Annotated in this window: 112 protein-coding genes and 2 pseudogenes (1 of these 114 cut by a window edge); 58 read left to right on the top strand and 56 right to left on the bottom strand. The window is 72.6% G+C overall.

Annotation, left to right across the window (positions count from 1 at the left end; genetic code table 11):
- The first annotated feature begins 529 nt into the window (after window positions 1–529).
- The gene (locus ACX27O_RS12485) at window positions 530–949 is read left to right on the top strand and encodes a protein-tyrosine phosphatase family protein (protein ID WP_245233631.1); all 420 of its coding nucleotides are present in this window, start codon (window positions 530–532) and stop codon (window positions 947–949) included.
- On the opposite strand, the gene ACX27O_RS12480 is transcribed toward ACX27O_RS12485, so the two are convergent.
- The gene (locus ACX27O_RS12480; protein WP_458939457.1) at window positions 942–3,215 is read right to left on the bottom strand and encodes an ATP-binding cassette domain-containing protein; all 2,274 of its coding nucleotides are present in this window, start codon (window positions 3,213–3,215) and stop codon (window positions 942–944) included. The genes ACX27O_RS12485 and ACX27O_RS12480 overlap by 8 nt on opposite strands.
- A gap of 165 nt (window positions 3,216–3,380) precedes the next feature.
- On the opposite strand from ACX27O_RS12480, the gene ACX27O_RS12475 reads away from it, so the two are divergent.
- The 3 genes from ACX27O_RS12475 to ACX27O_RS12465 all read left to right on the top strand — a co-directional run bounded on the left by ACX27O_RS12475 (window position 3,381) and on the right by ACX27O_RS12465 (window position 6,283).
- Window positions 3,381–4,109: a MerR family transcriptional regulator gene (locus tag ACX27O_RS12475; RefSeq protein WP_458939455.1), complete on the top strand. Its 729-nt coding sequence runs from the start codon at window positions 3,381–3,383 to the stop codon at window positions 4,107–4,109.
- 46 nt (window positions 4,110–4,155) lie between these two features.
- On the top strand, window positions 4,156–5,364 hold the full coding sequence (locus ACX27O_RS12470; RefSeq protein WP_210866323.1) for a D-alanyl-D-alanine carboxypeptidase family protein: 1,209 nt from the start codon (window positions 4,156–4,158) through the stop codon (window positions 5,362–5,364).
- A 70-nt stretch (window positions 5,365–5,434) separates the two neighbouring features.
- Complete coding sequence (locus ACX27O_RS12465) at window positions 5,435–6,283, top strand: peptidylprolyl isomerase (protein WP_458939453.1); 849 nt, start codon at window positions 5,435–5,437, stop codon at window positions 6,281–6,283.
- Window positions 6,284–6,403: 120 nt separating this feature from the next.
- On the opposite strand, the gene ACX27O_RS12460 is transcribed toward ACX27O_RS12465, so the two are convergent.
- The gene (locus ACX27O_RS12460) at window positions 6,404–7,402 is read right to left on the bottom strand and encodes a LacI family DNA-binding transcriptional regulator (protein ID WP_458939452.1); all 999 of its coding nucleotides are present in this window, start codon (window positions 7,400–7,402) and stop codon (window positions 6,404–6,406) included.
- Window positions 7,403–7,721: 319 nt separating this feature from the next.
- Here ACX27O_RS12460 and ACX27O_RS12455 point away from each other — a divergent pair, with 319 nt between their 5' ends.
- Both ACX27O_RS12455 and ACX27O_RS12450 read left to right on the top strand, forming a co-directional pair.
- Window positions 7,722–8,558 carry a M15 family metallopeptidase gene (locus tag ACX27O_RS12455; RefSeq protein WP_458939451.1) on the top strand — a complete coding sequence of 279 codons (837 nt, stop codon included), beginning with the start codon at window positions 7,722–7,724 and terminating at the stop codon, window positions 8,556–8,558.
- A gap of 43 nt (window positions 8,559–8,601) precedes the next feature.
- Window positions 8,602–9,108 carry a DinB family protein gene (locus ACX27O_RS12450; RefSeq protein WP_458939450.1) on the top strand — a complete coding sequence of 169 codons (507 nt, stop codon included), beginning with the start codon at window positions 8,602–8,604 and terminating at the stop codon, window positions 9,106–9,108.
- A gap of 7 nt (window positions 9,109–9,115) precedes the next feature.
- Here ACX27O_RS12450 and ACX27O_RS12445 read toward each other — a convergent pair whose 3' ends face one another.
- Entirely contained in the window at window positions 9,116–10,303 is a 1,188-nt protein-coding gene (locus tag ACX27O_RS12445) for a spore photoproduct lyase family protein (protein ID WP_209444556.1), read from the bottom strand.
- A 157-nt stretch (window positions 10,304–10,460) separates the two neighbouring features.
- On the opposite strand from ACX27O_RS12445, the gene ACX27O_RS12440 reads away from it, so the two are divergent.
- The 3 genes from ACX27O_RS12440 to ACX27O_RS12430 all read left to right on the top strand — a co-directional run bounded on the left by ACX27O_RS12440 (window position 10,461) and on the right by ACX27O_RS12430 (window position 13,688).
- Window positions 10,461–11,771, top strand: a complete 1,311-nt coding sequence (locus ACX27O_RS12440; RefSeq protein ID WP_458939449.1) for an RICIN domain-containing protein — start codon at window positions 10,461–10,463, stop codon at window positions 11,769–11,771.
- Window positions 11,772–11,792: 21 nt separating this feature from the next.
- Window positions 11,793–11,999 (top strand): hypothetical protein, encoded by a 207-nt coding sequence (locus ACX27O_RS12435; protein ID WP_458939448.1) that lies wholly within the window; start codon window positions 11,793–11,795, stop codon window positions 11,997–11,999.
- A 489-nt stretch (window positions 12,000–12,488) separates the two neighbouring features.
- Window positions 12,489–13,688 carry an RtcB family protein gene (locus ACX27O_RS12430; RefSeq protein ID WP_458939447.1) on the top strand — a complete coding sequence of 400 codons (1,200 nt, stop codon included), beginning with the start codon at window positions 12,489–12,491 and terminating at the stop codon, window positions 13,686–13,688.
- Between the two features lie 41 nt (window positions 13,689–13,729).
- Here the strand turns inward: ACX27O_RS12430 and ACX27O_RS12425 are convergent, their stop codons facing one another.
- From ACX27O_RS12425 to ACX27O_RS12395, 7 genes are all read right to left on the bottom strand, one after another.
- Window positions 13,730–14,521 (bottom strand): maleylpyruvate isomerase family mycothiol-dependent enzyme, encoded by a 792-nt coding sequence (locus tag ACX27O_RS12425; RefSeq protein WP_458939446.1) that lies wholly within the window; start codon window positions 14,519–14,521, stop codon window positions 13,730–13,732.
- Window positions 14,522–14,629: 108 nt separating this feature from the next.
- Window positions 14,630–16,123, bottom strand: a complete 1,494-nt coding sequence (locus ACX27O_RS12420; protein ID WP_030332422.1) for an MFS transporter — start codon at window positions 16,121–16,123, stop codon at window positions 14,630–14,632.
- Window positions 16,124–16,156: 33 nt separating this feature from the next.
- Window positions 16,157–16,786, bottom strand: a complete 630-nt coding sequence (locus ACX27O_RS12415) for a TetR/AcrR family transcriptional regulator (protein WP_051708495.1) — start codon at window positions 16,784–16,786, stop codon at window positions 16,157–16,159.
- Window positions 16,787–16,914: 128 nt separating this feature from the next.
- Window positions 16,915–18,468 carry a hypothetical protein gene (locus tag ACX27O_RS12410; RefSeq protein ID WP_458939445.1) on the bottom strand — a complete coding sequence of 518 codons (1,554 nt, stop codon included), beginning with the start codon at window positions 18,466–18,468 and terminating at the stop codon, window positions 16,915–16,917.
- A 125-nt stretch (window positions 18,469–18,593) separates the two neighbouring features.
- On the bottom strand, window positions 18,594–19,499 hold the full coding sequence (locus tag ACX27O_RS12405) for a Gmad2 immunoglobulin-like domain-containing protein (RefSeq protein WP_247676141.1): 906 nt from the start codon (window positions 19,497–19,499) through the stop codon (window positions 18,594–18,596).
- On the bottom strand, window positions 19,496–20,965 hold the full coding sequence (locus ACX27O_RS12400; RefSeq protein WP_458939444.1) for a sensor histidine kinase: 1,470 nt from the start codon (window positions 20,963–20,965) through the stop codon (window positions 19,496–19,498). Before ACX27O_RS12400 ends, ACX27O_RS12405 begins: the two co-directional genes overlap by 4 nt.
- A gap of 15 nt (window positions 20,966–20,980) precedes the next feature.
- Entirely contained in the window at window positions 20,981–21,661 is a 681-nt protein-coding gene (locus ACX27O_RS12395) for a response regulator transcription factor (protein WP_030332427.1), read from the bottom strand.
- A gap of 165 nt (window positions 21,662–21,826) precedes the next feature.
- On the opposite strand from ACX27O_RS12395, the gene ACX27O_RS12390 reads away from it, so the two are divergent.
- From ACX27O_RS12390 to ACX27O_RS12370, 5 genes are all read left to right on the top strand, one after another.
- Entirely contained in the window at window positions 21,827–22,141 is a 315-nt protein-coding gene (locus ACX27O_RS12390) for an L-rhamnose mutarotase (protein WP_309140842.1), read from the top strand.
- Between the two features lie 165 nt (window positions 22,142–22,306).
- The gene (locus tag ACX27O_RS12385) at window positions 22,307–22,720 is read left to right on the top strand and encodes a DUF6069 family protein (protein WP_210866317.1); all 414 of its coding nucleotides are present in this window, start codon (window positions 22,307–22,309) and stop codon (window positions 22,718–22,720) included.
- A gap of 30 nt (window positions 22,721–22,750) precedes the next feature.
- Complete coding sequence (locus tag ACX27O_RS12380) at window positions 22,751–23,104, top strand: YciI family protein (protein ID WP_030332431.1); 354 nt, start codon at window positions 22,751–22,753, stop codon at window positions 23,102–23,104.
- Between the two features lie 20 nt (window positions 23,105–23,124).
- Window positions 23,125–24,429: an RNA polymerase sigma factor gene (locus ACX27O_RS12375; protein WP_245233637.1), complete on the top strand. Its 1,305-nt coding sequence runs from the start codon at window positions 23,125–23,127 to the stop codon at window positions 24,427–24,429.
- On the top strand, window positions 24,426–24,557 hold the full coding sequence (locus ACX27O_RS12370; RefSeq protein ID WP_256443407.1) for a hypothetical protein: 132 nt from the start codon (window positions 24,426–24,428) through the stop codon (window positions 24,555–24,557). The genes ACX27O_RS12375 and ACX27O_RS12370 overlap by 4 nt, the downstream gene beginning before the upstream one ends.
- Window positions 24,558–24,573: 16 nt before the next feature.
- Here ACX27O_RS12370 and ACX27O_RS12365 read toward each other — a convergent pair whose 3' ends face one another.
- A complete protein-coding gene (locus ACX27O_RS12365; protein WP_458939443.1) occupies window positions 24,574–25,524 on the bottom strand; it encodes an NADP-dependent oxidoreductase in 951 nt (316 codons plus the stop codon).
- Window positions 25,525–25,534: 10 nt separating this feature from the next.
- Complete coding sequence (locus tag ACX27O_RS12360; RefSeq protein WP_358138080.1) at window positions 25,535–26,173, bottom strand: HD domain-containing protein; 639 nt, start codon at window positions 26,171–26,173, stop codon at window positions 25,535–25,537.
- Between the two features lie 150 nt (window positions 26,174–26,323).
- Here ACX27O_RS12360 and ACX27O_RS12355 point away from each other — a divergent pair.
- Window positions 26,324–26,554 (top strand): annotated as a pseudogene (locus tag ACX27O_RS12355) (DJ-1/PfpI family protein); the annotation flags it as partial.
- 265 nt (window positions 26,555–26,819) lie between these two features.
- Here the strand turns inward: ACX27O_RS12355 and ACX27O_RS12350 are convergent.
- Both ACX27O_RS12350 and ACX27O_RS12345 read right to left on the bottom strand, forming a co-directional pair.
- Window positions 26,820–27,380 (bottom strand): AMIN-like domain-containing (lipo)protein, encoded by a 561-nt coding sequence (locus tag ACX27O_RS12350; RefSeq protein WP_030332442.1) that lies wholly within the window; start codon window positions 27,378–27,380, stop codon window positions 26,820–26,822.
- A 129-nt stretch (window positions 27,381–27,509) separates the two neighbouring features.
- On the bottom strand, window positions 27,510–28,769 hold the full coding sequence (locus tag ACX27O_RS12345) for an MFS transporter (protein ID WP_458939442.1): 1,260 nt from the start codon (window positions 28,767–28,769) through the stop codon (window positions 27,510–27,512).
- Between the two features lie 87 nt (window positions 28,770–28,856).
- Here ACX27O_RS12345 and ACX27O_RS12340 point away from each other — a divergent pair, with 87 nt between their 5' ends.
- From ACX27O_RS12340 to ACX27O_RS12325, 4 genes and pseudogenes are all read left to right on the top strand, one after another.
- On the top strand, window positions 28,857–29,825 hold the full coding sequence (locus ACX27O_RS12340; RefSeq protein WP_458939441.1) for an ArsR/SmtB family transcription factor: 969 nt from the start codon (window positions 28,857–28,859) through the stop codon (window positions 29,823–29,825).
- Window positions 29,826–29,883: 58 nt separating this feature from the next.
- Window positions 29,884–30,462: pseudogene (locus tag ACX27O_RS12335) on the top strand (snapalysin family zinc-dependent metalloprotease); the annotation flags it as partial.
- An 18-nt stretch (window positions 30,463–30,480) separates the two neighbouring features.
- Window positions 30,481–31,170, top strand: coding sequence for a S1 family peptidase (locus tag ACX27O_RS12330; protein ID WP_458939476.1), 690 nt, complete (start codon window positions 30,481–30,483; stop codon window positions 31,168–31,170).
- A gap of 124 nt (window positions 31,171–31,294) precedes the next feature.
- Window positions 31,295–31,975 carry a hypothetical protein gene (locus ACX27O_RS12325; protein WP_458939440.1) on the top strand — a complete coding sequence of 227 codons (681 nt, stop codon included), beginning with the start codon at window positions 31,295–31,297 and terminating at the stop codon, window positions 31,973–31,975.
- A 22-nt stretch (window positions 31,976–31,997) separates the two neighbouring features.
- Here the strand turns inward: ACX27O_RS12325 and ACX27O_RS12320 are convergent, their stop codons facing one another.
- Window positions 31,998–32,828, bottom strand: coding sequence for a DUF3152 domain-containing protein (locus ACX27O_RS12320; protein ID WP_458939439.1), 831 nt, complete (start codon window positions 32,826–32,828; stop codon window positions 31,998–32,000).
- Window positions 32,829–32,965: 137 nt separating this feature from the next.
- On the opposite strand from ACX27O_RS12320, the gene ACX27O_RS12315 reads away from it, so the two are divergent.
- Together ACX27O_RS12315 and ACX27O_RS12310 are read left to right on the top strand one after the other, a co-directional pair.
- On the top strand, window positions 32,966–33,466 hold the full coding sequence (locus tag ACX27O_RS12315) for a SigE family RNA polymerase sigma factor (RefSeq protein WP_458939438.1): 501 nt from the start codon (window positions 32,966–32,968) through the stop codon (window positions 33,464–33,466).
- A complete protein-coding gene (locus ACX27O_RS12310; protein WP_458939437.1) occupies window positions 33,463–34,224 on the top strand; it encodes a hypothetical protein in 762 nt (253 codons plus the stop codon). The genes ACX27O_RS12315 and ACX27O_RS12310 overlap by 4 nt, the downstream gene beginning before the upstream one ends.
- Window positions 34,225–34,238: 14 nt before the next feature.
- On the opposite strand, the gene ACX27O_RS12305 is transcribed toward ACX27O_RS12310, so the two are convergent.
- Window positions 34,239–37,013 (bottom strand): ATP-binding protein, encoded by a 2,775-nt coding sequence (locus tag ACX27O_RS12305; RefSeq protein WP_458939436.1) that lies wholly within the window; start codon window positions 37,011–37,013, stop codon window positions 34,239–34,241.
- Window positions 37,014–37,215: 202 nt separating this feature from the next.
- Between ACX27O_RS12305 and ACX27O_RS12300 the strand changes: the two genes are divergently transcribed.
- A complete protein-coding gene (locus ACX27O_RS12300) occupies window positions 37,216–38,667 on the top strand; it encodes a M28 family peptidase (RefSeq protein ID WP_357639235.1) in 1,452 nt (483 codons plus the stop codon).
- Between the two features lie 62 nt (window positions 38,668–38,729).
- Here ACX27O_RS12300 and ACX27O_RS12295 read toward each other — a convergent pair whose 3' ends face one another.
- Window positions 38,730–39,428 (bottom strand): SDR family oxidoreductase, encoded by a 699-nt coding sequence (locus ACX27O_RS12295; RefSeq protein ID WP_458939435.1) that lies wholly within the window; start codon window positions 39,426–39,428, stop codon window positions 38,730–38,732.
- Window positions 39,429–39,578: 150 nt separating this feature from the next.
- Here ACX27O_RS12295 and htpG point away from each other — a divergent pair, with 150 nt between their 5' ends.
- Window positions 39,579–41,507 carry a molecular chaperone HtpG gene (gene htpG, locus ACX27O_RS12290; RefSeq protein WP_458939434.1) on the top strand — a complete coding sequence of 643 codons (1,929 nt, stop codon included), beginning with the start codon at window positions 39,579–39,581 and terminating at the stop codon, window positions 41,505–41,507.
- A 95-nt stretch (window positions 41,508–41,602) separates the two neighbouring features.
- On the opposite strand, the gene ACX27O_RS12285 is transcribed toward htpG, so the two are convergent.
- From ACX27O_RS12285 to ACX27O_RS12275, 3 genes are all read right to left on the bottom strand, one after another.
- Complete coding sequence (locus ACX27O_RS12285) at window positions 41,603–41,968, bottom strand: hypothetical protein (protein WP_030332463.1); 366 nt, start codon at window positions 41,966–41,968, stop codon at window positions 41,603–41,605.
- 121 nt (window positions 41,969–42,089) lie between these two features.
- Window positions 42,090–43,277: a DNA polymerase IV gene (gene dinB, locus ACX27O_RS12280; protein ID WP_081883864.1), complete on the bottom strand. Its 1,188-nt coding sequence runs from the start codon at window positions 43,275–43,277 to the stop codon at window positions 42,090–42,092.
- A gap of 57 nt (window positions 43,278–43,334) precedes the next feature.
- A complete protein-coding gene (locus ACX27O_RS12275; protein WP_358131026.1) occupies window positions 43,335–43,805 on the bottom strand; it encodes a VOC family protein in 471 nt (156 codons plus the stop codon).
- Between the two features lie 61 nt (window positions 43,806–43,866).
- On the opposite strand from ACX27O_RS12275, the gene ACX27O_RS12270 reads away from it, so the two are divergent.
- Entirely contained in the window at window positions 43,867–44,844 is a 978-nt protein-coding gene (locus ACX27O_RS12270; RefSeq protein WP_030332469.1) for a helix-turn-helix transcriptional regulator, read from the top strand.
- Here the strand turns inward: ACX27O_RS12270 and ACX27O_RS12265 are convergent.
- The 4 genes from ACX27O_RS12265 to ACX27O_RS12250 form a co-directional block, all read right to left on the bottom strand.
- A complete protein-coding gene (locus tag ACX27O_RS12265) occupies window positions 44,736–45,332 on the bottom strand; it encodes a GNAT family N-acetyltransferase (protein ID WP_358131029.1) in 597 nt (198 codons plus the stop codon). The genes ACX27O_RS12270 and ACX27O_RS12265 overlap by 109 nt on opposite strands.
- On the bottom strand, window positions 45,329–45,853 hold the full coding sequence (locus ACX27O_RS12260; protein WP_210859853.1) for a GNAT family N-acetyltransferase: 525 nt from the start codon (window positions 45,851–45,853) through the stop codon (window positions 45,329–45,331). Before ACX27O_RS12260 ends, ACX27O_RS12265 begins: the two co-directional genes overlap by 4 nt.
- A 172-nt stretch (window positions 45,854–46,025) precedes the next feature.
- Entirely contained in the window at window positions 46,026–47,600 is a 1,575-nt protein-coding gene (locus ACX27O_RS12255) for an FMN-binding glutamate synthase family protein (RefSeq protein WP_030332474.1), read from the bottom strand.
- 88 nt (window positions 47,601–47,688) lie between these two features.
- Window positions 47,689–48,798: a peptidoglycan recognition protein family protein gene (locus tag ACX27O_RS12250; protein WP_358138056.1), complete on the bottom strand. Its 1,110-nt coding sequence runs from the start codon at window positions 48,796–48,798 to the stop codon at window positions 47,689–47,691.
- Between the two features lie 212 nt (window positions 48,799–49,010).
- Here ACX27O_RS12250 and ACX27O_RS12245 point away from each other — a divergent pair, with 212 nt between their 5' ends.
- On the top strand, window positions 49,011–50,021 hold the full coding sequence (locus ACX27O_RS12245) for a mechanosensitive ion channel family protein (RefSeq protein ID WP_030332478.1): 1,011 nt from the start codon (window positions 49,011–49,013) through the stop codon (window positions 50,019–50,021).
- Window positions 50,022–50,266: 245 nt separating this feature from the next.
- A complete protein-coding gene (locus tag ACX27O_RS12240; RefSeq protein WP_458939433.1) occupies window positions 50,267–51,673 on the top strand; it encodes an MFS transporter in 1,407 nt (468 codons plus the stop codon).
- A gap of 46 nt (window positions 51,674–51,719) precedes the next feature.
- Here ACX27O_RS12240 and ACX27O_RS12235 read toward each other — a convergent pair whose 3' ends face one another.
- The 4 genes from ACX27O_RS12235 to ACX27O_RS12220 all read right to left on the bottom strand — a co-directional run bounded on the left by ACX27O_RS12235 (window position 51,720) and on the right by ACX27O_RS12220 (window position 53,826).
- Entirely contained in the window at window positions 51,720–52,106 is a 387-nt protein-coding gene (locus ACX27O_RS12235) for a VOC family protein (RefSeq protein WP_210863833.1), read from the bottom strand.
- A complete protein-coding gene (locus ACX27O_RS12230) occupies window positions 52,103–52,417 on the bottom strand; it encodes a hypothetical protein (protein ID WP_458939432.1) in 315 nt (104 codons plus the stop codon). The genes ACX27O_RS12235 and ACX27O_RS12230 overlap by 4 nt, the downstream gene beginning before the upstream one ends.
- A gap of 201 nt (window positions 52,418–52,618) precedes the next feature.
- Window positions 52,619–53,035: a YchJ family protein gene (locus tag ACX27O_RS12225; RefSeq protein WP_081883838.1), complete on the bottom strand. Its 417-nt coding sequence runs from the start codon at window positions 53,033–53,035 to the stop codon at window positions 52,619–52,621.
- 23 nt (window positions 53,036–53,058) lie between these two features.
- Window positions 53,059–53,826: an SGNH/GDSL hydrolase family protein gene (locus ACX27O_RS12220; RefSeq protein WP_030332486.1), complete on the bottom strand. Its 768-nt coding sequence runs from the start codon at window positions 53,824–53,826 to the stop codon at window positions 53,059–53,061.
- A gap of 88 nt (window positions 53,827–53,914) precedes the next feature.
- Between ACX27O_RS12220 and ACX27O_RS12215 the strand changes: the two genes are divergently transcribed.
- The gene (locus ACX27O_RS12215; protein ID WP_030332488.1) at window positions 53,915–54,625 is read left to right on the top strand and encodes an MBL fold metallo-hydrolase; all 711 of its coding nucleotides are present in this window, start codon (window positions 53,915–53,917) and stop codon (window positions 54,623–54,625) included.
- 18 nt (window positions 54,626–54,643) lie between these two features.
- Here the strand turns inward: ACX27O_RS12215 and ACX27O_RS12210 are convergent, their stop codons facing one another.
- The 4 genes from ACX27O_RS12210 to ACX27O_RS12195 form a co-directional block, all read right to left on the bottom strand.
- Window positions 54,644–55,744 carry a magnesium and cobalt transport protein CorA gene (locus tag ACX27O_RS12210; protein WP_030332490.1) on the bottom strand — a complete coding sequence of 367 codons (1,101 nt, stop codon included), beginning with the start codon at window positions 55,742–55,744 and terminating at the stop codon, window positions 54,644–54,646.
- Between the two features lie 123 nt (window positions 55,745–55,867).
- A complete protein-coding gene (locus ACX27O_RS12205) occupies window positions 55,868–56,479 on the bottom strand; it encodes a class F sortase (RefSeq protein WP_030332492.1) in 612 nt (203 codons plus the stop codon).
- Between the two features lie 86 nt (window positions 56,480–56,565).
- Window positions 56,566–57,051: a hypothetical protein gene (locus ACX27O_RS12200; RefSeq protein WP_030332494.1), complete on the bottom strand. Its 486-nt coding sequence runs from the start codon at window positions 57,049–57,051 to the stop codon at window positions 56,566–56,568.
- Between the two features lie 273 nt (window positions 57,052–57,324).
- The gene (locus ACX27O_RS12195; RefSeq protein ID WP_358128677.1) at window positions 57,325–58,152 is read right to left on the bottom strand and encodes an ArsR/SmtB family transcription factor; all 828 of its coding nucleotides are present in this window, start codon (window positions 58,150–58,152) and stop codon (window positions 57,325–57,327) included.
- Between the two features lie 173 nt (window positions 58,153–58,325).
- On the opposite strand from ACX27O_RS12195, the gene ACX27O_RS12190 reads away from it, so the two are divergent.
- On the top strand, window positions 58,326–59,582 hold the full coding sequence (locus tag ACX27O_RS12190; protein ID WP_458939431.1) for a lycopene cyclase family protein: 1,257 nt from the start codon (window positions 58,326–58,328) through the stop codon (window positions 59,580–59,582).
- A 104-nt stretch (window positions 59,583–59,686) separates the two neighbouring features.
- Window positions 59,687–60,160: a ribonuclease HI gene (rnhA, locus tag ACX27O_RS12185; protein WP_357639277.1), complete on the top strand. Its 474-nt coding sequence runs from the start codon at window positions 59,687–59,689 to the stop codon at window positions 60,158–60,160.
- A 7-nt stretch (window positions 60,161–60,167) separates the two neighbouring features.
- On the opposite strand, the gene ACX27O_RS12180 is transcribed toward rnhA, so the two are convergent.
- The 3 genes from ACX27O_RS12180 to ACX27O_RS12170 form a co-directional block, all read right to left on the bottom strand.
- Complete coding sequence (locus ACX27O_RS12180; protein ID WP_030332502.1) at window positions 60,168–60,404, bottom strand: hypothetical protein; 237 nt, start codon at window positions 60,402–60,404, stop codon at window positions 60,168–60,170.
- 72 nt (window positions 60,405–60,476) lie between these two features.
- The gene (locus tag ACX27O_RS12175) at window positions 60,477–61,364 is read right to left on the bottom strand and encodes a pentapeptide repeat-containing protein (protein ID WP_458939430.1); all 888 of its coding nucleotides are present in this window, start codon (window positions 61,362–61,364) and stop codon (window positions 60,477–60,479) included.
- Between the two features lie 113 nt (window positions 61,365–61,477).
- A complete protein-coding gene (locus ACX27O_RS12170) occupies window positions 61,478–62,284 on the bottom strand; it encodes an SDR family oxidoreductase (protein WP_051708504.1) in 807 nt (268 codons plus the stop codon).
- Between the two features lie 79 nt (window positions 62,285–62,363).
- On the opposite strand from ACX27O_RS12170, the gene ACX27O_RS12165 reads away from it, so the two are divergent.
- A complete protein-coding gene (locus ACX27O_RS12165; protein WP_458939429.1) occupies window positions 62,364–62,966 on the top strand; it encodes an MBL fold metallo-hydrolase in 603 nt (200 codons plus the stop codon).
- Here the strand turns inward: ACX27O_RS12165 and ACX27O_RS12160 are convergent.
- Together ACX27O_RS12160 and ACX27O_RS12155 are read right to left on the bottom strand one after the other, a co-directional pair.
- A complete protein-coding gene (locus ACX27O_RS12160; protein ID WP_458939428.1) occupies window positions 62,939–63,679 on the bottom strand; it encodes a B3/B4 domain-containing protein in 741 nt (246 codons plus the stop codon). The two genes, ACX27O_RS12165 and ACX27O_RS12160, sit on opposite strands and share 28 nt — an antisense overlap.
- A gap of 7 nt (window positions 63,680–63,686) precedes the next feature.
- Entirely contained in the window at window positions 63,687–64,298 is a 612-nt protein-coding gene (locus ACX27O_RS12155) for a LysE family translocator (RefSeq protein WP_030332511.1), read from the bottom strand.
- 62 nt (window positions 64,299–64,360) lie between these two features.
- Between ACX27O_RS12155 and pdxR the strand changes: the two genes are divergently transcribed.
- Both pdxR and ACX27O_RS12145 read left to right on the top strand, forming a co-directional pair.
- Entirely contained in the window at window positions 64,361–65,833 is a 1,473-nt protein-coding gene (gene pdxR, locus ACX27O_RS12150) for a MocR-like pyridoxine biosynthesis transcription factor PdxR (RefSeq protein WP_458939427.1), read from the top strand.
- A 39-nt stretch (window positions 65,834–65,872) separates the two neighbouring features.
- Window positions 65,873–66,583 carry a helix-turn-helix domain-containing protein gene (locus ACX27O_RS12145; protein ID WP_358128688.1) on the top strand — a complete coding sequence of 237 codons (711 nt, stop codon included), beginning with the start codon at window positions 65,873–65,875 and terminating at the stop codon, window positions 66,581–66,583.
- On the opposite strand, the gene ACX27O_RS12140 is transcribed toward ACX27O_RS12145, so the two are convergent.
- The 8 genes from ACX27O_RS12140 to ACX27O_RS12105 form a co-directional block, all read right to left on the bottom strand.
- Window positions 66,565–67,143 carry a dihydrofolate reductase family protein gene (locus ACX27O_RS12140; RefSeq protein ID WP_210860296.1) on the bottom strand — a complete coding sequence of 193 codons (579 nt, stop codon included), beginning with the start codon at window positions 67,141–67,143 and terminating at the stop codon, window positions 66,565–66,567. The two genes, ACX27O_RS12145 and ACX27O_RS12140, sit on opposite strands and share 19 nt — an antisense overlap.
- A gap of 129 nt (window positions 67,144–67,272) precedes the next feature.
- Entirely contained in the window at window positions 67,273–68,694 is a 1,422-nt protein-coding gene (locus ACX27O_RS12135) for a DUF6297 family protein (protein ID WP_458939426.1), read from the bottom strand.
- A complete protein-coding gene (locus ACX27O_RS12130) occupies window positions 68,691–69,308 on the bottom strand; it encodes an ABC transporter ATP-binding protein (RefSeq protein ID WP_458939425.1) in 618 nt (205 codons plus the stop codon). The genes ACX27O_RS12135 and ACX27O_RS12130 overlap by 4 nt, the downstream gene beginning before the upstream one ends.
- A gap of 46 nt (window positions 69,309–69,354) precedes the next feature.
- Window positions 69,355–71,739, bottom strand: a complete 2,385-nt coding sequence (locus ACX27O_RS12125; RefSeq protein ID WP_030332522.1) for a tetratricopeptide repeat protein — start codon at window positions 71,737–71,739, stop codon at window positions 69,355–69,357.
- Window positions 71,736–73,502, bottom strand: a complete 1,767-nt coding sequence (locus ACX27O_RS12120; RefSeq protein ID WP_458939424.1) for an ABC transporter permease — start codon at window positions 73,500–73,502, stop codon at window positions 71,736–71,738. Before ACX27O_RS12120 ends, ACX27O_RS12125 begins: the two co-directional genes overlap by 4 nt.
- Window positions 73,499–74,776 carry an extracellular solute-binding protein gene (locus ACX27O_RS12115; protein WP_210858805.1) on the bottom strand — a complete coding sequence of 426 codons (1,278 nt, stop codon included), beginning with the start codon at window positions 74,774–74,776 and terminating at the stop codon, window positions 73,499–73,501. Before ACX27O_RS12115 ends, ACX27O_RS12120 begins: the two co-directional genes overlap by 4 nt.
- Complete coding sequence (locus tag ACX27O_RS12110; protein ID WP_357639296.1) at window positions 74,773–75,405, bottom strand: ATP-binding cassette domain-containing protein; 633 nt, start codon at window positions 75,403–75,405, stop codon at window positions 74,773–74,775. The genes ACX27O_RS12115 and ACX27O_RS12110 overlap by 4 nt, the downstream gene beginning before the upstream one ends.
- A gap of 92 nt (window positions 75,406–75,497) precedes the next feature.
- A complete protein-coding gene (locus tag ACX27O_RS12105) occupies window positions 75,498–76,475 on the bottom strand; it encodes a helix-turn-helix transcriptional regulator (protein WP_358128697.1) in 978 nt (325 codons plus the stop codon).
- Between the two features lie 44 nt (window positions 76,476–76,519).
- On the opposite strand from ACX27O_RS12105, the gene ACX27O_RS12100 reads away from it, so the two are divergent.
- Window positions 76,520–76,999 (top strand): hypothetical protein, encoded by a 480-nt coding sequence (locus ACX27O_RS12100; RefSeq protein ID WP_210858795.1) that lies wholly within the window; start codon window positions 76,520–76,522, stop codon window positions 76,997–76,999.
- The gene (locus ACX27O_RS12095; RefSeq protein ID WP_458939423.1) at window positions 76,999–77,460 is read left to right on the top strand and encodes a hypothetical protein; all 462 of its coding nucleotides are present in this window, start codon (window positions 76,999–77,001) and stop codon (window positions 77,458–77,460) included. Before ACX27O_RS12100 ends, ACX27O_RS12095 begins: the two co-directional genes overlap by 1 nt.
- Before the next feature lie 22 nt (window positions 77,461–77,482).
- Here the strand turns inward: ACX27O_RS12095 and ACX27O_RS12090 are convergent, their stop codons facing one another.
- Entirely contained in the window at window positions 77,483–78,646 is a 1,164-nt protein-coding gene (locus tag ACX27O_RS12090) for a low temperature requirement protein A (protein WP_458939422.1), read from the bottom strand.
- Window positions 78,647–78,683: 37 nt separating this feature from the next.
- A complete protein-coding gene (locus ACX27O_RS12085) occupies window positions 78,684–79,103 on the bottom strand; it encodes a hypothetical protein (RefSeq protein ID WP_030332534.1) in 420 nt (139 codons plus the stop codon).
- Between the two features lie 185 nt (window positions 79,104–79,288).
- Between ACX27O_RS12085 and ACX27O_RS12080 the strand changes: the two genes are divergently transcribed.
- Together ACX27O_RS12080 and ACX27O_RS12075 are read left to right on the top strand one after the other, a co-directional pair.
- Window positions 79,289–80,374 carry an S-(hydroxymethyl)mycothiol dehydrogenase gene (locus ACX27O_RS12080; RefSeq protein WP_030332535.1) on the top strand — a complete coding sequence of 362 codons (1,086 nt, stop codon included), beginning with the start codon at window positions 79,289–79,291 and terminating at the stop codon, window positions 80,372–80,374.
- Entirely contained in the window at window positions 80,374–81,003 is a 630-nt protein-coding gene (locus ACX27O_RS12075) for an MBL fold metallo-hydrolase (protein WP_357648039.1), read from the top strand. Before ACX27O_RS12080 ends, ACX27O_RS12075 begins: the two co-directional genes overlap by 1 nt.
- A gap of 38 nt (window positions 81,004–81,041) precedes the next feature.
- On the opposite strand, the gene tsaA is transcribed toward ACX27O_RS12075, so the two are convergent.
- Complete coding sequence (gene tsaA / locus ACX27O_RS12070; protein WP_030332537.1) at window positions 81,042–81,470, bottom strand: tRNA (N6-threonylcarbamoyladenosine(37)-N6)-methyltransferase TrmO; 429 nt, start codon at window positions 81,468–81,470, stop codon at window positions 81,042–81,044.
- A 46-nt stretch (window positions 81,471–81,516) separates the two neighbouring features.
- Here tsaA and ACX27O_RS12065 point away from each other — a divergent pair, with 46 nt between their 5' ends.
- From ACX27O_RS12065 to ACX27O_RS12055, 3 genes are all read left to right on the top strand, one after another.
- Window positions 81,517–81,987, top strand: a complete 471-nt coding sequence (locus ACX27O_RS12065) for a VOC family protein (RefSeq protein ID WP_030332538.1) — start codon at window positions 81,517–81,519, stop codon at window positions 81,985–81,987.
- On the top strand, window positions 81,971–83,122 hold the full coding sequence (locus tag ACX27O_RS12060; RefSeq protein WP_458939421.1) for a DUF3626 domain-containing protein: 1,152 nt from the start codon (window positions 81,971–81,973) through the stop codon (window positions 83,120–83,122). The genes ACX27O_RS12065 and ACX27O_RS12060 overlap by 17 nt, the downstream gene beginning before the upstream one ends.
- Before the next feature lie 430 nt (window positions 83,123–83,552).
- Window positions 83,553–84,269, top strand: coding sequence for a hypothetical protein (locus ACX27O_RS12055; RefSeq protein ID WP_458939420.1), 717 nt, complete (start codon window positions 83,553–83,555; stop codon window positions 84,267–84,269).
- A gap of 63 nt (window positions 84,270–84,332) precedes the next feature.
- On the opposite strand, the gene ACX27O_RS12050 is transcribed toward ACX27O_RS12055, so the two are convergent.
- Window positions 84,333–85,703 (bottom strand): alpha/beta hydrolase family protein, encoded by a 1,371-nt coding sequence (locus ACX27O_RS12050; RefSeq protein WP_210861668.1) that lies wholly within the window; start codon window positions 85,701–85,703, stop codon window positions 84,333–84,335.
- Window positions 85,704–85,893: 190 nt separating this feature from the next.
- Between ACX27O_RS12050 and ACX27O_RS12045 the strand changes: the two genes are divergently transcribed.
- The 5 genes from ACX27O_RS12045 (at window position 85,894) to ACX27O_RS12025 (ending at window position 91,130) form a co-directional block, all read left to right on the top strand.
- Window positions 85,894–86,217, top strand: coding sequence for a MazG-like family protein (locus ACX27O_RS12045; RefSeq protein WP_030332544.1), 324 nt, complete (start codon window positions 85,894–85,896; stop codon window positions 86,215–86,217).
- 603 nt (window positions 86,218–86,820) lie between these two features.
- Entirely contained in the window at window positions 86,821–87,405 is a 585-nt protein-coding gene (locus ACX27O_RS12040) for a hypothetical protein (RefSeq protein ID WP_458939419.1), read from the top strand.
- A 755-nt stretch (window positions 87,406–88,160) separates the two neighbouring features.
- Entirely contained in the window at window positions 88,161–89,225 is a 1,065-nt protein-coding gene (locus ACX27O_RS12035) for a hypothetical protein (RefSeq protein WP_458939418.1), read from the top strand.
- A 105-nt stretch (window positions 89,226–89,330) separates the two neighbouring features.
- Complete coding sequence (locus ACX27O_RS12030) at window positions 89,331–90,305, top strand: pirin family protein (protein ID WP_458939417.1); 975 nt, start codon at window positions 89,331–89,333, stop codon at window positions 90,303–90,305.
- Between the two features lie 156 nt (window positions 90,306–90,461).
- Window positions 90,462–91,130 carry a hypothetical protein gene (locus ACX27O_RS12025; RefSeq protein ID WP_458939416.1) on the top strand — a complete coding sequence of 223 codons (669 nt, stop codon included), beginning with the start codon at window positions 90,462–90,464 and terminating at the stop codon, window positions 91,128–91,130.
- Between the two features lie 261 nt (window positions 91,131–91,391).
- On the opposite strand, the gene ACX27O_RS12020 is transcribed toward ACX27O_RS12025, so the two are convergent.
- Together ACX27O_RS12020 and ACX27O_RS12015 are read right to left on the bottom strand one after the other, a co-directional pair.
- Window positions 91,392–92,060, bottom strand: coding sequence for a DUF1345 domain-containing protein (locus ACX27O_RS12020; protein ID WP_458939415.1), 669 nt, complete (start codon window positions 92,058–92,060; stop codon window positions 91,392–91,394).
- Between the two features lie 42 nt (window positions 92,061–92,102).
- On the bottom strand, window positions 92,103–92,375 hold the full coding sequence (locus tag ACX27O_RS12015) for a DUF2795 domain-containing protein (protein ID WP_357648058.1): 273 nt from the start codon (window positions 92,373–92,375) through the stop codon (window positions 92,103–92,105).
- A 156-nt stretch (window positions 92,376–92,531) separates the two neighbouring features.
- On the opposite strand from ACX27O_RS12015, the gene ACX27O_RS12010 reads away from it, so the two are divergent.
- From ACX27O_RS12010 to ACX27O_RS11975, 8 genes are all read left to right on the top strand, one after another.
- Complete coding sequence (locus ACX27O_RS12010; protein ID WP_458939414.1) at window positions 92,532–92,942, top strand: DUF2267 domain-containing protein; 411 nt, start codon at window positions 92,532–92,534, stop codon at window positions 92,940–92,942.
- A 217-nt stretch (window positions 92,943–93,159) separates the two neighbouring features.
- A complete protein-coding gene (locus ACX27O_RS12005) occupies window positions 93,160–94,185 on the top strand; it encodes a TerC/Alx family metal homeostasis membrane protein (protein ID WP_458939413.1) in 1,026 nt (341 codons plus the stop codon).
- A 75-nt stretch (window positions 94,186–94,260) separates the two neighbouring features.
- A complete protein-coding gene (locus ACX27O_RS12000; RefSeq protein ID WP_030332555.1) occupies window positions 94,261–94,860 on the top strand; it encodes a sulfite oxidase-like oxidoreductase in 600 nt (199 codons plus the stop codon).
- A gap of 7 nt (window positions 94,861–94,867) precedes the next feature.
- The gene (locus ACX27O_RS11995) at window positions 94,868–95,632 is read left to right on the top strand and encodes a ferredoxin reductase (protein ID WP_210867018.1); all 765 of its coding nucleotides are present in this window, start codon (window positions 94,868–94,870) and stop codon (window positions 95,630–95,632) included.
- Window positions 95,633–95,656: 24 nt separating this feature from the next.
- Window positions 95,657–95,950 carry a DUF6510 family protein gene (locus tag ACX27O_RS11990; RefSeq protein WP_030332557.1) on the top strand — a complete coding sequence of 98 codons (294 nt, stop codon included), beginning with the start codon at window positions 95,657–95,659 and terminating at the stop codon, window positions 95,948–95,950.
- 220 nt (window positions 95,951–96,170) lie between these two features.
- Window positions 96,171–96,893 (top strand): VOC family protein, encoded by a 723-nt coding sequence (locus ACX27O_RS11985; RefSeq protein ID WP_357639320.1) that lies wholly within the window; start codon window positions 96,171–96,173, stop codon window positions 96,891–96,893.
- Window positions 96,894–97,100: 207 nt separating this feature from the next.
- Complete coding sequence (locus ACX27O_RS11980) at window positions 97,101–97,628, top strand: GNAT family N-acetyltransferase (RefSeq protein WP_307857950.1); 528 nt, start codon at window positions 97,101–97,103, stop codon at window positions 97,626–97,628.
- Between the two features lie 117 nt (window positions 97,629–97,745).
- Window positions 97,746–99,047, top strand: a complete 1,302-nt coding sequence (locus tag ACX27O_RS11975) for an NAD(P)/FAD-dependent oxidoreductase (RefSeq protein ID WP_030332561.1) — start codon at window positions 97,746–97,748, stop codon at window positions 99,045–99,047.
- A gap of 51 nt (window positions 99,048–99,098) precedes the next feature.
- Here ACX27O_RS11975 and ACX27O_RS11970 read toward each other — a convergent pair whose 3' ends face one another.
- The 3 genes from ACX27O_RS11970 to ACX27O_RS11960 all read right to left on the bottom strand — a co-directional run bounded on the left by ACX27O_RS11970 (window position 99,099) and on the right by ACX27O_RS11960 (window position 102,093).
- The gene (locus ACX27O_RS11970; RefSeq protein WP_458939412.1) at window positions 99,099–100,148 is read right to left on the bottom strand and encodes an AI-2E family transporter; all 1,050 of its coding nucleotides are present in this window, start codon (window positions 100,146–100,148) and stop codon (window positions 99,099–99,101) included.
- 58 nt (window positions 100,149–100,206) lie between these two features.
- On the bottom strand, window positions 100,207–101,001 hold the full coding sequence (locus ACX27O_RS11965; protein ID WP_210867002.1) for a spermidine synthase: 795 nt from the start codon (window positions 100,999–101,001) through the stop codon (window positions 100,207–100,209).
- A 114-nt stretch (window positions 101,002–101,115) separates the two neighbouring features.
- Window positions 101,116–102,093 carry a DUF2267 domain-containing protein gene (locus ACX27O_RS11960; RefSeq protein ID WP_030332568.1) on the bottom strand — a complete coding sequence of 326 codons (978 nt, stop codon included), beginning with the start codon at window positions 102,091–102,093 and terminating at the stop codon, window positions 101,116–101,118.
- Window positions 102,094–102,293: 200 nt separating this feature from the next.
- Here ACX27O_RS11960 and ACX27O_RS11955 point away from each other — a divergent pair, with 200 nt between their 5' ends.
- Window positions 102,294–102,608, top strand: a complete 315-nt coding sequence (locus tag ACX27O_RS11955) for a hypothetical protein (protein WP_030332569.1) — start codon at window positions 102,294–102,296, stop codon at window positions 102,606–102,608.
- 75 nt (window positions 102,609–102,683) lie between these two features.
- On the opposite strand, the gene ACX27O_RS11950 is transcribed toward ACX27O_RS11955, so the two are convergent.
- Window positions 102,684–103,013, bottom strand: coding sequence for an STAS domain-containing protein (locus tag ACX27O_RS11950; protein WP_210863418.1), 330 nt, complete (start codon window positions 103,011–103,013; stop codon window positions 102,684–102,686).
- 213 nt (window positions 103,014–103,226) lie between these two features.
- Here ACX27O_RS11950 and ACX27O_RS11945 point away from each other — a divergent pair, with 213 nt between their 5' ends.
- From ACX27O_RS11945 to ACX27O_RS11925, 5 genes are all read left to right on the top strand, one after another.
- Window positions 103,227–104,984 (top strand): PP2C family protein-serine/threonine phosphatase, encoded by a 1,758-nt coding sequence (locus ACX27O_RS11945; RefSeq protein ID WP_210867003.1) that lies wholly within the window; start codon window positions 103,227–103,229, stop codon window positions 104,982–104,984.
- Window positions 104,985–104,992: 8 nt separating this feature from the next.
- Complete coding sequence (locus ACX27O_RS11940; protein WP_030332579.1) at window positions 104,993–106,018, top strand: cobalamin B12-binding domain-containing protein; 1,026 nt, start codon at window positions 104,993–104,995, stop codon at window positions 106,016–106,018.
- Between the two features lie 115 nt (window positions 106,019–106,133).
- Complete coding sequence (locus tag ACX27O_RS11935; RefSeq protein ID WP_030332581.1) at window positions 106,134–106,481, top strand: STAS domain-containing protein; 348 nt, start codon at window positions 106,134–106,136, stop codon at window positions 106,479–106,481.
- Window positions 106,482–106,565: 84 nt separating this feature from the next.
- Window positions 106,566–107,012, top strand: coding sequence for a response regulator (locus ACX27O_RS11930; RefSeq protein WP_030332583.1), 447 nt, complete (start codon window positions 106,566–106,568; stop codon window positions 107,010–107,012).
- A gap of 113 nt (window positions 107,013–107,125) precedes the next feature.
- Window positions 107,126–107,644 (top strand): ATPase, encoded by a 519-nt coding sequence (locus tag ACX27O_RS11925; protein ID WP_358128719.1) that lies wholly within the window; start codon window positions 107,126–107,128, stop codon window positions 107,642–107,644.
- 90 nt (window positions 107,645–107,734) lie between these two features.
- Here the strand turns inward: ACX27O_RS11925 and ACX27O_RS11920 are convergent, their stop codons facing one another.
- Window positions 107,735–108,167, bottom strand: partial view of a hypothetical protein gene (locus ACX27O_RS11920; protein ID WP_030332589.1) — the 3' portion only. Its footprint extends 416 nt past the window's final position; the window shows 433 of its 849 coding nt (coding positions 417–849); its start codon lies beyond the right edge, outside the window; the stop codon is at window positions 107,735–107,737.

The following is a 108,167-nucleotide window of genomic DNA, read 5'->3' as shown; positions in this document are numbered from 1 at the left end:
CCGCCGCAGCGGGCCGCAACGGGAGATGCCGCGCTGAAGGGATCCTCGGCGGAGGCGGATGGCGTCATCAAGCGGCGCCCGTTTCCAGATCTTGGACAGTTTCCGTTAGCGCGGAACGGAAACTGTCCAAGATCTCGCGGCGTGCTCCGCTGGCCGCACGATCCGCTGGCCGCTGGCCGCTGGCCGCTGGCCGCTGGCCGCTGGCCGCTGGATCGGCTGGCCGCCCGTGCGGCGGGGCGATCGGCGGGGGCGTCGGACGGGGTCGCGGGACTGTCGGGTGGTGCGTGCATGGACGCGGCGGGTGCGGGAACAAGGTGGGGGTCCGGCAGGTTGAGGACAGTGTCGGTGTGACTCAGTGTCCCCGGGCCTCACCTAATATCGCCTTCGCGGAATACCGTTCGGCTGGAGCCGCGTCGTGCCACTCGCCGAGAGGCGACCTGCACACCGACACCAGTGCCGCCCCCGGCTCACCGGCCGGGGGCGGCACTGTCTGTGCTCATTCGTCAGAGCGTCGCGGCACAATGTCCGGGTGACTGAGACGCTGCCGTGGTCTGAGCAGTCGGGCGTACTCGTACTCCCCAGTGGGGCGTTGGTGCGCGGACGCCGCATCGTTGCCGCGACCTCGCCCGCCGACTTCGCCGTGCTGCTGGCCCCTGGTCCGGAGCCGGCCTGGCCGCACCGGCGGATCCGGTGGCCCGACTTCTGGGTACCGCTCGACAGCGCCGATGCCCTCGACGCCCTGCGGGAGGCGCTGCGGCGGGCGCACGATGGTGAACGCGTCGAGGTGGCCTGTCGCGGTGGGGTGGGCCGCACCGGAACGGCCCTGGCCGCGCTGGCGATCCTCGACGGTTTGCCGGTCGAGCGGGCCGTGCCGTGGGTTCGGGCTGGCTACCACCCGAAGGCGGTGGAGACCCCCTGGCAGCGGCGCTGGCTGCGCCGCGTCAGATGACCGCCGGGTCGGTGACGTACTCGCGGAGGTGGCTGGCGGTGAGGGTGCCGCCGGTGGCGACCAGTTCGGCTGGTGTGCCGGTGAAGACGATGCGGCCACCGTCGTGGCCGGCGCCGGGGCCGAGGTCGATGAGCCAGTCGGCGTGGGCCATGACCGCCTGGTGATGCTCGATGACGATCACCGTGTTGCCGGCGTCGACCATGCGGTCGAGCAGGGCCAGCAGTTGGTCCACGTCGGCCAGGTGCAGACCGGTGGTCGGCTCGTCCAGGACGTACGTGGTGGTCTTCTCGGCGAGGTGGATGGCGAGTTTGAGGCGTTGCCGCTCCCCGCCCGACAGGGTGGTCAGTGGTTGGCCGAGGCTGAGGTAGCCCAGCCCGACGTCGACCAGTCGATTGAGGATGGGGTGCGGGAAGAACGCGTACGCCTCGGTGACGGACATGGCCAGCACCTCGCTGATGTTCTTGCCGCGCAGCGTGTACGTGAGCACCTCGTCGGTGAAGCGTCGCCCCTCGCAGCGTTCGCAGATGCTGGCGACGCCGGCCATCATCGCCAGGTCGGTGTAGATGAGCCCGATGCCTTTGCAGGCCGGGCAGGCGCCCGCGGAGTTGGCGCTGAAGAGCGCGGCCTTGACCCCGTTGGCCTTGGCGAAGGCGGTGCGGATCGGGTCGAGCAGCCCGGTGTAGGTGGCCGGGTTGCTGCGTCGTGAGCCACGGATCGGGGACTGGTCGACGATGACGACCTCGGACCGGCCGCGTAGCGACCCGTGGATCAGTGAGCTCTTGCCGGAGCCGGCAACGCCGGTGACGACGGTGAGCACGCCGAGCGGGATGTCCACGTCGACGTCGCGCAGGTTGTGCAGGTCGGCCTTGCGGATGGCGAGGCGCCCGGTCGGTTGGCGTACCGTCTCGCGCACCCGCACCCGGTGGTCCAGGTGCCGCCCGGTGAGGGTGCCGGAGCGGCGCAGGCCGGGGACGTCGCCGGTGAAGCAGATTCGGCCACCGTCGGTGCCGGCGCCCGGCCCGAGGTCGACGACGTGATCGGCGATGGCGATGGTTTCCGGTTTGTGTTCGACCACCAGCACGGTGTTGCCCTTGTCGCGCAGCCGTAGCAGCAGGTCGTTCATCCGGGCGATGTCGTGCGGGTGCAGGCCGACTGTCGGTTCGTCGAAGACGTACGTGACGTCGGAGAGGCTGGAGCCGAGATGGCGGACCATTTTCACCCGTTGCGCCTCTCCGCCGGAGAGGGTCGCCGACTCACGGTCCAGGCTGAGGTAGCCCAGGCCGATCTCGACGAGGGAGTCCAGCAGGTCGCGGAGGTTGGCGACGAGCGGCGCGGCGCCCGGGTCGTCGATGGTGCCGACGAACGCGACCAGGTCGCTGATCTGCATGGCGGAGCAGTCGGCGATGGTGTGCCCGGCGATCCGCGACGACAGGGCCGCCGCGTTGAGCCGGGTGCCGCCGCAGTCGCCGCAGATGGTGAAGGTGACCGCCCGGTCGACGAAGGCGCGGATGTGCGGTTGCATGGATTCGCGGTCCTTGGCGAGCAGGAGCCGTTTGACCTTGACCGCGAGGCCCTCGTACGTCCAGTTGTTGCTGCCCACCTTGATCTTCGTGGCCGGCTTGTGCAGGAAGTCCTCCCACTGTTGTGGGGTGAAGTCCTGCAGTTTGACGTCCGGGTCGAACAGGCCGGAGCCGACGATGGTCTGCCAGTACCAGGAGTCGACGGCGAAGTTCGGCACGGTGATGGCGCCGTCGTTGAGGGAGCGCTCGACGTCCACCAACTCGTTGATGTCGAGGTCGGAGACCCGGCCCAACCCTTCGCAGGTGGGGCACATGCCCTCGGGCAGGTTGAAGCTGAACGCCCCGGCGCCGCCGATGGACGGCTGGCCGAGCCGGCTGAAGAGGATTCGCAGCATGGCGTACGCGTCGGTGGCGGTGCCGACGGTGGAGCGGGAGTTGACGCCCATCCGTTCCTGGTCGACGACGATGGCCGCGCTGAGGTTGCGTAGCGAGTCGACGTCCGGCCGGTTGAGGTTCGGCATGAACGACTGGAGGAACGCGCTGTACGTCTCGTTGATCATGCGCTGGGACTCGGCGGCGATGGTGCCGAAGACCAGCGACGACTTGCCCGATCCGGAGACGCCGGTGAAGACGGTCAACCGGCGCTTGGGGATGTCCACCGAGACGTCGGCGAGATTGTTCTCCCGCGCCCCGCGTACTTCGATCATGTCGTGGCTGTCGGCGGCGGACCATGCTGGCTGCGACATTCGAACCCTTCACGGAATCGTGGCGGGACTTCTCCCGCCGGGCACTGGCAGCTTCAATTGTCTCATTCATCCGCGCGTGGAGACTTTCGCCGACAATTGAGCGTGCACTGCCGCAGGACGTCCGGGAAAGTCTCAAATCACGTCGTAAGCGGTACGGTGGCTCGCGTGGACGTCGCTCCGAAGGATCGGCTGCGCGCCGTGGACCTGGCGGCCACCGTCGGGATCTCGGTGCAGCAGGTGCGCAACTACGTCGAGGCGGGGGTGCTGCCGCCGGTGCGCCGCACCGCGAGCGGCTACCGGATCTTCACCGGTGAGCACGCCCGGGCGTTGACAGTGGCGCGGCGGTTGGCCGAGGGGCACGGCTGGTCCCGTACCCGGGAGATCATGGCGGCGGTGCACTCCGGTGACCTGCCGGCGGCCCTGGCGGCGCTCGACGGCGGTCACGCCGAGATGGACCGGGAACGCGCCGAGATCCGCCGCGTGCTCGGCGCCTTCGAGACCGTGCTGGCGAGCCCACCGGCGGCCCGGCCCGCGCCTCTCCACGGCGCGCGCATCGGCGAGGTCGCCGCCCTGGTCGGGGTCCGCACCGCGCAGCTGCGGCTCTGGGAGGAGCGCGGGCTGCTGCGGCCGGGCCGCACCCCGGGCACCAACTACCGGGTGTACGACGAGGCGGAGCTACGCGCCGCGCAGGTCATCGCGTTGCTGCGCCGAGGCGCGTACCCGTTCGAGATCATCGAGGCGGTGCTGGGTGAGCTGCGGACCACCGGAAGCCCGCAGCGGGTCCGTGCCGAGCTGGCGCGCCGTGAGCAGGAGCTGCACGCCCGCAGCCTGCGCAGGCTGCGCGGCAGTGCCGCGTTGCACGACTATCTGAGCGGTCGCGGCGACGCGGGTTGACCCGCATCCCGTCCCGCGCAGCGATCGTCGTGACTAGGGTCGGCTCATGAGAGCTGCGCTGCTGGCGGCCACGACGTCCGCCGTCCTGCTCGCTCCCGTGCCGGTCGGTACGGCGGGAGCGTCCGCCGCGCCGACGGTGCGCTGCCCCCGGGTCCCGGCGCCGGCGGCGTCGCGCCCACCGCGGCCGTCGCCGCCGCCTGCCGTCCCCGGCCAGCGGATGGTCGGCGGCGCGGCGCTCGACACGACCGGCCTGGTCGTGCCGGCCGGCGTCGCCGCACCGCCGAAGATCACCGCCACGTCGTGGCTGGTCGCCGACCTGGACAGCGGCCAGGTGCTCGGCGGCTGCGGCCCGCACGAGTACGGCACGCCGGCGAGCGTGCAGAAGCTGCTGCTGGCGGCCACCATGCTGCCGAAGCTCGACCCGAAGCAGCTGGTCACCGTCACCGAGGCGGACATGGACATCGAACCCGGCTCCTCGGCCGTGGGCCTGGTCGCGGGCGGCCGGTACACCGTCGAGACCATCTGGCTCGGGTTGCTGCTGAACTCCGGCAACGAGGCCGCCAACGCGCTGGCCCGACTGGGCAGCGGGACGGACAGCGCCGCCGGCGTCCGCGCCATGAACGAGCAGGCGCACCACCTCGGCGCGTTGCAGACGCACGCGGTCACCCCGTCCGGGCTGGACGGCAGGGGGCAGTTCACCAGCGCGTACGACCTGGCGTTGATCGCAAGGGCCTGCTTTGCCCAGCCGACCTTCCGCCGGTACGCGTTGACCGAGCAGACGTCGATACCGGCCCAGCCGGCGCAACGCACCAAGGGCTTCGAGATCCAGAACGAGAACCAGCTCATCTACCGGTACCCGGGGGCGCTCGGCGGCAAGACCGGCTTCACCGACCTGGCCCGGCACACCTATGTGGGGGCGGCGGAACGCGGCGGGCGGCGGCTGGTGGTGACCCTGCTGGGCGCCGAGTCGACGCCGGCTCGCGGCTGGGAGCAGGGTGCCGCCCTGCTGGACTGGGGCTTCACGCTGCCCCGCGACGCCGCGGTGGGCCGGTTGGTCGAGCCCGGCGAGCTGACCGCCACCCCGTCGGCGGCGCCGTCCGCGCTGGCGGCACCCGGCGCGCCCCGGCCGGCGGCGGCCAGCGGACCGGCGCGTAGCGACGCGGGGTGGCTCTGGTCGGTGACCGCGCTCAGCGGCGCGACGGTGGTGGCGTTGATGGGCGGTCTGCTGTGGCGGCGTCGCCGCCGGTTGCCCTGACGGATCGACATCGGGCGTTGCCGTCCATAGACTCCGGTCTTTCTGGCACCACCAGTCCAGGAGGATCCCTGTGCCGAGTGAACCCGAACCGCGCCTCGCAGTGGCGGCACCCCGCCGGTCGGTGCGCGCCCTGACCCGCCTCGCGGGGGTGACAGTGCTCGCCGGGGCACTGGTCGTCGGCGTGTCCGCCACCGCGCTCGCCGCGCCGGCCCCGGCGGCCGACGCGGTGCGCGTGTCCGCAGCGCCGCCCACCGCCGCCGACGCCGCCGCCAGACCGCCGCGCACCACCCACGGCCCGTGCGCGTACACCGAGACCCCGGACGAGCCCGCGGCCCGACCGGTGCCGTTGCCGCCCGACCCGCGCCGCACCCCGGCCCGGGGCAGCGTCCGGGTGACCCTGGCGACCAACCACGGGCCGATCGGGTTGACACTGGACCGGGCCGCCGCGCCGTGCACGGTGCAGAGCTTCCTGCACCTGGTCAGCAAGCGTTTCTACGACCGCACCCCGTGTCACCGCCTCACCGCGTACCCCACGCTGAGCGTGTTGCAGTGCGGTGACCCGTCCGGAACCGGCGAGGGCGGCCCGGGCTACCGGTACCGCGACGAACTGCCGACCGACCTGCCGCCCGCGCCCACCGACCCGACCGGGGAACGCCGGGTGTACGCCCGGGGCGTCCTCGCGATGGCGAACGCCGGGCCGGACACCAACGGCAGCCAGTTCTTCCTGGTCTACGCCAACTCCGCGCTGCGCCCGAACTACACGATCTTCGGCGAGGTCGACGCGGCCGGCCTGGCCACCCTGGACCGGATCGCCGCCGGGGGAGTGGCGCCGACCGCCGAGGACCCGGCACCGGTCGACGGTGCGCCGGCACTGCCGGTGACCATCCGCAAGGCGGTCCGCTGGCACCACCACCACTGACCGTACGGCGCGGTGGGTGACCGTCGGTCGCTCACCGCGCCCGGGCCGGCCACGACCTGGCCGGAACTTTCCGGAACGGACCGGAACCGGTCCAACCGGTTTCTGCGGCAGGTCCGGCCGTCACGCCGAGGCGGGTGACCCGGTCGGCGGGGCGGTGGTGCTGTCGCGCACGACAAGTTCGGTGGCCAGTTCCACCCGGGGCGAGTCGATGCCCTCGCCCTGGGCGAGGCGGAGCACCGTCCGGGCTGCCAACCGTCCCATCTCGACCAACGGCTGGCGAACGGTGGTCAGCGGCGGGGACGCCCAGCGGGCCTCCGGCAGGTCGTCGAAACCCACCACGCTCACGTCGTCCGGGACACGCAGCCCGCGGCGGCGGATCGCCTCGTAGACGCCGAAGGCCATCTGGTCGCTGGCGGCGAAGATGCCGGTCGGCGGGTCGGCGAGGTCCAGCAGCGCGGTCCCGCCCGCGAACCCGGAGGCGTGGTAGAAGTCGCCCGGGTAGATCAGCGCGTCGTCGACCGGCACGCCGGCGGCCTCCAGCCCGGCCCGGTAACCGTCGAGTCGCGCCCGGCTGCACAGCAGATGCGTCGGCCCGGCCACGAAACCGGCGAGCCCGCCGGCCCAGTTGGTCGCGCCGATCGTCGGCACGTCCATGGCCGGCACGCCGGCCGGGTCGACGACCACCACCGGCACGTTGAGGCGACGCAGCTGCGCGTGCAGCGGCGCGCTGAGGTGCGAGGTCACGAAGATGACGCCGTCGGTGGCCCGGGTGCGCAGGTTCTGCAACCACTGCCGGGCCGCGGTGGGCTGCCGGTGGATCGCGGAGACCACGGTGCCGACACCCGCCCCGTGCCCGACGTCCTCCACACCGCGGATGATCTCCACGGCCCAGGGGCTGTCCAGGTCGTTGAAGACCAGGTCGACCAGGCCGGCGCGGCGGACGCTGCGGCTGGTCCGACGCCGGTAGCCGTGGTGGCGCAACAACTCCTCGACCCGCTCGCGGGTGTCCGGGGCCACATCGGAGCGTCCGTTGAGCACCCGTGACACGGTCGGCACCGACACCCCGGCCTCCCGTGCGATCGCGGTGATGGTCACCCTGCGTCCGTCGTCCGCGCCCACCCGCGTCTCCTTCACCGAGCCGGAGGAACGACCAGAAGTCGTCGTCCACCGTGTGTCCCGAAACGGCGTGCCCGTTCCACGGGTCATCTTGCCTCACCGATGGGGTTTGACGACATGCCAGGTCGACCGAAGCTTGGCTGGAGTTGCGGAAAACTTCCGGAGCTTTTTCGCCAACTTTCGTTGATTGCGTCGACAAATGGCTCCAGGTGGAATCGACTTTCGTGGATTCGCAGTGTCCGGCGGCCGGGGGCAGGGCGACTTCGCGCACCGCGAGCGGATCCTGGGACAGCGGCCCTGGCTGGGCTGATAGACAGGACTGGTGCGTCACCGCCTGGCCGTCATCGTCGCGCTCGTCGCGCTGCTCGCCGGCTGCTCGCGGGCGGAGCCCCGACCCGCGCCGACCGGGCCGCAGCCCACGTCGGCGAGCCCCACCCCCGCGCCGACCCCGTCCGGGGCACCCCCGCTGCCGGGGTTCGTGGTGGTGACCGACGTCGACCCGCGCATCCACGCCGACATCCGCTACGCCACGGCGCACAACTTCGTCGGCCGGCCGATCAGCGGCTACCGGGAGCCGCTGTGCCTGCTCACCCGGCAGGCGGCCCAGGCGCTGCGCCGCGTACAGGACGCCGCGCTGGCCAGCGGACACAGCATCAAGGTGTACGACTGCTACCGCCCGCAACCGGCGGTGGACGACTTCGTGGCCTGGTCGAAGCGCCCCGACGAGCAGCAGACCAAGGCCGAGTTCTACCCGGACCTCGCCAAGAACCGGCTCTTCGCCGACGGCTACATCGGGGCGCCCACCGCGCACAGCCGCGGCAGCACCCTGGACCTGACCCTTGTCGACGATCCCGCCGCCAGCCAACCCCCGTACCGGGTCGGGCAACCGCTGGTCGCCTGCACCGCGCCGCGCGCCCAGCGCTTCGCCGACAACAGCATCGACATGGGCACCGGCTTCGACTGTTTCGACCCCCGGGCGCACACCGCCGACCCCTCAGTCACCGCGACGGCGCGGGACAACCGGCAGTTGTTGCGGCGGCTGATGACCGACGCCGGGTTCGTCAACTACGACCGCGAGTGGTGGCACTACAGTCTGCGCGACGAGCCGTACCCGGACACGTTCTTCGCCGCCCCGGTCGCCCGATCCTCGGTCGGCTGACCCAGGCCGGACCCTGCAGCCGCCGTCCGGCATGATCGTTTCAATGACCACCGAACGGATCGGCCCCCCGGTTACCGGCGACGAGCGGGAGACGCTGCGCGCGTTCCTCGACTTCCACCGCGCCACGCTGGCCCTCAAGTGCGAGGGTCTCTCCGACGGGGACCTGCGCCGGCAGTCCATGCCGCCCTCCACCCTGTCCCTGCTCGGCCTGGTGCGACACATGGCCGAGGTGGAGCGCGCCTGGTTCCGGCGGGTCATCGACGGCGAGGACATCCCGCTGGTGTGGTCGGAGACCGGCGACTTCCAGCAGGCGTACGACGCCAGCTCGGCCACCCGGGCCGAGGCGTTCGACGCCTGGGAGCGTGAGGTCGCGCACGCCCGCCGGATCGAGCGGGCCGCCGCGTCGCTCGACGTGACCGGCCGCAACGCCCGCTCCGGCGAGACCGTGTCACTGCGGCTGGTGATGCTGCACCTGATCCACGAGTACGCCCGACACAACGGCCACGCCGATTTTCTCCGCGAGGGCATCGACGGCGCCGTCGGCGTCTAGCCCGGGGTCAGGTCCAGTAGAGGATCCGGCAGGCCGGGACGCGGGCGGTCAGCTCGGTGGTGAACCAGTCGCGCAGCTCGGTCATCTGCTCGCGGGGGTAGACGTACTTCACCGCGCCGAACTTGCCGTGCTTGCGGCTGCGGGACTCCTCGTCCATCTCCAGCCGGGTACGCGGGTACCAGCCGAGCAGCACCTCCTTGCTGCCCGGCGTGAACCGGTGGGTGATCAGCTCGGCGGTCAGGTCCACATCGGGCACCCCGTCGACCGCCGCGCGGACCTGGTCGAGCAGGTCGCCGTAGTGCTCCCGCCAGTCCGGCAGCGCGATGATCGGCGCGATGGTCAGCCCGACCGGGTAGCCGTCGAGGGCGAGCCGGCGCAGCGCGGCCAGCCGGTCCGGCACCCGGGCGGTGCCGCCCTCGAACCGTTGGCTGACCGGGGCGCAGTTGACGCTGAAGCGGACCCGGGTCCGGCCGGCGTGCGGCAGGCCGACGAAGGTGTCCACGTCGGCGTACTTGGTGGTCCAGCGCAACTGCACGGGGGCGTCCCAGTCGGCGAAGTGCTGCACCGCGCGCCGCCAACTGCCGGTCAGGTGCTCAAGGGCGAGCGGGTCGGTGTAGCAGGACGCCTCGAAGGTGGTGCCCTCGTCGGCGCGCCGCGCGTTGCGGCTGGTCACCGTACCGCGCCCGGCGTACGCGGCCAACCCGGCGAGGATGTCGTCGAGGTCGGCGTACACCCGGGTCACCGGTGGGCCGGACAGGGATCCGGCGAGGTAGCAGTACTGACAGTGCGCCGGGCAGCCCTCGGCCAGGTCGACCCGCCAGTCCGCGCTGGGCGCGATGGGTTGCAGGACACGCCGCGAGGGTGGGCTCACCACGATCGCCATTGTCGACTTGGCCCGCGCGTAGGTTTCCCGGTCGGTCTGCCCGCGTACCCCGGTGAGCCGGTTGGCGCGCAGGTGTTCCACCTCGATGCCGAGTGCCCGCACCCGTTCGACGATCCGTTGGCCGTGCGGGTGGTCGAGCGCCGCGGGGGTGGCCACCACCCGGCTCGGGGTCCAGCGGCGCGCCGACCGGGTCGGCGGCGCGAGGCCGGCCAGGTCGCGGATCGGCACGTGTTCGCCGCTGGCGTCGTGCGGCGCGGCGGGCACGTCCACGGCGAGCGGCGTGTCGACGTCGACGGCGTCCGGGCTGGTCATCCGGCGGGGGTACCCGTTGCCGGAGGAATCCCACCCGTTCGGGCGATCGGCGATTGACGCGATCAGGTCAGAGGAATAACCTTTCGTCTATCTGTAAACCTTGTGAACAGATGTACCTCGACGCGGCGGCGCGCGTCCCCACCGAAGGGACGATCAGGTGATCGCAGAACTTTCCTCCCGTACCAGAAGGATCCTGTCGTTGTTCGTCGCCCTGGTCGTCGCCTTGACCGCCGGTGTCGCTGTCAGCGCCTCGCGCAGTGCGCAGGCCGCGCCGACGTTCAAGGTCCTGGCCTTCTACAACGGCACCTGGGACGCCGCGCACATCGACTTCGTCAAGGACGCCCGGGCCTGGTTCCCGCAGGCCGCCGCCCAGTACGGCTTCTCCTGGGAGGCCACCAACAACTGGAGCCTGCTGAACACCGCCAACCTGGCCCAGTACAAGGTCGTCATGTTCCTTGACGACGCGCCGCCCATCGGGCAACGCGCCGCGTTCCAGCAGTACATGCAGAACGGCGGAGCGTGGTTGGGCTTCCACGTCAGCGCGTGGACCGACAACCCGTCGAGCTGGAGCTGGTACTACAACACCTTCCTCGGAACCGGGGCGTTCCAGACCAACACCTGGGGGCCCACCCGGGTCACCATGCGCGCCGACAACCGCACCCACCCCGCCACCCGGAACCTCCCGGCGACCTTCCCGTCCTCGATCAGCGAGTGGTACTCCTGGAGCAACGACCTGCGGCAGAACCCCAACATCGACATCCTGGCCTCGGTCGACCCGTCCAGCTTCCCGGTCGGCACCGACCCCAACCAGTCCTGGTACGGCGGCTACTACCCGCTGGTCTGGAGCAACCGGCAGTACAAGATGCTCTACGCCAATTTCGGGCACAACGCGATGAACTACAGCACCAACACCGGGCTGTCCTCCACCTTCGACAGCCCGCAGCAGAACCAGCTGCTGATCGACGGGCTGCACTGGCTCGCCGGTGCCGGCACCGTCCCGCCGACGACGCCCCCGCCGTCCGACGGCACGATCTCGCCGACCGCCTGGCACACGGTGGTCAACCGGGGCAACGGCAAGTGCGTGGACGCGCGGGCCGCGGCCAGCGCGAACGGCACCGCCATCCAGCAGTACGCGTGCAACGGCAGCGCCGCCCAGCAGTACCAGTTCGTGCCGACCAGCGACGGGTACCTGCGGGTCAACAACCGCAACAACAGCGCCCAGGTGCTCGACGTGACCAACAGGTCGACGGCCGACTCGGCGCCCATCCAGCTCTGGTCCTACAGCGGCGGCAACAACCAGCAGTGGCGGGCCGAGCCCGAGGGCGGCGGCTACTACCGCCTGGTCAACCGCGGCAGCGGCAAGTGCCTCGACGTGCCGGGAGCGTCGACGGCGGACAGCGTCCAGCTCATCCAGTACGCCTGCAACGGCACCGCCGCGCAGTCCTTCCGGGTGGTGCCCGTGTCGTAGCCCGGCGGTAGCTTCGCGGCCATGGCGATTCCCGACCTGGTGCCCATCGCGCACGAGCCCGACTACCGCGCCAGCACCATCGGCCACTACGACAAGGGCCAGTTCTTCGGCTCCGTCACCGCCACCCTCACCGACGGTGCCGGAGCCGAAGCGGCCCGCCACCCGACGGCCACCGCCACGAGGCCGTGCCTCGGGCTACGGGTGTCCGCGTCGGCGAAACTCGTCTGATCGCGCTCGAACAATGATGTGGTGGCCTCGTCGCATCCTGAGGGCCCTCTTTCCTGGATCGAGCACGATCTTGAGCCGCTCGGGCCGACGTCCGAGCCCAGGGCGACCGGCGCGCAATATCCTTTGCGGACAGGCCGCGGCCCGCCTACCGTCATCGAAGCAAGGTCAACCGATCAGACCCCGGGGAGTACGCCGTGTCGCAGCGCGACCGCACCACGATCATCTGGCGCACGCCAGGTGCGGGTGCCGGGTTGCCCTCGGGCGCACGGTGCCGGTATCTCGGTCAGCCCACTTGTCTCGGTCAGCTCGCTGAGGGCCGGCGACCAGGGCGACGCCACCGCTGACGCCAACGCGTCCGGTGTCGCCGCCCACCCCTGCGGGTCGGGCGGCCTTTTCGTATCCGACGAACTTCCGCGCCCGGCCTTCCGGTACGCGATCATTTCCGGTCACCATGCGACGTTGGTGCCGGCACGACACAAGGAGACCACGATGGGATTCACCCCGCTCGCTGGTACCCGGGCACCGGTCCGGGTCTGGACCGACCCGTACGCCATCGAGCCGCAGGCCGCCAAGCAGCTGCGCAACATCGGCGCGCTGCAGTGGGTGCAGGGCGTCGCCGTCATGCCCGACGTGCACTTCGGCAAGGGCGCCACGGTCGGCTCGGTGATCGCGATGCGGCAGGCCGTCTCGCCGGCCGCGGTCGGCGTCGACATCGGCTGCGGGATGTCGGCGGTGCGGACCTCGCTGACCGCCGCCGACCTGCCGGACGACCTGGCCCGGCTGCGCTCCGCGATCGAGGCCACCATCCCGGTCGGCTTCGCCCAGCGCACCGACCCGGTCGACCCGCGCCGGATCCGGGGCCTGGAGCAGGCCGGCTGGGCCGACTTCTGGGGCCGGTTCGCCGGCCTGGACCGGCGGGTGGCGCAGCTGCAGACGCGGGCGCAGCGGCAGATCGGCACCCTCGGCGGGGGCAACCACTTCATCGAGGTCTGCCTGGAGCAGGGCGGCGCCGACGAGGGCCGGGTCTGGCTGATGCTGCACTCCGGGTCCCGCAACATCGGCAAGGAACTGGCCGAGCGGCACATCGCCGTGGCCCGGGGGCTGCCGCACAACGCCGACCTTCCGGACCGGGACCTGGCGGTGTTCCTCGCCGGGACGCCCGAGATGGACGCGTACCGGCGGGACCTGTTCTGGGCGCAGGAGTACGCGCGGCGCAACCGGGCGGTCATGCTGGCCCTGCTCTGCCGCGTGGTGCGTGAGCACTTCCCGCAGGTCGGCTACGACGAGCCGATCAGCTGCCACCACAACTACGTCTCGGAGGAGAGCTACGACGGGGTGGACGTGCTGGTCACCCGCAAGGGCGCGATCCGGGCCGGCCGGGGTGACCTGGGCATCATCCCCGGGTCGATGGGCACCGGGTCGTACATCGTGCGGGGGCGGGGAAACCCGGACGCGTACTGCTCGGCGTCGCACGGCGCGGGGCGTCGGATGTCCCGGGCGCAGGCCAAGCGGACGTTCAGCACCGCGGACCTGGCCGCGCAGACCGCCGGGGTGGAGTGCCGCAAGGACGCCGGGGTGGTCGACGAGATCCCCGGCGCGTACAAGGACATCACCGAGGTGATGGCCCAGCAGGAGGACCTGGTCGAGGTGGTCGCGCACCTCAAGCAGGTGGTCTGCGTGAAGGGCTGAGACACCGCGCGGGCCGGATCACCGGCCCGCGCGGCACCGTCTCAGAAGCCGACGAAGACCCGGCGCAGGTCGTCGAGGGTCACCGAACCGGTCACCAGCACCCCGTCGGGGGTGTGCTGGGGACCCAGCCGTCCGGTGGCCAGCCGCAGCCACGCCTCGGCCGGCGCCACCAGCTCGCCGTCGGGATGCTCCGGCGCGTCGACGATCTCGACCTGCTCACCCAGCCGCAGCCCGAACGTCCGCTCGGGCGCGTGCAGCCGGACCAGCAGGGTGGCCCCCCGACCGTCCAACTCATGCGGTCGGCTGGTCCAGGCCAGCATGCCGCCGATCTGGTCGAGCAGCAGCGCCACCGCCCCCGGCGTCACCGCCGCGAACCTGTTGAACGCCACCTCGGCGTCCCACTGGTGCAGGGCGAACTCACTGAGCCGGAACCGGGCCGCGGTGGCCACGTCGACCGGCTCCGGCAGGAAGCCGAGGTCGACCCGCATCGAGGCCCGGCTCTCGGCGTCCAACGCCTCGTACGCCTCGACCAGTCGTTCGTTGCTGGCGAGGAAGCCGGCGGCGTGCTCGGCCGGGGACATCGCGTCCCAGCGGGCCCAGACGCCACGGTTGAAGTCCCCGTCCGGGCCGGGCGTGCCGATGCGGGCCGCCTCCAGCGTCGCCAGGTTGATCTCGGCGCCGCTGCCCAGGTGGCTCAGCACCTGCGACACCTGCCACTCACTGGCCCCGGACGGGCGGAGCAGGTCGTCTTCCTTGAGGTCCCGGACGAGCGCGGCGAGCTCCTCGTGGCCCGCGCGCAGAGCGGTGATGATCTGGTCAGCAGGGGTCGACATGGGTCTCCTCAACGGATTTTCGACGATGATCGGGACGTTACCGGACGTGGCCACCGGCCGGCCCACCCCAGGCTCGGGGCGCTCCGGCCGGCGGCCACGGCGGTCAGCTCAACCCATGTGCACGGTGTTGCCGGTCGGGACGTCCTCCTTGCGGACCTTCACCAGGACCAGTGTGGCCAGCCCGGCGAGCACGATCAGCGCCGCGCCCCAGGCGAAGGCCACCCGGTAGCCGTGCACCAGCGCCTCGACCTGGTTGACCGGGTTCGGCGCCCGGCCGACCAGGTAGGCGGCGACCGCGCTGGTGTAGAAGGTGTTCAGCAGCGCGGTGCCGAGCGAGCCGCCGATCTGCTGGGTGGCGTTGAGCGTCGCGCTGGCCGCGCCGGCGTCGTGCTCCGGCACCCCGACCAGGGCGAGGCTGGACAGCGGGACGAAGGTGAAGCCCAACCCGAGGCCCAGGACGACCTGCGCGGGCAGCAGGTGGGTGAGGAACGGGGTGTCCACGTCGATCTGGGTCAGCACCAGCATGCCCAGGGCGGCGAGCGCCGAACCGGCGACCATCAGCGGCTTGGCCCCCACCCGGGGCATCAGCTGGCTGGCGCCACCCGCGGCGATCAGCACACCGGCGGTGACCGGCAGGGACGCGAGACCGGCCTCCAGAGGCTTGTACTGCAACACCACCTGGAAGTAGAAGGTCAGGAAGAGGAACGCCCCGAACAGGCCCGCGCCGATCAGCGTCGACGTGAGGAACGCCCCGCCCCGGTTGCGGTCCAGCAGGATCCGCAGCGGCAGCAGCGGGTGGCTGGAGCGCAGCTCGATCACCACGAACGCGGCGAGCAGCAGCACGCCCGCGGCGATGAAACCGAGCGTCGCGGTGGCGTCCCAGCCGTCCTCGGCGGCCTTGGTGAAGCCGTACACCAGGGAGACCAGGCCGGCGGTCACCACGATCGCACCGGGTACGTCGTAGCGGGTGTTGCCGTGGGCCCGGCTCTCCGGCACCAGCGGGAGGGCGAGGGCGATGGCGATCGCGGCGACCGGGATGTTGACCAGCAGGCACCAGCGCCAGTCGGCGTACTCGGTGAGCACCCCGCCGAGCAGCAGACCGACAGCCGATCCACCGCCGGCGATCGCGCCGTACACCGCGAAGGCCTTGGCCCGCTCGGTGGTCTCGGTGAAGAGAACGGTGAGCAGCGCCAGCGCGGCCGGGGCGAGCAGCGCGCCGAAGGCGCCCTGCAACGCGCGGGCGGCGAAGAGCATCTCACCGGTGGTGGCCAGACCGCCCAGGGCCGAGGCGAGCGCGAAACCGGTCATGCCGACGATGAAGGTGCGCTTGCGCCCCCAGTAGTCGGCGATGCGACCGCCGAGCAGCAGCAGACCGCCGAAGGCCAGCGTGTAGGCGGTGATCACCCACTGCCGGTTCGCGTCGGTGATCCCCAGGTCGGCCTGGGCCTGCGGCAGTGCGATGTTCACGATGGTGGCGTCCAGGACGACCATCAGCTGTGAGACCGCGATGACCGCCAGCGCGATCCAGCGCCGCGGATGCGGGGCGCCGGTCGACACCCCGGCGTTGGGCGCGCCGGGGGCGGTCGAGGTGGTTCCGGGCATGGTGAAGCCTTCCGTGTTACGGATATCGGTGAATCAGGCCGGCGACGGACCGTCGTGCTGATAGCGGAGCACCGGGATCAGCACCTGGTCGACGACCTGGGTGAGGAACGCGTCATCGGCGGGTAGGCCGTGCGCGACGATGCGGGACATGGTGAGCGCGGGCGCCAGATCGTGGAACATTTCCCGCTCGCCGGCCTCCGGCGGGATCTCCCCGCGGGCGGCGGCCCGGACCAGGATGGCGGTGCTGGCCACCCGCCCGGCCGGCAGCACCTGGTGACGGACCAGACGTTCCAGCTCGGGGTTGGTCCGCATGGCGAAGGTCAACGCCTGCATCAGGTCGCAGTCGGCAGTGCAGATCGCGGCCGTGGCCCGCAGCAACTCGATCAGGTCACCGCGAAGGGAGCCGGTGTCCGGCGGGTTGTGCACACCCACGCGCTGGTCGCGCAGGGCGGCGACGACCAGCTCCGCCTTGCCGTCCCAGCGCCGGTAGATGGTGGCCTTGCTGACGTGGGCGCGGGCGGCGACGGCGTCGATGGTCATCCGGTCGTAGCCGACCTCGCGCAGGGTGTCGATGACGACGGTGAACAGGTCGCTGTCGGTGCAGCGCGGAGCCCGGGCAGCCGGCACCCCGGCGCCCGCGTCCACCTGCTGACCACCCAGCATCTCGACCCCCCGCGAAACGATGTCGTACTGACCCTAGTTCGCAGTTCGCTGATCGTGCAGGCTTTCGTGAGTTGCCTCGCATCTGGCCGGCGAAACGATGGCGTTTCAGCGGGGGATCGGGGGTCTGGTCAGCTCACCATGGTGTTGCTCGCCCAGATGGGTTTCGCGTCGCTGTCGCGGTACAGGACGAGGTTGCCGTCCTCCTGGAGCCAGAGACTGGCGGCGCCGTGACCGCCGGTCTGGGTCGACCAGGCGATCGTGCCGTTGGCGCGGTACAGGGCGAGGTTCCCGTCGGGGCCGTTGACCAGCCGCACGCCGTCGCGGGTGTTGCTGGCCCAGAGCGCGGTGGCGGAGCTGCGCCGGTAGAGCACCAGGTTGCCGTCGTCCTGCAACCAGAACTCGAAACGGCCGTCGAGGGAGCGCAGCTTGGCCCACCGGCGCAGGGTCTGCCCGGTACGCAGGTCGGCCGGCGCGGTGTCCGAAAGCTGAACCGACAAATCGGTAAATATTGGCTCTTTCTGGGTGAAATCTCTCGTCACCACCCCGAAGTTGCACTCCGGATTGGTCGGATCGGTGCAGGCGTCCCGGTACGAGTAGAGGAACAGCGGCCCGGTGTAGCTGAGTGAGCGCCACATGGACACGCCCTGGACCAGGTGATCCCGCAGGGTCTCCCGACCCAGGCCGGTCGCCCCGGACGTGGGGTAGCCGAACTCGGTGCCCCAGATCTTCTTCGCCCCGTCGCCGTGGTTGACCATGACCGAGCGCAGGTAGGCCAGTTCGCCACAGGGCGGGTTCTCCCCGGGCGGGCCGAAGAGGTTCCACCAGCGGTTGACGCACTCCGGCGCGGCCGGGCCCAGACCGGAGTTCCAGGCCGGATAGGGGTGCAGCGCCACCGCGTCGAAGTACGGGCCGTACCCGTTGCGATAGGCCCAGTCCAACCAGAGCGCCGCCTCGTTCACGTTGCCGGTGCTGGTGACCGGAGTGCCGCCCCCCGAGCCGCCGGCGAGGACCACGCAGTCCGCGCACTCGGCCTGGATCAGGGGGTGGGCGAGCCGGACCAGTTGCCAGTAGCGGGTCTTCCGGTCGGTGGCGTAGTTGCCGAAACCTTCATAGCTGCCGGACCGCCCGTTGTTCGGCTCGTTCCAGACCTCGTACGCGTGCACCCGGCCGGCGAAGTGCCGCACTGTGGCGCTGACGATAGTGGTCCAGTCGGCGTCGTCGGTGGGGAACCACTTGTCGGTGCTGTTGCCGCCGTTGGCCCAGGGCGGCGCGTAGGCGAGCACCATCAGCACCCGGATGCCCCGGGCGCGGGCGGCATCCACCACCGGGTCGAGCCGGTCCCAGCGCAACGCGCAGGTGCGGCACTGCTGCACGTACCACCAGTCGAGGTCGATGCGGATCATCGGGGAGCGGCCGGGAACGTAGGCGACCAGGTCGTCCAGCCGGCGGGTCAGATCGGTGTCGAGCAGACCGCTGCCCTCGGCGAAGCCGACGTCGAACGGGCCGTAGGTGCTGGCGGCCGGCGCGGTGGCCGGCAGCCGCCCGACGGTCGCCGCCGGTGTGACCAGGCCGGCCGGTGTGACCAGGCCCGCCAGCAGGAGCAGGGCGAGCACTGTGGTCGACAGCCAGCGGACCGGCCGGCGAGGCCCGCCCGTCGACGCGGCAGGTGACGTGGTCGGCATGCGGGATCCCCGTTTCGCGGCGCCGGTGACAGGTCTGTGCCAGGTGGACGACCCGCCGGCAAGTATCGCCCACCTGATCACAATCGACCGACCCGGAAAGCCGCTGAGCCGCGGCTCTCGGATGGTCAGTCGCCGCCAGCGAGGACCACCGGCACGGCCATCGTGTTGATCCGTGCGCCGTCCACCGCGGACACCTCGTACACCTCGACAGTGCCCTGCTGTTCGCGGACCGCGCGCCAGCCGACCACCACCCGGTAGCCACCCCGGCAGCCGCTGCCGCAACTGGCGGTGCCGAAGCCGGTGGCCACCTCCCGGCCGGCGGCGTCCAGCACCCGGACGCTCACCGTGGCCTCGAACACGACGGCGGTGCCGGTGACGACGAGCGGCGCGGAGACGCGCTCGCCGGGGACCGGGCCGGTGACCACTATCGGCGGCAGCAGATCCGCGTAGTCCGCCCGATCGACCGCAGCCGCGCCGTCGAGGCGGACCTGCCGCACGGTGGGGAACTGGGTCAACGTCCACACCACCTGGGCCTCACACAGTCGTCGCATGGCCGGGTCGCCGACGGACGGCACCCGCAGTGTCGCGACGCCGTCGGCGATGCGGGTGACCTCGACGCCGGCCGGAAGCAGCGTGGTCATCCCGGTGGCGGCCTCGGCCCGGCTCGGCCCGGCGGCCAGTTCGGCCAGCGCCAGCCGGGACGTCGCGACAGTGGCCGGCCGGGTGCGCCGGGTCGGCACCAACAGCCCGGCGCGGACGTACCACAGCTCGATGGTCACCGGGTCGGGCCGGCGCGTGCCGGAGGACGCCGCCGCCGACGGACGCGGTGGGCGGTCGGTTGGTGGTCGTGGTGGCGTCGGCTGCGCGGCCACGGTCGGGACGGGTGCCGGGCGGCTGCCGGGTGCGGCGCTCGTCGGCGGCGCGGTGGGCGCCGGGCCCAGGTCACCGGAGCGGGACGTGCCGCAGCCGCCGAGCAGGAGCGCCGCGACGAGCACCGGTACGACCAGTCGGACCGTGCCGCTGCGGCTCATCCAGCACCGCCAACAGTGCCGGCGGTACGCCCGACCGGACCCGGGTCGGCGCGCTGGTCCTGGCGCGGCACGTCACCCTGCGGGCCGGCGGGGCCGTCGGCGGGCAACTCCAGCCGGAAGCGGGTGCCCTCGCCCGGTTCGCTGTGCACGCCCAGCGCGCCGCCGAGCAGATCGGTGTGCTCGCGCGCGATGGCCAGCCCGAGCCCACTGCCCGGCGCCGAGCGGGACGTGTCCACCTGGTGGAACCTGTCGAACACCCGGGGCAGATGCTCGGCCGGGATGCCGGGCCCCTGATCGGTGACCTCGAAGACGACCAGCGGGCCCGCACCCGCCACGGTGGCCGTGATCTCGCCACCGCCGTGTTCGACAGCGTTGGCGACCAGGTTGGCCAGCACGCGCTCCAGCCGGCGCGGGTCGGTGCGCAACACCAACGGGTCACCGGTGACCCGCACCCGCGCCGACCAGCCGCGTGCCGAGACGATGCCGTGCAGCAGCGCCACCGCGTCGACCGACCGCACCGTCAACCGCTCCCGCCCGGCGTCCAACCGGGAGATCTCCATCAGATCGTCGACCAGCCGGCGCAACCGGACCACGTCGCCGATCAACAGCCGGGCGGACGGCTGGGCGTCCTCAGGCAACTGGTCGAGGTGCTCGCGCAGCAGCGACGCCGCGGCCACCAACGCGGTCACCGGGGTACGCAGCTCGTGCGCGACGTCGGCGGTGAACCGCCGCTCGCGGGCCTGCGCGGCCGACAACGCCGCGATCTTCGCCTCCAGCGCCTCGGCCATCTCGTTGAACGTCGCCGCCCACACGCTGAACTCGTCGCGCCCGCGTACCGGCAGGCGGGTGGCGAGCAGGCCCTCGGTGAGCGCTCGGGCGGCCCGGCTGGCCCGACCCACCGGCTCCAACGTGCGGCGGGCCAGCGCGTGACCCACCGCCGCGGCGAGCAGCACCACGAGCGCCCAGCCGGCCAGCAGCGCGGTGCGCAGCTGACCCAGGTCGGCGGCGACGCCGTCCTCGACGGTGAGGACGTACAGCTCGGCGGTCGAGCCGGGAATGCGCCCGCCGATGATCAGCAGCCGGGGACGCTCCGCCGGCGCGGAGCGTTGGTAGCCGAGCCGCCCGTCCGCGACGACGGCCCGCAACCGGGTGCCCAGCACCGGGGCGTACGCGGGGTGCGAGGCGCGGGCCGGGCCGTCGACGAGCACGACGTGCCGACCGCTGGCCTCGAAGCTGGTCAGCAGTTCGGTACTGCGCTGCTCGGTCAGCGGCAGGAACTGCCCAGCGAGCACGAGTTGGTAGCGGGCGTCGGCGGCTGCCTCATGCAGCGACGCGTCCAACCAGGACTGCCGCAGCAGCAGCCCGGTCCCGCCGGCGAGCAGCCCGGCCGAGACGCCGGCGACCAGGACGAACGCGATCGTCAGCCGGCGCCGCAGGCGGCCGGGGAGCACCGCGCGTCCGGCCATCGCCCCACCCCCCCGTCAGCCCGTCGACAGTTTGTAGCCGGCACCGCGCACGGTCCGGATCAGCCGGGGCTGCGCCGGATCGTCCTCGATCTTGGCGCGTAGTCGCTGCACGGCCACGTCGACCAGTCGGGAGTCGCCGAGGAAGTCGTGGTTCCACACCAGGTCCAGCAGCAGCTCCCGGGTGAAGACCTGGCCGGGCCGCCGGGCCAGCTCCAGCAGCAGGCGGAACTCGGTGGCGGTCAGCGTCACCTCCCGACCGTGCTGGCGGACCACGAAGCCGCCCGGGTCGATCTCCAGGCCGCCGACCTCGATGACTGTCGACGCCGCCGGCACGTTCACCCGGCGCAGTACCGAACGGATCCGGGCCACCAACTCGGGCAGGTCGAAGGGCTTGCGCAGGTAGTCGTCCGCGCCGCACTCCAGCCCGACCACCACGTCGATCGTGTCGGTGCGCGCGGTCAGCATCAGGATCGGCACCTGGCTGCCGCGCCGGATCTCCCGGCAGACCTCCAGACCGTCCAGCCCCGGCAGCATGATGTCGAGGACGATGAGGTCGACCGGGTGCGCGCGGAACGCGGCCAGGGCCTGCCGCCCGTCGACAGCGGTGTCGACCCGGAAGCCGGCGCGGCGCAGACCGAGGGCGGTGACCTCCCGGATCGAGAAGTCGTCCTCGACGACCAACACGCGGCCCTCCATCACCCGAGGGTAGACCCGCTGCGACCGTCCGTAGTCCTGGCGGAACGGTCGGCATCGGTGCCCGGCTGGCCCCTCACCGGCACCGTCCAACCGCTACGGTCAGGTGCCTTCGGCACCAGTGAATCAGCTCACTCGAAAGGGCACGACGTGCAACGTCATGGCTGCGTGATCCGACTTCGCCCCGAGCAGCGGGAAAACTACCTGCGGCTACACGCCGAGGTGTGGCCGAGCGTCGAGAAGACGCTGCGCGAGGCGAACTTCCGCAACTACACGATCTTCCTCCACGACGACCTGTTGTTCGGCTACTACGAGTACATCGGCGACGACTACGAGGCCGATCAGCGGCTGATCGCCGCGGACCCGCACACGCAGGAGTGGTGGAAACTGACCGACCCGTGCCAGGAGTCGATCGCCGAGCCGGGGTCGGGAGACTGGTGGGCTCCGATGCGCGAGGTCTGGCACCTCGCCGACGAGGCCTAGCTCCCTCGGGCGGTTGCGAGGCGAGGCGTCCGGCGACAAAAGGGGCTGCCTCGCCTCACGCCGTCGCCAAGAATTTCTGGGCGTGCTGTCGATTGGGACCGGTTCCGTTCGTAGCCCTGGTGAGAGCCCGGCAACGAGCCGGGCACCCAGCCACCGGAGGGCACGATGACCGCCACTGTGAACCCGACCCGCACCACCACGTCGACCGTCGGCGCGCTGATCCGGACCGGTGTCATCGCCGCCGTCGTCGCGAGCACCGCCACCATGGCCGTCGCCGCCGCCGGCGACCTGGCCGGCGTCAGCCTCGATCTGAGCGGCACCCCGATCCCGGTGTCGGGGTTCGGTGTGTTGACCGCCGTCTTCTCGCTGATCGGGGTCGCCATCGCGGCGCTGCTCGCGCGTTTCGCCCGGCGCCCGCGGCACACGTTCGTCCGCACGACGGTGGCGCTGACGGTCCTGTCGCTGGTGCCGGACGTGGTCGCCGACGCCGGGGCGGCCACCAAGGCGCTGCTGATGCTCACCCACCTGGTCGCGGCCGCGATCGTGATCCCCGCGATCGCCCGCCGCCTGGCCGCCTGACCTGCCCGTTCGACCTACTGGAGGATCGTCATGAAGCAGTACCTGCTGTCCGTGCACTTCGTCGAGGGCGCGCCGACGCCGTCCGACGAGGAGGTGCAGACCATGTTCCGGGAGACCGGCCGGATCAACGACGACATGCAGGCCGCGGGAGCCTGGGTCTTCGGCGGGGGACTCACGTCGCCCGAGAGCGCCACCGTCGTCCGGGTCGACAACGGCGCCACCACCATGAGCGACGGGCCGTTCGCCGAGACGAAGGAGCACATCGCCGGGTTCTGGGTCATCAGGTGCGCCGACCTGGACCAGGCGCTGGCCTGGGCGCAGAGGTGCGCGGCGGCCTGCGGCCCGATCGAGGTACGCCCCTTCGACGACCTGTCCCAGGCCTGACCAGTAGCCGGCCTCCCGACGTGGACCAGTCTCCCGACACTGACCTGGCGAGCATCTACCGCGCGGAGTACGGCCGCTGCGTCGCCACCCTTGCCCGCCTCCTCGGCGACATCAACCTCGCCGAGGAGGCGGTGCAGGACGCGTTCACCACAGCGCTGCAGAAGTGGCAGACCCCGCCGCCGAACCCCGGCGCCTGGATCGTGACCACCGCACGCAACCGGGCCGTCGACCGGCTTCGCCGGGAGTCGACCCGGGAGGCCCGGCACGCCCAGGCCCTGCTGCTGCACCAACAGGACGAGCCCAGGGAGGTGGGACCGGTGCAGGACGACCAGCTTCGACTCATGTTCACCTGCTGCCACCCGGCACTCGCTCCGGAGGCGCGGACGGCCCTCACGCTGCGCCTGCTCGGTGGCCTCGACGTGCCGGAGATCGCCCGGGCCTATCTGATTCAGGAGGCGACGGTCGCTCAGCGGATCGTGCGCGCCAAGAAGAAGATCCGCGACGCCGCCATCCCGTACCGGGTGCCCGCCGCACATGAGCTGCCGGACCGGTTGCCGCCCGTGCTCACCGTGCTTTATCTGATGTTCAACGAGGGCTACGCGTCCACCGCCGGACCGTTGATCAGAACGGACCTGTGCACCGAGGCGATCCGGCTCGCCCGCGAACTCGCCGCGTTGATGCCCGATGAGCCCGAGGTCCTGGGTCTGCTCGCGCTGCTGCTGCTGACCGAGGCGCGCCGCCCGGCCCGGCTCGACCCGGCCGGCGAACTGGTGCTGCTGGCCGACCAGGACCGGTCGCTGTGGAACGTGGCCCTCATCGCCGAGGGCCACGACCTGGTCCGTCGATGCCTGCGCCGCAACCAGCCCGGCCCGTACCAGATCCAGGCCGCGATCAGCGCGGTGCACACCGACGGCGCCGCCACCGACTGGCAGCAGGTCCTGGCGCTCTACGACCAGCTCCTCGCGCTCGCGCCAACCCCTGTCGTCGCGCTGAACCGTGCGGTCGCCGTGGCCGAGGTGCACGGACCGACGGTGGCCCTCGCCGCGTTGGAGGGTGTCGACCTTCCGGGCTTTCACCGGCTGCCCGCCACCCGTGCCGAGTTGCTGGCCCGGCTCGGACGGGACGACGAGGCCCGAGCCGCCTACGACCAGGCCATGGCTTTGGCTACCAACGAGACCGAGCGGGCCTACCTGCGGACCCGTCGCCGCCAACTGACACGTGAATGGAGAGCCCGAGGTCCGCGACGCCGGGGTGACCCGGATGAGGAGCCCCCCGGCGACGGTGGTGTCGAACACGCTGGCGGGCTCCCTCGACTGGCCCGGTGATCACCGGTCAGACCGGAACTGAGCCGATCTTCCAGGGCGCGGCCGATTTCGACCTGGAGCTGATCGGGAGCCGGACCCTCGACGGCCGGTCCCTGGAACTCAGCTACCGGCCCACCCTGCACGCCTGAGCCGCCTACGCGCCGGTCAGCTGTCCGCGCTCTGGTGCCGCGGTGCCTCATCGTCCGCGACCCGGATGATCGTCTTGCCCGGTGCGCGGCGGTGACGAGCGAACGCCGAGGCCGTCTCGTGCAGCGGTCGCACGGCGCCGACGATGGGTTTGAGCCGTCCGGCCCGCAGGCGCTGGGCGAGGTCGATCAACCGGGCGCGATCAGGCTCGACGACGAAGAAGACGGCTCTCCCGTCCTTCGGCTGGACGGTGGGCGGCGTGGCGATGGTGACGACGGTGCCGCCGGGGCGTACGAGTTCGGTCGACCGCCGGAGGATGTCGCCGCCGATGACGTCGAGCACCACGTCCACCTCGCCGACCCGGCGCAGATCGTCGGCGTCCAGGTCGAGGAACGTCTGCGCGCCGAGGCTGAGCGCGAGGTCCCGGTCGTCGGCCCGGCCGGTGCCAATCACGTGCGCGCCCACCTCCCGCGCGAGTTGAATGGCGATCGAGCCGACGCCTCCCGCGGCGCCGTGAATGAGGACGGTCTGACCGGTCGCGAGGTGAGCGTGGTCGAACAGCCCCTGCCATGCGGTCAGTCCGGAAATGGGCAGCGCCGCGGCCACGGTGTGGTCGATGTCGGCCGCGAGCGGGGCGAGGTTGCGAGCCTCCACCGCCGTGAATTCGGCCAGCGACCCGTTGCGCGCCCAGTCGGTCAGTCCGAACACCCGCTGACCCACTGTGAGGCCGGTGGTGCCGTAGCCGAGTTCGACCACGACTCCGGACAACTCGTGCCCGGGGATGCTGGGTGTCCGGTCGCGGCCGGCACGATCGGACCACGTCGCCGGCCAGTCGAGCTCTCCGGGGGTGAAGCCCGCGGCGTGAACGCGCACGATGACGTCGTTCTCCGCGGCATGAGGGTGCGGCATGTCGGTCAGCGTGAGCCCGCTGATCCCCGCGTCACGGTCGCGTACGGTGATCGCTCGCATGAGTGTCCAATCAACTCGGCCAGGGCGACCCGACGATGCGCTCGACAGTCGTCACGCGCTGGAAGCCGGGGATGAAGTGTTCGAGGATGTCCGAGTTCACGGTGCCGTTCGTGGTCTCGGGGCGGTTCTTCAGCCCGTCGACGTGGGCGCGCAGGAACTCGTTCTTGAAGTCCCCGCGTGGATGGGCGGCGAGGATGTCGCCGAGCTGATCGTGGTCCAGCCCGTCCAGACCGAGGCCGAGGACATCGGTCAGCACACCGAGGTACGTGGTCGCGATCTCCGGGCCCATCCGGTCGGGAATGCCGGGCGAGGTGTGCAGCGCGACCGCCGTCCACACGGTCTCGGCGGCGGCGGTCGAGAAACCCCGGCCCATCAGGAACGCGCGCGCGTGGTCGGCGCTGTCGATCTCGAAGCGCTGCTCGACGTCGGAGAACGGGGTCAGCAGGCCGGTGTCGTGGAACATGGCCGCCAGATAGAGCAGCTCCGGGTCCGGTTTCACGCCGAGCCGGTGGGCGTGGATCAGGCCGAAGAAGAAGACCCGGCGGGAGTGGTGGTAAATGACCGGCCTGGTGGTTTCCTGGATGTGCCGGGTCGCTTCGGCGACCGCCGCTGTATCCGGAATCTCCAACCCCGCGATGACCTCTGACATGTCCTCCGACCTTCCCGGCACTGTGCGCAGCCGTGTTGACGCCCCCCATGCTGCCCACCGATCGTCGTACGGCGCCGCCCTCGTCCGGCCAGGAATCCCTCATATCCGGACGCGGTCTGCGGCTGGTGGAGGGCGTGCTACCAATGAGCGGTGCCGAACACCGGTCCGCATCGGGTCGCGATCCTCGTCTACGACGGGGTGACATTGTTGGACGTCGCCGGTCCGGCGGAGGTGTTCAAGGAGGCGAACCGCTTCGGTGCCGACTACCGGATCGTGCTGCTGTCGCCGACCGGTGCGGAGGTCACCTCCAGTCTCGGGGTCCGGATGGCGGTGGACGGTGCGATCGCCGCCGAGCCAGCGTTCGACACCCTGCTGGTGGCCGGGTCCGACCACTATCCGAGCGCCCAGGTGCCCGCCGGCCTGGTGGACGCTCGACCAGGGTCACACCGCGACGCGAGCCGCGACCCTGGCGGGGTTCCCCAGCTACGAGAGCCTGCGACGGGTCTTCGCCCGGAAGTTGTCGATCAGCCCCGCCGCCTACCAACGGCGGTTCAGTACGGCGCGCCGCAGCGAGGTGGGCTAGGTGTTCTGCGCGTGGCCGCCCGCCGGGTACGGGCGGACGGCCACGCGGCTCGGCCGGATCCGATCACCACTGGTGGGCGACGTCGAGCACCACCCGGCTGTGGGTGCCCGGTCCGGCCAGTACGAGCACGCGGAACGGCAACCGCGCCCGTACGCCGACGGCGAAGGTGCTGTAGCCCTCGTAGCTGCCGCCGAAGACCACGTCGCGCAGCGTCGGATAGCGCAACAGGTTGCTCACGTGCTCGCCGACCGCGTACGGCACGGTGCCCAGGTGGTCGTCGTCGTACGCGGGGGCCCGCAGCGAGACCCGCAGCAGCGCGCCCCCGGCGGTGTACGGCGACAGGGCCAACCCTTCGCCCTCGGTCCACGTCTCGCCGTAGCCGATCGCGTAACCGTTGACCGGGCCGGCGAACTCGAACACCACCCGGTCGTAGCAGTCGTGCCGGCCGGTCCGGACCTCGACCAGCGGCGCGTCACTCAACGCGCCGGCCGACTTTTCCGCGCTGCCCCAGGTGATCCCGCAGTACGCGGCCGTCGTGCCGCCCGCCGCGGTGCTGCTGCCGGCGCTGGCGACCAGGCCGGCGAGGACGACCGCCAGCGCGGTCAGTGCGCTCCTGATCCTCATTGTGGTTTCTCCGTTCGGTGTCGGGGCCACGTCGCGGCGGCGCTGCCGGTGACCCTCTGCCGCCACCGTCGTCCCGCCCCGCCACAGGGGCTTCGCCGTGGCGTAACCGCTGGGTAACAGCGGACGGGGTCAGTCGACCGAGGGCGGCCGGTCCAGGGTGCGCAACGGTGAGAAGAACACCGGAAGCCAGGTCAACGCGTTCGCGGCCGCGCCCACCACCAGTGCGGTGCGGACGTTCGCGTACTGGCCGAGCACCCCGGCGAGCACCGCGCCGATGGCGAGCGCCCCGGTGAGCAGGAACCGGAAGGTGGCGTTCATCCGGCCGAGCAACTCGTCCGGGGTGGCGCCTTGGCGCAGGCTGACTCCGATCACGTTGCCCACCCCCGTCCGCCAGGCCAGTGCCAGCCAGCCACTCGCCGCCACCCAGAGCATCGGTCCGGTGTCGATCAGCGTGACCAGTCCACCGAGGGGTGCCACGAGCAGGCCGGGTAGCCAGAGCGCGCGACCGTGCCCGATCCGCTCGGCGAGTGGGCGGGCGGTCACCGCGCCGAGCAGAGCGCCGATTCCGCCCGCACCGAGGAAGAGGCCGAGCGCGGCGGGGCCCAGCCCGAGTTCGCGCAGGAACACCACCGGCAGCATGGCGGTGGTCAGCTGCATGGTCAGGTTGATGCTCGCGGTCGACAGTGCGAGCGGACGCAGCAGAGGGCTGCCGGTCACGTGCCGGACACCGGCGCCGAGCTGCTGGGCGAAGCCGCCCGGTGCCCGGGGCTGGCGCGGGCGGGGCGTCTCGGCGCGGATCCGGGCCAGGATCACCCCGGAGACCACGTAGGCCACCGCGTCCAGCACGATCGCGACCGGCGCGGTCAGCGCCTGCACGACGATCCCGCCGAGTCCTCGTCCGGCGATCTGCATGGTGGCGTTGGTGCTCATCATCAGTGCGTTCGCCGCGACCAGTCGGTCCCGACCGACCACCTGCGGCAGAAAGCTCTGCGCGGCGACGTCGGCGAAGACGGTGCCGACCCCGGTCAGCAGCACCACCAGGTAGAGCTGGGGGATGCTCAGCACGCCGGCCCACCACGCCAGCGGCACGGACGCCACCAGCGCGGCGCGGCTGAGGTCGGCGGTGACCAGGACGGCGCGCCGTGGCAGCCGGTCCACCCAGACCCCGGCCGGCAGGCCGATCAGCAGGAACGCGGCGGTGCTCAGCGCACCGAGCAGACCCACCTCAGCGGGCGTTGCCGCCAGCAGGGACACGGCCATCACCGGTACGGCCAACTGGCCGATGTGGAAGCTGATGCCGTCGATGAGGGCCGCGGCGTAGAGCAGTCGGAAGGAGCGCGGCCAGGGGCTCCGGTGCGTTGGTGTGGTTGTCGTCGGGGCGGTGGTCACACCGTCCACGGTGCCGGCCGCGCCGCGTCGAACCGATAGATTCGACTCTCGCCGAATCCGTCGGGAGCGCCAATGATGCTGGTCGGCATGGACGCGCGGGACCTGGCGATGACGCGCTTCGCGGTGTCGCCACTGTGGGAGGCGGTGGCCAGCGTGCGGGTCATCAAGCGGCCGCAGCAGTTCCCGGAGCACCTGGCCTGGTACGAGCGGGTCCGGCCCCGGCTGGCCGGGGTGGACTGGCGGCTCTTCGCCGACCTGGTGCGGATGCCGACGCCGGTCATCCCCACCTTCCTCTGCCCGCCTCCGGCCATGTCGCAGCCCACCCTCGACGTGGAGTTGGCGACGCTGCTCGCCACCTCTCCGGAGGCGGTTCGGGCCGGTGTCGAAGCGCTGCCCGAGCCGCGCTCGCCGCGCCTGGCGGCGCTGCACGCCGACCCGGCCACCGAGCTGTCCCGGCTGGCCACGGCGATCCGGGGGTACGCCGACGCGGTCATCGCGCCCTACTGGCCCCGGATGCGAGCCCTGCTGGAGCGGGAGGTGCTGCTCGGCGCGCAGCGGATGGCCACCGACGGGGTGCACGGTCTGCTCAATCACCTGAACCGGTTCGTCCGGCTGGAGGCCGGGACGCTGACCGTGGAGCACGTCACAGTGGCCGGCACGGTGCGACTCGACGGGCGGGGTCTGCTGCTCGTACCGTCGGTGTTCATCGGCGCTCGGGTGTGGTCGAACTTCGACTCCGCGGGGCAGCCGGTGCTGCGGTTCCCGGCGCGGGCGGTGGGCACGCTCTGGGAACGGGATCCGACCCCGCGCGGGCGAGGGTTGGCGCGGGTGCTGGGTCGAACCCGGGCGGCGCTGCTGCACGAGCTGGCGGTCCCGACCTCGACCCTGGAACTGGCCGGTCGGTGTGGCCTCGCGCCGGGCACCGTGTCGCAGCACCTTGGTGCGCTGCGCGAAGCCGGCCTGGTGGGCGCGCACCGCGTCGGACGCTTCGTGCTCTACGCCCGCACCACAGCGGCTGAGGCGTTGATCGCCGCCAGTGGTGCGAGTGCCACCTGAGGTCGGTCCGCCGCGACGGGTGACCGCCGGCGGCCGGGGTGCTGGACGCGGCCACGGTATGACGCTTCCGCTATGCCTGACATCGATCGCCGTCACAGTAACATCTACGTGCATCGATGACCCGGTGGCTGGTGGCCGCCGGACGAGCGCAGGGGAGTGCGTGATGCTTCGACGACAACTGAGACGTGCGGCGCTGGCCATGCTGGTGGCGATCCTGGCGGCGGCCGGGATGCAGCTCGCCACCGGCGCTCCGGCCGCCGCCGTCCGGACCGTCTACTACGACGCGAGCCGCACCGGTGAGTTCCGGACCAACTTCGACCAGGCGGCGCAGATCTGGAACAGCCGGGTCAGCAACGTCCGGCTGCTGGCCGGCACCCCGGCCAGCATCACCATCTACGTCGACGACGGCTGGCCCCGGGCACAACCGACCGGCCTCGGGTCGGGCCGGATCTGGATGGGCCGCACGGCCGTCAACCAGGGCTACGACCGCAACCGCATCGCCGCCCACGAGATCGGCCACATCCTGGGCCTGCCGGACCGGCGTACCGGGTTGTGCACCGACCTGATGTCCGGCAGCAGCGCCCCGGTGTCCTGCCGCAACGCGAACCCCAGCTCCACCGAGGCGAGCCGGGTGAACTCGCTGTTCGCCGGCAGCCTGGCCGCGCCCGTGAGCACGACGTACACCTGGAGCGGCGACTCGGACATCGCGCCGTTGGTGGTCGGCGGCCGGCCGGCGTCGGAGAACTACCCGTTCATGGTGTACGTCTCCGGCTGCACCGGCACGCTGATCAAGGCCAACTGGGCGGTCACCGCGAAGCACTGCTCGACGCCGTCCTCGGTGCGGGTGGGCAGCATCAACCGCTCCAGCGGGGGGACCGTCGTGCCGGTCACCCGGGCGGTCAACCACCCGAGCGTCGACGTCAAGCTGCTGCAACTGGCCAGCTCGGTCACGTACGCCCCGGCACCGATCCCGAGCACCTCCGGTGCGGTCGGCACCGCCACCCGGATCATCGGCTGGGGTCAGACCTGTGCCCCCCGGGGCTGCGGGTCCGCGCCGACGGTGGCCAACGAACTGGACACCTCCATCGTGTCCGACAGCCGGTGCTCCGGCATCAACGGCCCGTACGAGATCTGCACCAACAACACCAACGGCAATTCCGGCGCCTGCTACGGCGACTCGGGTGGGCCGCAGGTGCGCAAGGTCAACGGGGTGTGGAACCTGATCGGCGCGACGAGTCGGGCCGGCAACAACAACTCCACCTGCGCCACCGGCCCGTCCATCTATGTGGACCTGCCGTCCATCCGCTCGTGGATCTCCACTCAGGTCGGCGGCCTGCCCGTCTGACCGGCACTGACACCGTGGGCGGGGACGCGCGACGCACGCGCCCCCGCCCCGGTGTGCCGGTGTCACCACGCGCTCGCCGGACGCGGTACCGTGCGTGGCATCTCGGCACATCGGAGGTCGCTTCATGCCCGCCGTCGTCGTCCTCGCGCTGACCCTCGCCCTCGCCCCGGCGCCGTCGCCGTCGCCGTCGGCCACGTCGAATCCGCTCGGCGACATCATCGGTGGGGTCGGTCAGATCGTCGACGACCTGCTCGGCGGCGGCGGTGACCCGCCCAGTGCCGCTCCGACGCCGAGCGCCACCGCGACCGCTGTGCCCACGCCCAGTCGGCCGCCGGCCGCCGGTCAGCCCACCCCGGTGCGGACCACGGCGATCCCGGCGCCCGCCGGTCCGGTGGGTGATGCTCCCGCACCCGCAGCCCCCGCCCCTGATCGCCGCACCGTCGGCGAGAGCACCGACACCCGCGAGGTCGTCGTGCCCCAGCGCGACGGCGACACCCCCGAACCGGCCGCCCCGCCGGTGCTCGCCAACCCCGCCCGCGATGCCTGGCCACCCGCGTCGTACCTGCTGGTCGGGGTGCTGCTCGCGGTGCTGGCGCTGCTGCTCCTGCGCCGCCGCGCCCCAGCCCCCGCCGTTGCCGCACCCGCACCGGACCCCGGTCCCGTGCCGGATTCCGGTCCCGCACCGGATCCCGACCCGGTTCCGGACAACGACAACGTCAGCCGCCTGCCGACCAGCCTCAACGCCATCTACGAGATGGGCCGGCTGGACGAGCGACTCGAACAGGAACGGCGGCGGCGCACCTGATGGCGCACCGCCGCCGACGGTCTCAGCGCGCCGGGTAGCCGCCCTCACGCCGGGGGATCTCGTCGTCGTACGCCCCGACCGGGCCGCTGTAGCGGGTCCTGCCCTTCGGGTACGGCCAGGCGTTCGCGGTGCAACCGTGCAGGCCCAGCGTCTGCTGCTGCATCACCGGCGCCGCCCGTCCCCGCCCGGGGCACCGCTCGTGGCCGTACCCGAGTTTGTGTCCCACCTCGTGGTTGACCATGTACTGCCGGTAGGTGTCGAGGCTCGCGCCGTACCGCGGCACCCCCTTGACCCAACGCGCCACGTTGAGCACCACCCGGGCACCGTTGCGGCACGAGGTGTAGGCGTCCGGCACGTCCTGGCAGAGCGTGTCGCGGGTGCCGGGGGTCGCCAGGTAGATGGTGAAGTCGGTCGGTTCACCGGCACCGACCCGGCGCAGCCGCCACGCGCCGCCCGCCGTCCACCCGCGCGGGTCGTTCAACGTCGTGGTGATCGCGGTAGCGATGTCAGCCGTCGCCAGGCCCCGGATGTCGCGCTCCACGGCGACCCGGTAGCGCAGCAACCGGCCGCCCGTCGCGCGTCCCGGCGTCGTCTCGCCGGACGCCACCGACCAGCGGTTACCGCCGGTGGCGGGGTAGCTCACCGGGATGACCGGTGCGGAACTGGCCAGTACCTCGGTGGTCGCGCTCGGCCGCCCGGCGGGTGCCGCCGGCCCGGCGGGCAGCTCTCCGGCGGCGACCGGATCGGTGGCCGGTTCCCCGGCGGCCGGCAGACCGCATCCGGTGAGCAATGCCATCACCAGCAGTGATGCCATCGAGGCGGGACCCCAGCGGCGGGTAACCTTCGTCGACATGTCTCTCCCCTCGCGCAACGCTCGGCGGCGGCGCGGAGGAGAAGACGGGTGACCGTGGCGAAAAGTTGATGTGACCCAGGCTCAACCTTTTACCGGCCCCGCCCGTCTCTAGCTCTGTGGCACGGGGAGGGTTCGCGGTGGCGCGGGGGGACGCGGATTTCGTGGAGTTCGCGCGGGCGGCGTCCGCGCGACTGGTGCACGCCGCGTACCTGATGACCGGCGACCACCACCAGGCCGAGGACGCCGCGCAGACCGCCCTGGTCCGTACCTACGCGTCGTGGTCACGGATCCACGACGACGACGCCTACGGGTACGCGCGCCGCACGCTGGTCAACCATCTGGTGGACGGGTGGCGACGGCCGATGCGGGAGTACCCGACCGACGAGGTGCCGGAACAGCGGCGTGGCGATGTGGCCGACGACGTGGCAACCCGGCGCTGGTTGATCGCCATCCTCGGTGCGCTCAGCCCCCGGGAGCGCGCCATCGTCGTCCTGCGCTACTACTTCGACCTGCCGGAGGCGCAGGTGGCCCGGGAACTCTCGGTATCCGTCGGCACCGTCAAGAGCACCAGTTCGCGGGCTCTGGAGAAATTGCGCAGCGCCACGCCCAGGATGGCCGATGAGGAGGCGCGCCGATGAGCGAGCTGGAACGGCTCCGCCAGGCCATGCGGGCGACCGAGCGTCCCGACGCCGGGCTCGATCTGGGCGCCGTGATGCGCGAGGGACGTCGGTTGCGTACCCGTCGGCGCGTCGCCGCGGCCGGGGCGGCGACGCTCGCGACCGGCCTGGCCGCCGCGGTCGTCGCGGTAGCGGTCGGCGTGTCCGTGCCGGGCGATCCGACGCCGACCGAGCCTCTGCCGCCGGCCGCTGTCGCTCCGCCGACGATTGCCGACTCGCCGACGGCGCAGAAGTCGCAGGACGCCACGCCGCCGCCGACGCTGGCCACCGACAAGCCGCTGGCGAAGCCCCTGGGCCAGTTGGTGGACAGCGGGGTACGGCACGGCAGCGAGCGCCGCATGTACTACTTCGTCCCGGTGTCCGTGCCCGGCGAACCCAAGGTGTCCATCGGCCTGGCCGCCGGTCGCCAAACCCCCGGCGGCTCGTTGACCACTGACATCCTGGTCAACGACGTCGAGGGCAGTGACCGCAGCGCAGGGTTCCACCAGATCGGCTACGACGAGGGGTCAGCCGCCGCGCCGGTGCCCACCTTCGGCTACTTCGTCGGCCCCGCCGAGCGGATCATCGGCACCGTCGACGGTCGGCAGGTCGACGCCCGGGTGACGCGGTGGAGTGTCGACAGCCAGGTGGTGATCTTCTGGTTCGACCCGGAGCACCTCACCCCGGGGGAGCGGCTGGACGGCATCATCGCCCGCGACGGCGGCGGTCGCCGACTCTGACGCGCTGCCGCCGCTCAGCCCAGCCGACGCTCGATGGTCACCGTCGTCCCCTCGGCGGTGGAGACCAGCCGCACGTCGCCGTAGGCGTTCATCAGCAGCGCGCCGCGCCCGCGGTCCATGGCCGGTCGGCGGTCCCGCCAGGTGCCGAAGTCCCGTACCGAGATCCGGACCAGGCCGCCACCCAGCTGGACGCGCACCCGCACCTCCGGGCGGCTGGGCCGCTGCGCGTGCTCGACGGCGTTGTTCATGGCCTCGGAGGCCGCGAGCAGGAGATCCTCCAGGACGTCCGTGTCGACGTCCAGCTCGCCCAGGACGCCGCGTACGTCCCGACGCAGCGCCGCCGCCGAGGTGGGTTCGGACGGGTACGTCCACCCGACGTCCAGGAGATCGCCCAGCGCGTCCGGGTCGGCCGGCGTCGGCGCGAGCACCACCGCGTCGCGGACGGGTTCGGCAGCCGGATCCGCCTTGACGGGGCTGACCGGGGTCGGGTGCGGAGCGGGGGCGGCGGCGGCAGTCGCCGGTTCGCCGCCGAGGGCCGTCGCAGGGGTACGGTCGCGGGCCCGGCGGATGCTGGCTCGGATCCGGGCGACCAACTCGGCTGCGGCGAACGGTTTCACCAGGTAGTCGTCGGCACCCAGGCTCAGGCCCTCCACGCTGGCCTCACCGCCGGCACGGGCGGAGAGCACCAGCACCGGCAGCGCCCGGGTCGCCGGATCGGCCCGGAGTCGGCGCACCAGGTCGAAGCCGTCCATCACCGGCATCATCACGTCGGTCAGCACCAGGTCCGGCAGGTCGCGGTGGATCTCGTCGAAGGCCTGCTGACCGTCGGTGACGGCCCGCACCCGCCAGCCCTGCGCGGTGAGCAGCCGGGTGAGGTACGCCCGCATGTCGGCGTTGTCGTCGGCGAGCAGGATCCGGGCCCCGGCCAGCTCGTCCGTGGTCGTTCGGGTCGCGGGGTCGGGTTCGGTCACCGCGTCGCTCGGTTCGGTGAGCCAGCCCACCGCCTCCTCGACGGCGGCCCGGGCCGCGTCACCCCGCCCGCCGACCGTCGGGCCGCTGACCGCGGTGCGGTGCGTCGCCGACCACGGCAGCGTCACAGTGAACCGGCTGCCGACGCCCACCTGGCTGGTCACCCGGACGTCGCCGCCCTCCAGCCGGGCCAACTCGTGCACCAGGGCCAGACCGATGCCCGTGCCCTCGTGACTGCGCGAGCGGGCGCCGCGTACCCGATGGAAGCGTTCGAAGAGTTTCGGCAGGTCCCGTTCCGCGATGCCGATGCCGGTGTCCGCGACGGTGAGACGCACCTCCTCGTCGTCGGCGTCGAGGGTGACCCGGATGCGGCCGATGAACGTGTACTTGAGGGCGTTGGAGAGCAGGTTCGTGACGATGCGTTCCCAGTTGACCGGGTCGACAGAGACCGGCCGGGGCAGCGGTGGGCAGCTCACCTCGAGGGTCAACCCGGCCCGCTCGACGGCGGCCCGGAACACCCCGGCGAGCTCGGCGGTCAGCGCGGCCAGGTCGACCACCCGGGCGTCGCTGCGCGCCCGCCCGGCCTCCAGGCTGGAGAAGGTGAGCAGGCTGTTGACGAGCGTCAACAGTCGCGTCGCGTTACGCCAGCCGGTCTCCACCCGCTCCCGCTGCACCGGTGCCAGCGGCGCGGTGGCGTCGGTGAGGGCGTCGGTCAGCGGGCCGAGGATGAGGGTCAGCGGGGTACGGAACTCGTGGCTGACGTTGGCGAAGAAGTCGGTCTTGAGGCGGTCCAGTTCCGCCATCGCCTCGATGCGGCGCCGCTCCTCCTCGTACTCCTGGGCGTTGCGCAACGCCACCGAGATCTGCTGGGCGAGGAGCTGGTGGAACGAGCGGTACGCCTCGTCGAGCCCACGGCTGGGGCTCACCCCGGCGAGCAGGACGCCGCGGGGCTGACCCTCGTCGGCGGAGGACAGCGGCAGCGCCAGCGCGGTGCGGACCGGGTCGTCCCACGGGCCGGCGGGCAGCGGCAACCGGTCGGCGACGTCGGTCACCTCGGTCGCCCGGCCCTCGGCCGCGTCCGCCAGCCCCCAGGCGTACGCGGGCGGGCCCGGGTCGGTCAGCTCGACGGCGTCCGGCAGGGTCTGGGCGTGCCGCCGGTCGCCGCCGGTGCAGGCGATCCGGCGCAGTGTCGTGCCGTCGCGCAGGTAGATGGCGGCGAACGGCACGTCCAGGGGGTGGTCGTCGATCACGCCGACCAGCCGTGCGCCGGTGGCGTCCACGTCGACGGTGCGCCCGTCGCCGAGCACTGACAGGTCGCGCAGGAGGCGCAGCCGACGTTCGCCGATCACCTGCTGGGTGACCTCGCTGCACACGGTCAGCACGCCGACGGTGCGCCCGTCGTCGTCGCGGGCGGGGGCGTGCGAGACGCTGAAGTACGCCTCTTCGCGGTAGCCGGCCCGGCTGAGCAGCAGTTGCAGCGCGGGGACCCAGCTGGCCACCGAGGTCGCCATGGCCTCCTCGACCAGTGGGGCGAGCACGTCCCAGACCTCGGCCAGGGTCACCCGCACGTCGTCGCCGAGCGCGGCGGGGTGCTTGTCGCCGATCAGCGCCGAGTAGGCGTCGTTGTAGAGCTGGGAGTAGTTCTCGCCCCAGAGCAGCAGCATGGGGTACCGGGAGGAGAGCACCATCCGGACGGCGGCGCGCAGGCTCTGCGGCCATTCGCTGACCGGGCCGAGCGGGGTGCGGGCCCAGTCCAGCTCGGCCATCAACCGCCCGGTTTCGCCGCCGCCGAGGAACAGGTCGCTGCTGGGTCGTGTCACGCTCGATCCGACCCCATCGCAAGCCCCCGTTCCGGGCCTGACGACCCCTGCCGCGTTACCTACCCATCCTGACACTTCTACTCAGCTGTGCTGACGCCGGTACCCACCGTCGAACCGGCGGCGGTTCGGGACGAACGACCGATGCCTAGTACATCGACATCTGTAATTGTCTCGGGTATCCCTCCGACCCCGAGGAGCCCCCATGAGAGGCAGAACGCTGAGCGCGAGAGTCGCGCTCGCCGTGTTCGCCGCGACGACCGTGACGCTGGCCGCCCAACCGGTGACCGCGTCACCCCCGACCGCCACGACGGTGGCCCGGCCGATCGCCGGGTCCGTCGCCGCACTCGCAGCGCCGGACATCTCCGTCAGCAACGTCCAGGCGCACCTGACCCAGTTCAACGCCATCGCCACCAGCAACGGTGGCAACCGACGGGCCGGCTCGGCCGGCTACACCGCCTCGCTCACCTACGTCAAGACCAGGCTCCAGTCGGCCGGCTACACCGTCAGCGAGCAGTACTGCTCCAGTTGCACGTACCCCTCGAACAACCTCATCGCCGAGTGGCCCGGCGGCCCGGCCGACCAGGTGGTCATGTTCGGCGCGCACCTGGACGGCGTCTCGGCCGGTCCGGGCATCAACGACAACGCCACGGGTTCCTCGACCCTGCTGGAGAACGCGCTGGTCCTGGCCGTGCAGAACCCGACGATGACCAAGCGGGTGCGGTTCGCCTGGTGGACCGACGAGGAGCAGGGGCTCAACGGCTCCCGGTTCTACGTCAACTCGCTCACCAGCACCCAGCGCGGCTACATCAAGGGTTACTACAACTTCGACATGGTCGGCTCGGTCAACGGCGGCTACTTCATCAACCGGGTCACCTCGACCACCGCGGTGCCGCTGAAGGCGTACTGGGACTCCCTGGGCCTGCAACCGGAGGAGAACGTCGAGGGGCAGGGCCGCTCCGACGACTACTACTTCCAGCAGGCCGGCATCCCCACCTCGGGCTACGCCGCCGGGGCCAGCGCCCGCAAGACCAGCGCCCAGGCGGCCAAGTGGGGTGGCACCGCCAACTCCGCGTACGACCCGTGCTACCACCGGTCCTGTGACACCACCGCCAACGTCAGCGCCACGGTGCTGAACCGGGCGGCCGACGGTGTCGCGTACGCGCTGTGGCAACTCGCCGTGGGTGGCGGCACCCCGACCTGCGTCGGTGGTCAGGTGGTCGGAAACGGCGGCTTCGAGAACGGCAGCACGCCGTGGACCGCATCCTCCGGGGTGATCACCAACTCCAGCAGCAAGCCGGCCCGGACCGGGTCGTACAAGGCGTGGCTCAACGGGTACGGCAGCACCCGCACCGAGACCCTGTCCCAGTCGGTGACCGTGCCGGCCGGGTGCGCCAGCTACACGCTGTCGTTCTGGACGCGCATCGACACCGCCGAGACGACCACGTCCACGGCGTACGACAAGCTGACCGTGCGGATGGGCTCGACCACGCTGGCGACGTACTCGAACCTCAACGCCTCCAGCAGTTACGTCCAGCGCACGCTCAACGTGGCTGCGTACGCCGGGCAGACGGTGACGCTGACGTTCACCGGCACCGAGGACTCCTCGCTGCAGACCAGCTTCGTGATCGACGACGTGACGTTGCAGGCGAGCTGACCGCGTACCCCGTCAACGGGCCGCCACCGGTTCTCGCCGGTGGCGGCCCGTCACGTCGTGGGTCAGGGGAGCTGTGGGTAGAGCGCGGCGACGCCGCCGGCGAGCCCGGCCTGGACCTGCCGACTGATGTCGTCGGCGACGATCTCGTACGCGTCGGACTCGATGCCGTCCACGCCGATCTTGGCGATGGCCGCCGGGTCGGACTTCGGGCCGGTGATGTCCGCGGCCATGTCGGTGTCCAGGTAGCCGACGTGCAGGCCGGAGACCCGGACGCCCCGCTCGGCCAGTTGGACGCGCAGCACGTTGGTCATCGCCCACTCGGCGGACTTGGCGGCGCTGTAGGCCGGGTGGTTCGGCGAGCCGAACCAGGACAGCACGGAGAGCACGTTGAGGATCGTTCCGCCGCCGTTGCCGGCGATGACCGGTGCGAACGCCCGGATGGTCGACAGGGTGCCGATGTAGTGGGTCTCCAGCTCCAGCCGGACGAGGTCCAGGTCGCCGTCGAGGAGGTCGGTCCGGGTGTCGATGCCGGCGTTGTTGATCAGCAGGTTCACGCCGCCGGCCAGTTCGGCGGTGGCGGCCACCGAGGCGGGGTCGGTGATGTCGAGGCGTACCGGCGTCACGCCGGGCAGGTCGACGCTGTCGGGGTTGCGGGCGCCGGCGTAGACGGTGGCGCCCCGGGCGAGGAGTTCGGCGGCCAGGTGGCGGCCGAGGCCACGGTTGGCGCCGGTGACGAGGGCGGTGCTTCCAGCGAGCTTCATGGCCGTCACGCTATCCGGGCTGACTTCTGTTAGGCAAAGTCAGCTATCTCACCGGAGCAGGTCGACCGAATCGGGAATACGACCCGGACGCGCCCACAGCCGCACCGGTGACGACTCGTATCCTTTCCGCGAACCTCCGTACGAGCCGAGATGGGAGACGGTGTGAGCAACCAGGCCGAAACGTTGGAATTCCAGGCCGAGGCGCGTCAGCTCCTCCAGTTGGTGGTCCACTCGATCTACTCGAACAAGGACGTCTTCCTGCGGGAACTCATCTCGAACGCGTCCGACGCACTGGACAAGCTCCGGCTGGCCACCCTCGTCGACAAGGACCTCGTCGCCGACACCGACGACCTGCACGTCGCCCTGGAGATCGACCGCGACGCCCGCACCCTCACCGTGCGGGACAACGGCATCGGGATGACCCGCGACGAGGTCGTCCAGCTGATCGGCACGATCGCCAAGTCGGGCACCGCCGAGCTGCTGCGCCAGCTGCGGGAGTCCGCCGACGCCCACGCCAAGCAGGACCTCATCGGCCAGTTCGGCGTCGGCTTCTACGCCGCGTTCATGGTCGCCGACCGGGTCACCCTGCTGACCCGCAAGGCCGGCGAGACCGGCGGCACCCGTTGGGAGTCCACCGGCGAGGGCACGTACTCGATCGAGGCGGTCGACGAGGCGCCGCAGGGCACCACTGTGACGCTGCACCTCAAGCCGGCCGACACCGAGGACAACCTGCACGACTACACCGCCGAGTGGACCGTCCGCGACATCGTCAAGCGCTACTCCGACTTCATCGCCTGGCCGATCCGGATGAGCGTCGAACGCCCCGGCGCCGACGGTGAGCCCGCCGCCAGCGAGGTGCAGACCCTCAACTCCATGAAGGCGCTCTGGGCGCGGCCCCGCGACGAGGTCGACGCCGCCGAGTACAACGAGTTCTACAAGCACGTCAGCCACGACTGGGCCGACCCGCTCGAGGTCGTGCACATGAAGGGCGAGGGCACCTTCGAGTACGAGGCGCTGCTGTTCCTGCCCAGCCACGCCCCACTGGACCTGTTTTCCCCACAGGGCCGCCGAGGCGTCCAGCTCTACGTCAAGCGCGTCTTCATCATGGACGACTGCGAGGCGTTGGTCCCGACGTACCTGCGCTTCGTCAAGGGTGTCGTCGACGCGCACGACCTGTCGCTGAACATCTCCCGGGAGATCCTCCAGCAGGACCGGCAGATCCAGATCGTCCGCCGCCGCCTGGTCAAGAAGATCCTCGCCACGGTCAAGGACCTCAAGGCCAACCACGCCGAGCGCTACCGCACCTTCTGGACCGAGTTCGGCGCCGTGGTCAAGGAGGGGCTGATCGACGACACCGACAACCGGGACACCCTGCTGGACATCCTGTCGGTGGCCTCCACCAACGACCCGGCCGAACCCACCGACCTGGCCGGCTACGTGTCCCGGATGAAGGACGGGCAGAGCGACATCTGGTACGCCACCGGCGAATCCCGCGCCGCCATCGAGAACTCGCCGCACCTGGAGGCGTTCCGGGCCAAGGGACACGAGGTGCTGCTCCTCACCGACCAGGTCGACGAGGTGTGGGTCGAGCGGGTCGGCACGTACGACGGCAAGACGCTGCGCTCGATCGCCAAGGGCGAGATCGACCTGGACACCGACGAGGAGAAGCAGCAGGCCGAGGCCGAGCGTGAGCAGCAGCGACAGGAGTTCGCGGCGCTGCTCGACTGGCTGGGGACCACCCTCACCGACAGCGTCCGGGAGGTTCGCCTGTCATCCCGGCTGACCACCTCACCGGCCTGCGTCGTCGGCGACGCCCACGACCTCACCCCGACCCTGGAGAAGATGTACCGGGCGATGGGGCACGAGATTCCCCCGACCAAGCGGATCCTGGAGATCAACCCCGGCCACCCGCTGGTGTCCGGGCTGCGCAAGGCCCATGAACAGGGCAGCGACTCCACCGCCCTGACCGAGACCGCCGAGCTGCTCTACGGCTTGGCGGTGCTCGCCGAGGGTGGTGAGCTGACCGACCCGGCCCGCTTCACCCGGACGCTCGCCGACCGGTTGGCCCGCACCCTGTAACCGGCGGCCGACCGACAACAGGTGAACGCTCGGCCGGATCGCCGGCCGAGCGTTCACCTGGGTGGTGCCGGAGCAGCTCGGGTGCCTGCGACCCGTCAGGCCGCGGAGGCGGCCTTCGACCCTCGGTGCGACGCCGCCGGGCCGGCGTTCCAGCCCCATCGCGGCGCCGGCACCGAGGAGTCACGACGTCCGTCCGGTTCGACGTCGTCACTGTCGGCTCCGTCGACGGTCAGCTCGACCGAGGCCGGGGTGCTGCGAGCCAGTCGCAGTGAGTGCTCGGCACCGGCACGCGCCACGCACGGCCACGACTGCCCGGCGCACTGAAGGTTGCGGCACCGGCCCTCGTCGTCCGGCTCGTGTGCGCTCAGCACGTCGACCGCCAACTGCCACAGCAGCGGGTCGGTCACGTCGTGCGGACGCTCGGCGGTGCGGCTCGGTCGGTTGCTGGTGTCGTCGGACATCATGGCCCCCCTCGTCAGGCTGTACCCCCCAAGGGTCACCCGTCAGCCGCCAGCTAAACCGCCGACCTGCTGTGATGTGTCTCTGCTCGCAACTCGACCGCGGACGCCGCACGCGTATCGGTCAGTCCGGCAGGAGTGGCATCTCCACCCCCGGCTCCCGGTTGAGCAACACCGCCCGGGTCAGCGCCGCCGATCCGAACCGGTCGCGGACCGCGTCCACCGCAGCGTCCAGATCGGAACCGGCGTCAGGCTGGAACGGCAGCTCAGGCTGGACGGGGTTGTCGTCGAGATTGCCCACCGAGACACCGATCAGAGTGACACCACGGCGATCGATCTCGGGCAGTGCCGCGCGCAGCAGCGCACGCGCGGCGGCGAGCAGTGGCGTGGTGTCCGCCGTCGCCTTCCCCACCGTGTGCGAGCGGGTCGCCCGGGTGTAGTCGCCGAAGCGCAGCCGCAACACCACCGTGCGGCCGGACCGTCCGGCCGCCCGCATCCGCCGGCTGACCCGGTCGACCAGGCCGGCGAGGATGGCCTCCAACTCCGTCGAGGCGTGCGGGGTGCGACTGAGGGCGTGCTGCGCGCCCATCGACCCGCGCCGCCGCCCCACCTGCACCGCCCGGGGGTCGCGGTTGTGCGCCAACGCGTGCAGGTGCCGGCCGGCGCCCGCCCCGAGCATCGACACCAGCGCCGCCTCGCCGAGGCGGGCCACCTCCCCGACCGTACGGATCCGGCGCTCCCGCAACTTGGCGGCAGTGACCGGGCCGACTCCCCAGAGCCGTTCCACCGGCAGTGGATGCAGGAACGCCAGCTCATCGTCCGGCGCGACCACCAGCAGGCCGTCCGGTTTCGCCACAGCGCTGGCCACCTTGGCCAGGAACTTCGTGCGGGCCACCCCCACCGTGATCGGCAGGTGGACCTGGTCGCGGACCTCCCGGCGCAGCCGTTCGGCGATCTCGGCCGGCGGCCCGACCAGCCGCCCCAGCCCACCCACGTCGAGGAACGCCTCGTCGATGGAGAGCCCCTCGACCAGCGGCGTGGTCTGCCGGAAGATCTCGAAGACCGCGCGGCTCGCCGCCGTGTACGCCGACATCCGGGGCGGCACCACTATCGCGTCCGGGCAGAGCCGACGCGCCTGCTGGCCGCCCATCGCGCTGCGGACACCCCGCGCCTTCGCCTCGTAGCTGGCCGCGAGCACCACCCCACCACCGACGATCACCGGTCGGCCCCGCAGGCGCGGGTCGTCGCGCTGCTCGACCGACGCGTAGAACGCGTCCAGGTCGGCGTGCAGGATGCTGGCGCCGGGCGACACGTACACATGTTCGCATGGCGCCCGGCCGATGCGGCAGTGAGCTGGGCGAACGCCCGATCAGTCGAGGCAGAACTCGTTGCCCTCGGGGTCGGCCATGATGAGGTGACCGGCGGCCAACGGGGGAGTGGGCTCGTGCCGGCCGAGGCGCTTCGCGCCGTGCGAGACGAGCCGTTCGGCCTCCGTCTCCAGGGCCGCCATCCGCGCGTCACCGGTCAGCCCGGGGGCGGCCCGGACGTCGAGGTGGACGCGATTCTTCACCTGCTTGCGTTCCGGCACCCGCTGGAAGAACAGCCGTGGTCGCGCGCCCTCGGGGTCGACCACCGCCGACGCGTCGTTGCGGTTCTCCGGCGGCACACCCATCGCCTCCAGTGCCTGGTCCCAGGATTCGAAGTCTCCGGGTGGGCCCTGCACCTGGTAGCCGAGCACCTCGGCCCAGAACGTGGCCAACCGGGCCGGGTCGGCGCAGTCGAAGGTGATCTGCACGTCGCGGATCACGGCGGATCCCTGGTGTCTGATCTGGTCGGTCATGAGCTGAGCCTCTCGCGGATAGCGGACAGGATTGTTCCGCTATCCGTGCAACGATCGACGAATGACCGTCGAGGCGACGACCGAGCGGGTGCTGCGCCTGCTGGCGCTGCTGCAACGACGACCGTCCTGGACGGCCGCCGAACTCGCCGTAGAGTTGGGGGTCACCGGCCGTTGCGTGCGCCGCGACGTGCAGCGCCTGCGGACGCTCGGTTACCCCGTGCACGCCGTCTCGGGCGTCGGCGGCGGCTACCAACTCGGTGCGGGCACCCGGCTGCCGCCGTTGCTCCTCGACGACGAGGAGGCGATCGCCACGGCGGTCTCGCTGCGGCTGGCCTCCGGCGGCACCGTCGCCGGGGCGGGCGAGGCGGCGCTACGGGCACTCGCGAAGCTCGACCAGGTGATGCCGTCGCGGCTGCGCGCCGAGGTGCGGGCGGTGCACGGCGCCACCGACACCCTCATCGGCCCGGTCGCCGAGATCGACGCGGAGCTGCTGGTGACGCTGGCCCGCGCCTGCCGGGACGGGGTGCGCGTTCGGTTCGACTATCCCGGCCGGGGCGCCGGGGGCCAGGAACGGACGGTCGAACCGATCCGGATGGTCACCACCGGCCGTCGCTGGTATCTGATGGCCTGGGACGTCGACCGCGACGACTGGCGGACGTTCCGGCTGGACCGGATGCGGGCGGTGGTGGCGACCACCTGGCGGTTCCGGGCCCGCGAGCACCCCGATCCGGTGGCCTTCGTGCAGCGGGCGGTGACCGGGGCGCCGTACCGGTACCTCGCCCGGGTGCGCGTGCACGCCCCGGCCGACCAGCTGCGCGAGGTGGTCCCGCCCCAGGTGGGACGGGTCGAGGACGATCGTGACGGGTGGTCGGTGCTGGTCCTCGGCGGCGACAGCCTGGACTGGCTCGCCGCGCACCTCGCCCGGCTGAGTTACGAGGTCGAGGTGTTGGAGCCTGCCGAGCTGCGCGAGGCCGCGGGCCGGCTGGCCCGTCGCCTCGCGGTGCTGGCCGGTGCGACGTCGGAGCCCGACGCGCGGTGACGCAGCGTGTAGTGCCGCAGCGACACCGGGCCGCCGTCGGGAGCGGTCCACGGCGCCGTGCTCGTGCCGACGCACCGCCATCCCGCGCGCTCGTACAGCGCGACGGCCGCGGTGTCACCGGCGGCCACCTCCAGCACCAGGTCCGTCGCGCGTGTGGCCGCCCACCGGCGGGCCCGGTCCAGCAGCGCGCTGCCCAGCGCCAACCCCCGGGCTTTCGGCACCACGAAGAGACGGGCGACCTCGGCCGTCGGCGGGGCCAGCGGCCCGCCCGCCGGGTCGGGCAGCCGGTGCACGGCGATGTGACCCACGACGGCAGCGTCGTCATCGACTGCCACCCAGGCCCGCGCTGGCTGCGGCTCGCGGAGCCAGCGGTGCGGGTCGGCGGGCCAGTTCATCGGGTACCTGTCGACCCGGTGAACCTCGGCGAGCGCCGCGACGCAGCCGTCCAGGTCGGTGGCGCGCCGTCGGCGGATGCGCGGTGGGTTCACAGGTCGTCGAACGGGCTGGCGTAGCGGAACTCGCCCCGGATCGACTCGTTCCACGCGTGCAGCGGCCGAGCCATGAAGTACTGCGGCCCCCACGGCTGCGGCGGGGTGACACCCAGCTCGACGGCCGGCCGGAACCCGAAACGCGGGTAGTAGTCGGGGTGCCCGAGCAGCACCACCAGCGGCTCGTCCCGCGCGTCGGCCGCGCCGAGCACCGCGTGCATCAACGCGCTGCCGACGCCGCGCCGCTGCCAGTCCGGCAGCACTCCCAGCGGCCCCAGGCCCAGCGCCACCGCCGCGCCGCCTACCAGGCCGCGGGTGGCCACCACGTGACCGACCACCTGGCCGTCCGAATCGACCGCCACCAGGGAGTACGCGGGCAGCCAACCCTCGTCGGCGCGGAGCGCGTCGACGAGCGTCGCCTCGACCGGTACGCCGTCACCGCCATCGGCCTTGGCGAAGGCCGCGGAGTGCACCGCGCGAATCGCGTCGACGTCGGCGGGTGTCTCGCGTCTGATCAGCACCGCGCCACCATAGACGCGGTGAGTTGCCGGCTCCACGCGTTTATCGCCGGCACCGATCTGCCGGCGGTCGTCGTGGACGGCGGTCGTGGTGGCCGGCGGGCGGCACTTCGCGGACATGGCGGGGAGACGCTTGATGTCTGTGAGTCATCATGATGACTCACAGACATCAAGCTCAGCCGACGGCGGTGGCTGACGGCGGGGCGCTGCCGCCCTGCGGCGCCTCCGGGACCATCAGTCGGATGATCTCCGCCCGGTCGGCGGGCGAGGGCAGCCCCCATTCCGGCCGGTAGCCGTACACCTCGTGCAGTGGCGTGGAGCTGGTGCGGCCGTCCAGGATCTCCACGGCGTCGGTGCCGATCAGGCCGGGGTGTTCGACGCCGCAGGCCTCGGCGACCTTGGTCAGGTCCCGGCGCAGGGTCCGCACGTAGTTGGCCGCCCGGACCGACTTCGACGCCGGGTCCAGGCCACGGGCGAGCCACGCGTTCTGTGTGGCGACACCGGTCGGGCAGGTGTCGGTGTGGCACTTCTGCGCCTGGATGCAGCCGATCGACAGCATCGCCTCCCGACCGACGTTGACCAGGTCGCAGCCGAGCGCGAACGCCACGATGGCGTTGTCCGGCAGGCCGAGCTTGCCGGCGCCGACGAAGACCACCTGCTCGTGCAGGCCGTGCTCGGCGAAGATCTTGTACACCCGGGAGAAGCCCTGCTGGAACGGGAGCGACACGGAGTCGGTGAAGATCAGCGGTGCGGCGCCGGTGCCGCCTTCACCGCCGTCGATCGTCACGAAGTCCACACCACGGCCGGTGTCCCGCATCAGGGTGGCCAGCTCCTGCCAGAAGCCCAGGTCACCCACGGCCGACTTGATGCCGACCGGCAGACCTGTCTCGGCGGCCAGCAGCTCCACCCAGTCGAGCAGGCTGTCGCAGTCGGAGAACTCGGCGTGCCGGGACGGGCTGACGCAGTCCTGACCGGCCGGGATGCCCCGGGTGGCGGCGATCTCGGCGGACACCTTCGCCCCGGGCAGCAACCCACCGAGGCTCGGCTTGGCGCCCTGGCTCAGCTTGATCTCCAACGCCTTGACCGGGGCCCCGGCGACCAGGTCCCTCAGCCGGTCGAGGCTGAACCGGCCGTGCTCGTCGCGGCAGCCGAAGTACGCCGTGCCGAGTTGGAAGACCAGCTCACCACCGTTGCGGTGGTACGGCGACAGGCCGCCCTCACCGGTGTTCTGCAGGCAGCCGGCGAGGGCCGCACCCTTGTTGAGCGCGGTGACGGCGTTGCCGGACAGCGAGCCGAAGCTCATCCCGGAGATGTTGACGACCGACTCGGGGCGGAACGCCCGGGCCCGCCCCCGTGCCGCGCCGAGCACCTTCGCGCAGGGCAACCGCACATCGTGCCCGGCGGCCGGTGACGACGGCGGCACGGCACGGCCGAACGTGCGGTGCTTGATGATCGGGTACCCGGGGGTGTACTCGATGTCGTTGTCCGTACCGAAACCGAAGTAGTTGTTCTCCTGCTTGGCCGACGCGTACACCCAGCGGCGCTGGTCGCGGGTGAACGGCCGCTCCTCGTTGTTGCCGGCCACGATGTACTGCCGAAGCTCCGGCCCGATCGTCTCCAACAGATAACGGGCGCGGCCGAGGATCGGGAAGTTGCGCAGCAGCGCGTGATCGCGCTGGATCAGGTCCCGCGCGGCGAGCGCCGCGACGGCGGTGGCGACGGCGGGTACGGCTCGACGGGCCCAGGTCATGCCCGGGAGTCTTTCCGCCCGGACGGCGGATCAAACCGGTGAGCTGGCTGGTGGCGGTGCGGGTGCGCCCCACACCGCCACCCCGTGCTCAGCGGTGCCGGAACGACTCGCGGACCGATCCGCCGACGACAGCGCACCACGTGCTCGTGCTGAGCTTGCCGTTGCGCGGCAGCCCGTGCAGCGCCTGAAGGTCCTGCACCGCGCTCCGGGTGGCGTGGTCGTACGCCCCGGTCACGGTGACCGCGTACCCCTTGGTGGCGAGGATTTCCTGCACGGCAGTCACCGGCGCTCCGCTGGCGTGCTGGTCCAGCTCCGGCACCAGGGTTTCCCAGGTCGGGGTGGTGAGAGTGGCGTCCACGTCCACAGCGATGCCGTTGCGGGCCTGCCAGTCCTGCACGGCCGCGACGGTCGCGGCGTCGAACGTGCCGCTGACGGTCACCGGGTAGCCCCGGAAGGCGAGCAGGTGCTGCACCACCCGGACCGAGGGGGAGTTGACGAAGCGCCACAGGTCCGGCCAGCGGCGCGCCGGCACGTCACCGAGCGTGGTGCCGAGGGCGGCGTGCACGCGCCGCCGCAGCTCGGGGAACTGCCGGTAGAAGGCCGCGCCCGGGCACTCGGTGGTGCGGAAGTCCCAGTGGCCGAAGATGTCGTGCGCGTGCAGCCCGTACTGCCGGCAGATCGCGACGCAGAGCTTGACCAGCGAGTCGGTCAATGCCTTCGGCGGGGTCTCGGTGACGTAGGTGCCCTCGTTCTCGATGCCGATCGCCCGGCCGTTCTCACCCGGGCAGTGCGCCGAGATCATCTGCCGGTCGCCGGCTTCGAGCCGTTCCAGGCTGCCTCGGCGGCCCTCCAGCACGTAGCCGCCGCGGCTCACCGTGAAGTGCTGGCCGGTGTCCGACCAGCCGTTGCCGTCGATGTGCAGGTCCTGGCAGTCGTGGGCGAGCTTCACCGCCTGCTCACGGGAGTAGTCGGTGACGTTCGGGAACGCCATGTGGTGCACGATGATCTTGTTGGTGGCGATGGCGCTCACCGACAGCGGATCCTTCGGCGGGCGGGCGGCCCACTCGTCACAGCTGATGATCCAGTCCAGGTCGGTGCCCGGCGCGGCCTGCGCTGCGCCCGGGAAGGCGAGTTCGCTCCCGACGACGGCGACCGTGGCGGCGCCGAGACCGGCCCGCAGCAGCGTCCGGCGATCCACTTCGGAATGGTCGACGTGCATGGCATCTCCTCCTGCGGCCGACGGCGGGGATGAAAAGTAGCTCCAGTGGCCGCACGTACTCCGGAGAATATTGCCAATACTCGCCCGCGCGCTAGAGGACCGGCAGAGCTCGTGATCACCGGTGTTTCCGCGCGCCGGGTCGGGGGTAGGTCGGGGCAGACCGATCCGGCTGCCCCTTAAGGAATGACCAGATGAGTGACAACGTCAGCGACGCGGTGGGCGACGCGCTCCGCTCGGTGATGCTCTTCCTGCCCAAGGCCGTCGCCTTCCTGGCGATCCTGGTGGCCGGATGGCTGATCGCCAAGGCGGTACTGAAGATCGTGGAGAAGGTCCTCGAACGGGTGGGCTTCGACCGCGCCGTCGAACGCGGCGGCATCCGCCGCGCGTTGAGTCGCTCCCGGTACGACGCCAGCGACATCGTCGCGAAGCTCGCCTACTACGCGGTGCTGCTGTTCACCCTCCAGCTCGCCTTCGGCATCTGGGGGCCGAACCCGATCTCCGACCTGCTCGGTGCGGTCATCTCGTGGCTGCCCCGGGCCTTCGTCGCGATCGTCATCGTCGTGGTCGCCGCCGCCATCGCCAACGCGGTCAAGGACATCATCAGCGGCGCGCTCGGCGGCCTGTCGTACGGCCGGGCGCTGGCCACCATCGCCTCGGTGTTCATCCTCGGCCTCGGCGTCATCGCCGCGCTGAACCAGATCGGGGTGGCCACCGCGGTCACCACTCCGGTGCTGATCGCCGTGCTGGCCACGATTGGCGGCATCCTCGTCGTCGGTGTCGGCGGCGGCCTGATCCGTCCGATGCAGAGCCGTTGGGAGTCGTGGCTGACCCGCGCCGAGCGGGAGTCGCGGCTGATCGCCGAGCACGCGCAGGCGTACCGGGCCGGCCGTCGCGACGCCGAGGCGGAACTGGCCCGCGCGTCGGCCCCCACCAGCGACCCGGAGGCCACCCAGGTGGTGACCCGGCCCGCCGACACCGACGCCACCCAGGTCGTGCGCTTCCCGGTCAGCTCTGGAACCGACGACACCACCCAGGTGGTCAGCCGCTCGGCCGACCCCGACGTCACGCAGGTGGTGGGTGCCGGTGCCGACTCCGACACGACCCAGGTGGTCACCGGCGGCACCGACCGCGCGGTGCCCGGGCAGCGCACCAGCGACGACAGCGAGACCACCACTGTCATTCCGCCGGTCGACCGGCGCTGACATCCGGCGTTACGGCGGGGCGGGATCGACCTGATCCCGCCCCGCCTCGCGTTCTGCGCACCGCCTCGCCTACCCGGCCCGGTTCGCGCTGCCCGGCACGCCGAAAGCGCTGGCCGCCACCGCGCCGGTTGTCTAGCATCGCGGGCATGACCTGGCGACATTGATCCACCGGCCTAGGCCGATCCCGTGGGCCACCACGGGCACCGCACGTCCGGTGTCCGTCTCCACTCCCACGGGAAGGCCCCATGATCTCCATCGTCTCGCGCGTGCCCGACCCGGCGGTCCGCCGGCTGACGGCGACCCTCTACGGGTACGCGTTCCTCAGCGACCTTGTCCTGCTCTACCCGCTGTACGTGGTGTTCTTCGCCGACACCGGGCTGTCGGTGGGGCAGATCGCGTCGCTGTTCGTCATCTGGTCGGCCGCCGGCATCCTGTTCGAGGTGCCCTCCGGCGCGTGGGCCGACGTGCTGTCCCGCCGGCTGCTGCTGTGCCTCGCCCCGCTGGTGGCCGCCGCCGGTTTCGCGCTCTGGGTGCTGCTGCCGTCGTACCCGGCGTTCGCTGGTGGTTTCCTGCTCTGGGGCGCCGCTGGCGCGCTGGTGTCCGGCGCCCTGGAGGCGTTGGTCTGGACCGAGCTGGACCGGCTCGGCGCGGTCGGCCGGTACGCCCGGGTGCTCGGGCGGGCGCGGACGGCGGGTGTGCTGGGCGTGGTGCTCTCCGGAGTGCTCGCCGGTCCGGTGCTCGCCGTCGGCGGGTATCCGGCGGTCGGCGCGGCCAGCGTGGCCGCCTGCCTGCTCGCCGCGATCGCCGCCACCCGCTTTCCGGAGCACCGCGCGCCAGCCGCCGCACGCGTCACGGTCGCCGAGCCGGTGCCGGCTGCCGGGCCGGTGAATGCCGCACCACCCCGGCCGGACCAGCCGGACACCGCCCCACCCGCGAACCCGGACAAGCCGGGCACCGCCCCACCCGCGAACCCGGGCGAGTCGGACAGCGTCCCGCCGGCGGGCCCGGACGACGATGTCGACCTGGGATGGTGGGACACGCTGCGGGCCGGGGTGGCGCAGGTCCGCACCCGTGCACCGGTGCGGTCGGCAGTGCTGCTGGTGGCGGTGGTCGCCGCAGACTGGGGTGCCCTGGACGAGTACACCCCGCTGCTCGCCCTGGACACCGGTGTCGGGGCGCAGGCCGTCCCACTGCTGCTCCTGCTGCTCTGGGCCGGGGTGACAGTCGGTGGGCTGCTCGCCCCGGCGGGGGAGCGGCTGGGCAGCCGAGGGTACGCCGCGCTGCTGGGGCTGGTCGGTGTCGCGCTGGCCGGCGGTGCACTGCTGCGGCACCCGGCGGGGTTCGTGCTGATCGCGGTGGCCTTCGGCGCGGCGCAGCTGGCCACCGTGCTGGCCGACGCCCGGTTGCAGGCCCGGATCACCGGCACCAGCCGCGCCACCGTCACATCCCTTGCCGGGATGGCCACCGACGTCCTGATCATCGTGACGTACGCCGGTTACGGCCTGCTCGCCACGGCGGCCGGCAACGCGGTGGCGTTCGCGCTGACCGCCGGGGCGTACCTCGTGGTGGCGCTGGTGCTGCTGACCCGCCGCCGGCGCCGCGCGGTGGTGCCCACCGGTGTGGTCGCGGCGGTGACGCCCGGCCGGCACTGACCGGGGCCCGGCGGCGGCCCGAGGGGGTCGCCGCCGGGCCGTGTGGTCAGCCGTCCAGGTGCAGGAACGACCACTGGTGGCCGTCGAGGTCCCGGAAGCCACGCATGTACATCGGCCCGTTGGCCATCCCCGGCCCGAGCGACTCGCCACCGGCGACGGCCGCCTGGTCGACCAGCTCGTCGACCTGCCCCCGGCTCTGCGCCGACAGCCCGACGATGACCTCCCGGCTGGTCTCCGTGTCCGGGGTGGCGACACCGGTGAACCTCTCGAAACCCGAGCGCAGGTGCAGCACCAGCCGGGTGGTGTCGGAGATGGTGAGCACCATGCTGTCGCCGTCCGGCTCGCCCTGGTCGCTGGTGAAGCCGATCGCCCGGTAGAACTCGGCGGCGGTGGTCAGGTCGCGCACCGGCAGGTTGATGAACGTCATGGTCATCGGTGGCCTCCGTCCGTTTCGAGCAGTGCCTTGAGTGCGGCGAGTCGTTCACGCCAGTACGCCTTCAGCTCCGCGGCCTGCTCAGCCCCGGTCAGCTTCCCGTGCAGGACGATGACCCGGGCCTTTGACTCGCCGACAGCGTCGATGCCGACGACAATCCGGGTCGGGCCACCGGCCCAGTCGGCCCGGAAGATCCGGGGCGCGGTGGCGGTGCGGACGCGTACCTCGACGTCGGGCAGCCAACGGGCGCTCTCGCCGGTCTTCTCCATCCGGGTCCGAACCCGGGCCTTGAACGATCTCTGGGTGGTCATCACATGCTCCCGGTCAACGGCACGGTCACCGGGACTCACGCTCCCGCCGACCCCGCCGGAGTGGGGCATGTGGCACCACGTCCCGAGGGCTCCAGGCCCCCTTTGCCTCCGCGTTGCCGGCGGCGTGAGCGCCGGGAGGGAGGTGCGGCGCAGGACGACGCCGACGTCATCGTACGCCCCGACCGGCCGTCGGCGCAGCCGTCAGGGCTGGTCACCGTCGAGGTAGACCCACCGGCCGTCCTCGCGGACGAACCGGCTGTGTTCGGTCACCGTGCCGGGCCGGCCCCCGTGCCGGTAGTGGGCGTGGAAGCTCACCGTGCCGGCGGCGTCGAGTAGGCCGCCCCGCTCGGTCCGCACGATCTCCAGTCGGGTCCACCGCTGCCCCGGGTCGAGCTCCAGGGCGGCCGGCCGGGTCGACGAGTGCCAGCTGCGCAGCAGGTAACCGGAGTCGCCGAGGGCGAAGGCGCTGAACCGGGAGCGCATCAGGGCCTCGGCCGTCGCCGGGGCGTCGCCCGCGTGCGCCGGGGCGCAGCAGTCCGCGTACGCCCGGCCGGAGCCGCACGGGCACACCCGTCCCGTCGTCGCGTTCGCCCGCCGGCGTCCCGCACCCTTGCCCACGTCGCTATCCTTCCGTACCCGTTCTAGTCCAGCGGCACCGGCAGCGGCACCGGCCGCTTGGCCACCCGGTCGTCGCCCGAGGACCGGCCGCTCAGGTGCCGGACCAGCCAGGGCAGCAGGTGCCGGCGGGTCCAGGCCAGCTCGGCGCCGAACACCTCACCCCGGCGTCGCCGCGCTGCGGGTGGCAACGGTTGCGTCCAGGAGTCGTCGAAACCGGGCAGACCCGCCGTGTACGCCAGCGCGGCGGCGATCCGCTCGTGCCCGGCGCTGTTGGCGTGCAGCCGGTCGTCGCTCCACAGCCGGGGATCGGAGGAGACCGGGTGGGCACCCAGGTCGAGGAGGGTGGCGCCGGTCCGCGCGGTGGCGGCCCGCAGCGCCTCGTTGAGCGCCAGCATGCGACCCCGCAGGGGCCGGGCCAGCGGCATCACGGGCGCCGGGTCCGGCATCGTGAACGTCAGCACGGTGGCCCCCTGATCGACGAGCGCCTGCTGCATCGCCGCCACATCACCGGCGACCTGGTCCGCGTCGAAGGAGGGACGCAACACGTCGTTCATGCCAGCGACGACGGTGGCCAGGTCGGGGGCCAGGTCGAGGGCGGGCTGGAGCTGCTCGGCCCGGATCAGCGCGGTGGTCCGGCCACGGATGGCCAGGTTCGCGTATTCCAGACCGCCCTGGGCGCGGGCCACCGCCAGGGCGAACCGGTCGGCCCAGCCCCGGTAGCCGCCGGCGCCGTCCGGGTCGTCGAGCCCCTCGGTGGTGCTGTCGCCGATCGCCACGTACCGCTGCCACATCACCCGGGCGAGGTTAGCCCTCCGGCACCTCGGGTGGACCGTCGACCGGTCGACAACGACGGTTGACGATCCTCCCTAGACTCGCGACATGACGCGAGCCCCTGCGGTGGCACTGGCCCCGAACGTCTGGCGTATCCCCACTGTCGGCCGTTCGGCCGTCAACTCGTACGCCTTCGTCGACGACGACGGCAGCGTCACGCTTGTCGACTGCGGGCTGGCCAAGGCGCCGGCCCGGATCGTGCGCGGGCTGGCGGCGATCGGCAAGGTGCCGGCGGACGTCACCCGGATCGTGCTCACCCACGCGCACCCCGATCATGCCGGCGGCGCGGCGGAGTTGGCCCGCCGTACCGGTGCCCCGGTCGCGGCGCACGCCGCCGACGTGGCGTACGCGCAGGCGGGCCGCGCGCCGGTCAGCGACCCGGCGGTGACCGGCGGCCGGCTCTTCGCCCGGCTCAACAGCGGCCGGTTTCCGGCGGTCGAGGTGGCCCAGCCGCTGGCTGACGGGGACCTGCTCGACGTCGGTGGCGGCCTGCGGGTGGTGCACACCCCGGGGCACTCGCCCGGGCACGTGTCGCTGCTGCACGAGCCGACCCGCCTGCTGATCACCGGGGACGCGTTGTTCAACGTGCTCGGCGTCCGGTGGCCGATGCGGTGGCTGTGCAGCGACTTCCAGATGACCCGGGAGACCGCGCACGTGCTCGGCGAGTTGGAGTACGACCTGGCGGCCTTCACCCACGGTCCCGAGTTGACCGACAACCCCCGCGACCGCATCCGCGCCTTCCTCTCCGCGCATCGTTGAGCGGCCCGCCGGCGGGCCTCACAGCCAGCCGGACCGGCGGAACAGGCGGTACAGGAACACTGCCGCCGCCGCCATCAGGGTCAGCGCCCCGGCGTAGCCGTAGCGCCAGGCCAGCTCGGGCATGTGGTCGAAGTTCATGCCGTAGATGCCGGCGATGCCGGTCTGGGTTGCCGCGATGGCCGCCCAGGCGGCGATCTTGCGCATGTCGTTGTTCTGCTCCACGGCGAGCTGCGCCAGCCGCGACTGGACGATCGAGGTGAGCAGGTCGTCGTACGCGGCCACCCGATCCACCGCCCGGCTCAGCCGGCCGTCCACGTCGACGAACCAGCGGTGCAGGGCGCGCGGCGGGCCGTCGGGTTCGAGCAGCGTACGCATCGGCGTCTGCAACGGCAGGACCGCCCGCTTGAACTCCACCACCTCCCGTTTGAGCTGGTAGATGTGCTGGATGTCGGCCGTGCGGTCGCGGGCGAACACCGCCTCCTCGACCCGCTCCAGGTCGCGTTCCACGTGCCCGGCCACCTCCAGGTAGGAGTCGACCATGCGGGCGCAGACCGCGTACGCCACCGCCCACGGGCCGGCGGCCAGCAGCGCGGGGCGGCGCTCGATGTCGGCGCGGACGCTGCGCAGCGCCCCGGCGGCACCGTGCCGCACAGTGATGGCGAAGCGGTCACCGAGCAGCACCATGACGTCCCCGGTGTCGATGACCTCGGAGGTGTCGGTCAGCTCGTCGTGCTCCACGTACCCGGCGGTGCGCAGGACCAGCAGCGTGACCGGCCCGTTGCGCTGCACGGTGGGCCGGTGCCCGTCGGCGAGCGCCTGTTCGACGGTCAGCTCGTCGAGGCCGAAGGTCCGGCCGACCGCGGCGAGCACGGCCGCGCCGGGATCGTGCAGTCCGAGCCACACGAAGGCGTCGCGGCCGTGCCGGGCCCGGGCGTACGCGTCGGCGTAGTGGAGGTGACCGGGTTCCCGGCGGCCGTTGACGTAGACGGCGCAGTCGACCACGGCGTCCGGGTTGGACCGACGGGGGGTGGGGGAGCCGTCCTCGATCCGTCCGAGCAGTCGACGGGCCAGGGCCCGTACGCGTCGACCTGTTCGGTCCCGTACCGGTCGCTGATCCACCGCGTGCCTCCCCGCCGCCGACGCACCACCTCGATCAGGGATGGTGCCACCGCATTCTGCCGAGCAGGGCCCGGCGCACGGCAGCGGGGCGGCGGTGCGGGTGACTTAGGCGGGCGACCCCGTTCAGGCGGTGCGGGTGGCGAAGACGACGACGTTGTCGACGTAGTTGCCGCTCGTGGCGTCGAACCGGCCGCCGCAGGTGATCAGGCGCAGCTCGGCGGCGTCCGCCGGGCCGTAGACCAGCGTGGTGGGGAAGTGCTCCTTGGGGTACGCGCGAACGGCGTCCACTGTGAACGTCGCGACCCGTGCGTCGGCGCGGGTGACCTGGACCTGCTGCCCGGCGCGGAGCCGACCGAGGTCGAAGAAGACCGCCGGCCCCGACGGTGCGTCGACGTGTCCCACCAGGACGGCGTTGCCGGTCTCGCCGGGGCTGACCCCGTGCCGGTACCAGCCGGCGAGGGTGGGCCGGTCCAGTGGCGGCACCTCCAGCACCCCGCTGGCGTCCGCGCCGACGGGAACGATGTCGGCGCGGACGCCGATGGCGGGGATCTGCACCCGGACCGGCGCGGCGGGTGGCAGCGGGGCCAGGTCCGGTGCGGGGTGGGTGCGGGTCGGCGCGTCGGCCGACGGTCGCGGTGGCCGGGCCGGGTCGGCGGTGAGGCCGACGGTGATCAGCCCGAGCCCGGTCACGCCGAGCAGGGCGACCACGGCCGGCAGGGTCCGCCGCCACCACACCTGCGCACCTCCGGGTGGGTTCGTCGGGGTGCCCGCGCCGGTGTCACCGGCGCGGGCACCCGTCTCAGGGATGGAACGGCCGCCGGTCAGGCGACAGTGGACACCGGACGGCGCCGGCGGATCAGGATCACCGCGCCGGCGAGGGCGGTGCCGAGCAGTGTGCCGCCGGCGGCGAGAGCGCCGGTGTCACGGTTGTCGCCTCCGGAGCCGGCGGGCGCGCCGCCGATCGGGGTGACGGTGAAGGTGGCGGTGCCGGCCGAGCTGCCGTCGCCGCAGGTGGCCGCCACCGTGTAGGTGCCCAGGGTGAACCCGGCGGTGAAGAGTTCGGCGCTCAGCCCGCCGCCGGCGGCGGCCGTGGTGGATCGGACGTTCTGGTCGCGGTTGGGGCCGGTGACCCGGAAGAGGGCATCACCCGACTTCGGGTTGCAGGTCGTCGCAGTGAGCACGACGGTTCCACCGACCGGGGTGGTGGCCGGTGACACGGTGGTGTCGGCCAGTGCGGCGCCTGGCAGCAGGAGCGTGCCGAGGCCCACGCCGAGCGCCGCCGAGCAGAGTGCTGTTGAGACCTTCATACGCGTCTTCCCTCACTTTTCGTCCGCTGACTGCGTGGGACGTCGTTCGGGTGGCCAACTCCGTGACTAGCACCGGTGTGCCCAACACTAGGTGGGTTGGGTCCTCGATCAGGTGAAAATGAGAAATCCTCGTTGCCGTCACGTGTCCACCCGAAGGCGGGGAGAGCCGCGAGCTGTCGCCGCTGGGCCGATGGCGAGGTATTGCCGGCGACGCCGCGAATGAGGCGCTGCTTCGGTGCGGGCCGGCGGCAACGGCCGGCCCGCTCGGCTGGGTCAGCCCGCCGGGGTCGGTTCGGGCATCGGCTCGCCGGTCTCCACCAGCGTCTTGAGGCTGGCCAGCAGCTCCGGCCAGCCGCCGCTGCCGTCGAGTTGGCCGCTGATCGCCCGGTGCATCTCGCTGTCGGGGGAGAAGCCGTCGTGGATGACTGTCAGTCGGACGGCTCCGTCGCCGTGCGGCTCGATCTCGAAGGTCACCTTCGACCGGCGCTCGCCGAGCCGGGCGGCCAGCTCCTCGGCGGACCAGCCGAAGTGCTCGGCGTGCTCGGGCTGGAAGCCGTGCCAGCTGTAGGAGAGGCGGCGGTACGGCTCGGCGACGAGCACCCGCTGGCCCAGGTCGCGGGGCTCGGCGTCGGGTGCGTCCTGCCACAGCACCGGCGACCCGGCCTGCCAGTCCGACACCAACGCCACCCCACCCCAGTAGCGGCGGGTGAACGCCGGTTCGGTGAGCGCGGCCCACAGTCGCTGGGCGGTGGTGGTGACGTAGGTCGTGTAGACGAAGGTGGGGCTTTCCATGGCTTGTCGCTCCAATGCGGTGGTCAGGTCGGCGAGGGCGGCGGCGCGCTCGCGGTCGTAGCGGCTGAGCCACCGGTCGGCGATGGCGTTGATGGGGGCGGCGTTGAGGTAGTGCAACTTCTCCCGGCCGCGGCGCACCGTGGTGACGAGATTGGCGGCCTCCAGCACCGACAGGTGCTTGCTGACGGCCTGTCGGCTGGTGGCCAGCCCGTCGCAGAGCTCCCGCAGGGTCTGTCCGTTGCGGTCGTTGAGCCGGTCGAGCAGGCGACGCCGGCTGGGGTCGGCCAGCGCCCGGAACGCGTCGTCCATCGACCCTCCCGACAATAGGCAACCCAGCGGTTGCCTATCAACATAGGCAACCAGCAAGTTGCCTGTCAATCGGGCTCGCACGCCCGCGCCGACGCGTCCGCCCCGATGGGCTCGGCGTCGTCGCCACCATGGCGACGCGCGGTCGGGCGCGGCGGTGTGGCAGCGTGGTGCGGGTGACCGACTCCGCGCCGCTCGACGTCGACCTCGCGCTGCTCGGTGGCGGCGGCGCGGCGTCACTGCTGCTCGCCGCACTGGATCGGCACGGCGTCCGGGATCAGCGGATCGCCATCGTCGACCCGGTGCGCCGACGCGGCCAGGACCGCACCTGGGCGTTCTGGGGCCACCCCGACACCGACCTGGACCCGCTGCTCAGCGCGAGCTGGCAGCAGGTCGAGGTGGCGACCGCGGCGCGCCGCCGCGTCCTGGACCTCACCCCGCTGCGGTACGCCATGCTCCGCTCCGGCCCGGTCTACGACCGGGCTGCCGACGCCGAGCGACGCCTGCACGCCACCCGGATCGTCGCGCCGGCCGACACGGTGCGCGACGACGGCACCCGGGTGCTGGTGCGTACCGGCGACGGGCGCACCGTACGGGCCGGCTGGGTGCTCGACTCGCGTCCCCGCCCGCCGGCCCGAGCGGGGCGAACCACCTGGTTGCAGCACTTCCGGGGGTGGTGGCTGGAGGCGGACCGGCCGGTGTTCGACCCGACCCGCGCGGTGCTGATGGACTTCCGCACCCCGCAGCCGCCCCGGGGCGTCTCCTTCGGCTACGTGCTGCCGGTCAGCGACCGCTACGCGCTGGTCGAGTACACCGAGTTCTCGCCGGACCTGCTCACCGACGCCGGCTACGACGCGGCGCTGACCGGCTACCGGGACCTGCTCGGCCTGGACCCGGCCGGGTTGCGGGTGCGCGAGGTGGAGAACGGGGTCATCCCGATGACCGACGCGCCCTTCCCGGCCCGGCCCACCCCCCGGGTGGTCCGGCTCGGCACGGCCGGTGGCGCGACCCGCCCCTCCACCGGCTTCACCTTCTCGGCCATGTACCGCCAGGCCGACCAGGTGGCCCGCGCCCTCGCCGCCGGCCGGGCGCCGGTGCCCGCGCCGGCGTACCCGCGCCGGCACCGCTGGATGGACGCGGTGGCGTTGCGGGCGCTGGACCGGGGTGGGGTGGGCGGTCCGGAGTTCTTCGACCGGCTCTTCGACCGCAACCCGGCCGAGCGGGTGCTGCGTTTCCTCGACGGCGGCACCACTCCGGCCGAGGAGGTCGCGATCATGAAGTCGACCCGGCTGGTGCCGATGATCGCCGCGACCGCTGGTGACGCCGCAGACCGGGTGCGCGACCGGCTGCGCCCCACCCGGCCCGCGCCGGCCATCCCACCGGCGGTGGTGGGTTCGGCGCCCGGCGCGGCCGGCGCACCGCGTCCGACCTGACCGGGGTCGACTCCCGCCCCGAGCGGGTGCCGTGCGGCGCGGGCGTCGCGACGCGCCGGCCCCGAGCGGGGAGGACGACGTCCGCGCCCGGTAGGTTGCCGGGCATGGTGGACGCGGTGGCCGGCAGGGGCGTGCAGATCTGGACCGATGGGGCGTGCAGTGGCAACCCCGGCCCGGGTGGTTGGGGTGCCCTGCTGCGTTACGGCGATCACGAGCGGGAGTTGTGCGGCGGTGAGGCCACGCCCACCACCAACAACCGGATGGAGCTGATGGCGGCCATCCAGGCGTTGGAGAGCCTGAACCGGCCGGTCACCGTGGAGCTGCACACCGACAGCACGTACGTGCGCAACGGCATCACCAGCTGGCTGGCGTCGTGGAAGCGCAACGGGTGGCGGACGGCCGCGAAGCAGCCGGTGAAGAACGCCGACCTGTGGCAGCGGCTGGAGGCGGCCTGCGAGCGGCACGAGGTGACCTGGCTGTGGGTCAAGGGGCACAACGGGCACCCGGAGAACGAGCGGGCCGACGGGCTCGCCAACAAGGGCATGACCGAGGCGCGGGCCGCGCTGACCAGCCGCTGAGCCGGGGTCAGCGGGTCGCGTCGGGGTGCCCCGGCATGCTGGAGCCACCACCGCTGCTGCCGGAGGAACCACCGGCGACGCCCGAGTTGTCGGGCTCGGTCACGATGTCCGGCCGGACGTCGGTGTCCGCCGGTGCGGGGACCTCGGTGTCCGTCTCGACCTGCACTAGTGAGGTCTGGCCGGCCTCGTCCTCGCTGTGCTGCGGGTCGCCCGGCTGTTCACCTTGGCGATTTCGGTAGCCCACGCCGTGCCCCCCGTCGATGCCGGTTCGCGTCGGCGCTGGCTACCCGGCGTCGTCCCGACCGAAACCTCGTGCTCAGCGGCGGCGGCCCCGATGGGCGCGGGCCGGGGATCGGGTCGGCTGGCGGACCGGGGTGAGTGGCAGCGCCGTCCAGTGCGCCGGCCGGGTGAGCGTCTGCGGCAGCCCGGTGCGGGTGTCGCCCCGGGCGGCGTCCAGCTGGGTCTGGTGCAGGAAGAGCGTGCGCCGCAGGTCCGCGCCCCGCAGATCGGCCCCGCGCAGGTCCGCGCCGGTGACGTCGGCCAGGCCGAGGTCCGCTCCGCGCAGATCGGCGCCGATGAGCAGCGCCCCGCGAAGGTTGGCCCGGCGAAGGTCGACCCGGCGCAGGTCCACCCCGAGCAGGTGCGCGCCCCGCCGGTCGGCACCGTCGGGGGCCCGGGCCGCGTCGCTGGCCCGGGACAGCAGCGGGTTGACCCGGGCCCGGTGGGCGTCGACGTCCACCGCGCGAAGCCGCGCGGGGTCACCCTCGGTGAGTGTCAGCGTCTCCGCGCGGACGCGTTCCAGATCGGCGCGCAGGTCGGCCGGCGGGCGCAGCGCCACCGCCTCGGTGAGGTACCAGAGCAGTTCGTGCAGCGGTCGCAGCACCGCGAAAGCCTCCGCCATCGCCGGCAACGTCTCCGGCGCGTCCCGCCAGTCCCGCCCGCCGAAGGTCACCTGGGCGACCTGCTGCCCGGCGCCGAAGCAGTCGAACACCGTGCAGCCGGGAAAACCGCGTTGCCGCAGCTCGGTGTGGATGCCGCAGCGGTGGTCGGGGCGCAGGTTGGGGCAGGGCGAGCCGGCCGGCTTGTCGATGGCGAAGTCAGTCGACGCGGCGAAGGCGGGCACCACGCAGCACAGCCCGAAGCAGCGTCCGCAGTCGGCGCGCAGCTGCGCCGCCCCGGACGGCGGTGCGGTGCGGTCCGACACGCCGACGGTCCTCCTGACGATCAGGTGGTCACCATTGTTTCCTGTGCCGCGCCGACCGGACCGGTCGGGGGTCACCGTGCGTGCGTGTCAGCGGCCGTCGCCGCCGATGCTGGTCAGACCGATCGCCAGTCGTCGTTCGGCAACGCCGCTGCCTGGGGGCCCATCAGCAACATGCCCCCGTCGACCGGCCAGGACGCGCCGGTGACGTAGCTGGCGGCGGGGGAGGCGAGCAACGCGACCACGGCGGCCACCTCCCGGGCGTCGCCGGGCCGACCCACCGGCACGCCGGGCCGTTCCTGGGTGAACGGGTCGACGTCCTCCTGACCTGTCATCGGGGTGGCGATCTCGCCCGGGGCGACGGCGTTGACGGTGATCCCGTCGGCGGCCAACTCCTGGGCCATCACCCGGGTCAGCAGCCCGAGCCCGCCCTTCGCGGCGCAGTACGCGGCGGAGCCCACCCGCGGCGCGTGCTCGTGCACGCTGGTGATGTTGATGATCCGCCCGCCGGTGCCGGCGGCCCGCATCCGTCGCGCGGCCCGCTGGGCGCACAGGAAGGGCGCGTCCAGGTCGACGGCGAGCACCTCGCGCCACTGTTCCCACCCGGTGTCGACGAACGGGGTGGAGGCCCCGACGCCGGCGTTGTTGACCAGCACCCCGATGCCGCCGAGCCGGTCGGCCAGCTCGTCCACCACCGCCGCCGCGTCCGGCAGTCGGGTCAGGTCCACCTCGGCGAGCTCGCAGCGCCGGCCCGTCGCGCGGACCTCGGTGGCTGTCCGCTCGGCGCCGTCGGGATCGCCGTACCAGGTGATGCCGATCTCGAAGCCGGCCGTGGCCAGCGCCACCGCGCAGGCCTTGCCGATGCCGGAGTCCGCGCCGGTGACGACGGCGATCCTCGGGTAGTTCTCGTATCGCTGCGGCATGCTGGCGCACTACCCCGGCAGCGCCGGCCCAACCGCCACAGGCACCCGGACCGATCCGCCGGCGGCGTAGCGTCGCCTGATGCGTATCACCCGGTTCACCCACGCCTGTGTCCGCATCGAGCACGAGGGCGGGGTGCTGGTCGTCGACCCGGGGACGTGGAGCGAGCCGACTGCCCTGGTCGGCGCGGACGCCGTCCTGGTCACCCACGAGCACACCGACCACGTGGACGTGTTGCGGCTCGCCGGTCTCGGTGTCCCCGTGTACGCCCCGGAGGGTGCCCAACTGCCGGATCTCGCCGCGCTGCCGGTGACCCGGGTCCGCGCGGGGCAGCGGTTCACGGCCGCCGGCATGTCGGTCAGCGCGCACGGTGGACGGCACGCCGCGATCCACGAGGGGCAGCCCGACTGCCCGAACCTCGGCTACCTGATCGCTGATCACCTCTATCACCCGGGTGACGCGTTGCACGTGCCGGACGAGCCGGTGCACACGGTGCTCGTCCCGGCCCAGGGGTCCTGGCTGCGGCTCGACGAGGCGATCCGATTCGCCGGCGCGGTGGGCGCGGCGGCGGCGTACCCGGTCCACGACGCGCAGCTCAACGACCGTGGCCTGGCCAGCGTCGCCGGCTGGTTCGGCGAGACGATCCCCGGTTACCGTCACCTGATGCCCGGCGACACCGCCTGACCTCTGTCGTCACCGGCCGTCGGAGTGCGGAATCGGGGCGCGGCTCTGGTGAGCACCGCGGCGGCAGTGGTTGCGGACCACTCGTCGGTCAGCTCGGTCACGAGGTCGGCGACCAGCCGGGTCACCGCCGGCTCGGCGCCCGGGTGCAGCGCCTCGGCGACGATCAGCACCGACGAGGTGCCCGCCCGCACGGCCGACCAGCCGCTCTGCCGGTTCGTCCACCGTCGGGCGTGCGCCCGCCCGACGGAGTCGACGAAGGTCACCTCGCCCGGCTCGGGATGCTCGGTGTCGCCCGCGAAGCTCAGGTACGGCTCGTCGCCGTGCGCCGGCCGGACCACCAGGTCGCCGTCGACCCGCTCCAGGTCGAGCGCGGCGACCGGGATGGCGTACGCGGCCGAGACGGCGTTGCACAGGTCGACGAGCGGGTGCACCCGGGGCAGTTCGCCGTCCAGGCGCAGCCGGCGCAGCAGCGCCTCGGCGGCGCACCGGTACCTGGTGGGCCGCAGGCCCATCGCCGCGTACGCCCGCCGCCAGGCCTGGATCTCCGGGAACCCGCTCTCGGGCCCGGCGGCCAACCGCCGCCGGGCCTCGGTGAGGTAGCTGGCCGCGTGTCGGGTCACGTCGGCGGTGGCGGTGATTCCGGAGGCCAGCACCACCCCGGCGATCAGATCGGGGTACGCGTCGCGAAGCTGTGGGGAGTGTTCGAACTGCACTGTGGTCCTATCGTTCGGTGAGGGCGAGGGTCACGCCGAGCGCGACGAACGTGCCGGCGGCGGATCGGCGCAGCCAGTCGGTGACCCGGGGTCGGGTCAGCACCCGGTCGCGGACCCGGGCCGCGAAGACGCCGTAGCCGCTGAACACCACGAAGGTGAGCAGCATGAACACCGCCCCGCAGCCGAGCATCGCGCGGGTCGAGCCCGGTGCCGTGGTGTCCACGAACTGCGGCAGGAACGCGACGAAGAACAGCGTCGGCTTCGGGTTGAGCAGGTTGACCAGCACCCCGGAGACGATCACCCGCAGCGCCGGGCGGGGCGGGGCGTCGGTGGTCACGGCGAAGGCGTCCCGATCGCGGGCGATGGACCAGGCGAGGTAGAGCAGGTAGCCGACGCCGAGATAGCGGACGGTCTCGAACGCCGCCGCGCTGGTCTGCATCAGCGCGGCCAGCCCGGTCATCGCGGCCAGCAGGTGCGGCAACGTGCCCAGCGTGCAGGCGAACGCGGCGAGCACCCCGGCCCGGGCGCCCCGGGACAGCCCGGCGGAGAGCGTGAAGATCACCCCGGTGCCGGGGGTGACCACCACGATCAGAGTGGTGATCAGGAACGGGATGGTCACGGTCGTCCTCCGGCGGAGTTGGCAGGTCTGGCTCCTGCTCACTCTGCTGCCACAATGGTCCGATGGGCAGAGCCAAACCGACGGCGTCCGAGAGGTCCATATCGGCCGGGTCCGACTTCCTGCACCTGACCATCGCCGACGCGGCGCCGGGCGGGCGCGCCGACTGGCTGACCGACCGGCTGCGCCAGGCCATCGCCGACGGTCGGGTGCCGGTCGGTGACCGACTGCCCCCGACCCGGGTGCTCGCCGCCGACCTCGGCGTCTCCCGGGGCGTGGTCACCGAGGCGTACCAGCGGCTGACCGAGGAGGGGCACGTCGCCGGTCGGGGCCGCGCCGGCACCGTGGTCGTCGCCGCGCCGACCGCGCCCACCCCCGCCCCGGCCGCCGCGCCGGCACCGGTCGCGACCTTCCCACCGGCACCGGGCACCGACATCTTCGACGCGGTACGCGCGGCGCCCGCGACGATCGACCTGACGCCCGGCGTACCCGACCTGGCCGCTTTTCCCCGCACGGACTGGCTACGCGCCGAACGGACAGTGCTGCGCCGCCTCGCCGCGGCCGACCTCGGCTACGGCGACCCCTGCGGCACGCCCGCGCTACGACAGGCCGTCGCCGCCTGGCTGGCCCGCAACCGCGGCATCAGCGTCGACCCCGCCGAGGTGATCATTGTGGCCGGCGTCTCGCAGGCGCTGGGGCTGCTCGCCCAGGCGCTCACCGCGGCCGGCGTCGACCGGATCGCGGTCGAGGACCCGGGCTCGCTCGGAGTGCGCCAGCACCTGAACAACTGGCGGATGGCCACCCCGCCGATCAGCGTCGACGACGCCGGACTGCGGGTCGACGACCTGGCCGCCAGCGGCGCTCCGGCGGTGATGCTCACCCCCGCGCACCAGTTCCCGACCGGCGTGGTGCTCGACGGTGACCGCCGCCGCCACCTCGTCGCCTGGGCGCGGGCCGGCGGCCTGATCATCGAGGACGACTACGACGCCGAGCACCGCTACGACCGCCCCCCGGTGCCGGCGCTGCGGGGTCTGCTGCCCGAGCAGGTCTGCTACGCCGGCAGCGTCTCCAAACTGCTCGCCCCCGCCCTGCGGGTCGGCTGGCTGCTCGTGCCCCCGCGACTGCGCGACGCGGTGGTGGCCGCCAAGCGCAACGCCGACCTGGGCAACGCCGTGCTGCCGCAACTGGTGCTGGCGGAGTTGATGACCTCCGGTGCCTTCGAACGGCACCTGCGGCTGCTGCGCCGCCGGCACATCCGCCGACGGGACGCCATGATCGCCGCGCTGGCCCGCGCGCTGCCGTCCGCGACGGTGCACGGCGCCGCCGCCGGTCTGCACCTGATGATCACGCTGGACGACGCGGTGGTCGACACCGAGTTGGCGGCGGCGACGCTGGCCCGGGGGGTGAAGGTGCAACCGCTGTCCTGGCACTGCCAGCGGCCCTACCGGCCGGGCCTGGTGCTCGGCTACGCGGCCCGTACGCCCACCGAGATCGACGACGGCGTCGCCGCCCTCGCCGCCGCGCTCGGCTCCGGCTAGGACCACCCGTCCACCGTGCTCGCCGCGTACCCTTCGCCCGTGGGACTGCGGTTCGAGACGCGCGGGTCCGACTCGCCCTGGGTCGACACCGTGTGGACCTGCACGAGCGAGCAGGTCACCGCGATGACCTCTGTCGCGGGGGTGCGGTGGGGCCTGGTGTTCTGGCAACAGGCTGGCCGGTCGTACGCGGGCATCACCGGTCCCGAGACCCGCACCGGCACAGCGTCGGTGCCGGAGGGCGCGACCTTCACCGGCATCGACTTCGTCGTGGGCACCTCGCTGCGGGCCGTGCCCACGACGGCGCTGGTCGACGGCGGCATCGAGCTCCCCGACACCATGCACCGGACGTTTCGGCTGGACGGCACGCGCTGGGAGACGCCCGGCCCCGACGACGCCGAAGCCCTGGTCGCCGGGCTCGTCCGGGCCGGGACCGTGGTCGGTGACCCGCTCGTCGCCGAGCTACTGCGGGGTCACCGCCCGGCCGTCTCGGAGCGCACCGTCGAACGCCGGTTCCGCGCCGCGACGGGACTGACGCGCGGCGCGGTCCGGCAGATCGAGCGGGCCCGCGGGGCGGCAGAGCTGCTGGCTGGCGGCGACCCGGTCGCCGACGTGGTCGCCAAGCTCGACTACTTCGACGAGCCGCATCTGGCCCGGGCGCTGCGCTCCTACGTCGGACGCACCGTCCGGCAGTTGCGCGAGGGCAGCGTCGGCGCCATAGCCCTCGACCTGGGTCAGCGCTTGACGTCGTAGATCAACTTGAGGATCCCGTTCGAATAGCTCTCCGACTCCCGCAGCGTCAGCATGTGCTTTTCTCGGTCGGCCCGGCCGAACAGGCTCTTACCGGCACCGAGCAGCACCGGGAAGACGAGCAGGTTGTACTGGTCGATCAGACCCTCATCGGACAGCCGCCGGGCCAGCTCCGCGCTCCCGTGGATGAAAATCGCGCCGCCATCGCCCTGCTTGAGGGCGGCGACGTCCCCTGTCGAGCGCAGAATCGTCGTCGGCCCCCACCCGTCGACGAGCGCGTCGTCGGACAGCTTGCTCGACACCACGTACTTGGGCAGCTCCTTGTAGCTGGCGTGGTCCTCCGAGCCGGGCCAGACCGGCGCGAACGCCTCGTAGCTGCGACGGCCGAACATCAGCGCTGTCGTGTCAGCGAGCTCCTCGCCCTTCAGCGACCAGGCCTCCGGGACGAACTCGAGGTCCTTGAACACCCAACCGCCGCTGCGGTGCTCCTCGCCCGGCCCGCCGCCGGGCGAGTCCACCACGCCGTCGAGCGACATGAAACCGGTGTAGACCAGGTCGCGCATTGTGGTGTCTCCTCCTGCTCGAGCGGGCTGCCGGGTCCACGCTAGATCGCGACTGCGGCGTTGTCTTGGATGAAAACGACAGCGGGTGGTGCCGTGATCGGGCCTGGGGCCGACCGGGCAACTGACCGGTCAGCCCAGGAACAGCTGGACGAGCACCAGCACGGCGAGCAGCGCCGGCCCCCGTGAGCCCTGCCGCAGCAGGTCGACCGGGATCATCCCGAACGGCGTGTTCACCGTCGCGCCGCCGTAGTTGATCGGCGGGCGGGTGCCGGCGCGGAACGCGGCAGCCACCACCCCGAGCGCCAGCGTGGGCGCCAGCCAGGGCGGCCCCGGGTCGACGGTCGGCAGGGTCAGCAACCACCACAGGCCCGCGCCGACGGCCGGCACCACCACGTGGATCCCGCGCAGCAGGTTGTCGCTGCCGCCGAGCGCCCGGCGCAGCCCGGGTGAGCGGCTGACCGCCCGCAGACCGCCGGTCAGCCGGTCGGCGGCGAGGTAGGCGAACACCACCTGCGCGGCCCCCGCCAACCCGGGCAGGGCGAGCGCCGCCGCGTACTGCACCCCGAGCAGCGCCGCCCAGATCAGCACGGCGCTCGGGTGGCGGCGCAGCCGGCGTACGTCGGCCTGCAGCAGCGCCCACCAGCCGGGGCCCGGAAGGAACCGGCGGCTGCGCACCCGGCCGATCCGGCGCCAGCGGCGGCTCTCCACCAGGCCGGCGAGCAGGCTCGGGTCCAGCAGGATCGTGGCCGTGGCGGCGGCGTTGGCGAACTGCGCGCCGGTGGTCAGCGAGGCCCGGTCGACCCGGGGGAGCGCGCGTACCGCGCGGACCGTGCCCACGACCGCGAGGGGCACCGCGACGGCGACCAGCGCGACGGTCGGCGTCGTCGCCGGCCGGGGCAGCCCGTCGCCGAGGCGACCCACGAGCACCACCACCGTGGTGATCACGGCCGCCGCCGCCATCGGCACCGCCCCGGCCACCGTCGGCCAGCGTCGCCCCGACCGGCTGCTCTGGGCGACGACGCTGAGCGCCAACGCGGCCACGCCCCACCCCGCGCCGGCCGCCGCCGCCCAGCCCAGCGCGGCCGGTTCGCCGACCCCGGCCAGCGCCGCCACGGCCACGGCGAGCGCTGCGGTGCCGGTCGCCGCGCCCACCAGCAGCAGCACGAAGCGCGGCGCCAGCCAGGCCCGCCGGTCGATGGGCGCGCTGGTCGCCCAGCTCTGCGTGGCCGGGGTGACCAGCAGCGGCCCCAGCGCCCGCAGGCCCCGCCAGGCGAGCCCCGCGCCGGCCAGCAGCGCGGCGACCGCCAGCCACCACCGCACCCCCGGCTCGGCCTGCCCCACGGTGGGGGAGTCCAGCAGGTTGCGGCTGGCGCTGACCGCGAACCAGCCGTACATGCCCACGAACAGGACAATGACGTACGCGTCACCGAGCACGTCGCCGAGGGAATGGTCGTGGTGTCGACTGCGGGCCCGGCGCAGGCGCGTCCGCACCTGCCGGGCGGTGGGCACTCCGGCCGGTGCGTCGGCGACGGTGGCCGGTGCGGCGGTCACTTGCCGATCTCGATGCGCTCGTCGACCACCGCGTCGATCAGCTCCGGGTCGTGCGAGGCCAGCAGCACGGCCACGCCCGCCGCCCGTTCCCGCAGCAGGCGGTCGGCGAGCCACTGCCGCCCGCGGACGTCCAACCGCTGCTCGGGCTCGTCCAGGATCAGCACCCGGCGTGGGCGGACGAAGCAGGATGCCAGCGCCAACCGGCGGCGCTGCCCGCTGGACAGCGTCACCGGCAACTGGTCGCGGGCCGCCTCCAGACCCAGCTCGGCGAGGACTTCCCCGACCGGTTCGGCGTCACCCCCGTGGGCGTACGCGACCAGCTCCAGGTGCTCGACCACCGACAGGTCGGGGAAGAAGTCGATGTCGTCCAGGGCCGCCGCCACCAGCGCCCGCACCTGAGGGTCGGTCTCGTCGGCCCGGCGGCCCTGCACCAGCACCTCACCCGCGTCCGGCCGGTCGGCGCCGACGACACAGCGCAGCAGGGTGGTCTTCCCGCTGCCGTTGGGGCCCAGCACCACCGCGATCCGGCCCGCCGGGAGCGTGAAGCTCACGTCGTCGAGCACCACCAGGTCGCCGAAATTGCGGCTGAGTCCCCGTACCGAGAGCGCGTCCACGATCACAGAGTCTCGCAGAGCGGTGCCACCGACCAACCCGAGCGACCTACGTCACGCGGCGCTCGGCGTCCTCCTCGAGTCGGGCGTCGGCGGCGGCCAACCCCTGCACGTCGGCGACCTCCTCGGCCACCGCCGCCGCGTCCGCCCAGTGCCGCCGCGCGTCGGTCCGGTCGCCCAGCGCGGCGCAGGCGTCACCCAGGTAGAGCAGGGTACGCGCCAGCCCGGCGCTCGCTCGGGTCTCCTCGCGCAGCCGGCGGCTCTCGGCCAACAGCTCGTACGCCGTCCGCGCCTGCCCCGGGGTGCTGCTCAACAGCGTCGCCCCGGCGTTGAGCAGCGCCGTCGCCCGGCTGGTCGGGTCGTTGACCGACTCGTACTCGCGCAGCGCGGCCCGCCACGCCTGGGCGGCGTCCAGGTGCTCGCCGAGGGCAGCGTGCACCAGCACCAGGTTGGTCAGCGCCGCCGCGTACCCGCGCGCGTCGCCCACCGACCGGAACGTGTTGGCCGCCCGCACCAGGTGGTGGTGGGCGGTGTCCGGTTCTCCCCGGGCCAGGTGGGCCGCGCCCAGGCCCAGGTCGGTGAGGGCGTGCCCGGCCCGGTCCGCGCCGGAGCGGTGCCGGCGGGACATCTCCAGGTGCTCCACCGCGTCGTCGAGCTGCCCCAGGTCGAGCAGGGCCAGGCCGAGGTTCATCCGCGCCTGGGCGTTGCCCCGCCGGCCCCGCTCGTTGACCGCGAGGGTGAGCGCGGCGGCGGCCCCCTGCGGGTCGCCCCGGCGTCGACGCAGCACCCCCAGCTCGTTGTGCGCCCACCCGGCGATCTCCGGGCGGTCGTCGGCGGTCGGGGTGGCCAGCACGGTACGGCAGACCTGCTCCCACTCGTCGAGCCGCTCGGCGTACGCCAGCCACCCGCACAGCGCCACGGCCAGCCGGAACCACCACCGGCGGACCCGGCGGGGCAGGGTCTCCTTCGCGCCGGCCGGCACCCGCACCACCGCCAGCAGCAGCTCCTGGTGCAGGTCGAACCAGCCGTACGGGTCGTCATCGAGCGGCAGCGACCACTCCCGGTCCGGTGGGGAGCCGAGCACCGCCAGGTTGGCCGCGTGCCGTTCGGCCCGGCGGGCCAGGTGCCGGGTCAGCCGGGCCTGCGCGGCGACCCGGGCCCGGGCCGGATCCGCGTCGCGCAGGTGCAGACGGGCGCTGCCGGCCAGCAGGGGGCGGATCTCGTACCGGTCGCCCGGCGCGCCGACCACGAACGCGGCGGCGGCCAACCGGTCGAGCAGCGCGGTCACCAGCTCGGGATGCCGCCCGGCCAGCGCGGCGATGGTGGGCCGGTCCACCGGGGCGGGCACCAGCGACATCAGCCGGTACAACCGTCGGGCCTGGCGGGGCAACGCCTGGTACGCGATGTCCCGTTCGGTGACCAGACGGGCCGCCGGTGACACGGCGAGCCGTTGGTGCGGTGGCGTCTGCACCGCGCGGCGCAGCGCCTCCAGTACGTCGGAGTGCCGCCAGCCGTGTTGGGCCGTGCGATAACCGAGGGCACGCACGGTGCGCGGCTGCCGCCCGCACAGGTCGACGATCTCGCGGACCGCCGGGTCGGTGCGCGGGTCGGCGCGCCGGATCCGGGCGGCGGGCGCGGCCCCGCCCGCCGTCGCGAACAGCTCCACCGCCTCGGACGTGCCCGGCTCGGCGATCCAGTGCGCGACCACACCCTCCAGACCGACCAGCGCCGGACCGCCGGCGAGGAGCAGGCGGCAGGTGCGCGCGGTGGGCGGCAACAGCGGCCGGACCTGGTCGGGACGGTCGACGTTGTCCAGCACCAGCAGGATCTTGCGACCGTCGAGCTGACCGCGCAGCGCGTCGGCGGCGGCGGCGAGCGCGTCCGGCCGGCCGGAGGTCGGCGGGGCGGTGCCCAGGATCCGGGCCAGCGCGGTGAGGACCTGCCGGGCCGAGCGGGGTCGGCCACGCCGCCGCAGGTCGAGGTAGTACTGCCCGTCCGGGAAGTCCTCCCGGCACTGGTTCGCCGCCTGCACCGCGCACGCGGAGGTGCCCGCCGCGCGTCGTCCCAGCACCGCCACGGCGTGCTCCCGGGCGAGCAGCGCGACAAGCGCGTCGACGTGCTCGCGGCGACCGGTGAACTCGGCCGTGTAGGGCAGGGTGGGCGCCCCGGTGGCCGGTGTGGTGAGCACCTCGGTCGGTTCGGGGCCGACCTCGTGACCGGCCCGGCGGCGGCGCACCTCGTACACCACGTAACCCAGCACACCGCCGGTGGCCAGCACGATGGTCACCGGCCCGAGCACGCTGGCCACCAACTCGGAGAGGAGATTGCCGGCCAGGTTGCCGGCCACGTTGGCGAGGATGCTGCCGACCACGCCGCCGATCGCGATCAGCGCGGGCCAGCGCGAACCACCGCGCGCGCCACCCGGCCCGGTCACCGCACGCCCCCGGAGACCAGCCCGGCGACCAGGTGCCGCCGGGAGAGGACCACGAGCACCACCGGCAGCACCGAGGCGAGCACCGAACTGGCCGCCAGCGCGCCACTGTTGCTCACGAAGCTGCGGGTCTGCTCGGCCAGGAACGGCCCGAGCGGCGACGCTCCCGACGCGCTGAACAGCCGACCCACCACCAGGTCGTTCCAGACCTGGACGAACTCCAGCACGGAGACCGCCACCACCGCCGACAGGTTGTGCCGGGCCAACCGGCGCAGGGTGTGCCACCACCGGCGCCCACCCAGCCGGGCGTCGCGGACCTGCTCGACCGGCAGGTCGGCGAACGCGTTGCGCAGCACCAGCACCGCGAACGGCACACCCAGCGCGATGTGCACCAGGGCCAGGCCCTGAGCCGTGCCGGAGGAGAGCACCAGGCCCAGCACCTCGTTGACCGGCCCGGCGATGACCTGGATCGGCACGACGCTCGCGGCCAGCAGCAGCAACCCGGTGGCCTGCGCGGCCGGCCCGGTCAACCACGCCAACGGGTACGCGGCCAGCAGCGCGACCACCAGCACCGTGGCGGTCACCGCGGTGGCCAGCACCAGGGTGAAGCCCAGCGTGCGCCACAGCTGGGTGCCGGTGACCAGGTCGTGGTAGGACTCGGCGTTCGGCGGCGCGGACCACCAGCCGCGCGCGGCGGCGTCCACCCTGCCGTGCGCCGAGGTGGCGACCAGCACCGCCAGCGGCACCAGCCAGGCGACCGCGGCACCCGCCGCGAGCAGCCGGAACACCCGCCGGGGCGGGGCGACCGGAGCGGGTTCCGGTGCCGCCTCGACGCGCGGCGGGGGCCACGCCTGCCGGACGAAGAGCGCGGCCACCATGATCCCGCCGATGACCGCCACCAGCCACACCACACCGAGCGCCGCGCCGTCGCCGGTGGTGGTGCCGCCGGACGTCTGCCAGATCCGCAACGCCAGCACCGACGCCTCGTCGCGGACCGAACCGGGGGTCATCACCAGGATGAGGTCGAACGTGCGGCTGGTGCCCACCGCCACCAACGCGAACACCACAGCTGTCGTCCGCAGCAGCAAGGGCCGCCACTGCGCGTCCCACAGCACGTGGCGACGCCCGCCGCCGTACGCGCGGACCGCGTCGGCGAGACTCGGCGGCACCGCGTCCAGGGCGGACCGGAAGACCAGCACCGCCAACCCGACCCAGGCCCAGACGAACGCCGACATCAACGCGACGGTCACCATCCCCGGGCCGAGCAGCTGCGGCGCGTCCTCCACCGAGCGGCCGGTCAATCGGGTCGCGACCAGTGTGGCCAGCCCGCGGCTCGGGTCCGGGTCGTACATCAGCCGGAAGGTGACCCCGGTGACGACCAGCGGCAACGCCACCGGCACCAGCAGGATCAACCGCACCAGGCCGCCCTCCTGGGAGCGGCGGGACGCGGCGGCCAGCAGGTAGCCCAACGCCGTCACCACCGCCGGCACCAGCAGGGCCCAGAGGACCGTCCGGCCGACCACCGCGCCGGTGCCCGGGGCGGCGAGGGCGGTCCGGAAGTGCGCCGCGCCGACCCAGCGGCCGTCGGTGGTGACGCTGGCGTGCATGGTCCGCAGCACCGGCCACAGCACCAGCCCACCGAGCAGCACCGCGGCCGGCAGCAGCAGGGCCGACGTCGCTCCCGCCGCCGGATAGGCCCGACCCCGCCGGGCCGGCCCGACGTCGTCGAGGACCGCCAGTTCGCCGAGGACGCACACTTCACTCATCGGCCGCCCCCCGCGTTGCGGGCCGCCGCGGCGAGCAGGCCGGTGGCCCGGCGGATCGCCTCACCGGCCCGGACCCCGTCGGTGACGTCGGCGAAGAACCCCTGCATGATCCGCCAGATGCCGACCCCGTCGGAGCCGGTGAACGGGCCGGGCAACTGGTCGGAGAGGTCGAACCGCAGCGTGCCGGGCGTCCGCATCTCCTCGGCGAGGCGCTGGGCGACCCGGTCGCGGTAGCTGTCGATCGTGACGTTGGTGTTGGGCGAGAGGTAGCCGCCGGAGCGCAGCCACGGCTGGAACGAGTCGGCCCGGGTGAGCCACTCGACCAGCTCGACACCGCCCCGGGCGTCGGCGAACGCCACCGCCGCGTCCCCGCCGACGATCAGTGGGCCACCGCCCGATGAGGCGCCCGGGAACCGGAACGTCACCGGCGCCTGCGGGCCGCGCTGGAACGGGTCGGCGACGTCGGCGGTGAAGTCGGCCCCGACGAGCATCACCGCCCGCCGGGTGTGCACCACCTGGATCACCGACTCCTCGTACTGGGTGAGCAGGGCGCGACGGCCGCCGCCGACGAACGCCCCGTCGATGCTCCAGAGCCCGGCGAGCCGGTCCAGTGCCTCGCGCACCGCGCTGCCCTGCCAGTCGGCGTCCGCCCGGGCGAGGGCGTTGTAGCTCTCGGGTGCCACGTCGGCCAGGACGTTCTCGAACCAGTCGGTGAGCACCCAGCCGTCCGCGGCGCCGATGGCCAACGGCGCCGGCCCGCCGTCGCGCCGGGCGAGCGCGCCGAGCTCCCGGGTACGCCGGACCAGCTCGTCCCAGTTGGCCGGCGGCACCGGCAGCATCGAGGGCAGGTGCCAGACCAGCGACTTGTGTGCCGCCTTGACCCAGACCCCGTAGCGCTGACCCTCGGCGGTCAGCAGCTCACTGAGCCCGGCGGGTACGGCGTACCCGGTGGACGGGCGCACCGGGCTCAGCCACCCGCGTTGGGCGTACTCGGTGACCAGGCCGGGGCGCGGCAGGATCGCCACGTCCGGGCTGGTGCCGGCGAGGTGCCGGGCGCGCAGGAACGCGTCGATGTCGTTGCCGGCGCTGACCACCTGCACCGGCGCGGGGTAGCCGGCGACGACCTCACGGAACCGGTCCAGTTCGCTGGTGCTCCAGACCACCGCCACCTGCACCGACCGGCTCCCGCCCGAGCAGCCGGCGGCCAGCGCGGTGGCGCCCACGGCGGCGGCGCGCAGCAGCGTACGACGACTCGCCCGGATCGTCGGCCTCATCGGGGCACCTCGCTCGGCTCGGTGACCAGCTCGTGGCGCACCGGAATCTCGGCCAGGGTGGCCGGGTCGGCGCTGCAGACCAGCACCGCCACCCCGGGAGCGTTCGATGGTGAGAGACGGGGCATCAGGTCACCGAGGCGACTGTCGCCCGCCGAGCCGGCCGGCAGGTCGATCACGAGCACCTCGGGCAGGCAGGCCGCCGCTCGGGCGAGCGCCACCCGGAACCGCTGGGCGGCGGAGATCTGGTGCGGCAGCAGGGTGAGGGAGAGCGCCAACTCGAGCCGGTCGACAACGGTGGCCGTCCAGTCGTCGGCCACCTCGTGCACCCGTTCGCGTTTGCGTTGGCCGTACTCGATGTTGCGGCGCACGGTCAGCTGCGGCAGCAACGCGCCACCGGCGGGCACGTAGCCGATCTGCCGGCGGGGCGGCGGCAGGGCGGTGACGTCCCGGTCGCCGACGAGGATGCGGCCGGTCACCGGTGGGGCGAGCCCGGCCAGCACCCGGGCGACCGCCGTGCCGTACCGGGGTGGCGCGACCAGGGCGGCGAGCGTGCCGGCGGGAACGTCGAGGGTCACCGGCCCGGTGCCGGGGACGGCGACCAGTGCGCGTAGCCGTAACGTGACCCTCACCTCCGGTGACCGTTGATGACCGTCCCAGGGTGGCACACCGTGCCGACAACCGACGCCCCCGACCCTTCCACTGTGGAGGGGACCGGCCCGGTTCAGGTGGGGGAGTACAGCGCGGCGAGCCCGGCCGCGGTGGCGGCCAGCCGTTCGCGCAGCGCCACCGGGGTGAGCACCTCGACCTCGGCGCCGAGGCGCAGCAGCTCACCGTGGGCGTGGGTGAGCGACTCGATCGGCAGCACAGCGGTCACCCAACCCCGCGCGTCGGGTGGCCCGGCGCTGGTGTCCATCGCGGTCACCACCGGGTCGCTGCCGATCTCGCGCAGCCGCTCCCGCCCGGCCGGGGAGAGTCGGACGGTGGCATCGTCGCGGTGCAGCCGTTCCCGGAACCGCACCACGTGCGCCCGCCACCAGGCCGGCAGGTCGAAGTCCTCGGGTCGGTCGAACTCCTGCCCGAGCGGGGTGAGCGTGAGGATCTGGTTGACCCGGTAGGTGGCCGGCGCGCCCCGGCCGGGCTGGTCGGCCACCACATACCACCGGCCGCCCTTGAGGACCAGGCCGTACGGCTCCAGGACCCGGGTCACCTCGCCGTTCCAGCCGCGGTAGCGCACCTCGATGCGGTGCTGTCGCCAGACCGCCTCGGCCGTGCGGGCCAGCTCGGGGGAGGCGTCGCCGTCGGCGTACCACCCGGGGGTGTCCAGGTGGAAGCGTTGCCGCAGTCGGGTCGCCCGGTCGCGCAGCGGCGCGGGGAGCGCGGCGTGCAGCTTGAGTTGCAGCGCCGCCACCACGTCGCCGTAGCCCAGCTCGTCGGCCGGGCCGGGCAGGCCGGCGAGGAACAGCCGGTCGGCCTCCTCGGCGGTCAGCCCGGTGAGCCGGGTCCGCCAGCCGTCGACGAGCTGGTAGCCGCCGGCGTGCCCGGCCTCGCCGTAGAGCGGGATGCCGGCGGCGTGCAACGACTCGACGTCCCGGTAGATGGTGCGGGGGGAGACGGCCAACCGCTCGGCGAGCTGCCCGGCGGTCAACCGCCCGTGTGACTGCAGCAGCAACAGGATGGAGAGGAGTCGACTGGCCCGCACTTCACTGACACTAGTTGTCAGGGGACCGCTCGTACCGTCCCGGCATGGCATTTCGCGACAAGGATCTGAGAACACCGGGACCGATCAGGGTGGACGGTCGGCACCTCAAGCGCTACCACATCGACCAGCCGGAACGGCCGCTCGAACCGGAGGTGGAGAAGGCCGCGTACGACCTGCTGCCGGCGTTGCTGGCCGACGTCGTCGACGACGGCACCCCGGCCGCCGGGTGGGTGGTGCTGCACCGGGGCGCGGACACCGGCGCGTACCTGCTGGCGTACACCTGGGTCTGGGACAACGCGGTGGAGGTCCGCGTCGCGGCGGCCGGGCAGCCGGCGCTGGACTGCCCGGACGACGACCCGACCCACTTCGTCGAGGTCCGTCGACCCGCCGTCGGCTGCGTCTGGGAGCTGGCGGTGCTGGAGCACGAGCGGGCGGCCTGGGTGCGGCACATGCTTGCCCCGCAGGCTCCCCACCTGGCCGGATACCTGCACGACACGCGAGCGGAAGGGCCGGTGGGCCGCTGATGGGCGACTTCGACTTCTTTGTGGGCACCTGGAACGTCGTCAACCGGCGGCTGCGCGAGCGGCTGGTCCTCTCCGACGAGTGGGAGGAGTTCCCGGGGGTGTCGGTGGCGCACGGCTTCTTCGCCGGCGGCGGTCACTTCGACGAGATCACCTTTCCGACCCGGGGCTCCGCCGGCGCCACGGTCCGGATCTTCGACCCGGCCCGGCAGGAGTGGTCGATCTACTGGATGAGCAGCGACACCGGGGTGCTGGGGCAGCCACCGATGGTGGGCCGCTTCGTCGACGGGGTCGGCCGCTTCTACTCCGACGACCAGCACGAGGGACGCCCGGTGCGGTGCCGGTTCGTCTGGTCCGACATCAGCGCGACCACCGCCCGCTGGGAGCAGGCGTTCTCGGTCGACGGCGAGCAGACCTGGGAGACCAACTGGATCATGACCTTCACCCGGGCGTCGGAGGGCTGACCGCCAGGTGGGGTGACCGCGGTCAGGCCTGGTCGGCCACGGCCGCGGTCCGCCCCACGTCGCGGCCGCGGAACAGCACGGTGATCGTCACGAGGGCGACCAGCAGCGCCGCGAGCACGTACACCGGGGCCGGGCCCAGCGGCGTGAGCAGTGCCAGCAGCGCGACGACCGGGAAGGCGACGGCCGTCACGCCGTGCTGCTTGCGGCGTACGTGCAGCACCCAGACGGTGAGCAGGAAGACGGCGACCGGGACGGCCACCGCGTACCCGACGGTCCGCTCCGAGATGTGCGCCAGGTGCCGTTCGTAGTCCACCGCCACGCCCAGGCCGGCGCCGACCCCGGCGATCGCCGCGAAGATCAGATAGTGGCCATAACCCCAGACCAGGGAGTACGGCAGCCGGTCGGGCGCCTCGCTGCGCCGATCGAAGTAGAGCCACCACAGCGCGAACACGATGACCGCGCCGGAGGCGGCGAGGAACCAGAGGTCGTGCTCCCCGGCGTCGAGCCCGTCCTGGATCGCCAACGAGACGGCCGCCACCGCCTCACCGAGCACGATCAGCGTGAACAGCCCGTACCGTTCGGTGATGTGGGCCGGGTGCCACGGGGTCATGCCGGGGCGTTCGGCCACCGCCGGCACCAGCACGTCGGCCAGCCCCAGCAGCACGAACGACGCGAGCCCCCACTCGGGTGGCAGCAACAGGCGCAGCAGCCAGCCGAGCTGCACCACCGTCACCCCGACCGCGTAGCGGCGCGCCGCCGCACGGTGCGCGGGGTCGCCGGCCGCCGCTCGGCTCCAGTGCACGACGGCGGCCAGCCGCATCACCACGTACCCGTAGGTGATGACGGTGAAATCGTTGTCGGCGAAGGCGCGGGGCACCCCGGCCGCCAGGATCAACGCCCCGAGGATCTGCACCAGGGTGGTGATCCGGTAGACGTCGTCGTCGGTGTCGTAGGCCGAGGCGAACCAGGTGAAGTTCACCCACGACCACCAGATCGCGAAGAACACCATCACGTAGCCGGTGACCGCGTGGGCGAGGTGACCCTCGGCCAGGAAGTGGTGCAGGCTGGTGGCGGCCTGCGCCACGGCCACCACGAAGCAGAGGTCGAAGAACAGTTCCAGCGGGGTGGCGGCCCGGTGCGGCTCGTCGCGACGGTGTGGCCGCATCGGCCGGTAGAACGGCCGCACCGACCGAGGGTGAGTCACCGCGGACCCTCAGGTGGCCTCAGCCGCGCCGACGGCCGTGAGTCAGCCCCTCCAGCACCAGGGTCAGCCCCGCGCCGACCAGCCAGATGTCCTTGGCGAGCCCCGAACCCGCCTGGGTCGGCCGGACGCTGCCGGCTTCCCGCATCCCCGGCGTCTTCAGGTACAGCTGCACCAGGCCCGCGCCGAACGCGGTCAGGCCGAGCCCGACCAGGGGCGCCGGGACGAACGGCGCGATCAGCGCGGCCCCCAGGGCGATCTCCGAGTACGACAGCAGCTTGGCGAAGCGCGCCGGCTCCAGCTGGCCGAGCTGAGGCATGGCGGCGACCGCCATCCCGTGCATGCCCTCCGCCGCGGCGCCCTCCAGGTTGCGCTTGCCCAGACCCGAGTTGAGGACGTACGCGCCGATGGTGAGCCGCAGCGGCAGGTGGGCGAATTTCATTGTTACCCCCGTTGGCAGTGGTCGAATGCGGCCCGCGTACCCCGCAGCGCCCGCGATAACCCGCCGGGGCGGCTGGGCAGGCTGTGGTGGTCGCGGTAGGTTCGCCGGGGGCCCAGCGCCGAGCCCGTGGCACACCCGCCCACCCCGGCACCCGGCCCTGCCGCAGACCACCAGCAGGAGGCGAAGTGAGCCAGGAAGTCCGGGGAGTCATCTCCCGCAGCAAGGGCGCTCCGGTCGAGGTCACCACCATCGTTGTGCCCGATCCGGGGCCGGGTGAGGCGATCGTCCGGATCCAGTCGTGCGGCGTGTGCCATACCGACCTGCACTACCGCGAGGGTGGCATCAACGACGACTACCCCTTCCTGCTCGGTCACGAGGCGGCGGGCATCGTGGAGCAGGTCGGCGAGGGCGTCACCGACGTCGCCCCGGGCGACTTCGTGGTGCTCAACTGGCGGGCGGTCTGCGGGGTCTGCCGGGCCTGCCGCCGGGGCCGGCCCTGGTACTGCTTCAACACCCACAACGCCACCCAGCGGATGACCCTCACCGACGGCACCGAACTCGCCCCGGCGCTGGGCATCGGGGCGTTCGCCGAGAAGACCCTGGTACATGCCGGGCAGTGCACCAAGGTGGACCCGGCCGCCCGACCCGCCGCGGTGGGCCTGCTCGGCTGCGGGGTGATGGCCGGGCTGGGCGCGGCGATGAACACCGGAAACGTCACCCGGGGCGACTCGGTCGCGGTGATCGGCTGCGGCGGCGTCGGGGACGCGGCGGTGGCCGGGGCAGCCCTCGCCGGCGCCACCACGATCGTCGCCGTGGACACCGACAGCCGCAAGCTCGACTGGGCCCGCCGGTTCGGCGCCACGCACACCGTGAACGCGTCCGAGACCGACCCGGTCGAGGCGATCCGTGCCGCCACCGGTGGCTTCGGCGCCGACGTGGTGATCGACGCGGTGGGTCGACCGGAGACGTGGAAGCAGGCGTTCTACGCCCGCGACCTGGCCGGCACCGTGGTGCTGGTCGGCGTACCGACCCCGCAGATGCAGATCGAGCTCCCGCTGCTGGACGTCTTCGGGCGCGGCGGTGCCCTCAAGTCCAGTTGGTACGGCGACTGTCTGCCCAGCCGGGACTTCCCGATGCTCACCGAGCTGTACCTGCAGGGCCGACTCGACCTCGACGCGTTCGTCACCGAGGAGATCGCACTCGACCAGGTGGAGACCGCGTTCGAGCGGATGCACCACGGCGACGTGCTCCGCTCGGTGGTGGTGTTCTGATGACCGCCCGGGTCGAGCACGCGGTCACCTCGGGCACGTTCTCCCTCGACGGCCAGACCTTCGACGTGGACAACAACGTGTGGGTGATCGGTGACGACCGCGAGTGCGTCGTCCTGGACGCGCCGCACGACGTGGCGGCGATCCTCGCCCTGGTGGGTGACCGGCAGGTCCGGGCGATCCTGGCCACCCACGCCCACGACGATCACGTCCGGGTGGCGCCCGAGCTGGCCGAGGCCACCGGCGCGCCGGTGCTGCTGCACGCCGCCGACCGGGTCCTCTGGGACATGGTCCACCCGCACCTGCCGCCCAACGGCGAGCTGCACGACGGGCAGAGCATCGAGGTGGGTGGCACCACGCTGCGGGTGCTGCACACCCCCGGGCACAGCCCGGGCGCGTGCAGCTTCCACGCGCCGGAGCTGGGCGCGGTGTTCACGGGCGACACGCTCTTCGCCGGTGGTCCGGGCGCGACGGGCCGCTCGTACAGCGACTTCGACACCATCGTCCGGTCGATCCGCACCCGCCTGTTGACCCTCCCGCCGGAGACGGTCGTGCACACCGGCCACGGCGACGACACGACGATCGGCGCGGAGGCGCCGCACCTGCAGGAGTGGCTGGCCCGCGGCCACTGACTCCTGGTGGCTTGTGGGCTGGTGTGCGGTCGGCGGGCTCAGCGTTCGTCGGCCGCGCCCAGCACCGGTTTGACGTCCAGGATCGGGGTGCCGTCGAGGGCCTCCAGGTCGGCCACCTCGACGCGCAGCCCGTCCACGGCCAGCACCCGCACCCGGTGCAGCCCGATCGGGTTGGGCCGGTGCGGGGAGCGGGTGCTGAACACCCCGGTCTCCGGCCGGGTCTCGTCGCCGCGTGGGTGCACCGCCAGCACGTCGCGCCGGGCCCGGTCCAACCAGGTCAGCACCAGCAGCTCCGCGCCGACCCGCAGGTCACGCAGCGCCCGCTCGACGTGCGGGTCGAAGACCAGCCACGCCGCTGGTGCGCCCTCGTCGCCCTGTCGTGGCGCGCTCGCCGCGTCGGTCAGCGGCGAGGCGACCCGGCCGACCGGGCGCAGAGGGTACGTCTCGTCCTGAGCTGTCCCAGCCATGACGCTCCCTTGCCGACGGTGCGAGCCTACGGCGTTAGGATCGCGCATGGCCGCCGAGCACCCCACCCCCGCCGTCCGTCAGCTCCGCCTCGTGGTGGAGGCCGACGACTACGACGCTGCCGTCGCGTTCTTCCGTGACGCGCTCGGCCTGCCCGAGGAGGCGGCGTTCGTCGGCGACGGAGACGCCCGGGTGGTGATCCTGGATGCGGGCCGGGCCACCCTGGAGATCGCCAACCCGGCCCAGAAACGCATGATCGACGAGGTCGAGGTGGGGCGGCAGGTCGCCCCCCGCCTGCGGGTGGCCTTCGAGGTGGACGACGCCGAGGCGACTACGGCCCGGCTGGTCGCCGCCGGGGCGAGCGAGGTCGCGCCGCCGACGCGTACACCGTGGCAGTCGCTCAACTCCCGCCTCGACGCGCCCGCCGGCCTGCACATCACCGTCTTCCAGGAGTTGCTCGCGCCGGACGTGCGGGAGGGGACGCGGCATGCGGAGCCCGGACGTGACAGCGACAACTGAGTCCGGCAGTTCCCGGGCTGCCGCTCTCACCCCGGCGCAGACGGCGGCCCTGGCCCACGTCCGGTCCCTGGCCGTGGCCGAGCGGCGCGCCGCCCTGGACATCATCGCCCGGGAACTCACCGCCGCCGGCCTCCACGACCGGCCGGAAGAGCTGCTCGCCGCAGTGGTCCAGTGTGGTCGCCTGACCGTCAACTTCCACCCCGACCGGTTGTGCGTCGACGGGCGGACCGTCGCCGCCGCCCTGGCCGAGGACGGGGTGTACCGCAGCCAGTTCGTCACCGGAATCTCCAACGGCGGGCTCACCGCCTATCCGGGCGGAGACCGGGACCGTTGGGAACAACGGATGTTCGACGGCGCGTACCAGCGAACCGGGGTCACGGCGGCCGACCGCCCCACGTACGGCGGAATGAACCTGCTCGGTCACGCGGACGGCGCCTGTCCCCGATTCGGTTCCTGTCACCTGCGGCTGCGTCCGGCGGTGCTGACCCGGGCGACCTTCTGTCTCGGTGACAGCCACCTCGGTCCGCGGGTGGTGGGGACCGCCGACGCCTTCGAGGCGGTCCTCGCCGGGCTCCTGGTCGGTGTCGCCGCCACCGGTGAGTGTCTGGGACGCACCGGAACGGACGTCGGCACCTTCGTTCGGACGGTGCGGGACGTTCCGACCACGCCGGAAACTGTCGGTCGCGCGCTCGATGACTACGTGGAGGCCCAGATCCACGGCACCCTCGACCTCGCGCGCGATGTCGAGGAACTGGTGGTGGACAAGGCCTTCGCCGGCACCCTGACCGGGGCGACGCTGGAATCAATCGCTGAGCGGCACGGTTTCCCGCTGCTGTGGCACCCGGGCTTCGCGCTGGCCGTCGACCGGGTCGACGCCGAATTCCGAGGGCCGGCGATTCCGGTGCTGGCGGCGCGGCTGCATCGGGAGTTCGCCGGACCGGGCGAGCCGGTGGACGCGGCGCTGGTCGGGCGGGGCGCGGTCTCGGTGGTCACCGAGCCGGAGCGGTGGACCGACCGGGGTCCGGTCGCGGAAACCCTCCAGCACCTCAAGCAGCTCTGGCACGTTCTCGTCCGCTACGGCGAGCCACACGCCAATCTCACCCACAGTGCCGGGTCCGTCGGTCGCTCACGGTAGCGGCAAAACCGCCAGCCGCCCGCCTCCCCACCACGGTGAATTCGCCCTTTGCTCTGCACCCAGATCGGCGCCACGGACCTGAGCTGCGGATGAGCCGTTTCCGCCCCCCGTAGGCGTTCCGCACAGCCGTCACGCACGGTGTCTGGTGCGTGTGTGGGTGCAGAGCAAAGGGTGTGAACGGCGTTCTGCCTCCGACCGCTGAATTCACCCTGCGTCACCATTGTCAGGTGTGACGGGCGACGAGCCGCGTCTGTCCGGTTCTGCGTCGTGACCGGGACCGCAGCCGGCCGACGCGAGGTCATTTCCGGAATGACCGACACGTGAACCTGGTTGTGTCCCCCGTACCGCCGGAGCCCAAACCCATTTCCGCGGTCATCTCCCGAGGAGTGTTCACCCCGGAGCGCTTCGCACGATCGAAAGGGCAACCATCGTGAAGGTCGACTTCACTCGATGGCTCCCCGCCATCGCTAAGGACTCGTACCGCAAGACCGCGCTGAGCGTGGCGGGTGTGGCCGCCCTCGGCGGCCTGGCGCTCGCGCCGACCGCAGCCGCGGCCCCGATCACCTCCGGACCGCACCAGGGCGCCGTCGCCGCCATCGACCTCGCCACCGGCAAGGCCGCCACCTCGGCACAGCAGAATGACGAGCAGCCCGTCGAGTCGGGCCTGACCACCGGTTCCGCCACCGGCAAGCCGCCGGAGGGCAAGCCGAGCCGTGCGCAGCTCATCCCGCACGGCATCGAGGGCGCCCAGTCGCGGGTCCCCCTCGACGACGCGCAGCTGGCCAACGCCCGGGCCATCGTCGACGCCGCCAAGAAGACCGGCGTCGGTGACCGGGGCGCGGTGATCGGTATCGCCACCTCGCTGCAGGAGTCGAAGCTGTACAACCTCGGCCACCTCGGCGCGTACAACGACCACGACTCGCAGGGCCTGTTCCAGCAGCGTCCGTCGTCCGGTTGGGGCACGCCCGACCAGATCACCGACCCGGAGTACGCCGCCACGGCGTTCTTCACCGCACTCAAGAACGTCGGCGGCTGGCAGGACCTGCCGCTGACCACCGCCGCGCAGACCGTGCAGGTCTCCGCCTTCCCGTACGCGTACGCGCAGTGGGAGGAGCAGGCGGCGGACATCGTCCAGCAGCTCTGGTGACGACACCCGCACATCCCGCGCCGGCCGGTCCCGTTCAGGGGCCGGCCGGCGTTCGTCGTGCCCTCAGCAGGCCGGGTAGAGACGGCGGGTGCCGACCCCGGCGGCGTACGCGTCCCGGTCGCTGAACCGGCAGCCGTAGTCGGGCCGGGCCACCACCGCCGGGTCGGTGACGGTGTCGCCGGCTGGGCGCTTGCCGGTGCGTACCCAGGACACCAGGTCGTCCCAGGCGGTGCCGGCCTCCGCCGGGGTGAACTCGCAGTGCTGCGTGGCCCGGATCGCCCGCTGAACCACCAGCTTGGCGCGGCCGTGCCGCGCCACGTCGGTGGCGTACGCCTGCTCCATGCTGAACGGCACGAACAGGTCTCCCAGACCGTGCAGGCTGAGCACCGGCGCGGTCGGTCGGCCGGCGATCCGCGGCACCTCGGTCAACGTCGGCAGGAGCCGCTGCCGCAGGTTCTCCGGGGCGACCCGCCGCACCGTGGCGTTGACGTTGACCGGGCTGTTCGGGGTGTAGCGGGTGAGCAGATTGGTGGACAGTTGGCCGGGCTGCTGGGCGGGGGAGTTGCCGCTGCTGGTGGGCACGCTGATCGAGAAGAGGAAGTCCTTCCACACCGCGAACGCGGCGTCCGCTCCCGGACGCGGCCCGCCGGAGCGGTTCACCGTGATCGCCCGCAGCTGCTTGCCCCGCTCGGTGGTGGTGTCCGGCCCGGTGGGGGTCAGCCCGGCCAGGCCGAGCGCCACCTGGATGCGCGGCACCGCGTTGGTCAGGTAGTCGGCCGGCGTGGGATAGGCCGGCACCCCGGCGAGCGCCTGCGCGACCAGGTTGTAGTCCAGGTAGAAGTCGAGAAGCGTCTGATCGCCGAGCACCCCGCACATCGGCAACGCGCCGTCGTAGAAGCCGGGATACTGCTCCAGCGAACGACCGATGACGTACCCGCCCATCGACACCCCGGCGACGTAGGTGTGCTGCGGTCGGCGGACCGTTCGCGCGAAATGGTCGGCGAGGTCCTTCGTGCCCAGCACACCGGAGCGGATGTCGAAGCCGTTGCGGTCGTACGAGGACGACGCCCACGCGTACCCCTGCTCCAGGAGTCGCTGGCGCAGCCCGAAGCCCGGCGGCTCCGGCGAGAGCACGGTGCCCTGGCCACGGTAGCCGTGCGCCCACATCACCAGGTCGCCGTTCCACCGGGCGGGGACCTCGATGAGGTACCCGGCGTGGCGGTGCACTCCCTGGCGTACCGTCGTCGGTTTGCCGCCGACGACCAGGGGCGCCAACGGCGGATTCTCGATGGTGTAGCCGGGCAGCGGCTCGCCGCCCCTCGCGTCGCGGCCGGTGGCGCCGGCCGGTGCGGCACCGACCAGCCCGACCGCGAGGGTCAGCGTCGTGGTGGCGGCGAGCAGCCGGCGGAGGGTGCGAACGGGTGTGGACAGCATCGATGCTCCCCATCGGACGGATGTCGCCCGGGGGCGACCAGCGGGACGGTTGCCTACCGGCCGGTAGCGTCCTGAACCTAGAACCGCCGTCGACCAGTGTCAATGGGTACGCTGACCGGCGGCTCAACCACGACTGTCCGGCCGAACCCGGTCGTCGGGGTCGGTGGGCCGATCGGGTTGACTGGTCGCCGTGGACGAGTCGATCTGGGAGGCGGCCCGGGTGTCGCGCAGCTGGCTGGACGCGGCGAACGGCACCGGGCAGACCGAGCTGACCTGCCGCATCCTCAAGCTGACCGAAGAGGCGGGGGAGGCGTCGGCCGCCTGGATCGGTCTGCTCGGGCAGAATCCGCGCAAGGGTGTCACCCACACCCGCGATGACGTGGCGGCGGAGCTGGCCGACGTCGCCTTCACCGCGCTGGTGGCCATCGAGAGCCTGGGTCTGGACGCGCAAACGGTCCTGGACGCCTGCGCCGCGAAGGTGCGTTCCCGCCTGGCAGACCAGGACCGTCGGTAGCGTCCGGTTACGCCCACCCACCCTTGCCGGGCCATGGCAGGCCGACCGCATCTGGGCGAATGCGCGCCTGATGCTTCCGTGCTCGACTTGGGTTTCCCTGACAGCGGGCTGTCCCGTCGTCCGGGACACCCCGCTGTCAGTGGATCATCCCGGTGAGGGCGGTTCGACACCGACCGTCCGCCATTGCCTGGGTGGTTTGTCGGGTTGTGGGGGTCAGTGGGTGGTGACCGGGCGCACCCGCAGGCTGGAATCATGGCCGGGCCGGGGTCGTTACACATCCTGACGATCGCAGCACCACCGAGTGGGCCCCGGGCGCTGAGCCTGGTCGCGCAGGTCGGAATGCCAGCCTCCACCCGGTCGTTGTGACCCCCACGATCGACCGCACGCACCGCCTCCACCTGGGTGCGGACAGGTTGGGCCAGCCCGGAATGACCCCGGCCCCCCGGTCGTTACACCTGGACCCCCGGTGCCACGAGCCCCCCCGCTCGCAGGCCGCCGACCCCTCAGACTTTTCCCGTTTGTTTGTGCAGCGCCGGACGAGGTGCTCACACCCGTGCGTCCCCCCGACGTGTGGGTGTCCTTACCCCCGAAGGAGCTACCCCCATGAACACGATCATGCGCAAGAGCGTGCTGTCCGTTGCTGGTCTCGCGTTGGTCGGCGGTGTGTTCGCCGGCCCGATCGCCCACGTGGCCAACCAGGCCGACACCAAGCCGGCCGCGGTCACGGTGCAGGCTGACAAGCCCGACATCAGCAAGCTGATCCCGCACGGCACCCAGGGCGAGCAGTCGCACATCACCCTCAACGACGAGCAGACGGCCAACGTCAAGGCGATCATCGCGGCCACGAAGAAGGCCGGCCTGCCCGAGCGCGCCGCGGTCATCTCGATCGCGACGAGCCTGCAGGAGTCCAAGCTGGAGAACCTGGGCCACCTCGGCGACAGGAACGATCACGACTCGCTGGGTCTGTTCCAGCAGCGCCCGAGCTCGGGTTGGGGTACCCCGGAGCAGATCACTGATCCCGAGTACTCGACGACCGCGTTCCTCAAGGGTCTGAAGCAGGTCGACGGGTGGCAGGACATGCCGCTGACCGTGGCCGCGCAGACCGTGCAGGTCTCGGCCTACCCGGACGCCTACGCCCAGTGGGAGCAGCAGGCCGCTGACCTGGTCGCCCAGTACTGGAACAGCTGACTCGGATTCGCACGACCGAACAGCAAGACCACCGCACGACTCCGACCGCTGGCCGGCACCCGCAACACGGGGTGCCGGCCAGCGGCATTCCTGCTGTCGCCGTGCGGGTCGGTAGCCATACCACGCGCGCCCGCGACCACCGGTCGCCGTCGCCGGCCACCCGTCGCATCCCCCGCCGTCCGTCGCCTCCCGCCCCCGTCCGTCGCCTCCCGCCCCCGTCTGCCGCCGCCCGCCGTCCGCCGCCCGCCGTCCGCCGCCCGCCGTCCGCCGCCCGCCGTCCGCCGTCCGCCGTCCGCCGTCCGCCGTCCGCTGTCCGCTGTCCGCTGTCCGCTGTCCGCTGTCCGCTGTCCGCTGTCCGCTGTCCGCTGTCCGCTGTCCGCTGTCCGCTGTCCGCTGTCCGCTGTCCGCTGTCCGCCGTCCGCCGTCCGCCGTCCGCCGTCCGCTGCCCGTCGCCTGCCGCCCGTCGCCTGCCGTCCACGGTCCGCGGTCCGTTGCCTGCCGTCCGCCGCCCCCGCCTGCCGTCCACCGCCCCTGGCTGAGGGGGCCGGAATCTCGCGCTCCAGGGGTGTGGGGAGGCGGATGGTGTCGTCTGACCGGCGGGTGTCCGGAGATCTTGGACAGTTTCCGTTCGCCCCGAACGGAAACTGTCCAAGATCTCCGTCGGCGACGTAGCGGAGTGGCGTGATCGGCGCCGAGTGATCCGATCGGCCGGCGGGTACGTACCCCTGGACGGGGACCGGCGGAGGGACAGAGGCATGGCCGCAGTGGGGAACGGCGTGGATCGCGAACCGGGGTTGGGGCCGGAACCCTCCGGTGCGACCGCGCCGGAGCGGTGGTCGACCGGGGCTCGCCTGTTGGTGGCTGCCGCCGTCGTCGTGCTGCTGCTGGGTGCGGCGGCGGTGGCCCTGATCGTTGCCGATCCCGGCCGCCTCGGCATGACCTACTCCAGCCAACCCGACGGCACCCTCCCCGACGGCACCCTCCCCGACGGCACCCTCCCCGACGGCACCCTCCCCGACGGCACCCGCCCCGACGGCGCCGGGCCCGACGGCGCCGGGCCCGACGGCACCGGGCACGACGGCACCCGGCCCGGTGGCGACGGTCGTCCGGGGGACGGCGCTGACCCGGACGCGTCCGACGGTCGCCGCGGCGGTGGGGGCGCTGCTGCCGAGCAACTGCTGACAGCGCCGGTGGCCGGTTGGCGAAAGGGCACCTTCGTGCTCGCGGACGGGTTGACCTCGTTCGAGCTGCGGGTGACCGAGTTGGGCGAGGACCTGTACCGGATCAGTGTCCCGGCCGGCTCGGGGGTGGCGGGACGTCCGACGGTACGGGGGGAAACAGCCCGGCTCGACCTCGTGGAATCCGGGACGCGTGGGCCGCGCGCCGTGCGGGTGTTGCTCAACGAGCGGGTCGCCTGGCGTCTGCACCTCGTCGGTGGGGTGAGCAGCCAGGTGCTGGATCTGAGCCGGGCCCGGCTGCTGGGCGTGGACCTCGCCGGTGGTTCCAGCCGTACCGAAATTCTCCTGCCACCGATCACCGCGGCCGGCCCGGACGACCTCGCCGGTCCGACCTCAGGCAGCCTGACCGTGCGACTCACCGGCGGGACCAGCCAGCTCGACGTCCGGGTCCCCGGGGAGACGCCGGTTCGGGTGCGGGCGGGAGTCGGCGCCGGCTCGGTGGTGGTACGCGACGAGCGTTGGGACGGGGTGGCCGCCGGCTCGGTGCTGGGTACGCCGGGATGGGACCGGTCGGCCGAGCGCCTGTACCTGGACCTGGTCGCCGGTGCCAACAGCGTGATCGTGTCCTCCAGCAACCGCTGACCCGCGTCGCCAAGCCCGCGTCGCCAAGCCCGCGGGCTGGTGACGCCTGTCGGCCCTGGCGGGAAGCGCCGCTGACGCAGGTGGGCGTGAGCGTACAGTCGGGCGGTGGAGCGTACTGAATCAATGCTGGCGCAGACCCGACCGCCTGGCGTGGCCGACGTCGACCCCGGCAGTGTGTTGTTGCCCGGCCACGACGTGCCGTTGGGTCGGTACACCACGGTGCGGCGGCTGCTTCCGCAGCGCGCCCGCCGGATGGTCGGCGCGTGGTGTTTCGTTGATCATTTTGGCCCGGACGATGTGGCGCAGCGGCCCGGCATGGAGGTGCCGCCGCACCCGCACACCGGGCTGCAGACGGTGACCTGGCTGCTCGACGGTGAGATTCTGCACCGGGACAGCCTCGGCAACGTCCAGCCGATCGTTCCCGGCCAGCTGAACGTGATGACCTCCGGGAACGGCATCGCCCACTCGGAGCGGTCACCGGCCACCCACCCGCCGGTGATGCACGGCGTGCAGTTGTGGGTGGCGCTGCCGGATCCGGCGCGCGCCGGGGCGGCCGACTTCGCGCACCACGCCGACCTGCCCCGCTGGCGCGACGGCGATCTCGACGGCACGGTGCTGGTCGGCGAGTTCGCCGGGGAACGGTCACCGGCGGTGGTGCACACCCCGCTGGTGGGGGCGCAGCTGGAGCTGCGCGGCGAGGCGCCGGCGACGATGTCGTTGCGGCCCGATTTCGAGTACGCCGTGCTGGCGATGTCCGGGTCCGCGGAGGCGTCCGGGGTCGGGTTCGAGCCGGGGGCGCTGCTGTATCTGGGTTCGGGCCGCCGGGAGTTGACGGTGCGCGGCGGGGCGGGGGCCCGGTTGCTGCTGCTGGGCGGTACGCCGTTCGAGGAGCCGTTGGTGATGTGGTGGAACTTCGTGGGCCGGTCGCACGAGGAGATCGCCGCCGCCCGGGAGGACTGGATGGCCGGCGACGGGCGCTTCGGTGTGGTCGCCGACGATTCGGCGCCGCCGCTGCCGGCGCCCGCCCTGCCCACGACCCGCCTCAAGGCCCGCGACCGCACCGGTGGCCTGCACGGCTGACGCCCTCACACCTCGTCGATCTTGCAGTTTCGGTCCCCGGAATGTCGATCCTGCGGGCTTTTGCCGCGACAGAAACTGCAAGATCGGCGGGAGGGGGGGCGGGGCGGGGCCGGGCGGGGGGGTGTGTGGCCGGGGGCGGCGCGGGTAGTCGCTGGGATGGCGACCAGTTTGATCACCCCGGTGGAGGACCGTAAACGTCTGGCGCGCCGGCTCGCCGGCAGCGGGCGGGGCTTCGCCGAGCAGTACGGGTTCCGGGTGACCAACAACCCGGCGAGCCTGTTCCAGGTGCTGTGTCTGTCGGTGCTGCTGGCCCGTCGCGGTGACTTCCGGCGGGCGTTGGACGGCGCGCGGGCGTTGCGGGACGAGGGGTGGGACAGCGCCGCCCGGCTGGCTCGTTCGCTGCACGAGGACCGGGTGCGGGTGTTGCGCGCCAGCGGCCAGCGCGGCGACGTGGACGGGCTCGCCAGTGTGCTGGGTGACCTGGCCCGGACGGTGGCCGAGCAGTACCGGGGTGATCTGCGCCGGTTGCGGGCGGTGGCGCACCACGATCCGGTCCGGGAGCGGGCGCTGCTCGCCGAGCTTCCAGGGGTGGACAACCACGTCGTCGACCTGTTCCTGCGCGAGGCTCAGGCGTTGTGGCGGGAGGTGGCCCCGGTCGCCGACCGGCGGGCGTTGGCTGCCGCGCGCCGACTCGGGCTGGGCAGGTCGGCCGACGACCTGGCCGGCCTGGCCAGTGGCGAGTCGGAGCAGTTGGCCTGGCTGGTGGGGGCGTTGGCCCGGGTCGACCTGGAGCACCGGTACGCGGAGGTGAGCGGTCGGCGGTGACGTGCCCTGGCCCACACTTCCGCAAATTCTGACCAAACGGGGGATGTTCTGTCGTATGGTTGGACCCGGCAGTGCTGGCCGCTCGGTTCGGGCGGGCCTCCACCGCCTGGTGACCGCGACCGGTTCGGATGCGGTTCACCGCCTGGGCAGGCTTGCGTGGCGCCCTCGGTCGCGGTTCGTGACCAGGGGCGCCCGCCTGTCCCGGCCCTTCGATCGGCCCCGCCCCGTGTCGCGCTCCGGGGGACCGGCCAGCCGGTGTCGTCATCGCGCCAGACCCGCCAGCAGGTTCACTGTCACGGCGATGATGAACGCGCCGAACAGGTACGACACCATCGAGTGGCGCAGCACCGTACGACGCATCTCGTTGCTGGTCAGGTTGGTGTCGGAGACCTGGAACGTCGTCCCGATGGTGAACGCGACGTACGCGAAGTCGGAGTAGCGCGGCGGTTCGGGTTGGTTGAAGTTCACCCCGCCATCCGGGCCCGTGTAGTAGATCCGGGCGTACCGGGCGGCGAACACTGTGTGCACCACGAACCAGGAGAGCACGACGCTGAGAACGCCCAGGCCGCTGTGCAGTTCCCGGGCCAGTCCGGGGGGCGCGCTCTGCGCGCTGGCCACCACCAACCCCACGGCGAGCAGGCTGGCCAGGCAGGCGAAGAGCAGCAGGGCGTCCCGGACCGCCCGGTTCGGGTCCTCGTGCACGGCCAGTTGGGCGGTCCGCTCGGCGTCCATCGGCCAGATCTTGTGCCAGATCAGCACGAGCCAGCTGAGCGCGCCCACGTCCCAGCCGGCCAGCGCGGCGAGCGGCAGCGGCAGCACGAGCGCGAAGGCGCAGCCGGCGACGACCCCGACCACCGCCACCACGGCGAGCTGCCGCGCGGCGGGGAAGCGCACCTCCATCGGCCGGGACGGGCCACCGGTGTAGGTCATCGGTGACGATTCCTTCGCCGGGCTGTGGGCGTCACCGCTGGGTCAGATGCCGCGCAGGTGCTGCGAGACCCGGTTGTGCTTCTTGTCCCGGGCCTGCTCGGCCCGCTGGGAGGGGCCGACCTCGGGCGCGGCCTCGATCCCGGCGGACCGGGCCACCTCGGTCCCGTTGGCGTAGTCGACCGGCGGCAGGGCGCGCAGCGCCTTCAGCACGTCCGGCGGGGCACCCTCCCGTTCGGCCTCGCGGACCACGTCGTCCTTCTCGGCCGGGTAGTCCAGGCTCGACAGGTACTGCAGGACGTCGGCGTAGCTCGCCATGGCGTGGGCTCCCTCGGGCATCGATGTGGTGACGACCGGCGGCGGTTACCCGTCTGCCGGCCGGTCACGCCCACCCGCCGGGGTCAACCGGCTGCCGTTTCTCCTCGCCCGGCGTGGGTACCCGCTGACGCCGACGCGAGCCCAAGGGAGTACGCGATGAACTACGACACCTTCATCGACCAGGTTTCCCAGCGCACCGCGACGTCGTCCGAGCGGGCGGTCGAGCTGACCCGGGCCGTGTTGGAGACGTTCGCCGAGCGGTTGACCGGTGGCGAGGTTCTGGACCTGGCCGCCCAGATGCCCCAACCGCTGCAACTCGTGTTGAAGCCGAGCCCGAGCACCGAGCAGGCGGACCGGTTCGGCGCTGCGGAGTTCGTCGCCCGGGTCGCGTTGCGCGCCGGTGTGCAGGAGCCGGCCGCTCGGGACGCCAGTCGGGCGGTCTTCACCACCTTGCGGGAGGCGATCACCGGCGGTGAGTTCGATGACGTGGCGACTCAACTGCCGCGTGACTATCGGGGCCTGGTCGAGCAGGCGATGGCCCCGGGAGCGACGCTGCGCCGCGGCTGACCGCGCCCGGTGCGGGTACGCACAGCGGTTTACCAGGGCAACCATCGATGTCCCGCTTGGCGCGGTGATTCAGCCTGGCCTAACCTGGTCGTGCGAGGGGAGTACTTCCCACGAACCATTCCGGTCAGTACGGCGCGCCCGGCGTGCCTCGGGTGGTTGCCCATCAGGTGGTGGGTGAAGGAGACCTCGAACATGACGGTGTTCGAGGAGACCCCACATGAGCGAAGTGTCATATCTGTCCGCCGCCAGTGACCTGTCGTCGGTGGGCACGCCCACGCTGTGGGCGGTCACCATCATCGGCGTGCTCCTGCTGCTGGTGCTGGACTTCCTGGTCACGCGTCGCCCGCACGAGGTGTCGATGCGGGAGGCCATCGGCTGGTCGGCGTTCTACATTGCGCTGCCGCTGGCGTTCGGCGCCTGGATCTGGTCGCGCTACGGCTCCCAGCAGGGCGTGGAATATCTCACCGGTTACCTGGTGGAGAAGTCGCTCTCGGTCGACAACCTGTTCGTCTTCATGCTGCTGCTGGCCGCGTTCGCGGTGCCGGCGGTGCTCGCCCAGCGGGTACTGCTCTACGGCATCGCCGGCGCGCTGGTGCTGCGGGCCGTCTTCATCGCCCTCGGCGCGGCGGCGTTGCAGACCCTCGACTTCGCGTTCCTGCTCTTCGCGATCATCCTCCTCGCCACCGCGGTGAAGCTGCTGCGCGACGCCATGTCCGGGCATCAGCAGGAAGTCGACATCAACAAGATGCGCTCGGTGAAGCTGCTGCGCAAGGTCATGCCGGTGGTCGACGACTACCACGGCACCAGGATGACCGTCCGGCAGGGCGCGAAGCGGGCACTCACCCCGTTCGCCCTGGTGGTGGTCGCGGTGCTGGCCACCGACATCGTCTTCGCGGTCGACTCGGTGCCGGCGGTCTACGGCATCACCGAGGACCCGTACCTGGTCTTCGCCACCAACGCGTTCGCCCTGCTCGGCCTGCGGGCGCTCTACTTCGTCCTGCACGCGGCCCTGAGCCGGCTGGTGCACCTCAGCTACGGCCTGGCCATCATCCTGGCGTTCATCGGCCTCAAGCTGGGTCTGCACTGGGCGCACGGCATCTGGGAGGGTGTGCCGGAGATCCCCACCCTGGCCTCGCTCGGCGTGATCATCGGTGTGCTGGTGGTCGTCACGGTGACCAGTCTGCGCGCCACCCGCGGCGGCGACCTGCCCGCGGACCGCGAGGTCGTCGCGAAGCGGCACTGACCGCGCCGCGCCAGCCGACGAGGGGGTACGCGGGAAAGCTCCCGCCCCGGCCGGCGCGGGTGGTACGACTGTGCAATGGGAATCGTGTCACCCGGCTTTCAGGGCCGGCCCCGAACGCAGGAGCCGGCCCTGCCACCCGGTCAGTACCTGACCGAGGACTTTCCGGTGCTCTCGGCCGGCCCGACGCCCCGGGTGTCCCTGGACACCTGGGAGTTCGTCATCTCCGCCGAGAACGGCAGCGAACACCGGTGGTCGTGGCAGGAGCTGATGGCCCTGCCGCAGGAGACGCCGACGGTGGACATCCACTGCGTCACCCGCTGGTCCAAGCTCGGCACCAGCTGGCAGGGCGTCTCACTGGACACGCTGCTCGCCGACGTCGACACCGGGGCGCACTTCGCGCTGGCGCACTCCTACGGCGGGTACACCACCAACCTGCCGCTGGACGACCTGCGTGGCGGCCAGGCGTGGGTGGTGCACACCTTCGACGGCGCCCCACTGCCCGCCGAGCACGGCGGGCCGGCCCGACTGCTGGTGCCGCACCTGTACTTCTGGAAGTCCGCCAAGTGGGTGCGCGGCCTGCGGCTCAAGACGATGGACGAGCCGGGGTTCTGGGAGACCGCCGGCTACCACGACTACGGCGACCCGTGGCGCGAACAGCGGTACCAGGGTGACTGAGCGCGCCGTGGCGACGAGCACCCAGCGTCGAACGCCGAACCGCTGGCAGGTGGGCCGGCTGGTGGAGCGCCGGGTGGAGACGGCGACCGCGCAGACCCTGGTGCTGGAGGTGCCGGACTGGCCGGGGCACCTGCCCGGACAGCACGTCGACCTGCGGCTCACCGCCCCGGACGGCTACCAGGCGGCCCGCTCGTACTCGATCGCCGGGCCGGCCGTCGACGGGCCCGGCGGCCCGCGCATCGAGGTGACGGTGCAGCGGGTGCACGACGGCGAGGTGTCCCCGTACCTCATCGATGTCTTTTCCGCCGGCGACCCGGTGGAGGTGCGCGGACCGCTCGGTGGCTGGTTCATCTGGCGCTCCGAGGAGACCGCGCCGGTGCAGCTCGTCGCCGGCGGTTCCGGCATCGTGCCGCTGATGGCGATGATCCGGGCCCGGCGGGCGGTGGGCAGCAAGGCCCCGTTCCGGCTGATCTACTCGGTGCGCACCCCCGCCGACGTCATCTACGCCGACGAGCTGCGCCGCCGGGTCCGTGACGACTTCGGGCTGGACGTCGCGTACGTCTACACCCGCGAGGCGCCCGACGGCTGGCGCGGCGAACCGCACCGGATCGGGCTGGCCGACGTCAACACGCACGGGTGGCCCCCGGACCTGGAACCGCTCACCTACGTCTGCGGCCCGACCGCGTTCGTGGAGACCGTCGCCGACCTGCTGGTGGGGCTGGGTCACCCGTCACGCCGGGTCAAGACCGAACGCTTCGGCCCCACCGGCTGACGCCCGCCCTGTCGAGGAGATCCGATGACCGAGATGTCGTACGTGGACGGCAACATGCTCGACGGCCCGATGCGTGAGCTGTTCACCGTCGACCTGAGCAGCGCCATGGGCCGCTGTGAGAACTGCGGGATGACCGGCTCGATGGCCAGCCTGCACGTCTACTCGCACGCCCCGGGCCTGGTCGCCCGCTGCCCCTCCTGCGAAGAGGTGATGGTGCGCCTGGTGCGCGGGCCGGACCGGGCCTGGCTGGACATGCGCGGCACCACCTACCTCCAGGTGCCGATGCCGATGGAGCAGCCGTTCCCCGGCCCGCTCTGACGGGTCGCTCGCCCGGCTGAGGCGCCCCGGTCGTACAGGGCCTGCCACACCGGGGCCAGGCTGAGTCCTTCCTCGGTGAGCCGACGCTGGGGCTGGGGTGTGGCAGCGCCCTACCGGGGATGACACCGCCGAAACTCGGGTGCGGTCGACCTGGCACACCCCTAGGCTTCCGCTCCGACGGCCGGCACGGCGTCCGGTCGGAGGGGAGACGAGCGCTGCGATGACCGCACACCTGTTCGCGATCAGCTTCGACGCGCGTGAGCCGTTGCGGCTCGCCCGCTTCTGGTCCGCGCTGCTGGGTCGGGAGATGGTGGAGGATCCGCAGGACGGCGTCCTGGTCCTGCCGGGAGCCGACCCGGAACTGCGCCTGCGCTTCGTGCCCTGGGATCAGCCGAAGGTCGTCCAGAACCGGATGCACTTCGACCTGACCAGCAGTTCGCTGGAGGACCAGCGGCAGACGGTGGCCAGGGCGTTGGATCTCGGCGCGCGGCACGCCGACATCGGGCAGGGCCCGGAGATCGATCATGTGGTGCTCGCCGACCCCGAGGGCAACGAGTTCGACGTCATCGCACCGGGCAACAATTTCCTCGCCGGCTGCGGCTTCGTCGGTGCGCTGGCCTGCGACGGATCGCCGGCGGTGGGGTACTTCTGGAGCCGGGCGCTCGGGTGGCCGCTGGTCTGGGACGAGGGCGAGGAGACCGCCATCCAGTCACCGAACGGCGGCACGAAGATCACCTGGGGCGGTCCGCCGTACATGCCGAACGGCGGCCGGGACCGGGTGCGTTTCGATCTCGCCCCGGCCGCTGGGGTCGACTGGCAGGTCGAGGTCGACCGTCTGCTCTCACTCGGTGCGACCCGGCTCGGCACCGACCCGGACGGAACGGGCCGTCTCGCGCTGGCCGACCCTGATGGTCAGGAGTTCAGCCTGCTGATGCCTCGCTAGCGGCGACCAACGCCCGCATGATCGCGCTCGATCAGTGATGTGGTGGTCACGTGCGCCGCCGGATGCCACTACATCCTTGTTCGAGCACGATCACGCGACGTTCGAGCACGATCACGCGACGTTCGAGCACGATCACGGAACCGCGGGCGCCACGCACCGGCCGGCCGGTTGGACAACGGCGGCAGCGGTCGGTCAGAGTGGTCGGCCGTGAGATACCTGCGTAGCGGTGGTCCCGCCGCGATCCGGCGGCCCCGGCCCACCGACTCCGGCGAGTTCGTCGCCGCCGCGCGGCGCAGTCGGGACCTGCACCATCCGTGGTTGGCCGCGCCGGCCACCCCCGAGGAGTACGACCTCTACCTGCGCCGGATCCGTCGCCGCGACAGCGCCGGTTACCTGATCTGCGACCGGGCCAGCGGCGCGATCGCCGGCTACGTGAACATCAGCGGCATCGTGCTCGGCGCGCTGCGTGGCGGCTTCCTGGGATACGCGGCGTTCCTGCCGTACAGCGGGACCGGGCACGCCTCGGCGGGAATCGCCCTGGCGATCGACCACGCGTTCACCTCGGTCGGTCTGCACCGCCTGGAGGCGAACATCCAGCCGGGCAACGAGCCGTCGCGGCGGGTGGCCCGCAAGCTCGGATTCCGGTTGGAGGGCTTCTCCCCGGACTACCTGTTCATCGACGGCGCCTGGCGCGACCACGAACGCTGGGCGATCACCGCGCCCGCCCCCGCCTGACCGTCGGAGCTCCGACGGGCGGGGACGGTCGCAGCGACCACGTTCGGCTGCGGTGCGAGCCGAGCGCGGGTGCCGCGTCCGACGTTTGTCCGGGGCTTCGACGGGAAACGGCCCGCAATGACGAAACCTCGTGTGGTGATCGTGGGGGCCGGGTTCGCCGGTTACCACGCGGCGAAGACGTTGAGCCGGATCGCCCGGGACCGGGCCGAGATCGTGGTGCTGAACTCCACCGACTACTTCCTGTACCTGCCGCTGTTGCCCGAGGTGGCGGCCGGGGTGGTCGAGCCCAAGCGGATCGCCGTGCCGCTGACGGGGACGCTCAAGGGCGTACGGGTGGTGGTCGGCGAGGCGGACCACGTCGACCTGCAGAACCGGTGGGTCGGCTTCACCCAGGCCGAGGGGGACAAGAACCGGCTGGCGTACGACCGGCTGATCCTCGCCGTGGGCAGCGTCAACAAGCTGCTGCCCATCCCGGGGGTGACCGAGTACGCGCACGGCTTTCGCGGCCTGCCCGAGGCCGTCTACCTGCACGATCACATCGTCCGCCAGCTCGAGCTGGCCGAGCAGGCCGAGGACCCGGCGGAGCAGCAGGCCCGGGCCACCTTCGTGGTGGTCGGGGCGGGCTACACCGGAACCGAGGTCGCCGCGCACGGGCAGCTGTTCACCGACGCGCTGCACGCCCAACGGCCACGGCTCACCGTCCGCCCCCGCTGGATGCTGCTCGACGTGGCGTCGCGGGTGCTGCCGGAGTTGGACAAGCGGATGTCGGACACCTCGCACAAGGTGCTCAACCGCCGTGGGGTGGACGTGCGGATGGGCACCTCGGTGGCCGAGGCGACCTGCGACGGGGTGAAGCTCACCGACGGTGAGTACGTGCCGACCTGCACCCTGGTGTGGTGTGTGGGGGTGCGCCCCGACCCGTTCGTCAACGAGTTGGGCCTGCGGACCGACCGGGGTCGACTGGTCACCGACGAGTTCCTCAACGTTCCCGGCTACCCGGAGGTGTACGCGTGCGGCGACGCCGCCGCCGTGCCGGACCTGGTCAACCCGGGGAAGGTCTGCGGGATGACGGCCCAGCACGCGCAGCGGCAGGGCAAGCGCGCGGCGTACAACATCGCCGCGTCGTACGGGTTCGGCCGGCGCAAGCCGTACAAGCACCACGACCTGGGCTGGGTCGTCGACCTCGGTGGCAAGGACGCGGCGGCGAACCCGTTGCAGGTCAACCTGGCCGGGTTGCCGGCCAAGGCGGTCACCCGGGCGTACCACCTGATGGCGATGCCGGGAAACCGCACGCGGGTCAGTGCCGACTGGGCGTTGGACGCCGCGTTGACCCGCTCGGCCGTCCAGTTGGGGTTGGTGCCGGCGAACGCGGTGCCGTTGGAGAGCACCACGCCGGAGGTCGCGACCCGGATCCGCTGAGAGCGGTCACCCGGCCGGTCGCCGGGGAGGAGAGCGTCGTAGCCGCGCCGGTCAGTCGGTGGAGCCGGCCGGTCGTCCCGGCCGTGCGGCCGGACCGGCCGGCGGGGCGGGCCGCAACCGGCGCGGGCCGTACTCGCGCAGCAGGGTCTGGATGATGCCGGCGGCGGGGATGGCCAGCAGCGCGCCGAGCAGACCGGCCAGTTCCGCCGCGAGCAGCACGCTGACCAGCACGGTCAACGGGTTCAGCCGGACCGCGCGGGACAGGATGAGCGGCTGGAGCAGGTGGTTCTCCACCTGTTGGTAGACCACGAAGAAGACCAGCACCACCACTCCGGCGGTGGGGGAGTGCAGGAAACCGGCACCGGCCGCGATCACCGCGCCGAGCGTCGCCCCGACCAGCGGTATCAGGTCGGCGACCGCCACCAGCAGGGCGATCACGGCTGCGAAGGGCACGCCGGTGAGAGCCAGCACCGCGTAGGTCAGCGCCCCGCAGATCACGCTGATCAGCAGGTTCCCGGTGAGGTAGCCGGTGACGGTGCGCGACACCTCCCGGCCCACCCGACGCAGCCGCTCGCCCTGACCGTCCCCGGCCGCCGCGAGCAGGCCGCCGGTGATCCGCGGCGCCTCCAACACCATGAGGTACGCGAGCACGACGACAGTGACCAGCCCGGCGATCGACTCGACGACGCCGCGCAGCTGCTCGGAGTGTTCGCTGGCGTAGCGCCGCGCCCCGGTGCGCTCCAGCAGCTGCCCCACCGGGCCCCGCCCGGCGCGGGCGTCGCGCACCAGCTCGGGGGCCCGGTCGGCGAAGCGGCTCAACTCCCCGAACAGCGGCACCAGGATGAGCGCGGCCAGGATCGCCAGCAGCACGAACGCGGCGAGGAACACCAGCAGCGTGGCCAGCGCCCGACGGCGGACAAGGCGACGTTGCAACCGGTCGACGAGGGGTTTGAGCGCGACCGCGAAGAACGCGGCGAGCACCGCCCAGACCAGCACCCGGCGGGTCGCGTACACGAAGCCCAGCGCGAGGGCGGTCGCCAGCACCAAACCGATCACGACCAGGGTGCGACGCGCGGTGCCCCGGACGTCGGTGTTGCTCATCCGGCGCGCCTTCCCCGCGCAGACCGTCGGAAACCCGGCACGGCGGGCGCAACGGCGATCAGCGCCCGGAGGTGCCGTCCGCGTCGGTGACGGGGTGGGCCCCGGCGACGAACGTGTCGAGCGCGGCGGCGTGCAACAGACCCCCGGGCACCGGGTCACGCAGGGCGGCCACCGCCAACCGGGCGACCGGCAGCCCGCCGGGGCGGGAGGTGGCGGCCAACACCAGATTGCCGTACCGGCGGCCGCGCAACATCCGCCGGTCGCCGACCACGCACACGTCGGCGAAGACCGCCCGCAGCGTGGCCACCTGCACCCGGGTGCCGACAAGTGGCGGCAGGTCGGTGACGTTGAGCAGGTACAACCCGTCGGGGCGCAGGACGCGGGCCACCTCGGCGACGAACTCGACGGTGCGCACGTGCCGGGGCATCCGGGCCGCCCGGTAGATGTCGGCGATCACCAGGTCGTACCGGTCGTCCGGGGTGGCGGTCAGGGCGTCCCGGGCGTCGGCGACCTCCACCCGCACCTGCGGCGGCAGCGGCGGCAGCTCCCGGGCCACCAGGTCGACCACCGCCGCGTCCCGCTCGACGACCCGTTGCGGGGAGCCGGGCCGGGTGGCAGCCAACCAGCGGGGCAACGTCAACGCCCCGCCGCCCAGGTGCAGGACGCTCAGCGGCGCACCGGCCGGGGCCGCCACGTCCACCGCCGAGGCGATCCGCCGGACGTACTCGAAATGCAGGTGGCGCGGATCCTCGAGATCCACGTACGACTGCTCGACCCCGGCGGACAGCAGTGTCCGCCCGGTCCGGCGGACCGGGTCGGCGACCAGTTCCAGCCGGTCGGCGGCGCGGTTCATGTCCGGCACGCTAGCCGAGCCCATGGCCCACCCGGCCGGTGGCCCGGCACGGCCGACGGACCGGCGGACCGGGTTCGCCCCGGCCCGCCGGCCCGCCATGTCGCGGTTGTCCGGTCAGCTGCCGGCCATCCCGGCTCCCACCTCGTCGATCGCGTCGTCGATCTGGCGGGCGAGGTCCACGTCGAGCGCGGTCACCCCGTTGGCCTGGTTGGTCCGCACCGTCAACACGGCGGCGGTGTCGCCCGGACGCCCGATGCTCGGGCCGCGGCCGTTGTCCTGGCGCAGCCGATCCAGCCGGGCGAGCACCCGGTCCAGGTTGTCCGGCGGCAGCGCGACCACCCGGTAGAGGCCCTGGCTGTCGCCGGACCAGTAGGGCAGGTCGTCCAGCGCCGCGCTGATCTCGTCGTCGTCCAGGGTGGGTGTGGTGGTGGAGGCGCCCACCAGACCGCCGCCGGCCTCCGGCGGGTTCAGCAGGTCGCGCAACCCGTCGGGTACGTGCAACGACTCGACCAGGTCGCTGTCCTGCTCGGCGAGCGCGGCGATCGTCGCCTCCGCCTGGTACCGGGCCTGTTCCGGGGTGTTGCCGCTGATCCGGCCCACCTCGGCCAGGAAGCCGGGCAGGTCCCGGTGCCGCTCGATGCCGTCGACCGGCAGCACGTCGTGCAGCGACGACGGCACGGCGGCGAGCAGCCGCTGCCGCTCGGCGGCCTCCAGGGCGAACGCGAGGACCAGCACTGTCGCCTCGGTGCCCACCTTCGCCGTCTTGAAGTCGACCCCGGCGCGACGCCGGACCTCGTCGACCAGGTCGTGGTAACCCATGCTGCTCACCCCGGCCGCGCCGCCCGGCGGGGACGGCTGCGGTCGCGGATTGTCGGCGCTACCGACCGGCGGCGGTGCCGGCCCGCCGCGGGTTGTATCCGACTTGTGCGGTCCGGCCGCTGGTGGGCCGGCCCGCTTGCCCGCATCGAGGCTCGTGAGCTGCTTGGAGGCGCTCAGGCTGGCGCCGATCTCGCTGGGCTGGCGACTCTGTTCACGGGCCTGCCGGGCCAACGCCCGGCGCCGCTGGTTGTCGCCCTCCATCTGCTTGCGCATGGTGGCACCCCTTCCGCTGGGGATCGTGCCTGCGCCAGTCGCCTTCCCGCCGTTCCAGAGAACGAAACGGCGGCCGCCGGCCGGGTCGGCCCGGCCTCCGCCACGCTTCATCCGCCGGGGGTGAGGGGTGCTCACCCGCTCGGCCCGCAGGATCGGGTCAGGACCGGAGTTCTTCCGAGGTACACGGAAGGAAGGTCGTCATGAAGGAAGTTGTCGAGATCGTCCCCGCCCGACCCGGTTGGTACGCGCGCTGGCAGCTCACGCCCGAGGTCACCAGGTGTTACCCGGTGAGCCTGTGGGCGCTGCTGGAGGAGGCCGACGGAACGGGCCGCGAGGTGATCGGGATGGACTGCATCGGTCAGTGGCCCGGCGCGGACGACAACGAGGCGGGTGGGCAGTTCGTCCGCTACCTGTACCAGACGCCCGATTCGGGGGAGCCCGAGGACGTCGATGAGACCCCGGTCGGCGATCTGCGTGCCGACGGCCCCCGGCTCCAGCCGATGACGGCGCCCTAGACATTCCTCCGGCCCCCGACCCCAGGTCCCAGGGTCGGGGGCCATCCCCGAACGGATTTGGGGACGGCCGGCGGATCAGCCGATGGCGCGCACGTCGTCGGAGTACGCCACGGCCAGCAACTCACTCAGGCCGGTGCGGTCGAGCATCCGCTGCAAGTGGGGACTGACCCCGGTCAACTGGATCGCCCCGGCGGCACGGTGCACCACCAGCAACGCGCTGAGCCCGGAGGAGTCGCAGAGGGTCACCCCGGTCAGGTCGACCAGCACCGGGACGCCGTTGCGCAACTCGGCCGCCGCGGCGATCAGCTCGGGCGCGGTGTCGTAGTCGAGCTCGCCGGTCAGCCGGAGTCGGACGTGCCCGGCGGCGAGCCGGGTTGTCTCGATGGTCAACGGCTGATCAGGCACCCCACCATTCTCCTTGCCAGCCGACAAAACGCAAAGCGGGGCGGTGACCGCGCACCCGTGTCCCTGGTGTGGCGTCCGCCGCCGTGTCGGTGCCCGCCACCTGCCGTGGGATGCCGCTGTCCGTGTTCGGGCGTAGGGTGGGCTGGAGACTTTTGACAGTGGACGCCGGTTCCGGCACGGGTTCGGTGAACGACAAGGAGTGAGGCTCAGCTGGTGACTGCTTCCGACGTCAGGGACTGTGACCCGGGCGACGGACGGCTCTCCACGCCGAGCACGACACGACCCTCGGCGTGGTCCGCCGACGTTCGCCGCACCACAACGGCCCTGCCGCCACTGGCCCCCGACCGGGGTCAGGCCCCACCCGACTGGTTCGAGGTCGTCGAGCATTTCCGTGAGGGCCTGGTGGTCTGCGACGCCGACGGCGTGGTGCGCCACGTCAGCCCGGTGGCCGAGCGGCTGCTGCCCGAGGTGACGTCCGGCGAGCCGCTCAGCTCCGCCGGTGTGCCCGGCCTGAGCGAGGACGCCCGCGGCGGCTTCACCCATCGTGGGCGTCGGCTCACCGCGCGCCGGGTGCCCCTCTCCGGTGCCCGTTGCTGCTGGTACGTCGAGGACGTCACCGACAGCGTCAGCCGTGCCGACGCGCTGCTCGCCGAGCGAGCCCGCTCGGCGTTCCTGGCCGTGGTCGGCGACAAGCTCGGCAACCCGCTGCACCCGGACCGGGCCGCCGCCGCTGTCGTCCGACTCGCCGTGCCGACCCTGGCCGAGGTGGCGGTGCTGGTGCTGGCCCCGCGCGGGGGGCGCGCCCGCTGGTGGCGGGCCTCGCGCACCGACGACGACGCGCCAGCGGTGGACAGCGGCGTGCTGGTCGGCGGCGAGCTGCCGACAGCCATCGCCGACGGGCTGACCGGGGCCGAGCCGCACGCGGTGGACTGGCTGGTCGAGCAGGCGGTCGACGCCGGGTGGCTGCCGGGGCTCGCCGACACCGAGACCGTCGCCCGGGTCGTCCCGCTGCCGGGCCGCGACGCCCCCGTCGGTGTGCTGCTGGTGGCCCGCCGCGCCACCCGCTGGTACGACGAGGACGACGTGGAGCTGGTCCGCGCGTTCGCGGCCCGCGCCGGAGCGGCGTTGACCACCGCGCTGCTCTACCGCGACCAGGCGGAGGTGGCCGACACCCTTCAGGCCAGCCTGCTGCCGGTCGAGCCGGTCGAGGCCGTCGGCGTGCAGTGGGGCACCGCGTACCGCCCGGCGCAGGCGGGGCTGCGCATCGGCGGGGACTTCTACGGTTCGCACCGGCTCACCGACGGTGGCTCGGTGTTCTTCCTGGGCGACGTGTCGGGCAAGGGCGTCGAGGCCGCCGTCTTCACCGGCCAACTGCGCCAGTGCCTTCAGGCGCTGCACCGGCTGGAGTCGAACCCCGCGCGGTTGCTGCGGCTGCTCAACGACGCGCTGCTCGAGACCACCCAGGCGCACGGCCAGGGTCGCTTCGCCACGATCGTGCTCGGCGTGGCCCGCCCGGAGCGCGACGGTGGCCTCACCCTCACCATGGCCGGCGGCGGGCACCTGCCACCACTGGTGCTGCGCGCCTCCGGCGAGGTGGAGACGGTGCCGTTACGCGGCATGCTGATCGGGGTGGTGTCCGACCCCCGCGTCGGAGAGGTGACCGTGCGGCTGGCACCGGGCGAAACCTGCCTGCTCTACAGCGACGGCGTGACCGAGGCCCGGGGTGGCCGGCGCGGCGACGAGCTGTTCGGCCCCGAGCGGCTGGTCACCGCGCTGACCGGTTGCCAGCGGATGCCCGCGCCGGCCCTGGCCGAACGGGTCGAGCAGGTCACCTGCGACTGGCTGGCCCAGGGCGACCACGACGACATCGCCGTGCTGGCGTTGCGGGCGGCCGGCCCGGGCGGGCGCGGAGGGCGGCACCTGCACTCGGTGCCCGCCGGCATCGACCGGACAGAGGAGACCGACGCGTGACCGCCGCCATGGCCGCCCCCGACCTCGGTGAGGCGTACTCCGGCTACCTGGACCACCTCGCCGACGCTGACGAGTACGCCGCCACCGACCTGGCGATCGGCCTGCTCGACGCCGGCGTCGCGGCGGAACGGGTGCTGCTCGACCTGGTCGCTCCCGCCCAGGCCGAGGTGGGCGAGCGGTGGGCGCGCAACGAGTGGAGCGTCGCCCAGGAGCACGCGGCCACCCACATCAGCGAGCAGGTGGTGGCGGCGGTGTCGGCGCACGTGAAGCCGCGGCCGACAGGCGGTCGGGTGGTGGTCGCCTGCATGGACGGCGAGTGGCACGCGCTGCCGCCCCGGCTGGTGGCCGAGGTGCTGCGGTTGCGCGGGTGGCAGGTGACCTTCCTGGGGGCCAGCGTGCCCGCCGCGCACCTCGTGTCGTATCTGCACCGCTACGACGCGCACGCGGTCGCGTTGGCGTGCGCGCTGCCGATGCGCCTGCCGTACGCCCACCGGATGATCGAGGCGTGCCGCCGTTCGGACGTGCCGGTGGTGGTCGGCGGGCGCGGGTTCGGTGCTGACGGCCGGTGGGCGGGCCGGCTCGGGGTGGCCTGGGCACCGGACGCGCCCTCGGCGGCCGAGTTGATCGCCGACGAGCGGGCGCTGCGCGGGGCGCCGCCGGCCCGGCTGGCCCACCTGGCCGACGACGAGTACCCGAGCCTCCTGCGTCGTCGGGGTGAGTTGATCGACAGCGCGTTGGCGGAGCTGCGGGAGCGGGTGCCGGCGACCCGGGAGTACACCGCCGCGCAGCTCGACGCGACAGTGAGCGACCTGGGCCACATCGTTGACTTCCTGGCCGCCGCGGTCTACGTCGACGACGCTTCGCTGTTCACGGAGTTCGTGCAGTGGCTGTCGGGGATTCTGCTCAGTCGTGGGGTGCCCGTCGGGGCGATCGCCCTGCCGCTGGAGCACTACGCCGGCGCGTTGCGGGACTTTCCGCGGGCGGCGCGGGCGCTGGCGCTGGGATCGGCGACGCTGCCTGGCAGGCCCCGCTGACCGACCCACTGGTGGCTCCGGATCGATCACCGCGCTCAGCGGCGGCACGGTCAGCTCTGCGTATACTTGCCGGACTGCAAACGTCCCACCCATGGGTGGAGCGAGGGGGAGAACGGTGACGTTCAGCGTCAACTACGTCGAGCGCGGCGGTGGTGGCGCCTACCTGCGGCTCGTCGGCGAGCTGGATCTGAGCACCGCCCCCGAGCTGTCCGCCGTGATCGACCGGCTCACCGCGGCGGGCGAGACCCGGGTGCTGCTCGACCTGACCGACCTCACGTTCTGCGACTCCACCGGGATGGCCGTGTTCGTCCGGGGTGACAACCGAGCGGCCGCCGACGGGGGATGGCTCCGGCTCACCGGCGCCCGTGGGCGGGTCGAGCGGGTGCTGCGGGTGACGGGCCTCGCCGACGTGTTGCGCTACGAACCGGAGTCGGTCGACCCCGCGTCCCGCAGTGCGTCCTGATGGGCTAGATTTCCCCGCCAGCATTTTCCCGCCAGCGCGGTGACCGTCAGGGTCCCGTCTCCGCCGACTCTGAGGCAGGTAGTGATGGGCGTAGACAGCCCGCAGCCGGTACGCATCCTGGTGGTCGACGACGACCCGGGTGACGTCCTGATGATCGAGGAGGCGCTGGCGGACTCCGACGTCGAAAAGATCATCGATGTGGTCAGTGACGGCGAGGAGGCGATGGAGTTTCTCCGCGCCGAGGGCCGGCACCAGCAGGCCCACCGACCGGACGTGATCCTGCTGGATCTGAACATGCCGCGGATGGACGGTCGGCAGGTGCTCGGTGCGGTCAAGCAGGACGAGGATCTGCGGACCATCCCGATCGTCGTGCTGACCACCTCCAACGCCGACACCGACATCGTCGGCAGCTACACGTTGCAGGCCAACGCGTACGTCACCAAGCCGATCGACCTGGACGACTTCAACGACGTGGTCCGCCGCATCGACGAGTTCTTCGGTCGGGTCGTGGTGCTGCCCAAGCGCACCTGACGCCGCCGCCACCTGAGCGGATGCTGAACATTTTCCCCGAACCTCCTCGGCGCGAGCGGTCCCGGCCGAGGATCCAGGTGGGGAAGTAACAGCGGCTGCCTGGGGGCGACAGTATGAGGTTCTCCGTCGTTGACATCGGTTACGACCAGCGGCAGGTGGATTACTGCCTGGACGAGCTGGGGATCCGGCTGTCCCGGCTCGCGGCGCGGGCCGAGAGCGCGGCCGGGGCGGCCCGGGAGTGGGACGAGATCCGTCAGGAGGCGGCCTGGCTCAGCGGGCTGCTGCAACGGCTGGACCTGGGCGACGCCGCCGTCACCCGGCACGCCGGGGACGCGGTGCGGCGCGAGGCCGCCGAGATCCTGGCCCGGGCCCGCGTCGAGCTGGACGAGGCTCGCGAGGAGGCACGGCGGGTGCGCGAGCAGGCGTACGCGGAGGCCGTGCAGGCCCGACGTGACGTCGAGGCGGCGTTGGACGCCCGTCGACGGCGCGAGGCGCGGGTGGAGGAGATCCTCAGCCAGGTGACGGTCGACCAGGTGCCCGCGGACACCCCGACCGCCGCCGCCGGGGTGCCGGGCAGCCGCGTCGGGGCCGGTGGGCCGGACCCGGGCGCGCAGCCGCCGGGTCGTCGCTGAGGCCCGTGGGCGCGAGGCCGGTGGGCCGGACCCGGGCGTGCAGCCGCCGGGTCGTCGCTGGGCCTGTGCGCGCGGGGTCGGTCGCCCGGCTCAGGCGGTGAGCGCGGCCGCGACGGTGGTCGCCCGGTCCTCGTGCTGGGCGTACGCGTCGGGGTAGGCGGAGATCTGGACGGCCTGGGCGGCGGAGGTGACGCTCATGTCCTGCCAGCCGGGGATCTCGTTGAGCGCGCTGTAGAAGGCCCGGGCGGCGTACGACGGACGCATCAGTTGGGCCACCGTGCCCCAGCCGCTGCTGGGCCGCTGCTGGAACAGCCCGACCGAGTCGTGGTCGGAGCCGCTGCCCTGGTTCGGGTACTGCGCCGACTCGGGCAGGACGTCGCTGGCCAGGTTGTAGAGGTTGCTCTCCTGCATGGCGGTCGCCAACGCCACCACCAGGGCGCGGCGCGGCATCTTCATCTCCAGGCCGACGTCCACGATGACTTTCGCGTTGTCCATCTGGGCCTGGTCGAGGCCGGCGACGGGC

Source organism: Micromonospora sp. SD19 (assembly GCF_054462275.1).
Note: the sequence above shows the minus strand (reverse complement) of the source record. Positions and strands in the feature narration are given on the sequence as shown.

Coding starts and splice junctions, on each gene's coding strand:
- ACX27O_RS12040 (WP_458939419.1), top strand. CDS start 86,821: ATGAACACGATCATGCGCAAGAGCGTGCTGTCCGTTGCTGGTCTCGCG.
- ACX27O_RS11925 (WP_358128719.1), top strand. CDS start 107,126: ATGAGGTTCTCCGTCGTTGACATCGGTTACGACCAGCGGCAGGTGGAT.
- ACX27O_RS12320 (WP_458939439.1), bottom strand. CDS start 32,828: ATGTCGACGAAGGTTACCCGCCGCTGGGGTCCCGCCTCGATGGCATCA.
- ACX27O_RS12075 (WP_357648039.1), top strand. CDS start 80,374: ATGACCGCCCGGGTCGAGCACGCGGTCACCTCGGGCACGTTCTCCCTC.
- ACX27O_RS12010 (WP_458939414.1), top strand. CDS start 92,532: ATGAACTACGACACCTTCATCGACCAGGTTTCCCAGCGCACCGCGACG.
- ACX27O_RS12445 (WP_209444556.1), bottom strand. CDS start 10,303: ATGACCAGCCCGGACGCCGTCGACGTCGACACGCCGCTCGCCGTGGAC.
- ACX27O_RS12395 (WP_030332427.1), bottom strand. CDS start 21,661: ATGGAGGGCCGCGTGTTGGTCGTCGAGGACGACTTCTCGATCCGGGAG.
- ACX27O_RS12050 (WP_210861668.1), bottom strand. CDS start 85,703: ATGCTGTCCACACCCGTTCGCACCCTCCGCCGGCTGCTCGCCGCCACC.
- ACX27O_RS12170 (WP_051708504.1), bottom strand. CDS start 62,284: ATGCCGCAGCGATACGAGAACTACCCGAGGATCGCCGTCGTCACCGGC.
- ACX27O_RS12435 (WP_458939448.1), top strand. CDS start 11,793: ATGGCGATTCCCGACCTGGTGCCCATCGCGCACGAGCCCGACTACCGC.
- ACX27O_RS11930 (WP_030332583.1), top strand. CDS start 106,566: ATGGGCGTAGACAGCCCGCAGCCGGTACGCATCCTGGTGGTCGACGAC.
- ACX27O_RS12275 (WP_358131026.1), bottom strand. CDS start 43,805: ATGACCGACCAGATCAGACACCAGGGATCCGCCGTGATCCGCGACGTG.
- ACX27O_RS12410 (WP_458939445.1), bottom strand. CDS start 18,468: ATGCCGACCACGTCACCTGCCGCGTCGACGGGCGGGCCTCGCCGGCCG.
- ACX27O_RS11970 (WP_458939412.1), bottom strand. CDS start 100,148: ATGAGCAACACCGACGTCCGGGGCACCGCGCGTCGCACCCTGGTCGTG.
- ACX27O_RS11940 (WP_030332579.1), top strand. CDS start 104,993: ATGGCCGCCCCCGACCTCGGTGAGGCGTACTCCGGCTACCTGGACCAC.
- ACX27O_RS11985 (WP_357639320.1), top strand. CDS start 96,171: ATGACCGCACACCTGTTCGCGATCAGCTTCGACGCGCGTGAGCCGTTG.
- ACX27O_RS12425 (WP_458939446.1), bottom strand. CDS start 14,521: ATGTCGACCCCTGCTGACCAGATCATCACCGCTCTGCGCGCGGGCCAC.
- ACX27O_RS12065 (WP_030332538.1), top strand. CDS start 81,517: ATGGCCGCCGAGCACCCCACCCCCGCCGTCCGTCAGCTCCGCCTCGTG.
- ACX27O_RS12340 (WP_458939441.1), top strand. CDS start 28,857: ATGGACGCGCGGGACCTGGCGATGACGCGCTTCGCGGTGTCGCCACTG.
- ACX27O_RS12120 (WP_458939424.1), bottom strand. CDS start 73,502: ATGAGTGAAGTGTGCGTCCTCGGCGAACTGGCGGTCCTCGACGACGTC.
- ACX27O_RS12430 (WP_458939447.1), top strand. CDS start 12,489: ATGGGATTCACCCCGCTCGCTGGTACCCGGGCACCGGTCCGGGTCTGG.
- ACX27O_RS12215 (WP_030332488.1), top strand. CDS start 53,915: ATGACGCGAGCCCCTGCGGTGGCACTGGCCCCGAACGTCTGGCGTATC.
- ACX27O_RS12420 (WP_030332422.1), bottom strand. CDS start 16,123: ATGCCCGGAACCACCTCGACCGCCCCCGGCGCGCCCAACGCCGGGGTG.
- ACX27O_RS12005 (WP_458939413.1), top strand. CDS start 93,160: ATGAGCGAAGTGTCATATCTGTCCGCCGCCAGTGACCTGTCGTCGGTG.
- ACX27O_RS12020 (WP_458939415.1), bottom strand. CDS start 92,060: ATGACCTACACCGGTGGCCCGTCCCGGCCGATGGAGGTGCGCTTCCCC.
- ACX27O_RS12400 (WP_458939444.1), bottom strand. CDS start 20,965: ATGGCCGGACGCGCGGTGCTCCCCGGCCGCCTGCGGCGCCGGCTGACG.
- ACX27O_RS11955 (WP_030332569.1), top strand. CDS start 102,294: ATGAAGGAAGTTGTCGAGATCGTCCCCGCCCGACCCGGTTGGTACGCG.
- ACX27O_RS12195 (WP_358128677.1), bottom strand. CDS start 58,152: ATGGACGACGCGTTCCGGGCGCTGGCCGACCCCAGCCGGCGTCGCCTG.
- ACX27O_RS11965 (WP_210867002.1), bottom strand. CDS start 101,001: ATGAACCGCGCCGCCGACCGGCTGGAACTGGTCGCCGACCCGGTCCGC.
- ACX27O_RS12220 (WP_030332486.1), bottom strand. CDS start 53,826: ATGTGGCAGCGGTACGTGGCGATCGGCGACAGCACCACCGAGGGGCTC.
- pdxR (WP_458939427.1), top strand. CDS start 64,361: ATGGGCAGAGCCAAACCGACGGCGTCCGAGAGGTCCATATCGGCCGGG.
- ACX27O_RS12200 (WP_030332494.1), bottom strand. CDS start 57,051: ATGAAGGTCTCAACAGCACTCTGCTCGGCGGCGCTCGGCGTGGGCCTC.
- ACX27O_RS12235 (WP_210863833.1), bottom strand. CDS start 52,106: ATGACCATGACGTTCATCAACCTGCCGGTGCGCGACCTGACCACCGCC.
- ACX27O_RS12285 (WP_030332463.1), bottom strand. CDS start 41,968: ATGTCCGACGACACCAGCAACCGACCGAGCCGCACCGCCGAGCGTCCG.
- ACX27O_RS12100 (WP_210858795.1), top strand. CDS start 76,520: ATGGCATTTCGCGACAAGGATCTGAGAACACCGGGACCGATCAGGGTG.
- ACX27O_RS12165 (WP_458939429.1), top strand. CDS start 62,364: ATGCGTATCACCCGGTTCACCCACGCCTGTGTCCGCATCGAGCACGAG.
- htpG (WP_458939434.1), top strand. CDS start 39,579: ATGGGAGACGGTGTGAGCAACCAGGCCGAAACGTTGGAATTCCAGGCC.
- ACX27O_RS12360 (WP_358138080.1), bottom strand. CDS start 26,173: ATGTCAGAGGTCATCGCGGGGTTGGAGATTCCGGATACAGCGGCGGTC.
- ACX27O_RS12230 (WP_458939432.1), bottom strand. CDS start 52,417: ATGACCACCCAGAGATCGTTCAAGGCCCGGGTTCGGACCCGGATGGAG.
- rnhA (WP_357639277.1), top strand. CDS start 59,687: ATGGTGGACGCGGTGGCCGGCAGGGGCGTGCAGATCTGGACCGATGGG.
- ACX27O_RS12085 (WP_030332534.1), bottom strand. CDS start 79,103: ATGAAATTCGCCCACCTGCCGCTGCGGCTCACCATCGGCGCGTACGTC.
- ACX27O_RS12300 (WP_357639235.1), top strand. CDS start 37,216: ATGAGAGGCAGAACGCTGAGCGCGAGAGTCGCGCTCGCCGTGTTCGCC.
- ACX27O_RS12025 (WP_458939416.1), top strand. CDS start 90,462: ATGGCGACCAGTTTGATCACCCCGGTGGAGGACCGTAAACGTCTGGCG.
- ACX27O_RS12095 (WP_458939423.1), top strand. CDS start 76,999: ATGGGCGACTTCGACTTCTTTGTGGGCACCTGGAACGTCGTCAACCGG.
- ACX27O_RS12325 (WP_458939440.1), top strand. CDS start 31,295: ATGCCCGCCGTCGTCGTCCTCGCGCTGACCCTCGCCCTCGCCCCGGCG.
- ACX27O_RS12405 (WP_247676141.1), bottom strand. CDS start 19,499: ATGAGCCGCAGCGGCACGGTCCGACTGGTCGTACCGGTGCTCGTCGCG.
- ACX27O_RS12350 (WP_030332442.1), bottom strand. CDS start 27,380: ATGAGGATCAGGAGCGCACTGACCGCGCTGGCGGTCGTCCTCGCCGGC.
- ACX27O_RS12385 (WP_210866317.1), top strand. CDS start 22,307: ATGACCGCCACTGTGAACCCGACCCGCACCACCACGTCGACCGTCGGC.
- ACX27O_RS12450 (WP_458939450.1), top strand. CDS start 8,602: ATGACCACCGAACGGATCGGCCCCCCGGTTACCGGCGACGAGCGGGAG.
- ACX27O_RS12015 (WP_357648058.1), bottom strand. CDS start 92,375: ATGGCGAGCTACGCCGACGTCCTGCAGTACCTGTCGAGCCTGGACTAC.
- ACX27O_RS12240 (WP_458939433.1), top strand. CDS start 50,267: ATGATCTCCATCGTCTCGCGCGTGCCCGACCCGGCGGTCCGCCGGCTG.
- ACX27O_RS12470 (WP_210866323.1), top strand. CDS start 4,156: ATGAGAGCTGCGCTGCTGGCGGCCACGACGTCCGCCGTCCTGCTCGCT.
- ACX27O_RS12480 (WP_458939457.1), bottom strand. CDS start 3,215: ATGTCGCAGCCAGCATGGTCCGCCGCCGACAGCCACGACATGATCGAA.
- ACX27O_RS12035 (WP_458939418.1), top strand. CDS start 88,161: ATGGCCGCAGTGGGGAACGGCGTGGATCGCGAACCGGGGTTGGGGCCG.
- ACX27O_RS12270 (WP_030332469.1), top strand. CDS start 43,867: ATGACCGTCGAGGCGACGACCGAGCGGGTGCTGCGCCTGCTGGCGCTG.
- ACX27O_RS12415 (WP_051708495.1), bottom strand. CDS start 16,786: ATGCTGGGTGGTCAGCAGGTGGACGCGGGCGCCGGGGTGCCGGCTGCC.
- ACX27O_RS11960 (WP_030332568.1), bottom strand. CDS start 102,093: ATGCGCAAGCAGATGGAGGGCGACAACCAGCGGCGCCGGGCGTTGGCC.
- ACX27O_RS12310 (WP_458939437.1), top strand. CDS start 33,463: ATGAGCGAGCTGGAACGGCTCCGCCAGGCCATGCGGGCGACCGAGCGT.
- ACX27O_RS12115 (WP_210858805.1), bottom strand. CDS start 74,776: ATGAGGCCGACGATCCGGGCGAGTCGTCGTACGCTGCTGCGCGCCGCC.
- ACX27O_RS11990 (WP_030332557.1), top strand. CDS start 95,657: ATGACCGAGATGTCGTACGTGGACGGCAACATGCTCGACGGCCCGATG.
- ACX27O_RS12365 (WP_458939443.1), bottom strand. CDS start 25,524: ATGCGAGCGATCACCGTACGCGACCGTGACGCGGGGATCAGCGGGCTC.
- ACX27O_RS12245 (WP_030332478.1), top strand. CDS start 49,011: ATGAGTGACAACGTCAGCGACGCGGTGGGCGACGCGCTCCGCTCGGTG.
- ACX27O_RS12295 (WP_458939435.1), bottom strand. CDS start 39,428: ATGAAGCTCGCTGGAAGCACCGCCCTCGTCACCGGCGCCAACCGTGGC.
- ACX27O_RS12255 (WP_030332474.1), bottom strand. CDS start 47,600: ATGACCTGGGCCCGTCGAGCCGTACCCGCCGTCGCCACCGCCGTCGCG.
- ACX27O_RS12380 (WP_030332431.1), top strand. CDS start 22,751: ATGAAGCAGTACCTGCTGTCCGTGCACTTCGTCGAGGGCGCGCCGACG.
- ACX27O_RS12000 (WP_030332555.1), top strand. CDS start 94,261: ATGGGAATCGTGTCACCCGGCTTTCAGGGCCGGCCCCGAACGCAGGAG.
- ACX27O_RS11975 (WP_030332561.1), top strand. CDS start 97,746: ATGACGAAACCTCGTGTGGTGATCGTGGGGGCCGGGTTCGCCGGTTAC.
- tsaA (WP_030332537.1), bottom strand. CDS start 81,470: ATGGCTGGGACAGCTCAGGACGAGACGTACCCTCTGCGCCCGGTCGGC.
- ACX27O_RS12140 (WP_210860296.1), bottom strand. CDS start 67,143: ATGCGCGACCTGGTCTACACCGGTTTCATGTCGCTCGACGGCGTGGTG.